The sequence below is a fragment of the Roseospirillum parvum genome (assembly GCF_900100455.1).
Classification (GTDB): Bacteria; Pseudomonadota; Alphaproteobacteria; order Rhodospirillales; family Rhodospirillaceae; genus Roseospirillum; species Roseospirillum parvum.
This window is the reverse complement of the sequence record NZ_FNCV01000005.1, coordinates 112,837-225,659: the sequence shown is the minus strand read 5'-3', so window position 1 is coordinate 225,659 and position 112,823 is coordinate 112,837. Positions and strand designations below refer to the sequence as shown.

Below are 112,823 nucleotides of genomic sequence, written 5' to 3'. Positions count from 1 at the left end.
ATGATGGCGAAGATGTGCAGCACGATGAGGACCGGGGTCCCCAGGTAGGTGGCGAGAAAATCAACCATCGGTCCCGGTCCGCTCCTCCTGGCTGGCCGTCCCCTGACCCAGGATCTCCGCCACGCAGGCGGCCATGGTCGGCGAGGCCCGACTGATCGGGCAGGTGGTGTAGTAGGTCTTGACGGGGCTCATGAAGGGCTCGCCGCCCGTCTCGCCCGGCTGCCCGAAGGTGCCCCAGACGGCCGGCTCGATGTGGTCCTCGCGGGCCAGATGCGGCACCTCGGCGACCATCGCCCGGCGCAGCTCGGCCAGGCTGTCGAACGGCAGCGGGGCCGGCAGCAGATGCTCCGACAGAGCGCGCAGGATGGCCCAGTCCTCGCGCCCCTGGCCCGGCGGATGGGCCGCCCGGCGGGTGCGCTGGACGCGGCCCTCGGTGTTCACGTAGGTGGCCGGCTTTTCGCTGTAGGCGGCGCCGGGCAGGATGACATCGGCGCGCCGCGCCCCGGCGTCGCCATGGTGGCCCTGGTAGACCACGAAGGCTTTGCCCAGGGCATCCATGTCGATCTCGTCGGCGCCCAGCAGGTAGAGCAGCTTGATCGCCCCCTCGCCGGCCCCCTTGACGATGCCGGCCAGATCGCGCCCGCCGGCGCCCGGCACGAAGCCCAGGTCGAGCCCGCCGACCCGGGCCGCCGCCGTGTGCAGCACGTTGAAGCCGGCCCAGTTACCACCCGCCGCGCCGACCGCCTCGGCCAGGGCGCGGGCCTGGGCCAGGATGGCGGCGCCGTCCGGACGGGCCAGGGCGCCCATGCCGAGCACGATCATCGGCCGCTCGGCGTCCTTCAGCACCTTCAGGAAGTCCCCCTTGCCGGCCGCCAGATCGGCCAGGTCGGCCGGGCCGCTGCCCAGGTGGCGCACCTTGTAGGTCAGCTCGGTCTGCGGCCCGATCACCCCGATGGGGCAACCGCCGGCCCGCCAGCGCTTGCCGATGCGGGCATTGAGGATGGGCGCCTCGCGCCGGGGATCGGTGCCGATCAGCAGGATGGCGTCGGCCTGCTCAATGCCGGCGATGGTGGTGTTGAACAGATAGCCGGCCCGGCACGTGGGATCGAGCGCCGCGCCGTCCTGGCGGCAGTCCAGATGCGGGCTGCCCAGGCTCTGGAAAAGTGACTTCAGGGCGAACATGGCCTCGCAGTCGGCCTGATCGCCGGCCAGCGCGGCCATCTGCTCCCCCTTGAGCCCCTTGGCCGCCTCGGCGACGGCGGCCAGGGCCTCCGACCAGGAGGCCTCGATGAGCTTGCCGTCCCGGCGCACCCAGGGCCTATCAAGCCGGCGGCGCGACAAGCCATCGACCGCGAAGCGGCTCTTGTCGGCCAGCCATTCCTCGTTGATGCCCTCGTTGAGGCGCGGCATGGCGCGCAGCACCTCGTTGCCCCGGGTGTCGAGGAAGACGTTGCTGCCCACCGCGTCGAGCACGTCGATGCTCTCGGTGTGGTGCAGCTCCCAGGGGCGGGCCTTGAAGGCGTAGGGCTTGTTGGTCAGCGCGCCGACCGGGCAGAGGTCGATGATGTTGCCCGACAGTTCGCTGGTCAGGGCCTTTTCCACGTAGGTGGTGATCTCCATCCCCTCGCCGCGCCCGGTGGCCCCCAGCTCGGGCACCCCGGCGATGTCGGTGATGAAGCGGATGCAGCGCGTGCACTGGATGCAGCGGGTCATGTGGGTGCCGACCAGCGGCCCCATGTCCTTGTCCGGCACGGCCCGCTTCATCTCGCCGAAGCGCGAGCGGTCGCGGCCATAGGCCATGGCCTGGTCCTGCAGGTCGCACTCGCCGCCCTGGTCGCAGATCGGGCAGTCCAAGGGGTGGTTGATGAGCAGGAACTCCATCACCGCCCGGCGCGCCTTGACCACCATCGGGCTGTCGGTCTTGATGGTCATGCCGTCGCCCACCGGCAGGGCGCACGAGGCGGCCGGCTTGGGCGGCCCGGGCGAAACCTCGACCAGGCACATGCGGCAATTGCCGGCGATGGCCAGACGCTCGTGATAGCAGAAGCGCGGGATCTCGATGCCCAGCCTCTCGGCCGCCTGGAGGACGGTGGTCCCCGGCTCGACCTCGATCTCGATCCCGTCGATGGTGCACTTGGGCATGGGTGGTCCTGCTTGCTCTCGGTCTTAGGCCGCGGCGCCGGGGGAAATGCGCCTCTTGCGGGCCAGGATGCGGCGTTCCAGCTCGGGCCGGAAGTGGCGGATCAGGCCCTGGATGGGCCACGCGGCGGCATCGCCCAGGGCACAGATGGTGTGCCCTTCGATCTGCCGGGTGACCTCCTCCAGCAGGTCGATCTCCTCGACCTCGGCCTCGCCGCTGACCAGCCGCTCCATGACCCGCATCAGCCAGCCGGTGCCCTCGCGGCACGGCGTGCACTGGCCGCAGCTTTCATGCTTGTAGAACTGCGACAGGCGGTGGATGGCGCGCACCACGTCGGTCGACTTGTCCATCACCATCACCGCCGCCGTGCCCAGACCCGACCTCACCTCTTTCAGCGAGTCGAAGTCCATCAGCACGTCATCGCAGATGCTCTTGGGCAGCAGGGGCACCGAGGCACCGCCGGGGATGATCGCCAGCAGGTTGTCCCAGCCGCCGCGCACGCCGCCGGCGTGGCGCTCGATCAGCTCGCGCAGCGGGATGCCCATTTCCTCTTCCACGTTGCACGGCCGATTGACGTGCCCGGAGATGCAGAAAATCTTGGTGCCCGAGTTGTTGGGCCGGCCCAGGGCGGCGAACCAGTCGCCGCCGCGCCGAAGGATGGTCGGGGCGCAGGCGATGGTTTCCACGTTGTTGACCGTGGTCGGGCAGCCATAAAGCCCCACCCCGGCCGGGAACGGCGGCTTCAGGCGGGGCTGGCCCTTCTTGCCCTCCAGCGACTGGAGCAGCGCCGTTTCCTCGCCGCAGATGTAGGCCCCGGCGCCGCGGTGCAGGTAGACATCCATCTGCCAGCCGCTGCCGCAGGAATCGGGGCCGATCAGGCCCGCGTCATAGGCCTCGTCGATGGCCCTTTGCAGGGCCTCGGCCTCGCGGAAGAACTCGCCGCGGATGTAGATGTAGGCGACGTGGGCGCGCATGGCGAAGCCGGCGATCAGGCAGCCCTCGACCAGCTTGTGCGGGTCGTGGCGCAGGATGTCGCGGTCCTTGCAGGTGCCGGGCTCGCCCTCGTCGGCGTTGACCACCAGATAGTGCGGGCGCGGGCCTTCCTGCTTGGGCATGAACGACCACTTGACGCCGGCCGGAAAACCGGCCCCGCCCCGACCGCGCAGACCGGCGGCCTTGATCTCCTCGATGATCGCTTCCTGACCCCGGGCCAGGATGTCCTTGGTGCCATCCCAGTCGCCGCGCTTGCGGGCCCCGGCCAGGAAGGGGTCGTGGCGGCCGTAGAGATTGGTGAAGATGCGGTCGACGTCGTTCAGCATCGGCTCATCCCTTCTCGCCCGGGGCCGCCTTGGCATCCCCGGCGGTCTTGGCTTCCTCGGCCGCCTTGGCGGTCTTGGCTTCCTCGGCCGCCTTGGCGGTCTTGGCTTCCTCGGCCGCCTTGGCAGCCCGGGCCCGAGCCCGCTCGGCGGCCGCCGCCATGGCCTTGGCGTGCAACTCGGCGGGATCGCCGGTCAGCGTGGTCGGCCCGCCTTCCGGCGCCGAGGCCTGCCGCCCGCCCTGGGGCCCGGCCTGGGGCCGCTCGCCGCGCTTCAACGCCTCCAGCACGCCGCGGATGGTCTCCGGGGTCAGATCCTCGTAGTAGTCGTCGTCGATCTCGACCACCGGCGCGTTCACGCAGGCCCCGGAGCATTCCACCTGCTCCAGGGTGAACAGGCCGTCGGCGCTGGTCCCGAAGCTTTCGACGCCCAGCGCCGCGCGGCAGGCGGCCAGGATCTCCTCGCTGCCGCGCAGCCAGCACGACAGGCTGGTGCACACCCGCACGCTGTGCTTCCCCTCAGGCTTCAGGCGCAGCATGGTGTAGAAGGTGGCCACCTCGTAGACCCGGATGGGCGGCATCTCGAGCAACTCGGCCACCGCGTCCATGGCCGGGCGGCTCAACCAGCCTTCGTGCCGCTGCACCAGATCGAGCACCGGCAGCACCGCCGAGGCCTGCCGCCCCGGGGGATACTTGGCCATCGCCGCCTGGGCCGCCGCCTTCAGCTCGCCATCAAGGGTGAAGGGCGCCTCGCTCATCGGTCAACCTCCCCGAAGACCACGTCGATGGAGCCGATGCAGGCCGGCGCGTCGGCCAGCATGTGACCTTTCATCAGGGTGTCCATGGCCGACAGGTGGACATAGCCCGGCGAGCGGATGGAACAGCGATAGGGCCGGTTGGTGCCATCCGACACCAGATAGACGCCGAACTCGCCGGTCGCCGCCTCGGTGGCCGCGTAGACCTCGCCCGGGGGCACGTGGAAGCCCTCGGTGTAGAGCTTGAAGTGATGGATCAGGGCCTCCATGGAGTGCTTCATCTCGGCCCGGCTGGGGGCCTGGATCTTGCGGCTGTCCGAGCGCACCTCGCCGTCCGGCAGGTTTTCCAGGCACTGGCGGATGATCTTCTGGCTTTCCCGGAACTCCGCCATGCGGACCAGATAGCGGGCGTAGCAGTCGCCCGACTTGGCGGTCGGGATCTGGAAGTCCATGTCCTCGTAGGCATCGTAGGGCTGCGCCTTGCGCAGGTCCCAGGCAAGGCCGGTGGCGCGCAGGCAGGGGCCGGTGAAGCCGAGATCCAGCGCCTGCTCCTGGCTGACCACCGAGACATCCACCGTGCGCTGCTTGAAGATGCGGTTCTCGTCGATCATCGTCTCGAAGTCGTCGAGAAAGGTGGTGAACGCCTCGTTCCAGGCCAGGATGCGCTCGGCCATCCCCTCGGGCATGTCGAAGGCCACGCCGCCGGGGCGGAACCAGGCCAGGTGCATGCGCGCCCCGGACACCCCCTCGAAGAACTCGTGGATCTTCTCGCGCTCCTCGAAGCCCCACAGCATGGGGGTCATGGCGCCCACGTCCATGACCATCGAGGTGGTGTTCATCAGGTGGTTGTAGATGCGCGTCAGCTCGGCGAACAGGGTGCGCAGGTACTTGGCGCGCGGCGGCGGCTCGATCCCCAAAAGGCGCTCCACGGCGATGACGTAGGAGTGCTCCATGTTCAACGGGCAGGCGTAGTCCAGGCGGTCGAAGTAGGGCAGCGCCTGAAGATAGGTCTTGTGCTCGATCAGCTTCTCGGTGCCGCGATGCAGCAGCCCGACATGCGGATCGGCCCGCTCGACCACCTCGCCGTCCAGCTCCAACACCAGACGCAGCACGCCGTGCGCCGCCGGGTGCTGGGGGCCGAAGTTCAGGTTGAAGTTGCGGATCTGGGACTGGGCCATCTCAACTCGCCTGGACGTGCGGGGGGTGGGGGATCATATCGCCGGCACGCCGCCGACCCCGCCTTGATCGATCGCAATGACGGCGCGCCGCCGTTGGGGTCGTCGGCCGCCTCATCCGGCGTCCTTCCCGGTCGCCTTCTCGTCACCGGCCAGCACGCCCCGGGCGAAGTTCTCCGGCCCCTCCCAGGGGCTGAGAAAGTCGAAGCTGCGGAATTCCTGGGCCAGACGCACCGGCTCGTAGACGCAGCGCTTGGCGCTCTCGTCGTAGCGCACCTCGACGAACCCGGTCAGCGGGAAGTCCTTGCGCAGGGGATGCCCCTCGAAGCCGTAGTCGCTGAGCAGGCGCCGCAGGTCCGGATGATCGGCGAAGAACACGCCGTACATGTCCCAGCACTCGCGCTCGAACCAGTTGGCCGAGGAGAACACCTTGACCACCGAGGGCACCGGCGTCGCCTCGTCGGTGGCGAGCTTCACCCGCACCCGCTGGTTATGCTTCAGCGACAGCAGGTGATAGACCACCTCGAAGCGCGGGTCGCGCTCCGGATAGTCGGCCCCGGAGATGTCGACCAGTTGGGCGAACATGCAGTTGGCGTCGTCGCGCAGGAAGGTCAGCACCGAGACGATGGAGGCGGCCTGCACCTCGACCGTCAGCTCGTCGCCGACCAGCCGGTGGGCCAGCACCTGGTTGGGCAGGGCGGCGGCGATGTGCTCGCCCAGATCGGCCAGGGCCGCTCGCTGGTCGCTGTTCAGGCTCATTTCCCGTCCTCGTCCACCTGGGGGCTCATCCACCTGGGGCCTCTCCACCTTGAGCCCCTGCCACCTGGGGGGCTCCCGCAAACCCGGGTTTCGCCCCGGGCGCTCCCCTCTCCCGTTCGTCCATGTCGCCCGCCGGCGCCCTCCCCGACCCCGGCGCGCCCGCTGTTTCGTTCCGAGGGCTAGCCCCTGAGCACCGTGCCGGTGCGCCGGATCTTCTTCTGCAACTGCATCACCCCATAGACCAGGGCCTCGGCGGTGGGCGGGCAGCCGGGCACGTAGATGTCCACCGGCACGATGCGATCACAGCCGCGCACCACCGAATAGGAATAGTGATAGTAGCCGCCGCCGTTGGCGCAACTGCCCATGCTGATCACCCAGCGCGGCTCGGCCATCTGATCGTAGACCTTGCGCATGGCGGGCGCCATCTTGTTGGTCAGGGTACCGGAAACGATCATCACGTCCGACTGGCGCGGGCTGGGTCGGGGCACCACGCCGAAGCGGTCCAGGTCGTAGCGCGGCATGTAGGCGTGGATCATTTCCAGCGCACAGCAGGCCAGACCGAAGGTCATCGGCCACAACGAGCCGGTGCGGGCCCAGTTGACCAACCCATCGACGGTGGACAACACCACCCCCTTCTCGGCCAGGGCCTGACCGAGGGTGAGCGGGCTGTCGGGGCTGCCCGGCCCGGCGGCCGGCAGGTTGCCCGGCTGGTCGGTTTGGCTGTGCATGGCGTCCTCTTCGGCGCGCGGCGTCGCGGCGCCGCTCGATTCCTGGCTCATTCCCGCACTCATTCCCACTCCAGCGCACCCTTGCGCCACTCGTAGATGAAGCCCACGGTCAGCACGAGCAGGAAGACCATCATCGACCAGAAGCCGACCAGCCCGATGTCGCCCAGGCTGACCGCCCAGGGAAACAGGAAGGCGACCTCGAGGTCGAAGATGATGAACAGGATGGCGACCAGATAGTAGCGCACGTCAAAGCGCGTGCGGGCGTCATCGAAGGCCTCGAAGCCGCATTCGTAGGCCGAGTCCTTCTCCGGGTCCGGCCGATGGCGGGCCAGCACGTAGGAGCCACCGACCGCCGCCAGGGCCATCGCCACGGCAATCAGCAGGAAGATGAGAATCGGCAGATAGCCCAGCAGGTAATCCGTCATGGGGTCGCCTTCACAGCCTCCCAGCACAGGTTGGACCAGCACACGTTGGACCAACACACGTTGACCGTCGCGGACCGGCGCCGCCGATCCGTTCCACTCACCTGGAGTCGAACCTGCCTGGGACGCTTGGTCTCGCGGGCCTTGAATACCCGCCCCTGGCACTGGGTCTTTTTGCCCGTCACGTGCCGCATCCCCTCCCTGCCGGGTCGGTGTAATCCGTCACACCCAGTCAAGTCAAGAATCCATGGCAGGTTTCGCACCAAAGCCCGGTTCGCCGCGGGGTGCAGCCGGCTCCCCAACCAGAGTACCGCGCTGCACCATTGGCGGCGCGGGGCTATCGGCGATGGGCGACGATCTTCTGGTAGAGGCCGCCGAAGAAGGTCTGCGTCGGGCCCCATTCGATGTCGTCGCGCTGCGCGGCCAGGGCCGGGATGGAGCCATCGACCAGTTCCTGGGCGAAGGGCTCCAGCAGCCGATAGACCGACCACATGATGGGGCGCAGCGGATGCCAGCCGGCCATCCGGTGGTAATCGACGAAAACCACCTTGCCGCCCGGGCGCACGCTGTCGAACAGGGCGTTGACGATGACCGGCTTGTAGTCGGCTGGCACCTCGTGCAGCAGGAAGAAGCAGATCGCCACGTCCAGCTCGCCCACCCCGGGCTCGCGGGCATCGGCGATGCGCACGCTGGCCTGCGGGTGCTCGCTCAGCTTGACCCGGGTCTGGCGGACCTGGTTGGGGGCGATGTCGATCACATCAAGCCGCCCCTCGGGCCCCACCTTGCTGGCCATGCGCTTGGAGAAGTCGCCGTAGACACAAGCCGCCTGCAGCACCTTCTGCCCGGCTTCCAGCTCGTCCTCGACCGACTGGATCAACCGGTCGGCGTTGCCCCACAGGATGGCATTGACCGACACCGAGCGGTCGAACACCCACTGGCCAACCGGACTGAGATAGGCCCAGCTGTAAACCTCGTGCATGTACTTGGGAACACTGGGCGTCGAGGCGGCCAGGGCGGCCTTGCCGGAGGGCTCGGGGGCGAGGCGGCCGGCGGTCAGGGTCTTGCTGCCGCCAGCGTGCTGGAAAGAAGGAGGATCGTACGTCACGGAACTACCGTCTCCCGCGGGATTTCAAGACCCAGACCAGGGCATCTGGGTCCGGACCCGGCTGTCGTGAAGGGTCACCGGGCCCTGGAGCGCCGACCTCATGCCCCACCCGGCGTCCGGTGTCAACCGCCAGCCCGGCACGAGCAGGCGAGAGACTACGCCCCGAGGCACAGGATGCAAGTCTTTCCGACAGGTTGATGACGGTCACGCCGATCCCGCCGGCGGGCCCGGGCCCCGAACCCTACCCCTGAACGACCAGCCGCCCCCCGCCCGGGTACTCAGAGAAGGGCGGCCCGGCGCCGGAAGGCCTCGATCATCTGGTGGCTCATCTGACCGATGGCGTGGTCGACCAGGCGCTGCATGGGGCCGGCCTTCATGTCCACCTCGAAGCGCAGGGCGACCCGGCATCCGCCCCCCGACTCGGCGCCCATCGGGCTGAACCGCCAATCGATGAAAAACGCCCGGAACGGCCCTTTGAGCGCCTTGATGGTCAACCGCCGGGGCCGCTCGACGGTGGTCAGGGTGTGGAATTTCTGGCTGACCGGGCCGAAGCTGACCGCCTGCAACGTCTCGTAGCTGCCATCGCCATGACGGGCGACCACCCGGGCGGCCCGCCAATGGGGCACGAACTCGGGATAGCGCTCCACGTCGGCGACCAGATCGAACACCGTCTCGCACGCCTGGGGAAAAACCACCTCGCAGGTGAAAGCCATCACATCCTCGCCGCCAACACACTGAAACATCCGGTTCGGTTCAAAGGCATATTACCCCGACGCACCCGTGCCCTTTCACCCCCCAACGCGCTAAAATTTCATCAATGGGCCGTCGATCGGGGCCCCCGAATGTGGCACACCCCATCCGGCGACACGCGGTGTGGGGTGTTGTTGCTCGGGAGCAACGGGGGCAAGCCGGCACGCAACCGCCGGCACCCGCTCCGATCAGGAAGCATCCGATCAGGAAACATCGGCCCCCGTTTTCTGGTTCCTGGTTCCCCAGCCGGCCGGCCGCCGTCGCCCGCCCCTGGGACTTGGTCCGCCGGCCCGCCTTGACGGCCGGACCGGCGAGGCCACTCTGGTTTTGGGAGTTTCTGCCATGGTCGCCCTGAAGCACAACCACCGCCCTGCCGCCACCGGGGTCTCGGAGGTCGACCGATCCAACGCCGCCCTGCACGACCTGGGGGCGCGCATCGCCCGCTCCATCGCCCCGGTCGCCGCGGCCGAGAACGACGATGACGCGGCCCAGGCCGACCCCGCCGTGGGCGGGCTGATCGCCACCTTCATCCGTCAGGCGGAAAGCCACATCGACATCGAGCGTCGGCGCCTGTTCCCCCATTGCAGCCGCCCCTACCTGTCGCGCCACATGCAGATGGCCGACGTGTTGCGGCGCCTGCAGCGGCTGGCCACGGAAAGCACCCACCTGCACGCCGGCACGGCCAGCGAGCGGGCACTTGACCTGATCGACGAATTCTTTGTCGAGGCCTTCTGCAACGGCCCCTACCGCAGCCCCGGCCCGGCGCCGAGCGGCAACATCGCGGTCGCCCAGCGCCCCTGAGGCGCGCCCTGATCCAAGAGCGCCCCTGAGGCGCGCCCCACGCGACCACCGACGGCCCACCATCTTGCCGCCGCGACCGGACCCCCGGTCGCGGCGTTGCCATTTTGGAGTGGGGTCGTTTGGGAGTGGGGCGGGCGTTCGGCGCGCCCCGGGAGGGGTGGGTGGGCGGTGACGGGATGGGTGGTGGGCGGTGACGGGTTCGAACCGCCGACCTAGCGGGTGTAAACCGCTCGCTCTCCCAGCTGAGCTAACCGCCCACATCGTACCGACTCGCGCCCTTCCCCACGCCTCGACCGGCCGGCGGCAGGACGCCGCACCACCTTGTGAAAACGGCCAAACCACCTTTTGGAAACCGCCAGGGTGGGTGGAAACGGCCCAGGCGGGTCCGGCAGATGAGCCCGGCCATATGGGGGCGGCCAGCGCCTGTGGACCGGTCACGAAAGAGCCGGCCCAACGCTACCGCCGGGCCGGCCTGGAATGGTTTTTTTCCTACCCCTCACCCGTTTTTCCGGCCGGGGTAGAAGCAGGCCCCGCCCCCCTTCAGGGGGCCGGAGGCGGCCTGAAGCCGCTCAGTTCACGGCGTCCTTGAGGACCTTGCCGGCCTTGAACTTGGGCTGCTTGGAGGCGGGAATCTGAATCTTGTCCCCGGTGCGCGGATTGCGGCCCTCGCTGGCCGCCCGGGTCGACACACTGAAGGTCCCAAAGCCGACCAGGCGAACCTCGTCGCCGGACTTCAGGGCATCGGTGATGGCTTCGAAAACCGCGTCCACGGCCTTGGTGGCGTCGGCCTTGGAAAGATCGCTGCTGTCAGCGACCGCGGCAACCAGATCATTCTTGTTCACGTGAGGAGCCCCCTCTGCTAGCCGGATGTGTTCGACGAAAAGGTGTTACTAAACCTTGAATTCTCCGAGAGTGTAGGCAGCTTCAAAACACCCCGTCAATCCAAGAATCGCGGATTTTCGGCCTTTCTGGGACGTCAACCCCTTTCTGGATATGGGTTGGAAAATGGCCGCGCGCATGGGCTTGCCCAGCCCCCTGGCCGGGCCGGCAAACGCTAGACGAGCCGCCCCGGGCGGTCTGTGACAGGCGTCACAAACCGCACCCGGAGGGGCCGGCGGTGGGGAGGGTCAGTGGGTGGTGACGGCGTCGTCGCCACCGGGGTCGCTGTCGGGCTTGGCGCGGGCCAGGGCGGCGGCGCGCTCCTCGTCCTCCTCGTTCCATTCGATCGGGGTCAGCGGCGCGACCAGGGCCTTCTCCAGCACCTCGTCGACCGTCGACACCGGCACGATGGTCAGCGCTTCCTTCACGTTGTCGGGAATCTCGGCCAGATCCTTCTCGTTGTCCTTGGGGATCAGCACCGTGGTCAGGCCACCGCGCAGGGCGGCCAGCAGCTTCTCCTTCAGACCACCGATGGGCAACACCCGGCCGCGCAGGGTGATCTCGCCGGTCATCGCCACCTCGCGGCTGACCGCGATGCCGGTCAGCGCCGAGACCAGCGAGGTGACCATGGCGACACCGGCCGAGGGGCCGTCCTTGGGGGTCGCCCCCTCTGGCACGTGGACGTGGAAGTCCTTCTTCTCGAACACCGTCGGCTTGATGCCGAAGGCCACCGAGCGGGCCCGCACATAGGAGCGCGCCGCCTGGATCGATTCCTTCATCACGTCGCCGAGCTGGCCGGTCAGGGTGGCCGCGCCCTTGCCGGGGGTGACCACCGCCTCGATGGACAGCAGCTCGCCGCCCACCTCGGTCCAGGCCAGCCCGGTGGTGACGCCAACCAGATCCTCGCCCTCGACCTCGCCGAAGCGGTATTTGCGCACCCCGGCGTAGTCCGACAGGTTGTCGGGCGTCACCTCGACCCGGCCTTCCTTCTCGCCGATCAGGATCTCCTTGACCGCCTTGCGGGTCAGGTTGGCCAGCTCGCGCTCCAGGTTCCGCACCCCGGCCTCGCGGGTGTAGTAGCGGATCAGGTCGCGCAGGGCGTCATCGGAAATCTCCCACTCGCCGTCCTTCAGGCCGTTGGCCTCAATCTGCTTGGGGATCAGGTGACGGCGCGCGATCTGCACCTTCTCGTCCTCGGTGTAGCCGGAGATGCGGATCACCTCCATGCGGTCGAGCAGCGGCTGGGGCATGCGCAGGGTGTTGGCGGTGGTGACGAACATGATGTCCGACAGGTCGTAGTCCACCTCCAGGTAGTGGTCGTTGAAGGTGGCGTTCTGCTCCGGGTCGAGCACCTCGAGGAGGGCCGAGGAGGGGTCGCCCCGCCAGTCGTTGCCCAGCTTGTCCACCTCGTCGAGCAGGAACAGCGGGTTGGAGGTCTTGGCCTTCTTCATGCCCTGGATGACCTTGCCCGGCATCGAGCCGATGTAGGTGCGCCGGTGGCCGCGGATCTCGCTTTCGTCGCGCACCCCGCCCAGGCTCATGCGCACGAAGTTGCGCCCCGTGGCCCGGGCGATCGACTTGCCGAGCGAGGTCTTGCCCACCCCCGGCGGGCCGACCAGGCAGAGGATCGGGCCCTTGATCTTCTTGATGCGCTGCTGGACGGCCAGGTACTCGACAATGCGCTCCTTGACCTTCTCCAGGCCGTAGTGGTCGGCGTCGAGCACCTCCTGGGCGCCCTTCAGGTCGTGCTTGATGCGCGAGCGCTTCTTCCACGGAATGCCCAGCATCCAGTCCAGGTAGTTGCGCACCACCGTGGCCTCGGCCGACATGGGGCTCATGGAGCGCAGCTTCTTCAGCTCCGCCTCGCACTTCTCGCGGGCTTCCTTGGACAGGCGGGTTTTCTTGACCTTCTCTTCCAGCTCGGCGATCTCGTCGCGGCCGTCCTCGGCCTCGCCCAGTTCCTTCTGGATCGCCTTCATCTGTTCGTTCAGGTAGTACTCGCGCTGGGTCTTCTCCATCTGCCGCTTGACCCGGCCACGGATGCGTTTTTCCACCTGAAGGACGGAAATCTCGCCCTCCATGAAGCCGTAGACGGACTCCAGGCGCTCGTTCACCGAGGCGACCTCGAGCAGCGACTGCTTCTCGGAAATCTTCAGGGCCAGATGGGAGGCGATGGTGTCGGCCAGCTTGCCGGCGTCCTCGATCTGGTTGATCGAGACCAGCACCTCCGGCGGGATCTTCTTGTTCAGCTTGATGTACTGCTCGAACTCGCCGACCACCGAACGCGACAGGGCCTCGACCTCCGAGGCCTCGCCGGGGTTCTCCTCGATCAGCTCGGCCTCGACCTCGAAATAGGTGTCGGTCTGGGTGAAGGTCTTCACCCGGGCCCGCTGGCCGCCCTCGACCAGCACCTTCACCGTGCCGTCGGGCAGCTTCAGGAGCTGAAGCACGGTCGACAGGGTGCCGACCTCGTAGATGTCGTCGCTTTCCGGATCGTCCTGGCTGGCGTTCTTCTGGGCGATGAGCAGGATCTGGCGATCGTCCTTCATCACCTCTTCCAGGGCCCGCACCGACTTCTCGCGGCCGACGAACAGCGGCACGATCATGTGCGGGAAAACGACGATGTCCCTGAGCGGCAGGACGGGAACGGTCTGGGGAGTGGACTCCACGCTGGTCTTCCTTCGGATCGGGATGGCCCGGACCGGCGGCGGCGCGCCAAGGCCCGGGAGCCCTGAAGATTGGGCAGGTTGAAGGGTTCAATATCGGGCAGCCGGGCGGACCCCGCAAGCCCCGCCCCCGTTTCGGGCCCGGCGGGCCGGCCAGCCGACGTTCAGCCGGGCGGCGCCCCCTTGGAAAGGTCTTTGCCCGGGGCGGTCGACCACACTCCGCCCCATGGCGCCGGCACCCGCGCCATGCCCCTCAAGGGGGCCTGGGCCAGACGGCCCGGCGAGCACCATCAAAGGCCAAGAAAGTCTCGGCCTTTTGGGGCTTCCTCCTGGGGTTTCCTCCTGGGGGGGGGGACTCCAGAACCCGCCACCCGTGGCGGTGGGGGTGGCGGTGCGTCAGGCGCTGGTGTTCAACTCGTCGGAGCGTTCGGAGTAGATGACCAGCGGCGTCGCGCGGCCTTCCACCACCTCGCCGTTGACCACCACTTCCTCGACCCCATCCATGCCCGGCAGGTCGAACATGGTGTCGAGCAGGATGCCTTCCAGGATCGAGCGCAGGCCGCGCGCCCCGGTTTTGCGGGCAATCGCCTTCGACGAGATCGACTTCAGGGCATCATGGGTGAAGGTCAGGTTGACGTTCTCCATCTCGAACAGCCGCTGGTACTGCTTGACCAGGGCGTTCTTGGGCGCCGTCAGGATCTCGATCAGGGCCGGCTCGTCCAGGTCCTCCAGCGTCGCCAGCACCGGCAGGCGGCCGACGAACTCGGGGATCAGGCCGTACTTCAGCAGGTCCTCGGGCTCCACATCGCGCAGCACGTCACCGGTGCGGCGATCCTCCGGGGCGCGCACGTCGGCCCCGAAGCCGATCGAGGTGCCCCGACCGCGCTGGCTGATGATCTTGTCCAGGCCGGCGAAGGCACCGCCGCAGATGAACAGGATGTTGGTGGTGTCCACCTGAAGGAATTCCTGCTGCGGGTGCTTGCGCCCACCCTGCGGCGGCACGCTGGCCACGGTGCCTTCCATGATCTTCAAGAGCGCCTGCTGGACCCCCTCGCCCGACACGTCACGGGTGATCGAGGGGTTGTCCGACTTGCGGCTGATCTTGTCGATCTCGTCGATGTAGACGATGCCGCGCTGCGCCCGCTCGACATTGTAGTCGGCCGACTGGAGCAGCTTGAGGATGATGTTCTCCACGTCCTCGCCCACGTAGCCGGCCTCGGTCAGCGTGGTGGCGTCGGCCATGGTGAAGGGCACGTCGAGAATGCGGGCCAGGGTCTGGGCGAGCAGGGTCTTGCCGCAGCCGGTGGGGCCGATCAGCAGGATGTTCGACTTGGCGATGTCCAGGTCGCTGCTCTTGCCGAGGTGCGACAACCGTTTGTAGTGGTTGTGCACGGCCACCGAGAGGACCCGCTTGGCATGGCTCTGGCCGATGACATAGTCGTTCAGCACGCCGAGGATGTCGCGCGGCGAGGGCACGCCGTCGCTCGAGCGCAGCATCTGGGTCTTGTTCTCTTCCCGGATGATGTCCATGCACAACTCGACGCATTCGTCGCAGATGAACACGGTGGGCCCGGCGATGAGCTTGCGCACCTCGTGCTGGCTTTTGCCGCAGAAGCTGCAATAGAGCGTGTTTTTCGACTCGCTGCCCGACGACTTGGTCATCCCAACTCCACTTAGAAACCGGCTTTCGGCGCCCGCGACCCAGAACCGGGTCTGGGCGCGGCCCAGCGACCGCGCCCAGATCCGGCTCTGGGTCGCGGGCCGCCTGGGCCTCTACGGGGCGTCCGCGCCCGGGAACATCCCGGGCCGCGCCCCTTGATAACTGCACCACCCGAGCCGGTTTTCCGGCCCGACCGGACGCTCCGCCCGCGGTCAGCCGCCTGCGCCCACCACAGGATGGGGCGGCCATGGCGGCTGATCAGTCTAGCCCTTGGGGCCGGCCCGGCACAATGGAAAAAAAACGGCGCGAAAAACGGCGCGGGAAAAACAACGCCGCCATCACCAGACCATGACGGCGGCCACACCTGCCCATTTGGGGATCAGCCGTGGGCGCCGCAACACAGGTCGATGGCCGGCGCCTTCCGGGGGGCGGCGCCGCCCTTCTGGAAGCGGCGCCAGACCCGTTCATGGAAGTAGAAGGCCACCGTGTTGCAGGCCGGCTCGAGCAGGGCGACGGCACTGCTGATGCCGATGTCGCCGGTCAAGGCGTAGGCTACCGAGAAGGCCACCGAGAGGTGGATGACAGCGAAGCTGAAGGTCTTCAAGGCGATCATGGCGCGGGTCTCCTTCGAGAGCGCGGGTGTGAACGACGTTGCCAGGAGAGTGTTGCAACTCATTCGCATTTGCGCAACCGAATTATCCCGATTGCCGTGATCGCCTTAAAAGATCAACACCTCGCCTTTCCGGGACCTGAACCGATTACCGGTGCACTCAGGCATCGTCGCCCTTGCCATCGTCCCCCGTCCCGTCGTCCTCCGGACGCGGCCGGCTGGCCACCACGTGGTCGATCAGCCCGAAGTCGCGGGCTTCCTCGGCGGTCATGTACTTGTCGCGGTCCATGGCCGTTTCGATCTCGTCGAAGGGCTTGCCGGTGTGGGTTTCGTAGATGCGGTTCAGGCGCTCGCGCAGCAGCAGGATCTCGCGGGCCTGGATCTCGATGTCCGCCGCCTGGCCCTGGAAGCCACCCGAGGGCTGGTGGATCATGATCCGCGAGTTGGGCAGCGAAAACCGCTTCCCGGCGGTCCCGGCGGTGAGCAGCAGCGAGCCCATGGAGGCGGCCTGCCCGATGCACACCGTGGACACGTCGCAGCGGATGTACTGCATGGTGTCGTACATGGCGAGCCCGGAGGTCACCACGCCGCCCGGCGAGTTGATGTAGAACGAGATGTCCTTGGACGGGTTTTCCGATTCCAGGAACAGCAACTGGGCACTGACCAGCGAGGCCACGCCATCGTGCACCTGCCCGGTCAGGAAGATGATCCGCTCCTTGAGCAGGCGGGAATAGATGTCGTAGGCCCGCTCGCCCCGGTTGGTGGTCTCGATGACCATCGGCACCAGGGTGTTGTTGAAGACCTCGATTGGATCACGGTCGGCCATGGCGCGGCTTTAGCCTCCTGGTGGCTGAGGATAAGGGAGGGGGGGATGAGCGCCGTGGCGCTCAACCCTCCGAGGTGTCGGCCTCGCCGGAGTCGGCGGAGTCGGCGGCCTTGGGCACGGCCTTCTTCTTGGCCGGGGCCTTCTTCTTGGCGGCGGCCGGCTTGGCCTCGGCCTCGGCCGGCTCGGCGTCGTCCACCTTCTTCTTGGACGCTGCCTTGGCCGGCTTGGCCTCGGTTGCCTCGCCCTCCGGCTCGCCAGCTTCCGCCTCGCCAGCTTCCACCTCGGCGGCCTTCTTCTTGGCCGGAGCCTTCTTCTTCGGCGCCGCCTTCTTCTTCGTCGCCGGCTTGGCCGGGGCCTCCTCCGGATCGGCGGTCAACTCATCGACGCTGACCGTCTCCTCGCTGACCTCGGCCAACTCCAGGATATAGTCCACCACCTTGTCCTCGAACAGCGGGGCGCGCAGATGGTTGACCGCGTCCTGGTTGTTCTGGAAGTACTGGAAGACCGCCTGCTCCTGGCCCGGATAGCGCATCGCCTCACGGACCACGGCGCGGTTCAGGTCCTCGTTGGTGACCTGGATCTTGTGCTTCTGTCCGACCTCGGCCAGCAGCAGGCCCAGGCGCACCCGGCGCTCGGCGATGCCGCGGTACTCGGCCTCCAGCTCCTCGTCGCTCTTGGCGGCGTCCTCGGGTTCGAGCTGGTCGTTCTTGCGGGCTTCCTCAAGCTGGCTCCAGATGCCCTTGAACTCGTTCTCGAGCAGGGTCGGCGGCACCGGGAAGTCATGCGCCTCGGCCAGGGCGTCGAGCAGGCTGCGCTTGAGACGCTCGCGCGACAGCTCGTCGAACTCCTCCTGCAGCCGGCCGCGCACCATCTCGGTCAGCTTCTCCAGGCTCTCCATGCCGACCGCCTCGGCCAGCGCGTCGTCGACCGCCGGGGTGGTCGGCTGGCGCAGCTCCTTGACCGAGACCTCGAAGGTGGCCTCGCGGCCGGCCAGATGGGTCGCCTGATAGTCCTCGGGGAAGGTCACGGTGACCACCGGGGCATCGCCGACCTTGGCGCCGATCAGCTGCTCCTCGAAGCCGGGGATGAAGCGGCCGCCGCCCAGTTCCAGGCTGACCCCCTCGCCGCTGCCGCCCTCGAACGGCTCGCCGTCCAGCTTGCCGACGAAGTCGATGACCACGATGTCACCCTCGGCGGCCGGACGGTCCTCCTCGACCGGGGCGCTGTCCTGGCGGCTCTCGGCGATGCGGCCCAGGGCCTCGTCGATGCGCTCCTGGGGCACGTCGGCGCGCTGACGGGTCAGCTTCAGGGTGGCGAAGTCCATCGGCGCGATGTCGGGGATCACCTCGACCGCCACGGACAGCGCCAGATCCTCGCCCTCGCCGAACGAGTCGACCTCGATCTCGGGCTGCAGGGCCGGCTTCAGCTCCTTTTCCTTCAGCGCCTGGGCGGTCGATTCCTGAACCGCCTTTTCCAGCACCTCGCCCATCACCGCCTGGCCATAACGCTTCTTCAACAGCGGCAGCGGCGCCTTGCCGGGACGGAAACCCGGCAGCCGCATGGTCTGCCCGATCTCCTTCAGGCGGGCTTCGACGCGGGCTTCGATGTCGGCGGCCGGCAGCACGATCTTGAAGGCATGACGGAGGCCGTCGATGGTGGAGTCGGTGATCTGCATGAAGTCTCTCTATGAAACAATGGCGGTCGGCGGGATCGCGGGAGCGGCCCCGGATGCGGCGGGGGTGACAGGCGGCGGCGCGGACAACGCGCCGGCGGCGCCTAGAGCAGATCGTGCGAAATGTGAATCGCAGAGCACTTCAGATTTCGCACGATCTGCTCTCGATATTTAAGCATGGAGCCGACCCGGGCGAAAAATCGGTAACCACCAAGTGGTTCCGAATTCTCGCCCTCGGCTCTAGGGCCGGCGATGGGCAACATGAACCGGTTCCGCCCGGCGCGCACCGAGCGGAAGAAGCGCACCATTTCCCCTCCGGGCCCGGTTTGTCAAGTATCGCGCCTTGCCAAGCGGCGCGGCGCACAGAGCGCCATGGTGCGGACAGAGGGACTTGAACCCCCACGGCCGAAGCCACTGGAACCTAAATCCAGCGCGTCTACCAATTCCGCCATGCCCGCATGATGGCCCCGCCGGCCGAACGCCCACCCCTTCGGGCCGGCTCGGAGAACCGCCACCTATAGACCGGATCATGCGGCTTGGGAAGCCACCGCCGGGCGCCTTCGCGAGGCCTTCCCGTAACGGCGGCGCGGGGCCTGATGGTGCCTCCCGCCCGTCTCCGGCGTCCCCTGGGCAGTTGAGTTTGCCGCCCCACCATGGGAAGATCGCCCCCCCTGGCGGCCGACCGCCCCGCCCCAGGATGCGCCGGTATAGCTCAGCTGGTAGAGCACCTGATTTGTAATCAGGGGGTCGCGGGTTCGAACCCTGCTGCCGGCACCAATAAAAACAAGGCTCTAGCCGATTTTGGCTGGGGCCTTTTTCTTTTCGGGGAAGCGCCGGGGAAGCAGAAAGCCATGGGGGAGCACGGCGGGGAAGCGGCCCGGAAATTCCGGGTAATCTGGCCGGGCGTCCGGACCGTAGCCGGCATTTCCGGGGTGGTCAGTCCGGTTTTTGCGGGATTTCGAACGCAAACATCCGGAGGCTTGGGAAATCCAGCCAGGAGTTGATGTCACGTAACGAGAACCAACCACCGCACAGACCAACTCGGCAAACACGCTCACGTTACGGGGGGGCCTACCCATCCGAGCATACCCCATGCTAGAACATCCCAAACGCAGCCGACCGCCAGCCTCCAGGTTACGGTAAAATGAGTTCATTAAGGAGCGCTCTTAACCTATGTCCCAGAACCGCTTCCCAACGGTCGAAGACATGCTTTGGCACTATGGGCGCCACCCAGCACGAGCCTTCATTGAGTTCGCCCCATCGCAACTCAGAAAGCGCTATGAAGAGTTGAACGCAGAGCATTGGCTGAGCGACCTTACGCCAGCCTTTGAGGCATTCAAAACTGACAACCCGACCGAAATCAGGGAGGCATTCGAGGTTGCAAATAAGACAATGAACGACCGCCTCGCAACCACGCGAGAATGCCAGGAAACCGTCCGAAAATACCTGATGAAGGATGCGCTCTTTGGCCTGGGCTACGTCTTGCCCAGAAGCCTGGAAGACAGCCCCAAGCGGGTTCCCGCCCAAGCATGGGCAACCTTCCTTAACTGGTCCAAGGACACCCTTGAGCACCACGGCCTAGCCTTCGCTGGCATTCGCATCGTGTCTCATCACTGGGAGAACGAAATTTCCAAGCGCTGGCGAGCCGAGCACATGCCACCCCCCGAGATCGAAAAGCCCTCGCGCGGGCGCCCCTCGCGCAAGGAACAGATAGAAGAAGCAATCCGCACCCTGACGGCGGATGGTGCCCTTTCTCCCGAGATGACCGTCAAGGGCCAAATTCAGCTTGTGCGGCAACGGGTCCTGGACCTTGCCCCGGACGATGAACGGGAGAGCAAGGGCTTGGGGGACGAAGTGATCCGCCGCGCCCTGAAAGAGGTGCAGGAGTTTGAATAGTTATTTTATTCTCGACTCCGCCCATTTCCATAGTTATAAATATACCCGAGAGGCCAGCGCATGGACACCCAGTGGGACCCGCGCAAGAGCGACAGCAACCGCCGCAAACACGGCATCGCCTTCGACGCGGTTTCCGACTTCGATTGGGATTTCGCCGCCCTGGCCGGCAGCCAAATCGTGGATGGTGAAGAGCGCGAACTGATCCTTGGCCCCATCGGCAACCATCTCTTCGCCCTGGTCGCCACATGGCGCGGCGAGGCCTGCCGGGTCATCTCATTGCGGCGTGCCACCAACCGGGAAATCGCCCTGTGGCGAAAGGAATTCGAAGATGGCTAAGAAAGCCCCCCGCATCCTCGACAACACCCCCGACGAGGACCAGGCCATTCAGGCCGCCATCGCCGCCGATCCGGACACCTTCGAAGCCGACGCCTCGGTTCGCCGGGTCGGCAGGCCCCGGGGGCGGACCAAGAGGCAGGTCACGGTGTCGCTGGACGCGGACCTGATCGAGGCCTTGCGCGGCGACAATCCCAAGGGCTGGCAGACCCGCCTCAACAAGGCGGCGCGCGACGGCCTGGGCATGAAGTGACAGCGCCCACCACCCCGCCGCCCGCGCCATCCCGATTCCGGAATTTCCGGGTTCCCGGAAACTATAAATTCGCGGGCATTTTATAGGCGTTTTTATAGGCGCCGAGTTGGCCCAGGTTTGACCCCAGCGCACACAGCACGTTGGAGGTCTGGCATGAAACACCAAGCGCAACCGGCGGAAAGCATCCAGGATCGGGTCTACCTGGACAGCCTGATCAACGAGGTCGAGGCCGCCGGGTTCCTGGGCTACACCACGCGGGCTTTGCAGAACTGGCGGGTGCGCGGGGGCGGGCCGAAGTTCGTCAAGGTCTCGGCGCGCTCGATCCGCTATCGGCGGCGCGATCTGCTGGCCTGGATCGAGGCCCATTCGCTCGACAACACCAGCCAGGCCTGATGGCGGCCTTCAAGCCATCAACGGGTTTTGCCCCGGCGGGGTTGGCTGCGCCGCCGGGGATTTTGGGGGCGGATCGGCACCCGGGCGAGCTTCGGGCACCATCCCGCCTCGCCGGGTGTCGCCGACCTCAGCGGGGCGGCGATCCGAAGGGTCGCCGCCCCTTTCTCCGCCTTCCCCTCCCCCGCCCTCAAAACCAAAGCAGCCTCGGCGCGAAGCGCCGAAATCGCGGGCGCCGTCAGGCGACCGCGCCAATTGAACGACGCTTTCTCCGGACAGGCGCGGTGCCAGGGAGGGGTCCTTGTAACACCCCTCCCTACACTTACTCGGGCGTAAAGGAGCGCCAGTCATGATCGAACGCCTACACGCCGGCTTCGATACCCTGGACGTGGCCTTTGCCGGCGCCCTGCCGGACGAAGCGCTGGAAACCCTGAAGGAGGCCCGCGACCGTGCCCAGGAGAGCCAGGAACCGACCCTGGCCCGCCTCGGCACGGTGGACATGCACGTGGCCGGACACGGCATGCGGGGCGGCTATGCCTACGTTTGCGACACCGGGCCGCTGGGAGCCAAGTGGATGGTCAAGGCCAACCCCGACACCCGCGAATGGAACATCTTCGCCTCGCCCCGGGCGACGACGCTTCTTGCCCTGGGTCATGCCGGCACGCGGGATCACCTGTTCAGCGAGTTGGCCGCCATGGGCGCCCGGATCAGCGACCACAGCCTGAACCGGGTGGACTTCGCCATGGACTTCCGGACGCGGTGTTTCGAGCCCCGCCTGGACCAGTTCGTGGCCCACGCCCACACCAAGGTTCAGCCCCATTGGGGCGACCGCCGCGCCGTGCCGACTGACCGCAATCAGCCGGCCGCCGTGGTGCGGGGACGGCGGCTGGAGTCCGTCACCATCGGCAAGCAACCGGGCCGGCAGGTGATCCTGTACGACAAGCGGCGGGAGGCCATCGCCCGGCAGAAGGGCTTCTGGTTCGAGGCGTGGGGCGTGGATCGCCGCGACCCGGCGCTGGAGGTCTGGCGGGTCGAAGTGCGGGCCGGCAAGAAGGAACTGCGCGACAAGTACCAACTGCGCACCTTCGCCGACTTCGAGGCTGGCATCGGGGATGTGATCGCCAACGCGCTGCAAGAGGTCCGTTACCTGGCCGACCATCAGCGCGACGGCAACGTGACCCGCCAAGCCCTCCACCCGCTGTGGCAGGCGGCGCAAGAGGTGGCCGGCGGCGACCTGACCGCCTTGCGCTCTGGCCTTACGCCGGGGCAGGTGCAACAGATCGAGCGCGCCGAGGCGATTGAGCGTTACGTGAAGCTGCTCCAGGGCATCGGCATTGGCCTTGGGGTGGCCGAAGGCCTGAGCGACGAGGCCATAACCACCCACCTCCCCACCCTCGCCGCCGAGCGCCTGAAAGCGGGGATAGAGGGCGGAGGCAGCCATGTGACCGCAGCGATTGCCCGGGCCAGGGCGCGGTTGTATTTCGTCGGGCCGAAACCGCTGTAGCGGTTTAGCCTTCAAGGCCAATTGCTCAAAGCCCCCAATCCTGTCGTGTGTCAGGTCGGCGATCAGCGTCTTCAGGCGCCGGCTCTCCTCCTCCATGGCCTTCAGCCGCTTGGCGTCGCCCCCCCCATCCCGCCAAACTTGGATTTCCAGCGGTAGAACGTTTGCTCGCTGACGCCGTGCTTGCGGCAGACCGCGTTGGCGACCATCTCCCCGGCCTCCGCCTCCTTCAGGATGGCGATGATCTGCCCTTCCTTGAACCTGACGCGCTTCATGATGATGACCTTCCCCCCGCTTCTGGGATGCTACGGGAAACCCACCCTCCGCGTGGACCGGTTTTCAGGGTGAAGGTCAACGGCATTTTCTTTCCGGCCGGGTTGGGCCGGAAGGGGACGGTTTGGTTTCAGGTGTCAAGGCAATGAAGCGGACATTCACCCGAACCTGATTCGCGAAAGGTTTTGCCCCAAAGCCGATCACCACCTGCTCATTCGGGGCCATGATATAATGGGGAAAATTCAAACGGCGTTGACACGGAAGCGCGCATCGACCGGTAGCTTGCAAGCCTGGCCTGAGGGACGCCGGGCGCAGTCCGGATCGGCTGTCAGACATTCATCACGGAGTCGTCATCATACTTCAACCGTGGGTGGCTTAGACAGGGGGCCTCTGTCCCGAAACAGCGGCGCATCCGATGCGATCCCTTGCCCCCCTGATGGGTGGCGCGATGGCCGTGACCCTGGCCCTCGCCACCCCCGCGCCGACCCAGGCCCCGCGAGCGGTCCGAGCGGCCGTTTTTCCGCGCTGTTTCTTAAGCGGTCTCGTCGGCCTGGAAAACCAAGAGAAACCGCATGAGTCTCAATCCCGAATCTGTGATGCTCCATCCCCTCGGCATCAGTTCATCACCCAGCCACAAGGCGAGAAGCCCACGGGCACACAAATCTGCAACCAGCATCTCAACCAGAATCTTATCAGCACTTTCGATTTCTTTACAGACTGACTCAAGAATGATAGGACTGTTGGCTATTCTCTGCTTGAGCTGAAACCTGTCTCTTAATGATAGACTGTTTTGCGTATTGTAAAAAAAGCGCAAAATTATCAGATGCGAACCCGTCATGCTTTTTAAATGATCAAAGAAAATATCCTTCCATGTGGCATCAAGCTCTTGAGTGGACGCCGACGCCAAAAGATAGTTTCTCAAGTACACTAATTTTGTTTTATCAGTTCCCGTCACAACTTCACGATAAATCTGTCGAATTCTTTTCAGGAAATCTTCAGATGAAAAATATTCTATATCTATTTTTTCTTTTTGAAGATCTTCAATACAGCTCTCGACACTCTCCCAATAAATGTTCCAATTTTTTTGGTCGATCTCATGAACAACGTTAGAAAGGAAGGCCTGAGCGGGCCCTCCAGCAAATGGAATACCCGCGATACCGGATTGCAGCCACTTGTTTCTAATGATAGAAACTAGCGTACTACCTTCACCAATATTTCTTCTTATATATCTTGACATAGTTAACTGCCATACAAGTCATCAAATTGACAAAAACTCGGTGGAACAGAAAAAGTTCTCCAGGAATCTTTTCAGTATGATATCCCGGAAAAAGGAAACAAATGCGGTCTCCCAATTCAACCCTGAAGAGAGATCAAAGCCAAACTCATCCTCCATTCTCAAGGAAGAATTTACACTTATTATTGAATTTTGCTCATTGTATGGCGCCTCTATACTAATTATTGTATTAAAAGGAAAACCGTCTATTTCTTTTAAAGCATGCTGCCTGAAATCCATTCTAATGTACTGATCCACTCCAATGATAGGAATAGCATGGCTTACGTCAAGCTTCCCCTCTGATTGAATTTTCTTATCAAGAGAAAATGCCTCTGAAAGCAGCTCATAATTTTTCATTTTTCTTTTTTGTATTTTATGATTGCCAACTCGAAGATTGAAATCAAAGTAAAAGTCAATTGTATGAGCCCGATTCAGCAGAAATGTCGGCTTCGCCAGATCCTCTGAACACCAAGCCGCCGTAATTCTAGAAAAAATCCGTTCCGATAGACTCACTAGCGATTCCAATCGCAGACCATCACACCGAATTTGCAACACTTCATCAGAAACAGTAATCCCAAATTCTTTGCCAGGGACCTTACTAGACATCCCAAACCAACCAAGAGAAGCATCACCTCTTAACTTATTGATATGCGCAGCCGACTGCGGATCAGTGAAACTCAGAGAACTTCTCGGCAGCCCAGCATCAAGCATGATTTCATATATTCTTGTATAAAACAGCTTCGCATACTCAATTTTGAATTCGTCTGGAAAAGGCCAAGGTGCACAACGAACCTGCAAGCCAAATACTTCAATCTTGAGATTTTGATCTACGATTTTTGGCTGATTTTCGAAGTACGTGGAAAGAGATGTGACCATGTCATTCCCCCTGATATCCGGACGCCCTCACAAGTATTGATAAAAGAATACCCTTACTTCTCTGCCTCGCTGATATTGGTGAAATATAAATTTCATTTTTTTGACCAAAAACAAACCACAAATATAAGCGACCAAATCAAAGCCAAGAGAGTGTTCTTTATGATCATGCCCTCACGGGAGCACGCCGTGAAGGCACATGTCGTTACACTTTCCTTCCCCCAAAGCAGCGGCAGATCCACATGAGGGACTGATTGCTTAAACGCATACACCTATAACACCTAAGTAAACCGCACTTCCATGAAAAGGCAAGTTGTTTTTCTAGGAATCGTTTGCACCAGCTTCGCTGAAACCGGGGTTTCGGAACCGTCCCGAGAGGTGGCCGGAGTCGTCCAGACAGCGGTCGGCGGATTTTTGGCCGACATTTCCCATTTGAGCGGCCGATCCGCCCCTAACGGACGACAGGATAGCCCGATTTCGGCGCATCCGGTAGGCGAAATCGCGTATTGATAGCGTCCATAACAGCATCATCGTCGCCCGACTGGAAATCGGCGCGGCGATTGACCCCTGGATCGGAGCCCCCTTGACCCCTATCGCTGGCGAAGAAACCAATAAATCTCGATATGTTATGCGGAATGACGCCCTGCCCATTGGGGGTCATTTTGCCGAGCCGGCTTACAATCATAACGGTTGTTGATGCCATCTTAGCGCGCCAGCGCCGAATACGATGCGTTTTTCGTCAATAATCATGCGATAGCGAAGCAGATTCCCCTCTTCATGAGTGTTCGATCAGGTGCAGAAAAGGGCAGCTTTCAGGACTACGTCGAGAAAATGCGAACGACCGGAGTGGGCGCAAAGCTGTCGTTGCCGGAGTTTACGCGCTCTTGGATTATTGGGGCGGCAGCTTCTCCGCGAACATGGTAGCGCCCGCGCGGCGTAAACGCCCCGCGCCGCGCTCTCGTGAACCGAGCCGCCTTGCGGCGTCTCGGCCTTCGGCTTCGATCCCGTGGCGCAAGGAAGACAAAGTAGGCTTTGGCCTGCAGCGTGCAGGTTATGATTTTTTCGGGTTCTTCCCCACCTTCCCCGCAAACACCTCCGTCGCCGCCCGCAGCGCCCCATCGGCCAAGTGGGCGTAGCGGTGGGTGGTTTGGGCCTGGGTGTGGCCCAGGAGGCGGCCGACGATGGCGAGGCTGAGGCCTGAGGACACCAAGTGCGAGGCGTAGGTGTGCCGCAGGTCATGAAGGCGCACACCCTCCAACCCCGCGTCCCGGCAGATGTGCCCCCACGCCCGCTTCAACTCTTGCAACGGCTTGCCCGCCGTATCGCCGGGGAACAGGTAGGGGCTCTCCGCCCCCGCCTCGGCTCGCCAGTCCCGCAACAGCGCCATGGCCTCGCTGGACAGGGGGACATGCTCGGTGCGCTGTTTGGTGTGGGCGCTGGGCTTGGTCCACACGCCGCGCTCCAGGTCGAACTGATCCCAGGTGGCGGCCAGCACCTCGCCCCGCCGTGCCCCGGTCAGCACCAGCAGCCGGATTGCCATGGCGGCCCGACGGTTGGGGCTGGCGTCCAGCGCCGTCAGCAGCCGGTCCAACTCGGCATCGTTCAGCCAGCGGTCGCGCTTCTCTTCCGCGAACTTGGGAATGCCCCGCGCCGGGTTGTCGGCCCGCCACTGCCACGCCTCGGCCAGCGAGAACATCTTCGACAGCAAGGCCAGAACCCGGTTGGCCTGATAAGGCGTGCCCTTCAAGCCCAGGTGCAGGCGCTCCAGATCGCGGCGGGAGATGTCGCGCACCTTGTGGTGACCCAGGGCCGGCAGAATGTGACGGTCCAACAGGCTGCGGTCGCCCTGCACCGAGGCCGGCCGCTTGTTGGGAATGGCGTGGCGCTCCAGGTAATCGGCGGCGAGGTCTTTCAGCGTCGGCGCCTCACGATCCATCCGGCGCGCCCCGGAAGGATCAAGCCCGCGCTCCACATCGGCCAGTACCTTACGGGCCTGCTTGCGCGCCTCGTCCGGGGTCATCACGCCATAGGGGGCAATGGTGAAGCTGCGGTTGCGCCCCTCGTGCCGGTAACGAAGAACGAAGCTCTTGGCCCCCGATGGCTTCAGGCGCAGACCGAAGCGCGGCAGTTCGTCATCGAAGATGATCTGGTCGCGGCCGGTCGGCGCCAGGGCGTCGATGTAGCGCTTGGTGAGCTTGGGCATGGGAACCTCGGGGAAGCGCTGGGGAAGCACGGGGAAGCGAATTCCAGCGTACCACCGAGAGGCAGTGGCGCAAAGAGTGCGCATATAAACGCTTAATTATCAGTGCTCTATGACGATCTATGCAAACTAAGCGCAAACCAAGATAGTGCGTCAGAAAAGATTTGTAATCAGGGGGTCGCGGGTTCGAACCCTGCTGCCGGCACCAGCCCCCCCGCCAGGACAAGCGGCTGACAAGGTTTCCTGTCGGCCTGGAGGGGAAACACGGCGCGCGGCGGCAGGGTCCCGAAGCGCCCCCCTCAGGCAACCACCTCCAGGGTGATCTCGACCCCGGCCAGGGCGCGGGAGACCGGGCAGAAGGCCTTGGCCACCTCGGCCTGCTCCTGGAACCCGGCGGCGTCCAGGCCGGGCACCGAGCCGCTTACCTCAAGGTGCACCTTGGTGATGGTCGGCTTGCCGTCGACCTCGGAGAGGGTGACCCGGGCCTCGGCGTCGATATGGTCCGGGGTGTGTCCGGCTTCGCCCAACAGGGCGGAAAAGGCCATGGCATAGCAGCCGGCATGGGCGGCGGCGATCAACTCCTCGGGGGTGGTGCCGCTGCCGTCCTCGAACCGGCTGGGAAAGGAATAGGCCCCGGAGATCAGCCCGGAGCCGGTTTTCAACTCCCCGCTGCCGGTCTTCAGGGGGCCCGTCCAGCGGGCCTGGGCGTTGCGTGTGGGCATGGTTCGTCTCCTCCTGGGTTGATTGGGCGGGTTGGCGGTTGGCCGCACTTCGCCGCCGGGCCTCAGCCGTTCGCCTGGCGCTCCCGGGCCTGGGTTTCGATCATCCAGCCGGGATATTCCGGCGGCAGGGCGCTGACCGCGTCCAGCGCCGCCATCTCGGCGTCGCTCAATTCGACCTGGGTGGCGGCGATGTTGTCGTCAAGCTGCTCCACCGTCTTGGCGCCGACGATCACCGACATCACCCACGGCCGATGCAGCAGCCAGGCCAGGGCGATGCGGGCCACCGACACGCCGCGCGCCTCGGCCATGGGGCGCATCACCTCGATGCAGTCGAAGGCCCGCGCGCGGTTGACCGGCGGAAAGTCGAACTCGACCCGCCGCGCCCCCTCGGGCCCGCCGCCGTCGCGGCTGAACTTGCCGGAGAGCAGGCCGCCGGCCAGCGGGCTCCACACCATCAGGCCCATCCGCTCGGCCTGCAGCAGGGGGACGATCTCGCGTTCCAGGTCGCGCCCGGCGATGGAATAGTAGGCCTGCACGGTGGCCGGGCGGCTTCGCTGGGTGTGATCGGCGATGCCCAGGGCCTTCATGGCCCGCCAGGCGGCCCAGTTGGAGACCCCCCAGTAGCGCACGTGTCCCTGGCGCACCAGGTCGTCCATCGCCGCCACCGTCTCCTCGACCGGGGTCAACGGGTCGGTGCCGTGGATCTGGTAGAGGTCGATGTAGTCGGTGCCGAGCCGCTTCAGGCTGGCCTTGATGCCGTCCATGATGTGCCCGCGCGAGGCCCCGGCGTCGTTGGGCCCCGGCCCGACCGGGCCCAGCACCTTGCTGGCCAGCACGATGTCGGTGCGCGGGCGGCCGAGGTTTTTCAGGGCGCGGCCGGTGATCTCCTCGGCCAGCCCCTCGGAGTAGATGTCGGCCGTGTCGATGAAGTTGACGCCCGCGTCCACGGCACGGGCGACCAGACTGTCGGCCACCGACTGGTCCAGCGTGCCGATGCTGGTCCAGAAACCACGACCGCCGAAGGTCATGGTGCCAAGGCAGATCTCCGACACCAGCAGGCCGGTGCCGCCCAGGGTCTTGGTGCGCATGGTCCGGGCTCCGTTCGGGGGAGGAAAAACCACCGGGCGGCCGCAACGGGGCACGCCCGCGATCACTCACCGCCGCCAACATGGGGAGTCGGGGCGCCCGATAACAGCCCGCCCCTCAGCAAATGCGCGGCAACTGTTCGCCGGCCAGCCAGTCGATGACGCGGCGGCCGCCCAGGGTGGTGACCATCTCCACCCGGCGCGCCGCGTCGTCGGTGACGTGGCCGATCAGGGCGGCCTCCCGGCCCAGCGGATGGGCCTTCAAGGCGGCCAGGGCGGCCTCGGCACGCGCAGCCGGGACGATGGCGACCAGCTTGCCCTCGTTGGCCACGTTCACCGGCTCGATGCCGAGCAGCTCGCAGGCCCCGCGCACCCCCGGGCGGATGGGCAGGGCGGCCTCCTCCAGCACCATGCCGACGCCCGATTGCGCGGCCAGCTCGTTCAGGGTGGCGGCCAGCCCGCCCCGGGTCGGGTCGCGCAGGGTGCGGGTCTCGGGCACGGCGGCGAGCAGGGCGGCGACCAGCCCACCCAGCGGCGCGCTGTCCGAAAGCAGCGGCGGATCGAAGGCCAGCCCCTCGCGCTCGGCCATCACCGCCATGCCGTGGTCGCCCAGGGTGCCGCTGACCAGCACCGCGTCGCCGGGCCGGGCGTTGGCCCCGGACAGATCGAGCCCCGGATCGCGGATCACCCCGAGGCCGGCGGTGTTGATGTAGACCCCGTCGCCGTGGCCGTGCTCCACCACCTTGGTGTCGCCGGTGACGATGGCCACCCCGGCGGCCGAGGCAGCGGCGGCCATGCTTTTGACGATCGCCGCCAACTCGCCCAGCGGCAGCCCTTCCTCGAGCACGAAGCCGGCGGTCAGGTACAGGGGCTCGGCGCCGCCCATGGCCAGATCGTTGACCGTGCCGTGCACCGCCAGACTGCCGATGTCGCCGCCGGGGAAGCGGCGCGGCCGGATGACGTAGGTATCGGTGGCCAGGGCCAGCCGGCCGGGCGGCGGGGTGAACACCGCCTGATCGTTGCCCTGGGCCAGCAGCGGGTTGGCGAAGGCGGCGGCGAACAACTGGTCGATCAGTTGCGCCATGGCCCGGCCGCCGGCGCCGTGGCTCATCTCGACCCGGCCGTGGGTCAGGTCAAGGGGGGGACCGTGGGGTGTCATGGTGGCGGCCAATCAGGGGGCTCCCAATCAGGCTGGCGCGGCGGCGGGCGCCCGGCGGTGACCATGGGCGGCGGCGCAGGCCCCCTCGGCCGAGACCATGCAGGCCCCGACCGGGCTTTCCGGCCGGCAGCGGGTGGCGAACAGCGGACAGTCGGCCGGCTCGGTGGCGCCTTTCAGCACCTCGCCGCAGGCGCAGCCGGGGGGTTCGCGGCCCTCGGGCTCGGTCAGCTCGAAGCGCGCCTCGGCGTCGAAGCGGGCGTAGGCCGGGCGCAGTTTCAGGCCCGAGCGTGGCAGCCGCCCCAGGCCGCGCCAGGCGAAATCGGGGCGCGGCTCGAACAGCGCCTCGACCAGGGCGCAAGCCGCCGGGTTGCCGTCGCGGCTGACGGCGCGGGCGTACTGGTTGCCCACCTCGGCCCGCCCGGCGTTGACCTGCCCGATCAGGTCGTGCACCGCCTGCAACACGTCGAGCGGCTCGAAACCGGCGATCACCATCGGCGTTTGGTGGCGGGCCGCCAGGTCCTGATAGGCCCCCCAGCCGATCACCGTCGAGACGTGGGCCGGGCCGATGATGCCATCGAGGCGCGGCGCCCCGCTCCCGCCCAGGATGGCGTCGATGGCCGGCGGGGTGAGGACGTGGTTGGAAAGGATGGAGAAATTGTCGAGCCCCCGTTCCTCGGCCTGTTTCACCGCCACCGCCGTGGGCGGGGTGGTGGTCTCGAAGCCGATGGCCATGAACACCACCTGACGATCCGGCTGGGCGGCGGCCAGGGCGACGGCGTCGAGGCTGGAGGTGACCATGCGCACGTCGGCGCCCCGGCTGCGCGCCTTGAACAGGGTGTCGCCGCCGCTGGCCGGGATGCGCAACAGGTCGCCATAGGTGGTGAGGATCACCTCCGGCCGGGCGGCCAGGGCCAGCGCCATGTCGAGCCGCCCCACCGGCAGCACGCAGACCGGGCAGCCGGGGCCGTGGATCAGGCGCACCCCGGCGGGCAGCAGGTCGGGCAGGCCGTGGCGGGCGATGGCGTGGGTGTGGCCGCCGCAGAACTCCATCAGGGCGTAGGTGCGCCCGGGCCGCGCCGCCCGCGCGATGGCGCCGAGCAGGCGGCGCCCCAGCTCGGGGTCGCGGAAGGGGGCGACGAAGCGGTCGGTGGCGTCACCGCTCATCGCACGCCTCCCCGGCGGCCGCCATTTCGGCGATCAGATCCAGCGTGTGTTGGGCCTCCTCGGCGTCCAGGCGGCCCAGGGCATGGCCGACGTGGACGATCACGTAGTCGCCCGCCGCCACCTCGGGCACCAGGGCCACCGAGATGTCCTTCAGCACGCCGCCGGCATCGATGCGGGCCATCGCCTCGGGCAAAACCTCGACGACGCGGGCCGGGACAGCCAGACACATGGCGCGGCTCCTTTCCTACTCGGCCAGGGTTTGCGCAACGACCCAGGCCTGGCCCAGGGCCAGACTGTCGTCGCCCGGCGACAGGGCGCGGTGGCGCAACACGGCAAGGCCCTTCCCGGCCAGCCCCGAGGCTACCCGGTCGCCCAGCACCCGGTTGAAGAAACAGCCCCCCGACAGCCCCACCGCCCGGGTGCCAACGGTCTCGGCGGCCCACGCCGCCCAGGCGACCAGGGCCGCCGCCAGGGTGCCGTGGAACAGCTCGGCGCCCAAGACCGCGTCCCCGGTGTCGGCCAGCCGGTCGAGCAGCGACAAAAGGTCGAGCCGTCCGGCGGCGTCCAGGCGCCAGCCGCCGTCCCACACCCGGGGCTGGCGGACCAATCGCTCCAGGGCCATCGGCGCCTGCCCCTCGAACTCGGCCACCGGATGGACGCCGAGCAGCCCACAGGCGGCATCGAACAGCCGGCCGCCGGATGGTGTTTCAGGGCAGTGGGTGCCCCGGGCCAGCAACCCGGCCAGGGCCGCCGCCTGGGGCTGGTCGGCGTAGCGCGGGGCGATCTCGCCGCCCCGGCCGAGCACATGCAGGGCCGCCGCGCCCATGCGCCAGGGTTGGCGCGCCGCCGCGTCGCCGCCCGGCTGGGGCAGCGGCCTCAAGTGACCCAGGCGGCGACAGGTGGCGCCGTCCAGGGCCAGCAACTCGCCGCCCCACGGCTGGCCGTCATCGCCCAGCCCGAAACCGTCCAGAACCAGCCCGAGCAGCGGCCCGGCGTGGCCGTGCTCGACCGCCAGGGCAGCCAGATGGGCCCGGTGGTGCTGGACCGGCCGCGCCGGCACCCCCCAGGCGGCGGCCAGCCCCTGGGCCAGCCGGGTGGAGGCGAAATCGGGATGCAGATCGTGGGCCACCGCGCGCGGCGCCCCGGGCAGGGTGTCGGCCAGCGCCTCGGCCTGGGCGGCCAGGGCATCGCGCGCCTGGGGATGGTCGAGGTCGCCCACCGTTGGCCCCAGACAGCCGCGCCCATCCGCCACCCAGGCGGCGGCCGCCTTCAGATGCGCCCCCAGCGCCAGCACCGGCGGCACCGGGAAGGGCAGCGCCCCGGCCCAGGCGGTGTCGATGGCAACGGCGGAACGGGCCGGCATGGGGCCTCAGGCACCCACCGCCAGCGAGGCGCCGAGGGCAGCCGGGGTGGCGTTCCGGCTGTCGGCGCGGCGCGCGGTGAGCCAGTCGAGCCAGCCCTCCATGCCGGCCCCGGTGGTCGCCGACAGGCTCAACGCCTCGAGCCCGGGGTTGACCCGCCGCGCCATCTCCAGACAGCGCGCCTCATCGAACCCCACATGCGGGGCAAGGTCGGCCTTGGTCACCAGAAGAAGGTCGGCGACGGCGAACATGTCGGGGTATTTCAGCGGCTTGTCCTCGCCCTCGGTGACCGAGAGCAGGACCACCTTGGCCGCCTCGCCGAGGTCGAAGGCGGCCGGACAGACCAGATTGCCGACGTTCTCGATGAACAGCACGCCACCCTCCGGCGGGTCCAGCGCGGCCAGCGCCCGGCCGACCATGGCGGCATCCAGATGGCAGCCCTTGCCGGTGTTCACCTGCTGCGCCGGCGCCCCGGCGGCGCGGATGCGCTCGGCATCCAGATCGGTCTGCTGGTCGCCCTCGATGACCGCCACCGGCAGGCGATCCTTCAGGGCCGCGATGGTGGCGCACAGCAGGGTGGTCTTGCCGCTGCCCGGCGACGACAGAAGGTTCAGCGCCAGCACCCGGCGGCCGGCCAGGAAGCCCCGGTTGACCGCCGCCAGCCGGTCGTTGTGGGCCAGGATGTCGCGCTCCACCTGGACCAGCCGGGCCGTCTCGGGCTCGGGACCGTGGGGGTGATGGTGGTGGCCATGATCGTGACCATGATCGTGGTCATGGTGGTGGTGATGATGGTCTCCATGGGCATGGGAATGGGCGTGGGAATGGGCATGGCTCTCGCCGCCGCAACCACAGGTCGTGCACATCAGCTCACCTCCAGTTCGCGCACCCGCATGTCGTCGCCGCCGACCACCTCCAGGCGGTGGCCGCCGCAGTCCGGGCAGGGATCGATGCGCCGCGCCAGCGGCACTTCCTTGGCACAGCTCCAGCACCAGGCGCGGCCGGGGGTGCGCGCGATATGCAGCGCCGCCCCCTCGGCCAGGCTGCCCGCCATGCTGGCGGCAAAGCAGAATTCCAGGGCCTCGGGATCGGCGTGCGACAGGGCGCCGATGTCCAGCCAGACCGCCGTCACCTTCTCGAACCCCTGGCTTTTCGCCTCGTCCTCCAGGATGCGGCGAATGCCCTGGGCCAGCGACAATTCGTGCATCAGCCCCCCTCCTTGACCGTCAGATGGTACGCGAGACAAGGATCGAGGGCCAGGATCAGCAGGTGGGCCCGGCGCTCCAGGGCGGCGCGGTCGGTCGCCGGCTGGCCGATCAGGGCCCGCGACAACACCCCGGAGGGATGGAAGTTCCAGGCGGTCGGCGGCAGGGCTCGCCAGCCGGCAACCCGGCCGTCGGCCACCGCCACATGGTGGATCAGCCGGCCGCGCGCCGTCTCCACCGCCGCCAGGGCCCGGCCCGGACTTTCAAGGCAGGTCATGGGCGGCGCGGCTGGCGCCCCCTGGGCCAAGGCGCGCAGGTCGGCCAGGGCGCCCCACAGGTCCATCAGGCGGGCCAGCAGACGGGCGACCAGCAGATGGCCGCCATTGATCAGATGGGCGATCAGCGGTGCCCGGGCATGGCGTGGCAGGGGGCCGGTCTCCCTGGCCTGCCCGCGCCAGGTGGGGCGGGCCAGAAAGCCGACCGCGCCGGGGCCGCCCAGCACCCCGCCCAGCTCGGCCAGATCGGCGTCCAGCCCCGGCGGCGGGGGCAGCGGACAGGGCGGCTCGTCGGCCGCCTGGGCGACCACCCGCGCCCCCAACCCCTGGCCACTCCAGGTGGCCAATTGATCGGTCGTTTCCGGCAGCCGGCCGCCCCCCAGCAGCAGGTCTTCCAGCATCGGTTCCAGGTCGGCCACGGCGCCGGCCAGCCCCGGTGGCACCCCCGGTGGCCCCCCCCTTGACCTCGCCTCCGGGCCGCCGCCCAGACGGTTCCAGCCGGCCACCTCGGCGCGCGCCGCCACCGCCTTCAACTGGCCGACAAAGGCGCGCAGGGTGTCCCGCTCCGGGGCGCCGCCGACCAGCCGCGGGGCCTCCAGCAACAGCCGCAGGGCGCCCTGCTCCAGGGCCTCGGCCAGCACCAGGGCCTGACGGCTGGCCCGCACCGCCGGGGCGGCCTCGATGCCGAGCGCCGCCTCCAGGGCATCGAGGGTGGCCACCGTCTGGGCCACCCGGCACAGGGTGAACAGGCGCCCGACCATGTCGACCACGGCGCCCGGCGGCTGGCCGAGCAGCAACGGTGCCGCCTCGGCCGGCCGCCAGCCCGATACGGTCACCGACGATACCGCCTGATGGACCGCGACAAGGGTGATGTTGAGCGTCGGCTCACGCATGGTCGGCGCCTGCTGGTCGCCCCATCAGCGGGGGGCGAGAACTTTAGAATCCGTGACGTGCGCAGGTCGGACGCGCCTTTTGGCTGGCGCCACGGGGCGGGTCATCCAATCACACTCGGGCGCACTTTAGCGGCGCGACCGGGGTCGATGAAACGCCCATTCATCGGGCGAATCGGAGAGATGCCGGAAAATTGTTCAAAAACAGCCTCTTGGAATAACCCCTCGAATCACTCGGTAAGGCTGTGCGTTTCCCCGCCCCAGGCAGCGTCGGCCTGCCGCCGGAGCACGAATCCGGCAGAAAACCTGAGGTTCCGCCGATTCGGTCAATGACAATTCGCAATCCGGGGTGACACGAGTCGCAGGAACTGTGTTAACCTCAGCGCCAGTAGGGAGGTTTCCGCTTCCGCCCGGGCCCAAACAACCAATAACAGGCGCCGGGAAGCGGCACATCACACCACGACCGGGGTGTCATCCGCGTTCAGGCGGTCCCCCAAGGTGACCACAGGCACGACGCCCAAGGGTTCGACACCCACGGCGGCCCGTGCGGTGGTGTCCGTCGGGCTGTTTTCCGGGGGCGGGCCGCGCCCCGGAAACCGCCCGGCGGGCTTCGGGGGGACCACTGGGCGCCGGGCGCTACCCGGCGGACGGCTGTCAAGGGGAGAGACAGGGCGGATGTCCGGCACACAAGAAACGTTCTATGATGTCATGCGCCGCCAGGGGATCTCGCGGCGCGGCTTCCTCAAGTTCTGCGCCCTGACCAGCGCCAGCCTGGGGCTGGGCGCCAGCTTCGCGCCGCGCATCGCCGAGGCGCTGGAGACCAAGCCGCGCATTCCGGTGATCTGGCTGCACGGGCTTGAGTGCACCTGCTGCACGGAAAGCTTCATCCGCTCGGCCCACCCGCTGGTCAAGGACGTGGTCCTGTCGATGATCTCGCTGGACTACGACGACACCATCATGGCCGCCGCCGGGCATCAGGCCGAGGCCATCCTGGAAGAGGTCCGGACCACCCACAAGGGCCGCTACGTGCTGGCCGTGGAGGGCAACCCGCCGCTCAAGGACGGCGGCATCTACTGCATGCCCGGCGGGCGCCCCTTCGTCGACACGCTGAAGGACATGGCGGCCGACGCCCAGGCAGTGATCGCCTGGGGCTCGTGCGCCTCGTGGGGCTGCGTGCAGGCGGCCCGGCCCAACCCGACCCAGGCCACCCCGGTCGACAAGGTGGTCACCGGCACTCCGGTGCTGAAGGTGCCGGGCTGTCCGCCCATCGCCGAGGTGATGACCGGCGTTCTGACCTACATGCTGACCTTCGACCGCCTGCCCGAGGTCGATCGCCAGGGCCGGCCCAAGATGTTCTATTCCCAGCGCATCCACGACAAGTGCTACCGCCGGCCGCACTTCGACGCCGGGCAGTTCGTCGAGAAGTTCGACGACGAGAACGCCCGCAAGGGCTACTGCCTGTACAAGATGGGCTGCAAGGGGCCGACCACCTACAACGCCTGCTCGACCGTGGGCTGGAACACCGGCACCTCGTTCCCCATCCAGTCGGGCCACGGCTGCCTGGGCTGTTCCGAGCACGACTTCTGGGACAAGGGGCCGTTCTACCAGCGCCTGACCAGCCTCGAGCCGGTGGCCGCCGAAAGCACCGCCGACAGCGTCGGCGGCACCCTGGCCGCGGTGGCCGGCGGCGCGGTGGCGGCGCACGGCGCGATCAGCATCGCCAAGCGCGGGCTGGAGAAGCGCCGCGCCGGGACCGGATCGCGCGGCGGCGAAAGCGGCGACGCCGAGTAGGCGCCGCCCCGCCCCCCTTCCCCTTATCGTCCCCACGCGCGCGGGCCCGACCCCGCGCCCCCAGGAAGAGCGTGACGCACCGCCATGAGCACCATGCAGACCCCCAACGGTTTCAACCTGGACAACTCGGGCCGCCGGGTGGTGGTCGATCCGGTCACCCGGATCGAAGGCCACCTGCGCCTGGAAGTGAACGTGGATGAGGGCAACGTCATCCGCAACGCGGTCTCCACCGGCACCATGTGGCGCGGCCTGGAGCTGATCCTCAAAGGTCGCGACCCGCGCGACGCCTGGGCCTTCACCCAGCGCATCTGCGGGGTGTGCACCGGCACCCACGCCCTGACCTCGGTGCGCGCGGTGGAGGATGCCCTGGCCATCGACATCCCGGAGAACGCCAACCTGATCCGCAACATCATGCAGCTCACGCTGTATGTGCAGGATCACCTGGTCCACTTCTACCACCTGCACGCGCTGGACTGGGTGGACGTGGTCTCGGCGCTCGAGGCCGATCCCAAGGCCACCTCGGCCCTCGCCCAGTCGATCTCCAACTGGCCGCTGTCCTCGCCGGGCTACTTCCGCGACCTCAAGACCCGCTTGAAGGCCTTCGTCGACTCCGGCCAGCTCGGCCCCTTCCGCAACGGCTACTGGGGCCATCCGGCCTATCGCCTGCCGCCCGAGGCCAACCTGATGGCGGTGGCACACTATCTGGAGGCGCTCGACTTCCAGAAGGAGATCGTCAAGATCCACGCCATCTTCGGCGGCAAGAACCCGCACCCCAACTGGCTGGTCGGCGGCGTGCCCTGCGCCATCAACCTGTCGGGCACCGGGGCGGTGGGCGCGGTCAACATGGAGCGGCTCAATCTGGTCGCCGGCATCATCGACCAGTCGATCGCCTTCATCGAGCAGGTCTACCTGCCCGACCTCACGGCCATCGCCAGCTTCTACAAGGACTGGACCCACGGCGGCGGGCTGTCGGGCCAGAACCTGCTGTCCTACGGCGACATGCCGGACCGGGCCAACGACTACTCGGCCGACAGCCTGATGCTGCCGCGTGGCGCCATCATCGGCGGCGATCTGTCCACCGTGCACGAGGTCGACCTCAAGGACCCGGAGCAGATCCAGGAGTTCGTCAGCCACTCCTGGTACAGCTACCCGGACGAGGCCAAGGGCCTGCACCCCTTCGACGGCGTCACCGAACCCGCCTTCAAGCTGGGCCCGGCGACCCAGGGCGACGAACGCCACATCAAGCAGCTCGACGAGGCGGCCAAGTACTCCTGGCTGAAGGCGCCGCGCTGGCGGGGCCACGCCATGGAAGTGGGCCCGCTGGCCCGCTACGTGATCGGCTACGCCCAGGGCGACCCCGAATTCAAGGAGCCGGTGACCAAGCTGTTGCGCGACCTGGAACTGCCGGTCGCCGCCCTGTTCACCACCCTGGGCCGCACCGCGGCGCGCGGCCTGGAATGCCAGTGGGCGGCGCACAAGCTGAAGTACTCATTCGACAAGCTGATGGCCAACCTCAAGGCCGGCGACCTCAACACCGCCAACACCGACAAGTGGGAGCCCGCCACCTGGCCGACCACCAGCCGCGGCGCCGGCTTCACCGAGGCGCCGCGCGGCGCCCTCGGCCACTGGGTGGAGATCGCCCAGGGCAAGATCGCCAACTACCAGTGCGTGGTGCCGACCACCTGGAACGGCTCGCCGCGCGACCCCGAGGGCAACATCGGCGCCTTCGAGGCGGCCCTGCTCGACACCCCGCTGGCCGACCCGGAGCAGCCGCTGGAAATCCTGCGCACCATCCACTCGTTCGATCCGTGCCTAGCCTGCTCGACCCACGTGATGACCCCGGACGGCCAGGAAAAGGCCACGGTCACCGTGCGTTGATCGCCGCAGCCAGGGAGTACAGCCCATGCCCATCCACACCGGCCGCGACATCCATGCCCTCGACGTGGCCCAGGGCGACGCCTCGGTGGATCGCACCTCGATCTACGTCTACGAGGCCCCCTTGCGCGCCTGGCACTGGATCAACGCCCTGGCCCTGACCATCCTGGCGGTGACCGGCTACTTCATCGGCCAGCCGCTGCCCAGCGTCCCCGGCGAGGCCAGCGACGCCTCGCTGATGGTGGCCATCCGGGAAATCCACTTCATCACCGCCTACGTGCTGGCCATCGGCTGGCTGGTCCGCATCTACTGGGCCTTTGTCGGCAACCCCCACTCCCGCCAGCTTTTCAAGCTGCCCTTCTGGCGCAAGTCCTACTGGAATGGGGTGGTCTGGGAGGCCTCGTGGTACGCCTTCCTGCGCAAGGAGCCGAAGAAGTACGTGGGCCACAACCCGCTGGCCCAGTTCGTCATGTTCACCGTTTTCACGGTCGGCATGTTCTTCATGATCATCACCGGCTTCGCGCTCTACTCGGAAGGCGCCGGCATCGACAGTTGGCAGTACGCCCTGTTCGGCTGGGTGTTCGACATCTTCCCCAACAGTCAGGCGGTCCACACCTGGCACCGCCTGGGGATGTGGATCTTCGTCACCTACGTGATCGTCCACGTCTATGCCGCGGTGCGCGAGGACATCCTGTCGCGCCAGTCGATGATCTCGACCATGATTTCCGGCGAGCGCATGTTCAAGGACAACCGGGATGACTGATCCCGCCTCCCCCGACACCGCCGGGCCGACCCTGGTTCTTGGCATCGGCAACCTGCTGTGGGCCGACGAGGGCTTCGGCGTGCGGGTGGTCGAGGCGCTGGCCGAGGGCTGGACCTTCGATGATCCCGAGGTCACCGTCATGGATGGTGGCACCCAGGGCCTGTATCTGGTCCAGTACGTCACCGAGGCCCGCAACCTGCTGGTGGTCGATGCCGTCGACTATGGCCGCCCGCCCGGCGACACGGTGATCGTGCGCGGCGCCGAGGTGCCCAGGTTCGCCGGCCTGCGCAAGCTCAGCCTGCACCAGACCGGCTTTCAGGAAGTGATGGCGGCGGCCGAGCTGCTGGGCGGCGGCCCCGAGCGGGTGACCCTGATCGGGGTGCAGGCCGGCGACCTGGAAACCTGGGGCGGCCCGCTGACCCCGCCGGTCCGGGCCCGCCTCGCGCCGACCGTCGATCTGGTCCTGGCCGAGCTGGCCACCTGGGGCATCACCGCCCGCCAGACCACCGGCGCGGCGCCCGAGTTGCTCGCCCCGGGCCTCGGCCTGGCCGCCTGGGAAGCCCATCCGACCGGCCCGACCGGCCCGGCCGGCGGCGCCGGTTGAGGGCGCCGCCATGTGTCTGGGCATTCCCATGCTGGTGCGCGCCGTCGATGACAGCCACGCCCTGTGTCACGGGCGCGGCGAGACGCGCCGCATCTCGCTGGCCCTGATCGAGCCGCCGCCACCCGGCAGTTGGGTGCTGGTCCATCTGGACACCGCCCGCGCCGTGCTCGACCCGGCCGAGGCGGCGGCCATCGACGCCGCGCTCGACGCCCTGGAAGCGGCGATGACCGGCACCCCCCTGCCCGACCCGGCCGATGACCCGCCGCCCACCCTGCCACCGCACCTCAGGGAGCGCCTGCAATGAGCCTCGCCCCCCTGGCCGATACCCTGGCCCAGGCCCGGGTGCTGGAGCGTCAGCGGATCGAGGCGCCCGATGTGCTGGCCCGCGTCGCCCCCCTGGTCGATCGCCTGATCGACGCCCTGGAAGGCGCCGTCGCCGGCCGCCCGCCCCAGCGCTTCGAGCTGGCCGGACTGGAGCCGGCGGAGCGCCATCTGCTCGACGGCCTGCTCGGCCAGGGCGAGGTGGAAGCCCGCCTGACCCCGCCCGAAGGGCCGCCGCTGCGCGTCGTCGAGGCGGTCATGCCCGGGCTGTGGCGACTGACCCGGGGCGATCATGGGCTGCCCGACACCCCGCCCCCCGAGGAATGGCTGGAGGTCGGCGAGGTGCCGGCCGAGGTCGACGCCTACCGGCCGGGCCGCCCCGGCCCCCGGCTGTCGGCCGAGGTGGCCGGCGCCACGCTGCCCGAGGGCACCATGAACGCCCGCCCGGTGCTCGAGGAGATCGCCGCCCACGCCACCGACTGGCACCCCGGCCGCCCCAACCACGTGATCAACCTGTCGCACCTGCCGATGAGCGAGGCCGACATGACCTTCCTCTGGCAACAGCTGGGCGACGGCGCCCTGAAGCTGCGCTCGGCCGGCTACGGGGCCTGCGAGATCCGGGCCATGGGAGTCGATCATGTCTGGGCGGTGGAGTTCTTCAACGCCTCCGGCCAATCCCTGCTGCACACCCTGGAGGTGGGCCAGGTGCCGGTGGCCGCCCGGGCCACGGTCGAGGACCTGATCGACTCGGCCCGCCGGCTGGCCGACATCAAGTCGGCCTATCTCTGACCCCGCAATCCCACACCACAATCCCACCCCGCAATCCCACAGCGCAATCCCCCATCCAGGAGACCCCGCGATGATCCGTTCCCTGCCTCTGGTCGCCCTGTTGGGCCTGATCGCCACGCCCGCCCTGGCCCACACCGGGGTCGGCCCGACCGCCGGGCTGGCCAGCGGTTTCGGCCACCCCATCGGCGGCCTGGACCACCTGTTGGCCATGGTCGCCGTCGGCCTGCTCGCCGCCCAGGGCGCCGCCACCTCCGGCCGCCGCGCCCTGTGGGCCGTGCCGGCCGCCTTCGTCGGCCTGATGGTGGTCGGCGGCGTGCTCGGCATGAGCGGCCTGCCGCTGCCCATGGTCGAGCTGGGCATCGTCGGCTCGGTGCTGGTGCTGGGGGTGGTCATCGCCCTCGGCCGTCACCTGCCGCTGGGCGCCGCCATGGCCCTGGTCGGGGCGCTGGCCATCTTCCACGGCCACGCCCATGGCACCGAAATGCCGCTGGCCGCCAACGGCCTGCTCTACGGCCTGGGCTTTGCCCTGGCGACCAGCCTGCTGCACGCCGCCGGCATCGGTCTCGGCCTCGCCGCCAGCCGCCTGGACGAGAAGCGCGCCCCGCTGCTGATCCGCGTCGGGGGCGGCGCCATCGCCACCGCCGGCCTCGCCCTGATGGTGCTCTGAGCCACCCGACCGACCCCAAAAAAAAGGGGGACGGGACACCGCCCATCGGGCAGGTCCCGTCCCCTTTTTCGTTCGACTTCAGGTTCGTTCGACTTCAGGCGTCCGGGGGCGCGGCCCCGCGGCGGGCCCTCAGACCTCGCGGTCGTCGGCCTCGTAGTCGTCGGCCTCGTAGTCCCCGGCGCCGAATTCGGCCTCGCCGTCCTCTTCCTCGTCGACCAGCATGGCGGCCTGCTCGGCGGCCAGGGCCTCGTCGGCCTCGCGGGCCTCGGCGCTCAGGCTGCGGCCTTCCAGGTGGGCCCGGGCCTCCTCGTCGCTGCGCCCGATGCCGATGCGCACGTCAACGCTGACCTCGGGGTGGAGCACGATGGGCACGGTGTAGGCGCCGGTGGCCTTGATCTGGTGGGTCAGGTTGACCGAGCGGCGCTCGACCTTGATGCCCGCGTCCTTCAGCGCCTCGGCCACGTCGCGGGCCGCCACCGACCCGTAGAGCTGACCGCTCTCGCCGGCGGCGCGGATCATGACCAGTTCCAGGCCCTGCATGCGCTCGGCGACCTGCTCGGCCTCCTGACGGCGCTCCAGGTTGCGCGCTTCCAGCTCGGCCCGCATGCCCTCGAAGTGGGCCTGGTTGGCCTTGGTGGCGCGCAGGGCCTTCTTCTGGGGCAGCAGGTAGTTGCGGGCATAGCCCGGCTTCACCTTCACGGTGTCGCCCATCTGGCCCAGCTTGTCGACCCGCTCCAGCAGAATGACGTCCATAACCTTGAACTCCTAAGATTCCAGTCCCGGGCGACACCCGCCCGCTTGATGCTGCGATACCGGTCCCGAGGGGACCGGCTGTTGGCTGCGATGCCGGTCCCGAGGGGACCGGCTGTTGTTCAAACCCGTGTCATCGCCCGGTTGGCCCGTCGCCCGATCGCCATCGCCGGCGCAGGCCCACCGTCTGCTCGACCAGCCCCAGTCCGCTCAAGGCGATCAACGCCCACTGCGAGGACAGGAGCAATACCACATAGAACACCCCCAGCAACAGCCGCCGCCGGGCCAGTCCCTGGACGGCGGCGTGAATCACCACCAGACCCAGGATCAGGTAGGGCACCGCCGCCACCAGCGCGGCGTTGCGCCCCAGGAAAGCCACATCGCCGTCGCCCAGCACGGCCAGCCCGAGGGCCGGCAGCAACAGGCCCAGCAGCCAACCCGGCAGGGCCACCTCGTCGAGGGTCGGACCGGGCCGCAAGGCCCGTCCCTGGCGTCGCGCCACCCACTGGGCGAGCAGGGCACACAGCACCGCCCGCACCTGCCACACCATCAGCCCCACCCCGGGCAGGATGGGGGCCCAGATGGCCACCAGACGGTCGGCCACCTCGGCCCGCTCGCCGGGCGGGAACAGGGCGGCGGTGGCCTCGGCCACCGGTGCCATGCGCTCGGCCAGCAGCCCCTCGATGCCGTCCACATGGGCCGGCGCCAGCGCCCACAGAAGGCCGAGCAGTCCGACCGCCGTGGTGGCCAGCCAAGCCAGCGCCCGCCCCGGCGGATACCAGTGACGGACGCCCCCGGCATCGGCCCGCCAGCGCATCAACAGGCCGCCCAGGATCAGCAGGGGCAGCCCATCGAGCGCCGCGTACAGCAGCACCCCGCCGCCGACCCCGGCCCCGACCAGCAGCAGCGCGCCACCGCCCAGGGCGACCAGCGCACCGCGCAGGCCCAGGCTGAAGGCGGCCCACAGTGGCGGCAGCAGCGACAGGTTGCCGATCAGCACCGCCGCCTGGGGAGCCAGCAACAGACTGGCGAACAGCCCCGCGCCGAGCGCACCGGCGGCCAGCGCCGCGAAGGGAAAGGCAGCCATGGCGGCCTGCTCGAACCTGGCGACCGAGGCCGCCCCTGTCTCAAGACCGGACAGCCAACGGCCGCCCTGCCTCGGGACCGGGGCGGCCGACGGCCGACCTTACTTCACGGCGTAGGGCAGCAGGGCCAGGAAGCGGGCCCGCTTGATGGCCCGGGCCAGCTCGCGCTGCTTCTTGGCCGACACCGCAGTGATCCGGCTGGGCACGATCTTGCCCCGCTCGGACACGTAGCGCTGCAGCAGCTTCAGGTCCTTGTAGTCGATCTTCGGCGCGTTGGCCCCGGAGAAGGGGCAGGTCTTGCGCCGGCGGAAAAAGGGACGTCGACCCATGACTTAGCTCCTCCGCTCGCCGTCGCGACGCGGGCCACCCCGGCCGCCGCGATCACCACGATCCCCCCGGTCGGGACGATCGCCCCGGCCGCCGCGCTCGTCGCGCATCTTGAGAATCGCCGATTCGTTGGGATCAAGGGCATCGACCCGCACGATCATGTGGCGGATGATGTCCTCGTTCAGGCGCATCCGGCGATCCAGCTCGTGGACCGCCTCGGCCGGCGCGTCGATGTTGATCAGCGCGTAGTGGCCCTTGCGGTTCTTCTTGATCGGAAAGGTCAGGGCGCGCAGGCCCCACATTTCCTTCTTGGCCACCTGACCGCTGTTTTCGGCCAGGATGCCGGCCAACTCGTCGGTCAGGGTCTCGACCTGGGTCGGCGAGAGGTCCTGCCGCGCGATGAACACGGTCTCGTAGAAAGGCATGGTACTTTTTAACCCCTTCTGGCTTCTCTCAACCCTGGTTGGCGCGGCGCCTTGCTCAAAGGCGACATCGCCGGGCGGGGCCTTGGGCGGACCACGCGGGCCTGCCCACCCCGTCAGGGCATAGCCGGACCATCCGGCAAGAGGTGCGGAGGGAGCGCACTATACACATCGCGCCGCCCCCGGCAAGCCCAAAGCAGGCCGTCGTGGCACTTTCCCCGCCCCGTCATGCGCCCTTGACAGACGGCGGGGGTTCCAACAGGTTGCGCTACCTTTTTATGAACCGGCGTCGTCGGCACCGGCCGACGGCGGTGTGGTCATTTGGTGATCCGCACAACATTCAGGGGACGGTGGCGACGATGACGGCGATGGTCTTTCCCGGCCAGGGCTCGCAGGTGGTCGGCATGGGCCAGGAGTTGGCCCAGGCCTTTCCGGCGGCCCGCGCGGTGTTCGAGGAAGTCGACGAGGCCCTCTCGCAGCCCCTGTCGCGGCTCATGTTCGAGGGCCCGGCCGAGGACCTGACGCTGACCGAGAACGCCCAGCCGGCCCTGATGGCGGTCAGTCTGGCCGTGGTCCGGGTGCTGGAAACCGAAGGCGGCGTCAGGCTGGCCGACACGGCGCGCTTCGTGGCCGGGCATTCGCTGGGCGAGTACAGCGCCCTGACCGCCGCCGGCGCCCTCTCGGTGGCCGACTGTGCCCGCCTGTTGCGCATTCGCGGCCAGGCCATGCAGCAGGCGGTGCCGGTCGGCGAAGGGGCGATGGCCGCCCTGCTCGGCCTCGAGGTGGCCCAGGCCGAGGACATCGCCGCCCGGGCGGCGGCGACCACCGGCGCCATCTGTCAGGTGGCCAACGACAACGCCGCCGGTCAGGTGGTGGTCAGCGGCGCCACCGCGGCGGTCGAGGCGGCGGTCGCCCTGGCCGCCGAAAGCGGTGCCCGCAAGTCGGTGATGCTGCCGGTCAGCGCCCCCTTCCACTGCGCCCTGATGGCCCCGGCCGCCGACCGCATGGCCCAGGCCCTGGCCGAGGTGCGGCTGGCCGCCCCGGCGGTGCCGGTGGTGGCCAACGTGACCGCCACCCCGGAAAGCGACCCCGAGGTGCTGCGCCGGCTGCTGGTCGAGCAGGTCACCGGCCGGGTGCGCTGGCGCGAGAGCGTGCTCAACATGGCCCAGGCCGGGGTTGGCGCCCTGCTCGAAGTGGGCTCCGGCAAGGTGCTGAGCGGGCTGGCCCGGCGCATCGACCGCGGCCTGTCGGCCACCGCCCTGGGGACCCCGGCCGACATCGAGACCTATCTGAAAAACGCCTGACGGCGACCCCAACCACGGGAGACTGTTGACGCCATGATGTTCGATCTGACCGGCAAGCGGGCCCTGGTCACCGGCGCCTCCGGCGCCATCGGGGCGGCGATTGCCCAGACCCTGGCCGAGCGCGGGGCCCAGGTGGCCCTGTCCGGCACCCGGCGGGAGGCGCTGGAGGCGGTGGCGGCGCGCATCGGCGCGGCGGCGCACGTCTGCCCGACCAACCTGGCCGACCCGCAGGCGGTCGAGGCCCTGGTGCCGGCCGCCCAGGCGGCCATGGGCGGGCTCGACATCCTGGTCAACAACGCCGGCCTGACGCGCGACAATCTGGCCCTCAGGCTCAAGGACGAGGACTGGCAGACGGTGCTCGACGTCAACCTGACCGCCGCCTTCCGCCTGTCGCGCGCGGCCTTGAAGGGGATGATGAAGGCGCGCTTCGGGCGCATCATCTCGATCACCTCCATCGTCGGCGTCACCGGCAACCCGGGGCAGGCCAACTACGCCGCCTCCAAGGCCGGCATGATCGGCCTGACCAAGTCGCTGGCCGCCGAGGTCGCCTCGCGCGGGGTGACCGTCAACTGCATCGCCCCGGGCTTCATCGAAAGCCCGATGACCGCCGCCCTGCCCGAGGCCCAGCAGGACAAGCTGACCCAGGGCATTCCCATGGGCCGCATGGGCACGCCCGACGACATCGCCGCCGCCGCCCTCTATCTGGCCAGCCCGGAGGCGGCCTACGTGACCGGGCAGACCCTGCACGTCAACGGCGGCATGGCGATGATCTGACCACCGCCGGGGCCGAACCGGCACCGGCGGCGGAAAAGCGGCCATTCGGACGCTTCTCAACGGCCACCAAGTATGCTACGAAACGGCGCGCCCACATTCCCTAGCGGATATATGGCATAGGCCAGGGCCCGACCTACAAAATCTTGTATCTCTCATGGGGTTGAACAAATGAGTGACGTCGCCGAGCGCGTGAAGAAGATCGTTGTCGAACACCTGGGCGTGGACGAGGCGAAGGTGACCGAGCAGGCCAGCTTCATCGACGATCTGGGGGCCGACAGCCTGGACACCGTCGAGCTGGTCATGGCTTTCGAGGAAGAGTTCGGGTGCGAGATTCCGGACGACGCCGCCGAGAAGATCCTGACCGTGAAGGACGCCATTTCCTTCATCAACGAGAACGCCGGCTGACGCGGCCGGCAGCGGCGCTCCTTTCCACCTCGGGCCCGGCCACGGCCGGGCCCTGGAAAGGCGCGCCACGCTTTATGAAGACCGGCGACGCCGGTCCGGTCGGGCTCCTGAGCCGCCGTTGTCATGGCGGCGCGTGGGCGGGACCGGCGTGGCCGCGCAGCGGAGAGTGAAGGCATGAGCAGACGGGTCGTGGTCACCGGCATGGGTATTGTCTGTCCCCTGGGGGCGGGCACCAGGGCGGTCTGGGACCGTCTGATCGCCGGTCACACCGGGATCGTTGCCATCGATCGCTTCGAGGTGGCGGACCTGCCCTCGCGCGTCGCCGGTCTGGTGCCGATGGACGAGGACCATCCCTGCCGCTTCGACATCGACGCGGTGGCCTCGTCCAAGGACCGCCGGCGCATGGACCCGTTCATCGTCTATGCCCTGGGCGCCGCCGCCGAGGCGGTGGAGGCGGCCGGTCTGACCGACATCTCGCCGGAGCTGGGGCTCCGGGTCGGGGTGCAGATCGGCTCGGGCATCGGTGGCCTGTCGACCATCGCCGAGGCGGCGGACACCCTGCGCGAGCGCGGGCCGCGCAAGATCAGCCCCTTCTTCATCCCCTCCAGCCTGATCAACCTGGCCTCCGGGCAGGTGTCGATCCGCTACGGCTTCAAGGGGCCCAACCACTCGGCGGTGACCGCCTGCTCGACCGGGGCCCACGCCATCGGCGACGCGGCCCACATGATCCGCCGGGGCGACGCCGACATCATGGTGGCCGGCGGCGCCGAGGCCGCCGTGTGCCGCCTGGGCATCGCCGGCTTCTCGGCCGCCAAGGCGCTCTCCACCAGCTACAACGACACGCCCGAGAAAGCCTCGCGGCCGTGGGACCAGGGCCGCGACGGCTTCGTCATGGGCGAGGGCGCCGGGGTGGTGGTGCTCGAGGACTACGAGCACGCCAAGGCCCGCGGCGCCACCATCCACGCCGAGGTGCTGGGCTACGGCATGTCGGGCGACGCCTACCACATCACCGCCCCGGCCGAGGACGGTGACGGCGGCTTCCGCTCCATGCAGGCCGCCCTCAAGAGCGCCGGCCTGAGCCCCAGCGACATCGACTATGTGAACGCCCACGGCACCTCCACCCCGCTCGGCGACGAGATCGAGCTTGGCGCCGTCAAGCGGCTGTTCGGCGAGGCCAGCCGGTCGATGAGCATGTCGTCCACCAAGTCGGCGGTCGGCCACCTGTTGGGCGCCGCCGGCGCGGTCGAGGCGATTTTCTCGGTGATGGCCTGCGCCGAGCAGGTGGTGCCGCCCACCCTCAACCTGGAAAATCCCTCGCAAGGCTGCGACATGGATCTGGTGCCGCTGACCGCCAAGCAGCGGCCGGTGCGGCGCGCCCTGTCCAACTCCTTCGGCTTCGGCGGCACCAACGCCAGCCTCGTCTTCGGCCGTCTCGACCAGGACTGAGCGGAGCGCGGCGGTGGCGCGGGCCCCGACAGACCCGGAACCGACCGGGCCGGAAACAACCGGGCCGGAACCATCCGGGCCGATTGGGCCGCCCCCCGAGGACCCCACCCCACCGCGCCGCCGCCGGGGCCCCGGACCGTTGGTCCGGCTGGCCGGCGCGGCGATGAGCCTTGTTTTGCTGCTGGGCATCGCCGCCGGCGGCGCCGCCTACTGGGCCAAGCAGCGCTTCCATGCCCCCGGACCGCACGCCGAGCCGGTGACGGTGATCATCGAGCCGGGCAGCTCGGCGACCGACATCCTGACCCTGCTCGCCGCCGCCGGGGCGCTCGCCGATCCGGCCATCGACCGCCCGCTGTTCCGCTATGGCATCCGCCTGACCGGTCAGGCCGGGCGCCTGAAGGCCGGCGAATACACCATCCCGGCGCACGCCAGTCTGGCCGGCATCGCCAACCTGCTGGTCAGCGGCAAGACGGTGATCCGCCGCCTGACCGTGCCGGAAGGGCTGACCTCGGCCGAGATCATCCGCCTGATCGAGGCCACCGACGGGCTTTCCGGCGAGATCGGCGCGGTGCCGCCGGAAGGCAGCCTGCTCCCCGAAACCTACCATTTCACGCGCGGCGACTCGCGGGCCGGCATGGTCGCGCGCCTGCAAACGGCGATGGACACCGCGCTGGCCGAGCTGTGGCCGACCCGGGCCGACGACCTGCCGCTGGACAGCCCCGGGGAGGCGGTCGTCCTGGCCTCGATCATCGAGAAGGAGACCGGTCTGGCCGGCGAGCGGCGGCTGGTCGCCTCGGTCTTCGTCAACCGCCTGGACAGGGGCATGCGCCTGCAGTCCGACCCCACGGTGATCTTCGGCTTGGCCCCCGAAACCGGCGACCTGGGGCGGCCGCTGACCCGCGCCGACCTCGATACCGAGACCGCCTACAACACCTACCTGATCGCCGGCCTGCCGCCGGGGCCGATCTGCAACCCCGGCCGCCCGGCCCTGGAAGCGGCCCTCAGCCCCGAGGCCAGCGACTACCTGTACTTCGTCGCCGACGGCAACGGCGGCCACGCCTTCGCCCCCACCCTGGCCGAGCACAACAAGAACGTCCGGGCCTGGCGACGGCTGCGCGGCCGGTAGGGTTATCCCCAGGTTCCACAGTCATCCACAGGCCGTGCGGCGTGCACCGACGCCGCCGCCTGGAGTAGACTGCCCGCCATGACCCCAAGCGATCCCGCATCCTCCCCGGCCGAGACCGGGGCCAGCCCCGGCTTGCGCATTCCGCCCCACAACGTGGAAGCGGAGAAGGCGCTGCTCGGCGCCATCCTGTCCAACAACCGGGCCTTCGAGAGGGTCTCCGAGTTCCTGCGCCCGGAGCACTTCACCCACGCCGCCAACCGCCGGGTCTACGAGCTGGCCGGGCAGATGATCGAGCGCGGCGAGTTGGCCAACCCGGTCACCCTGAAGACCCACCTGGACCACGACCCGGCGCTGGAGCCGGTGGGCGGGGTGCGCTATCTGGCCCATCTGGCCGGCAGTCTGGTCAGTCTGGTCAACGTCGTCGACTATGGCCGCCAGATCCACGACCTGGCCCTGCGCCGCGAGCTGATCGACCTGGGCAGCAACCTGGTCAACGACGCCTTCGACGTCAGCCCCGACCTGTCGGCCCTCGACCTGATCGGCGACAACGAAAGCCGGCTCTACGAGCTGGCCACCCAGGGCCAGCAGGAAGGCGGCTTCCAGGCCTTCGCCACCGCCCTGTCGAGCGCCATCGAGGTGGCCGAGATCGCCCACCGCCGCGACGGCGCCCTGGCCGGGGTGACCACCGGCCTGCGCGACCTGGACCGCAAGCTGGGCGGCCTGCACCCCTCGGACCTGATCATCCTGGCCGGCCGCCCGAGCATGGGCAAGACGGCGCTGGCCACCAACATCGCCTTTGCCGCCGCCAAGGCCTTCCGCGAGGAGGAGGACCCCGAGACCGGGGTCAAACGTACCGCCGAGGGCGGCCGGGTGGCCTTCTTCAGCCTGGAAATGTCGGCCGAGCAGCTGGCCACCCGGATTCTCGCCGAACAGGCCGAGATCAACAGCCATTCGATCCGCACCGGCGGCCTGTCCAACAGCGACTTCGACAGCCTGGTCGAGGTCAGCCGCCAGTTGCACGGCCTTGACCTCTATATCGACGACACCCCGGCCCTGAGCGTCGCCGCCCTGCGCACCCGCTGCCGCCGGCTGGCCCGCACCCATGGCCTGGACATGGTGGTCATCGATTACCTTCAGCTTCTCTCGCCGGGGGCCGCCAACCGCTCTGATTCGCGGGTCCAGGAGGTGTCGGCCATCACCCGTGGCCTGAAGGCGCTGGCCAAGGAGATGAACGTCCCGGTGCTGGCCCTGTCGCAGTTGTCGCGCGCCGTCGAGCAGCGCGAGGACAAGCGCCCGCAGTTGGCCGACCTGCGCGAATCGGGCTCCATCGAGCAGGACGCCGACGTGGTCATGTTCGTCTTCCGCGAACAGTACTACCTGGAACGCGCCGAGCCGGGCCAGAAGAGCGAAGAGAACCTGGACAAGTTCCAGGAACGCCACCAACGCTGGCTGGAACGCTGCGAGGCAGCCCACAACATCGCCGAGGTGATTGTCGCCAAGCAGCGCCACGGCCCCATCGGCCCGGTCAAGCTGTACTTCGACGGCAACTTCACCCGCTTCGCCGATCTGGCCGAGGACGGCCACCTGCCCGGAGACCTGCCGTGAGTCCATTCGCCGGTTCCGATCCGGCCGCCAACGCCCTGCTCACCATCGATCTCGGCGCCCTGGTCGCCAACTGGCGCACCCTGGCCGGCCAACTGGCCGGCGGCGGCCAGTGCGCCGCCGTGGTCAAGGCCGACGCCTACGGCACCGGCGCGGCACGCGTCGGCCCGGCCCTGGCCGCCGCCGGCTGCCGGGTGTTCTTCGTCGCCCAGTTGGCCGAGGCCGAAGCCTTGAAGCCGCTGTTGCCCGAGGGCTGCGAGGTGTGGGTGCTGGGCGGGCCGCTGCCCGGCACCGTCGAACGCTTCCTGGCCGCCGGCGTGGCCCCGGTGCTCAACACCCCCTGGCAGATCGCCCTGTGGCGCGACGAGGCCCCGCCGGGCAGCCCGTGCGCCCTCCATGTGGATACCGGGATGAGCCGCCTGGGCCTGGAGCCGGCCGAACTGGAGGCCCTGCTGGCCGATGCCTCGGCGCCACTGGCCGCCCTGGCGCCGCGCCACCTGATCAGCCATCTGGTCTCGGCCGAGGACCCGGCGGCCAGCGTCAACCGGGCGCAACTGGAGTTGTTCGACCGCCTGCTCGCCGCCACCCGGCGGGTGGTGCCGGATATCGCGGGCTGCCTCGCCAACTCCTCGGGCATCTTCCTCGGGCCCAAGGCCCACCACGCCCTGGCCCGCCCCGGGGTGGCGCTGTACGGCGCCAACCCCACCCCCGACCAGCCCAACCCGATGCGCCCGGTCGTCCGCCTGGACGCAAAAATCCTGCAAGTCCGCCACGTTGACGCCCCCCGGACGGTTGGCTATGGTGCCACACACAGGGTGGCCGGTCCGACCCGGCTGGCCACCGTTGGGGTCGGCTATGCCGATGGCTATCCGCGTGTCTTGAGCAGTCGGGCCCACGGCCTGGTTGCCGGGCAGGTGGTGCCACTGGTCGGCCGGGTGTCGATGGACCTTGCCACCTTCGACGTGACCGGGGTGCCGGCCGAGGCACTGGTTCCCGGGGCACCGTTGACCCTGCTCGGCGGCCAGGATGCCGACGGGGTGGCGGTGCCGGAAACCAGCCTCGATCATGTGGCCGAGCAGGCCGGAACCATTGCCTACGAAATCCTGACCAGCCTCGGTCGCCGCTACGCCCGCCGCTACATCGATCCCTGACCCGGCCCCACCCTCCCACAGGACCGCTGACCGGCCGTGCCCGATCCCACCTCCTCCCCCACCCTGACGGTCGACAGCGCGGCGCCAAACCCGGCGCCAAACCCGGCGCCCAACGAGGCATCCAACGAGACCCTGGGCCGCTTCAACTTCCTGGCCGTCATCGGACGGATCATCCTGGCCTTCTTCCAGCAGGTGGGGCGGCTGTCGATGTTCACCGCCAGCGCCGTGTCGCACTGCGTGCGGCCGCCCTTCTTCCCGCGCCAGTTGCTGGGCCAGATGGTCGAGATCGGCTACTACTCGCTGCCCGTGGTCGGCCTGACCACCATCTTCTCGGGCATGGTGCTGGCCCTGCAAAGCTACACCGGCTTTGCCCGCTTCTCGGCCGAGGGGGCGGTGGCCACGGTGGTGGTCATTTCCATCACGCGGGAGCTGGGCCCGGTGCTGGCCGGGCTGATGGTGGCCGGCCGGGTGGGCGCCGCCATGGCCGCCGAGGTGGGCACCATGCGGGTCACCGAGCAGATCGACGCGCTCACCACCCTGTCGACCAACCCCATGAAGTATCTGGTGGTGCCGCGTCTGGTGGCGGCCTGCCTGATGCTGCCCTGTCTGGTCCTGGTGGGCGACGTGATCGGCGTCTACGGCGGCTATCTGATCGGCGTCAACAAGCTGGACTTCAACGCCGCCAGCTACATCCAGAACACCTGGGACTATCTGGAAACGCTGGATGTGGTCTCCGGTCTGGTCAAGGCCGCCGTGTTCGGCTTCCTGATCGCCCTGATGGGCTGCTACATGGGCTACAACAGCCGGGGTGGGGCCCAGGGCGTCGGGGTGTCGGTGCGCAACGCGGTGGTCAGCGCCTCGATCCTCATCCTGATCTCCAACTACATGATCACCGAGCTGTTCTTCGCCCAATAGCCCGACTGGCCCCTTTCCCGTTCGCCGGAGCCCGCCCGCACGATGTCCGCCTCCCCGCCCAAGATCGCCCTGTCCGGGGTCAAGAAGCGGTTCGGCCGCAAGGTGGTGCTGGACGGCATCGACCTTGAGGTGGCGCCCCGGGAATCGGTGGTCATCATCGGCGGTTCGGGGACCGGCAAGTCGGTCACCCTGAAGTGCGTGCTGGGCCTCCTTAAGCCCGACGCCGGCTCGATCAAGGTGGACGGCGAGGAGGTGGTCGGCCTGGGCGACCGGGCGCGCGAGCGCATCAACACCAAGTTCGGCATGCTGTTCCAGAGCGCCGCCCTGTTCGACAGCCTGACGGTGTGGGAGAACGTCGCCTTCGGCCTGATCCAGGGCCACAAGATGGCGCGCCGCAAGGCCCGCGAGAAGGCCATCGAGAAACTGGCCCAGGTCGGCCTGGGGGCGGACGTGGCCGACCTGTCGCCGTCCGAGCTGTCGGGCGGCATGCAGAAGCGGGTCGGGCTGGCCCGGGCCATCGCCGACGACCCGGAGATCATCTTCTTCGACGAGCCGACCACCGGGCTTGACCCGATCATGGCCGACGTCATCAACGACCTGATCGTGAAATGCGTCAAGGAGGTCGGCGCCACCGCCCTGTCGATCACCCACGACATCGCCAGCGCCCGCAAGATCGGCGACCGCATCGCCATGCTCTATCACGGCAAGCTGATCTGGGTCGGCCCGGCGGCCACGGTGCTGGACAGTGGCAACCCCTATGTCGACCAGTTCGTCCACGGCCGGGCCGACGGCCCGATCCAGATGGAGTTGCGCGGCTGACCGGCCGACACCGCCATGGCCCGTTCCTCGACCGTCTTCGTCTGCCAGTCCTGCGGCGCCGCCAGTCCCAAGTGGCAAGGCCGTTGCGATGCCTGCGGGGCCTGGAACAGCCTGATCGAGGAAACCCAGGAGCCGACCACCACCACCCCGGCCGGCCGCAAGCGCCGGCGCGGGGCCGGCCTGACCCTGGTCGATCTGGCCGGCGACAGCGCCCCGCCCCCGCCGCGCACCATCACCGGCATCGCCGAGCTGGACCGGGTGACCGGGGGCGGGCTGGTCGCCGGCTCGGTGCTGCTGCTGGGCGGCGACCCGGGGATCGGCAAGTCGACCATCCTGCTCCAGGCCCTGGCCCGGCTGGCCGAGGCCGGGCGGCGCACGGTCTATGTCTCCGGGGAAGAGGCGATCGACCAGATCCGCCTGCGCGCCGCCCGTCTGGGGCTGGACAAGGCGCCGGTCGGGCTGGCCGCGGCGACCGGGGTCGGCGACATCGTGGCCACCCTGGACGATCGCTCGACCCCGCCGCCCGAGGTGGTGGTCATCGATTCCATCCAGACCATGGTGCTGGACGGCCTGGACTCGGCCCCGGGCACGGTCAGCCAGGTGCGCGGCTGCGCCCACGAGCTGATCCGTCTGGCCAAGAAGCGGGGCTTCGTTTTGTTCCTGGTCGGCCACGTCACCAAGGAGGGCACCCTGGCCGGCCCCCGGGTGCTCGAGCACATGGTCGACACGGTGCTCTATTTCGAGGGCGAGCGGGGCCACCAGTTCCGCATCTTAAGGGCGGTCAAGAACCGCTTCGGGGCGACCGACGAGATCGGCGTCTTCGAGATGACCGACCGGGGCCTGTCCCAGGTCGCCAACCCCTCGGCCCTGTTCCTGGCCGAGCGGCGGGGCAACGTGTCGGGGGCCTGCGTCTTCGCCGGCATCGAGGGCACCCGGCCCATGCTGGTCGAGATCCAGGCCCTGGTCGCCGCCCCCGGTGGTGGCGGCACGCCGCGCCGCGCCGTGGTCGGCTGGGACCAGTCGCGGTTGGCCATGCTGCTGGCCGTGCTGGAGGCGCGCTGTGGCATCGCGCTGGGCGGCCGTGATGTCTATCTGAACGTCGCCGGCGGCCTGCGCATCAGCGAGCCGGCCGCCGATCTGGCGGTGGCCGCGGCTCTCTTGTCCAGCGCCGCCGACCAGCCGATGCCGGCCGACACCGTGGTTTTCGGCGAGATCGGCCTGTCCGGCGAGGTGCGCCCGGTGGCCCAGCGCGACCCGCGCCTGAAGGAAGCCGCCAAGCTGGGCTTCGCCGAGGCGCTGATTCCGCGCCAGCGCCAGCCCGACAAACCCGCGACAGCCGGTCCGGAAGGGCTTAAAGTGCGCCCGCTCGGCCACCTGATGGATCTGGCCGAGCTGTTTGCCCTGCCCGCCGCCCCGTCCAGCCCCTCCCAGTCCGGCTGAAAGGCCCTGCCGCGACCATGCAAGAGTTGCCCGTCAACATCGTCGACCTGGTGGTCATCGCGCTGCTGTTGCTGTCGGGGGTTCTCGCCTTCTTCCGGGGCTTCGTGCACGAGGTGCTGGCCATCGCCGCGTGGATCGGCGCCGCCCTGGCCGCCCTCTTCGGGTTGCCCCACGCGCGGGAACTCGCCCGCCAGCTCATTCCCATCGACTGGGCGGCCGACGCCGCCGCCGGCGGGGCCATCTTCCTGATCGTCCTGGTGCTGTTGTCGCTGCTTACCCGGATGATTTCCCAGCGCGTCCAGGAAAGCGCCCTGAACAGCCTGGACCGGGCGCTGGGCTTCCTGTTCGGGTTGGCCCGGGCGGTGCTGTTCCTGGCCATCGCCCACGTCTTCCTGGTCTGGCTGTTCCCGCCCGACAACCAGCCCCAGTGGATGGCCCAGTCGCGCACCCTGCCGCTGATCGCCGAGGTCTCGCAGCGCCTGGAGGGCATGGTCCCCGAGTCGCTGAAAAGCGACGCCGAGGGGGCCGCCCGCGATGCCGCCGACAAGGCCCAGCAGGCCATCGAGGCCGAACGCCAGTTCCGCCAGCTCACCAGCCCGCCGCCGGAAGCCCCTGAGGACTCCGGAGAATCGGATCAACCGGGCTACGGCGAGGACGCCCGACAGGACATGGACCGCCTGATCCAGTCCACGCAATAGCCAGAACCCCTGCCCAAACGCTCCCCGGTGCCCTATATAGGGCGCCAGGGGGGGTTATCCTGAACGCCGCATAAGGTCGCCGATGCCCGTCTATCCCCCCATCCCCCCCCTTCCCGCCCCGGCCACCGAGGTGGGCGATGACCGCTTCCACGAGGAATGCGGCGTCTTCGGCATAATTGGCGAGCCCGACGCCGCCGCCAAGACCGCCTTTGGCCTGCACGCCCTGCAACACCGCGGGCAGGAGGCCGCCGGCATCTGCTCGTTCGACGGCGAGCACTTCCACAGCCACCGGGGCATCGGCCACGTCAGCCGGGTCTTCAAGTCGGACAAGGTGATCAACCGCCTGCCGGGCACCTCGGCGATCGGCCACAACCGCTATTCGACCAGCGGCGACACGGTGCTGCGCAACGTCCAGCCGTTCTACGCCGATCTTGCCTTCGGCGGCGTCGCCATCGCCCACAACGGCAACCTGACCAACGCCGTGACCCTGCGCCAGCGGCTGGTCGGCGAGGGCTCGATCTTCTCCTCCACCTCCGATACCGAGGTCATCGTGCACCTGATCGCCCGGGCCGCGGCGAGCAGTGTCGAGGATCGCCTGATCGAGGCCATGCGCCAGGTCGAGGGAGCCTATTCGCTGGTCGCCCTGACCGCCCAGGGGCTGGTCGGCATGCGCGACCCGTTCGGCATCCGCCCGCTGGTCCTGGGCCGCCAGGGCGGGGCGATGATCCTGGCCAGCGAGACCTGCGCGCTCGACATCATCGGCGCCGAATACGTGCGCGACATCGCGCCGGGCGAGATGATCGTCATCGACCGCGCCGGCGAGATCCGCTCGCTGCAACCGTTTCCGCCCCAGCAGCGCCAGTTCTGCGTCTTCGAGTACATCTACTTCGCCCGCCCGGACAGCGTCTGCGAGGGGCTGTCGGTCTACGGGGCGCGCAAGGCCATCGGCCGCGAGCTGGCGCTGGAAAGCCACCTGCCGGTCGACGTGGTGGTGCCGGTGCCCGACTCGGGCGTCCCGGCGGCCCTGGGCTACGCCGAGGAGTCGGGCGTGCCGTTCGAGTTCGGCATCATCCGCAACCACTACGTGGGCCGCACCTTCATCCAGCCGACCCAGAAAACCCGCGACCTGGGGGTCAAGCGCAAACACAACGCCAACCCGGCAATCGTCAAGGACAAGCGCGTTCTTCTGGTCGATGACTCCATCGTGCGCGGCACCACCTCGATCAAGATCGTCGACATGGTCCGCCAGGCCGGGGCGCGCGAGGTGCACATGCGCATCTCCTCGCCGCCCACCGCCTGGCCCTGCTACTACGGCATCGACACCCCGGAGCGGGACCGCCTGCTCGCCGCCCGCTACGACCTGGACGCCATGCGCGACCTGTTGGGGGTGGACAGCCTGCACTACATCTCGCTGGACGGCCTCTACCGGGCGGTCGGCGAACCGGGGCGCGACCCCGGCGCCCACCGCTTCTGCGATGCCTGCTTCACCGGCGACTACCACCAGCCGCTGACCGACCGCGACAGCGGGCCCGGCCCGGAACAGCTCTCTCTACTGACCGAGAAAAGGAAATAGACATGCCACTGATGGACGGCCGCGTCGCCCTGGTCACCGGTGCCTCGCGGGGCATCGGCCGGGCGGTGGCCCGCCGCTACGCCGAGGAAGGGGCCCACGTCATCGCCCTCGCCCGCTCCCAGGCCGGGCTTGAGGAGCTGGACGACGAGGTGCGCGCGGCCGGCCTGCCCGGCCTGACCCTGATCGTCGAGGATCTGACCAAGCTGGACGCCATCGACCGCATCGCGGTGGCCATCTACGAGCGTTTCAAGAAGCTCGATGTGCTGGTCGCCAACGCCGGGCTGATCGGCGAGCTGGCCCCCATGCACCAGATCGACCCGGCCGAGTGGGAGAAGGTGCTGACCGTCAACCTGACCGCCAACTTCCGCCTGCTGCGCGGCTTCGACCCGCTGCTCAGGGCCTCCGAGGCGGGGCGGGCGATCTACGTCTCCTCCGGCGCCGCCCAGGGCATCCGCCCCTACTGGGGCCCCTACGCGGTTTCCAAGGCGGGGCTCGAGATGATGGTCCGCAGCTACGCCGCCGAGGTGGAAAAGGTGACCAACATCCGCGCCAACCTGCTCGACCCCGGGGCGACGCGCACCAAGATGCGCCAGATCGCCTATCCCGGCGAGCACCCGGACACCCTGAAGCCCCCGGAAGCCCTGGCCGACCTGTTCGTCGAGATGAGCCGCCCGGCGTTCACCAAGAGCGGCGAGCTGGTGACCTACACCCCGCCCGCCGGCTGAGCCACCGGGGGGCTGCCGCGCCCACAAAAAAACCGTCATGCGCGGACCAGCTCCGTGCATGACGGTTTTTTTGTGGGCGCCAGACTTGCCCAATCCCGACCGGGCGGGGCGCTGCGATCAGAAGGCGCGTTCCAGCGAGAAGTCGGCGACGTCCAGCAGGATGCGGCGCATCGGGTTGTCGGGGAACACCTCCAGCGCCTGCCGGGCTTCCTCGACATAGGCGCGGGCCTGGGCCTGGGCGTCGTCCAGGGCGTTGTGGCGCCGCATCAGCTCCATGGCGTGTTCCAGATCGCCGTCATGGATGTCCTGGTCGCCCAGGCAGCGCTGCCAGAAGGCGCGTTCCTCGTCGCTGCCGCGCTCGATGGCCAGGATGGCCGGCAGGGTCACCTTGCCGTCGCGGAAGTCGTCGCCCACTTCCTTGCCCAGGGCCGCCTGTTCGGCCGAATAGTCCAGGGTGTCGTCGACCACCTGGAAGGCGGTGCCGAGGTTCATGCCATAGGTGGACAGGGCGTTGAGCTCGGCCTCGGGCCGCTGGGCGACCATGCCGCCGGCCCGGGCGGCGGCGGCGAACAGGGCCGCCGTCTTGCCCCGGATGACGTCCAGGTAGGCATCCCTGGTGGTCTCGATGTCGTTGGCGGTCAGAAGCTGCATCACCTCGCCTTCCGACAGGGTGGCACAGGCCCGGGACAGCAGGCGCATGGTCGGCAGGTCGCCATGGTCGACCAGCATCTCGAAGGCGCGCGAAAAGAGGAAATCGCCGACCAGCACGCTGGGTTCGTTGCCCCAGATGGCGTTGGCGCTTTCCCGACCGCGCCGCAGCTTGCTGTCATCAACCACGTCGTCGTGCAGCAGGGTGGCGGTGTGGATGAACTCCACGCAGGTGGCGACCAGCACGTGGCCCGCCCCCTCGTAGCCGCACAGCCGGGCGGTGGCCAGGGTGAGCACCGGACGCAGCCGCTTGCCGCCGGCCGCCACCAGATGCCCGGCCAACTGCGGGATCAGGGCGACCGGGCTTTGCATCTGCTCGACGATGGTCCGGTTGACCGCCTTGAGGTCGTCGGCGACCATGGCGATCAGCGAGTCGAGGGGATTGGCCTTGGCGTCGGCCTGGGCCGGAGCGTTAGCGGAAGGGGCCACGGTGGATCGGTCCTTGAAGGTCTGTGTCGCGGGGGGCGCTGACGTAAAGTCAGGTTCGGCTTGGCAGCATAGGGACCCCATGCGGCGGGTCAAGCTTCTGGCGCCGGCGGGCCGCCGCCGGCGCGGTGTTTTTCGGCGGGTGTGACATGAAGGAACTGCTGCGGACCACCGATGTGGTGCTGATTTCGGCCCTCAAGGCGGCACTGGCCGAGGCCGGCATCCGGCTGGTCGAGCTGGACACCCACACCTCGGTGATGGAGGGCTCCATCGGCGCCCTGCCCCGGCGCATGATGGTCGCGGCGGCCGACCATGCGGTGGCGGCGCGCATCCTCGACGACCTGATGGCCGGCGACCATGGCTGAGCCGGCCGCAACCACCGACGCCGCAACCGACACCCTGCTCGGCGGGCGGGTGCGGCTCGACCAGGGGGACGGCTATCGGGTCTCCATGGATGCCGTGCTGCTCGCCGCCGCGGTGCCGGCCAGCCCCGGGCAGGCGGTGCTGGAGCTGGGCCTGGGCACCGGGGCGGCCAGCCTGTGTCTGGCCGCCCGGGTGCCCGGGCTCGACCTGACCGGGCTTGAGATCAATCCCGAGATGCGGGCCCGCTGCCGGCGCAATCTGGCCCTGAACGGCGCGGCGGTGCGGGTGGTGGCCGGCGACGTGGCGGCACCGCCGCCCGACGAGGTGCCGCGCGATGCCTACGATCAGGTGCTGTTGAACCCGCCCTACGGCGAACCCGGCCGCCATCGCGTGCCGCGCGATGCCACCCGCGCCCTGGCCCATGTGGAAGGCGGGGGACGGGAGGGGGGGGCCAGCCTGGCCGAGTGGATCGCCTGCGCCCATGGGCGGCTGAAAAGCGGCGGCTGGCTCAGCCTGATCCACCGCGCCGACCGGCTGGACGCGGTGCTGGCCCAGCTCCACGGGCGATTTGGCGCGATCACCGTCCTTCCCCTGTGGCCGATGGCCGACCGCCCGGCGCGGCGGGTGGTGGTGGTGGCCCGCAAGGGAGCGGCGACTCCGACCGCCCTGCTCCCCGGCCTGACCCTGCACCAGCCCGACGGCAGCCCCACCGAGGCGGCCCGCCGGGTGTTGGCCGACATGGCCCCGCTGATGGCCGCGCGCCCCGGCTTGACCTGAAGGGGCGTGGTTGGTCATAACCAACCTCACCATGTTCGGACTGAGCCTGACCAAGATCCTGTTCACCGTCGCCCTGATCGCGGTGGCCTGGCTGATCTTCAGCCGCAGCCAGCGTGACCGGGAGCTGTCGGCGCGTCGCCGCGAGTCCGAGTCCCTGAAGGACCGGGTCGAGCGGGTGGCCCGCGAGGCGGTCCGCCGGCGCAGCGGCGAGCCGCCGGCCGCCCCGGTGGAAGACCTGATCGAGTGCCCCGACTGCGGCCGCTTCATCCCCCACGGCACGCGCTGTGAATGCGGCTGGAAGGGATGAGGTCGTCATCCCTTTCACCGCCCAGGCCCGCCCCCCTGCCGCCGCCTGATCGCCACCACCCAAGGACCTTGCCATGAGCGCCGCGCCGGGCCGCGATTTCCAGTCCCTGATCCTCACCCTTCACCGCTACTGGGCGGAGCAGGGCTGCGTCATCCTGCAACCCTACGACATGGAAGTGGGCGCCGGCACCTTCCACCCGGCCACCACCCTGCGCGCCCTGTGGCCGCCCAGGTGGAACTGCGCCTACGTCCAGCCGTCGCGCCGGCCGACCGACGGGCGCTATGGCGAGAACCCCAACCGGCTGCAGCACTACTACCAGTATCAGGTGCTGATGAAGCCGGCCCCGGCCGACATCCAGGAGCTCTACCTGGGCAGCCTTGCGGCCATCGGCATCGACCCGTTGGCCCACGACATCCGCTTCGTGGAAGATGACTGGGAAAGCCCCACCCTGGGCGCCTGGGGCCTGGGCTGGGAGGTCTGGTGCGACGGCATGGAGGTGACCCAGTTCACCTACTTCCAGCAGGTCGGCGGCATCGAGTGCGACCCGGTGCCGGCCGAGCTGACCTACGGCCTGGAGCGGCTGGCCATGTACGTGCAGGGGGTGGAGAACGTCTACGACCTCGACTTCAACGGCGCCGGGGTGAGCTATCGCGACGTCTTCCACGCCGCCGAGGTGGAGTACTCGCGCCACAACTTCGAGCTCGCCGACACCGAGCAGTTGTTCCGCCACTTCACCGACGCCGAGGCCGAGTGCGCCCGCTTGATCGAGGCCGGCCTCGCCCTGCCCGCCTACGATCAGGCGATCAAGGCCAGCCACCGCTTCAACCTGCTGGATGCGCGCGGCGTCATCTCGGTGGCCGAGCGGCAGGCCTACATCGGCCGGGTGCGCGCCCTCACCCGCATGTGCTGCGAACAGTTCGTCAAGAACAACGCCCCCGCCCAAGGCTGACCGAAAACCCATGTCCGAACTGCTGCTCGAAATCCTCTCCGAAGAGATCCCGGCCCGCATGCAGGCCCGGGCGGCCGACGACCTGAAGGCCCTGGTGCTGAAAGGCATCGAGGCCCAGGGTCTCGGCCACTCCTCGGCCACCGCCCAGGTCACGCCGCGCCGCCTGACCCTGATCGTCGAGGGCCTGCCGGCGCAAAGCCCGGACATCGAGGAAGAAAAGAAAGGCCCCAAGCTGGACGCCCCCGAAGCCGCCCTCGCCGGCTTCCTGAAGGCCAACGGGCTCACCTCGGTGGAGCAGGCCGAGGTGCGCGAGCTGGCCAAGGGGAAGTTCTATTTCGCGGTCCGCAAGGTGCCCGGCCGCCCGGCGCCGGAGGTGCTGAAAGAGGTCATCGAAGGGGCCCTGGCCGCCTTCCCCTGGCCCAAGTCCATGCGCTGGGCCGGCGACACCACCCGCTGGGTGCGCCCCATCCGCTCGCTGCTCTGCCTGTTCGCCGGACAGGTGGTGCCGGTGGGCTTCGCCGGGCTGGTCGCCGGCGCCACCACCCGGGGCCATCGCTTCCTGGCGCCCGAGCCCTTCACCGTCCACGACGCCGCCGACTACCAGGGCCGGCTGATGGAAGCCTGGGTGATGCTCGACCGCGAGGACCGCAAGCAGGCGATCCGCGAGCAGGCCGCCAAGCTGGCCCGTCTGGAGGGCCTTCAGGTCCGCGAGGACCCCGGCCTGCTCGAGGAGGTGGCCGGGCTGGTCGAGTGGCCCGAGGTGCTGCTCGGCCGTTTCGACGACGCATTCATGGACCTGCCGCCGGAAGTGCTGATCACCGAGATGCGCAGCCACCAGAAGTACTTCGCCCTGGTCGACCAGGAGGGCCGGCTGGCCCCGCGCTTCCTGGTCGTCGCCAACCTGCCGGACGATGACCAGGGCCGCGCCGCCACCATCGTTGCCGGCAACGAAAGGGTGCTCAAGGCCCGCCTCTCCGACGGCCGCTTCTTCTGGGATCAGGACCGCACCCGGCGCCTCGAGGACCTGCTGCCCGGCCTCGCCGAGCGCGTCTTCTACCAGGGCCTGGGAACCATGGCCGACAAGGCCGAGCGGCTGGGCAACCTGGCCGCCAATCTGGCCCCGGCGGTGGCCGCCGAGGCCGATCAGGCGCGCACCGCCGGCCGCCTCGCCAAGGCCGATCTGGCCAGCCACATGGTCGGCGAGTTCCCCGAGCTTCAGGGCATCATGGGCGGCCACTACGCCCGCCACAACGGCCTGCCCGAGGCGGTCGCCGAGGCCATCCGCACCCACTACAGCCCGGCCGGGCCCAACGACGCCTGCCCCACCCAGCCGGTCGCCGTGGCGGTCGCCCTGGCCGACAAGATCGACACCCTGGTCGGCTTCTGGGCGATCGGCGAGAAACCGACCGGCTCGAAGGACCCCTTCGCCCTGCGCCGCGCCGCCCTTGGCGTCATTCGGCTGATCCTGGAGAACGGGCTCAGGCTGTCGCTGAAGGAGGTCTTCGCCGCCGCCGCCGCCCAGTACGGCGCCGCCGCCGAGAACTTCGACGCCGACGACCTGCTGGCCTTCCTGGCCGAGCGCCTGAAGGTCCACCTGCGCGAGGACGGGGTGCGCCACGACCTGATCGACGCCGTCTTCGCCCTGGGCGAGGACGACATCGCCATCGCCGTCAAGCGCATTTCGGCCCTCACCGACTTCCTCAACAGCGACGACGGGGCCAACCTGCTGGCCGCCCACAAGCGGGCCGCCAACATCCTGCGTATTGAACAGAAAAAGGACGGCACCACCTATGACGGGGGGGTTGATCCGAAAGCTCTTGCGGAACCGGCCGAACAGGCGCTGCATCAGGCGCTGGAAAACGCCCGTCCGGCCGTCGATAAGCTGATGGAGCGGCAAGACTTCGCCGCCGTCATGTCCACCTTGGCCCGGCTGCGGGCGCCGCTCGACGCCTTTTTCGACACCGTCACCGTCAACAGCGACACGCCGCACCTGCGCATCAACCGTCTGGCCTTGCTCAATGTCATCGTCGCCACCACCAACCGGGTGGCAGACTTCGCCCGCATCGACGGCTGAGCACACGGCCCGTCGCCGATCCGTCACCACCGGTTCCGCCACCGACCCGTCAGCATGGGGCGGTGCAAGCCGGCACCACAAGTTTGGCACCACAAGTTGGCACCACACATTCAAGGGGCGCCCCGCCCGTCCACGGGGCGCGAAGCGAGGGGAGAGAAAGCCGATGGCTAAGTGGGTCTACACCTTTGGCGATGGCCAGGCCGAAGGCCGCGCCGACATGAAAAACCTGCTCGGGGGCAAGGGCGCCAACCTGGCCGAGATGGCCAGCCTGGGCCTGCCCGTGCCGGCCGGCTTCACCATCACCACCGAGCTTTGCACCTACTTCTACGACAACGGCCGCACCTACCCGGCCGAGCTGGAAGCCCAGGTCGACGCCGCCCTGGCCCACGTCGAGCAGGTGATGGACGCCAAGTTCGGCGACCCCGACAACCCGCTGCTGGTCTCGGTGCGCTCCGGCGCCCGGGCCTCCATGCCGGGGATGATGGACACCGTGCTCAACCTGGGCCTGAACGACACCACCGTGGAAGGCCTGATCAAGCGCTCCGAGGACGCCCGCTTCGGCTACGACTCCTACCGCCGCTTCGTGCAGATGTACGGCAACGTGGTGCTGGGCATCGAGGGCTCGCACTTCGACCAGTTGCTGGAGGAGATGAAGGACGACCGCGGGGTCGATCTCGACACCGAGCTCAAGGCCGAGGACTGGAAGGAACTGGTCGGCGCCTTCAAGGCCCTGGTCGAGCGCGAGACCGGCCAGCCCTTCCCGGAAACCCCCAAGCAGCAGATGTGGGGCGCCATCGGGGCCGTTTTCGGCTCGTGGATGAACAAGCGCGCCATCACCTATCGCAAGCTGCACGACATCCCGGCCTCGTGGGGCACCGCGGTCAACGTGCAGGCCATGGTGTTCGGCAACATGGGCGACGACTGCGCCACCGGCGTCGCCTTCACCCGCGACCCGGCGACCGGCGAGAACGCCTTCTACGGCGAATATCTGGTCAACGCCCAGGGCGAGGACGTGGTGGCCGGCATCCGCACCCCGCAGAACATCTCGCTGGCCGGCAAGGCGCGCAACCAGTCGCCGCTGCCGGCCATGGAAGAGGTCATGCCGGAGCTCTACCGCCAGCTCGACGGCATCCGCGAGCGCCTGGAAAGGCACTACACCGACATGCAGGACATGGAGTTCACCATCCAGCAGAACAAGCTGTGGATGCTCCAGACCCGCACCGGCAAGCGGACCAGTGCCGCCTCGCTGAAGATCGCCGTCGACATGGCGCGCGAAGGCCTGATCGACCAGACCACCGCCATCTCGCGCATCGATCCGGCGCAGCTCGACCAGTTGCTGCACCCCATGCTCGACCCCAAGGCCGACAAGCAGGTGCTGACCAAGGGCCTGCCCGCCTCGCCGGGGGCCGCCTCGGGCCAGATCGTGTTCACCGCCGACGAGGCCGAGGACTGGGCCAAGCGCGGCCTGAAGGTGATCCTGGCCCGCGTCGAGACCAGCCCCGAGGACATCGGCGGCATGCACGTCGCCGAGGGCATCCTGACCAGCCGCGGCGGCATGACCAGCCACGCCGCCGTGGTCGCCCGCGGCATGGGCACGCCCTGCGTCGCCGGGGCCGGCGGCATCCGCATCGACGCCAGCGCCAAGACCCTGTCGGTCGGCGGCACGGTGCTGAAAGAAGGCGACACCCTGACCCTGGACGGCGCCACCGGCGAGGTCATCGCCGGCGAGGTGCCGACCATCCAGCCCGAGCTGACCGGCGACTTCGGCACCCTGATGGAGTGGGTCGACAAGATCCGCCGCCTGAAGGTGCGCACCAACGCCGAAACCCCGGAAGACGCCCGCACCGCCATCAAGTTCGGCGCCCAGGGCATCGGCCTGTGCCGCACCGAGCACATGTTCTTCGACCCCAAGCGCATCACCCACATGCGCCAGATGATCCTGGCCGACAGCGAGGCCAACCGCCGCGCCGCCCTTGAGCACCTGCTGCCCTACCAGCGCCAGGACTTCGTCGAGCTGTTCACCATCATGCGCGGCCTGCCGGTCACCGTGCGCCTGCTCGATCCGCCGCTGCACGAGTTCCTGCCCCACGGCGACGCCGAGGTGGCCGAGGTCGCCCAGGCCGCCGGCACCACCCCGGACGAGGTGCGCCGGGCCGCCGCCCAGTTGTCCGAGCTCAACCCCATGCTCGGCCACCGCGGCTGCCGTCTGGGCATCACCTACCCCGAGATCTACGAGATGCAGGCCCAGGCCATCTTCGAGGCGGCGATCGAGGTCTCGAAAACCGACGGCGAGACCGTGGTCCCGGAGATCATGATCCCGCTGGTCGGCACCCAGGCCGAGTTCGACATGATGAAGGCCGTCATCGATCAGGTGGCCCAGAAGGTGTTCGCCGCCAGCGGCACCACCCTGACCTATCAGGTGGGCACCATGATCGAGCTGCCGCGCGCCGCCCTGGTCGCCGACGCCATCGCCAAGAACGCCGAGTTCTTCAGCTTCGGCACCAACGACCTGACCCAGACCACGCTGGGCATGAGCCGCGATGACTCCGGACCCTTCCTCGAGGTCTACCGCGACAAGGGGATCTACGAAAAAGACCCCTTCGCCTCGATCGACGTGGACGGGGTCGGCGCCCTGGTCGAACTGGCCGCCGAAAAGGGCCGCAAGACCCGCCCCGACATCAAGCTGGGCATCTGCGGCGAGCACGGGGGCGATCCCGCCTCGGTCCACTTCTGCGAAAGCGTCAACCTGGACTACGTCTCCTGCTCGCCCTACCGGGTGCCCATCGCCCGCCTCGCCGCCGCCCAGGCGGTGCTGCACAGCAAAGGCAGCGGCACCGCCTGAGGCGCCGCCGCGCGGCGGCTTGATGGGCCGCCGCCCCTCACGCGGGCCGCGCGCCAGCCGGGCGACGACGGCGCGCGTTGGGCCAAGACTAAAAAAGGGGCTCCGCCCCTTTGGAACCCCGCCGGGGGACCGAGGCGGTCCCCCGGACCCCCGCCAGTCGTTGTAGGTCCGCGCGCCGGCCAAGGCCTGCGTGCAAACAAGCCAGTGGAGGGGTGCACCCCGATTGCGTGCCCCTTCATTGGTTGTTTTCGCAGGCCAGCAAGGCTGGCCTGCAACCAAACACCATAAGCGTTCCACTCCGCAGGAGCGCCTGTTCACCAACGAATTGGCGGGGTCCGGGGGGACCGTCATTGGTTTTGCGCAAACCGTCGTCGGGAACCTTTCGGTTCCCTCGGGGTTTGCGCGGCCCCCCGGCGGGGGTTTGGGGGCGGAGCCCCCGAGTTCCCCGCACAGTGTCTTCCATCGATGATAGACATTCCCGCCGAAGGCGCAGAAAACTCTCCACGCCCCGTCAGCAGGATGGGGCGCCGGCGTCGCCCCTGCCCCTTGCGTCACGCCCGCATCCCCCCCCCGCCACGTCCCGGATAGGACATGCCCTTGGACATCCTCGCTCCCTTGACCGGACTCGATTCCATCACCCGCGGCCTTCTGGCGTTGTGCCTGGTGGCGGTGAGCGGCCTGCTGCTCGGCCGCCTGCGGGTGGGCGCCATTTCCCTGGGCATCGGCGGGGTGCTGTTCGCCGGCATCTTCTGGGGCCATGTGGGGGTGTCGGTCGATCCCGAGGTGGGGCATTTCCTGCGCGAGTTCGGACTGATCCTGTTCGTGTACACCATCGGCATCCAGGTGGGTCCGGGCTTCTTCTCGGCCCTGCGCCGCTCCGGATTGGCGCTGAACGGCATGGCGGCGACGCTGGTCGCGCTGTCGGTGCTGGTCGCCGCCGCCATCCATATCGGCTTTGACGTTCCCTTGCCGACCGTGCTGGGCCTGATGTCGGGGGCGACGACCAACACCCCTTCGCTGGGCGCGGCGAGCCAGATGCTGACCACCGTCGGCGCCGGTCCGGCCGACCTGGACGCCCCGGCGCTGGGCTATGCCGTGGCCTATCCGTTCGGCATCCTGGGCATCCTGGTGACCATGCTGCTGGTGCGCGCCGTGCTGCGCATCCGGGTCGATCAGGAACAGGCCGCCTTCGAGGACGCCCGCCAGACCGAGCGCCAGGAACTCCAGACCGTCACCGTCGAGGTCGCCAACACCAACCTGGACGGGGTTCCGATCAAGGAACTGCCCGGCCTGGAGGCGATGGAAATCGTGATCAGCCGGATCATGCGCGACGCCAAGGTGATGGTCGCCCACGGCGAGATGCCGGTACAGGTGGGCGACGTGATGCTGCTGGTCGGCCGTCCCGACCGGCTGCGCGACATGGTGCGCATCCTGGGCCGGCCGGTGGACACCGACCTCAAGACGGTGCCCTCCGAGGTCAAGTGGCGGCGCGTCGTGGTCACCCAGTCGGGCGTCCTGGGCAAGACCATCGGCGACCTGGACGTGCTGCACCGCCACGAGGCGGTGATCAGCCGGGTCACCCGGACCGGCATCGAGCTGACCCCCAGCCCCAGGCTGCGCCTTCAGTTCGGCGACATCTGCACGGTCATCGGCCAGCCCGCCAACCTGGACGCCGTGGCCGGGCTTCTGGGCAACCGCGAGCAGGCCCTGCAACAGGCGCAGATCCTGCCCATCTTCCTGGGCATCGCGTTGGGCGTGCTGCTGGGCTCCCTTCCCCTGGCCGTGCCCGGCATGCCGGCGCCCTTGAAGCTGGGGCTGGCCGGCGGCCCGTTGTTGGCCGCCATCCTGCTGGCCCGCCTGGGCCATCTCGGCCCCTTCGTCTGGTTCATGCCGCCGAGCGCCAACCACGCCCTGCGCGAGATCGGGATCGTGCTCTTCCTGGGCATCGTCGGGCTCAAGGCCGGTCAGGACTTCGTGGCCATCCTGACCGAGGGGGATGGCCTGCGGTGGATGCTGTTCGGCGCCCTGATCACCCTGATTCCCCTGGTGATCGTCGGCTTCATCGCGCGCCTCGCCCTGGGCATGAACTATCTCACCCTGTGCGGGCTGCTGGCCGGCGGCATGACGGACCCGCCGGCGCTGGCCTTCGCCAACGCCATCCGCCCGTCGGAGGCACCCGCCCTGGCCTATGCCACGGTCTACCCCCTGGTCATGGTGCTGCGCATCCTGGCGCCGCAGATCCTGGTTCTGCTGCTGTGGGTGTAGGGCGGCCCAGGTCCCGGGGGCCAGCGACGGCCCCCGGGTGAAGCGGGCCGGCTTAAAGCAGATCGCGCCCAATCTGAATCGCCAAGCGATTCAGATTGGGCGCGTGAATCTGCTCTCGATTCAATGATTTAGAGCACGGCCTCGCGTTTATCCGGGGTCACTTTGTGACCCCGGATAAACGCGAGGCCGTGCTCTCGATCTTAGATGTAGAGCCGATTTGAGCGAAAAATCTGGAACCACCAAGTGGTTCCGGTTTTTCGCTCTCGGCTCTAGCCGCGCGCGGCGGCGGCCATCTGGGCGGCGCGCTCGCGCTGCTCCAGTTCCAGGAACAGCTCGACCGTCCAACCGACACGGTTGTCGATGCGGCGCATGGCGCGGCCCAGGGGACCCGGCTCCAGCTTGGGCTCGGGGGCATTGCGGGCGGCATCGACCAGGAAGCGGTTGCAGACCAGCGGCGGCGACGGGTCGACCTCGGTGCGCCGCGCGGCGGCGGCCAGGGCCGAGGCGACCAGGGCGGCCTTGCGGTCACCGGGGACCACGGCCCGGCGGGTCACCGAATCGCCGCCGGCGCGCAGCACGTCATAGCCGATCTCGCGGTAGAACAGGCGGGCGGCGTGGATGGCCGGCCGGCAGCCCGAGGGCAGGCCGGCGATGCCGGTGGCGGCGCGGTCGTAGAGGCGGTCGGCCTCGGCCAGCAGGCGCTTGACGATGGAGGCCAGGGCCGGGCCCGGCTTGGGGTCGGCCAGCCAGCACTCGGGATCGAGCCCGACGCCGCGCATCCAGGCCCGGGGCAGGTAGATGCGGCCCCGGCGGGCGTCCTCGCCCACGTCGCGGCAGATGTTGGTCAACTGCATGGCCACGCCCAGATCGCAAGCCCGGGCCACCACCACCGGATCGCGGGCGCCGAGCAGCAGGCTCATCATGGCGCCCACGGTGCCGGCCACGCGGGCGGCGTAGTCGTGCAGGTCCTCCAGGGTTTCGTAGCGCTTATCCTGGCAGTCCCAGGCCATGCCTTCGAGCAGCGCGGCGGGCAGGGCGCGCGGGATGCCATAGAGGTCGACGGTTTCGGCGAAGGCACGGTCGGCCGGGGTGTCGAGCGGCCGCCCGGCATAGGCCAGGTCGAGTCGCTCGTACAGGCTTTCCACCGGCGCCAGGCCGGTCACCTCGCAGTCGTCCACCGTGTCGTCGGACAGCCGGCAGAAGGCGTAGATGGCATAGGCCGGGTCGCGCAACGGCGGCGGTAGCAGCAGCGAGGCGAAGAAGAAGCTGCGCGAGCCGCCACGGATCATTTCCCGGCAGGCGGCCTTGTCGCGGCGCCGGCCGAAATCGGGTTTAAGCCACGTTGCGCCCATCGGGAACCACCTTGTCCAGAACCCGGGCCGAGGAAACCACACCCGGCAGGCCCGCCCCGGGATGGGTGCTGGCGCCGACCAGATAGAGGCCGTCCACGTCCTCGCTCTTGTTGTGAGGCCGGAACCAGGCGCTTTGCGTGAACACCGGTTCCAGTCCGAAGGCCGCACCATACATGGACAACAGGTTGTCCTGGAAGTGGCGCGGCGTGATCACCTTGGAGGCCGTCACCCGCCCCTTGAGACCGGGCAGGACGGTTTCCTCCAGACGTTTTTCGACGGCCTGTCGATAGCTTTCGGTGCGGGTCTCGTCCCACACCTCGCCGCCGGCCAGATTGGGCACCGGCGACAGCACATAGAAGGTATCACATCCCTCGGGCGCCATCGAGGGATCGGTCGCCGTCGGCCGGTGCAGGTAGAGGCTGAAGTCCTCGGCCAGCACCTTGTGATGGAAGATGTCGTTGAGCAGACCCTTGTAGCGCGGCCCCAGGATGATCGAATGGTGGTCCACCTCGGGCCACGTGCCCTGGGTGCCGAAGTACCAGACGAACAGGCTCATGGAGTAGCGCGACTTGACCAGCTTGCGCTTGGTCCAGCGCTGGTTGGCCGCCGCCGGGACGAGGCGGCCGTAGGTCCAGGCGACGTCGGCGTTGGAGACCACCACCTTGGCCGGCAGGGTCTCGCCATCGGCCAGCCGGACCCCGGTGGCGCGGCCGTTGTCGACCGTGATCTCGGTGACCTCGCTGTTCAGGCGCACGGTCCCGCCCTGCCCCTCGATCAGGCCGACCAGCCCGCGCACCAGTTCGCCGGTGCCGCCCATGGTCCAGTGCACGCCCCAGTGGCGCTCCAGGTAGGCGATCAGGCTGTAGACCGAGGTGACCGAGAAGGGATTGCCGCCGATGAACAGCGGGTGGAAGGACAGGGCCAGACGCAGCCGTTCATCCTTCACGCAGGCCGCCACGTGCTGGTAGACGCTGCGCCACGCCTGATGCCGGGCCAGCCCAGGCACCGCCTTGGCCATGTCCATCAGGCTGGAGAAGGGCACGTCGCCCAACTCCTGGAAGCCGACCTTGAACACCGCCTCGCTTTCCTTGACGAAGCGCTCATAGCCCTCGACGTCGCCGGGCGACAGCTTGGCCACCTGCTGGCGCATGAACTCGGGATCGGCGTTGGCGGCGAAGGTCGAGCCGTCGTCGAAGCGGATGCGGTAGAACGGATCGAGCGGCTTCAGGGTGACGTCGTCGGCCAGCTTGCGGCCGCACAACTCCCACAACTCCTCGAACAGGAAGGGCGCGGTGACGATGGTCGGCCCGGCGTCGAAGACGTGGCCGTCCTGGCGGAACACCCGGGCCCGGCCGCCCGGACGGTCGAGCTGTTCCAGCACCGTCACCCGGTAGCCACGGGCGCCCAGGCGCACCGCCGCGGCCAGACCGCCGAAGCCGCTTCCGATGACAATCGCGTGGGGACGCTCCGAGGCGGAAGCGGACATGGAAGCCGGCCTGCTGTTGGAGGATGGGGAACTTTCAGTCATCCGTTAATAACCCTAGCATCAAGAGGAGCTTGGAGCAACTCGACCGGGCCGCGCGACGCCTCCATCCAGGGGTGCGCCGGCGCCGGAGAACATCAACAACCGGTTGGGATCAGCCGCTGTCGAGCGGGGTCAGGCCGGCGCTGCGGGCCTCGCCCACGATCAGCTCGGCCAGACGCCGCGGGTCTTCCTCGTGGGCCAGATGGCCCAGTCCGTCCAGGTGAACGGCCCGCCCGGCGTGGACCATGGCGGCCACCCGGTCGGCCACCTCGGGATCGACCGTGCGATCCAGCGCCCCGGCGACCAGGACCAGCGGCGTGGTCAGGGTCGGCAGGTCGGCCTGGAAGGTGTTGAGGTCCCAGCCGGCCATCATGCCCAGGGCACCGTGGGCATGGCCCGGGCAGCGCATCAGGTCGACGTAGTGGCCCAGCGTGCGGGCATCGACCTCGGAGCCGGTATCGGCGATCAGCTTGCGGGCCCGCTTGCCGCCGTCCAGGCCGGCGCTCCAGGCGAAGAAGCGCGGCACCAGCGGATTGGTGAACAAAAGCTTGGCGATCGGCGGGAAGATCGCCCCGGCGACTCCGGGGAAGGGCCGCAAGGCGCCGTTCAGGCTGATGATGGCGGCCGGATCAATGGCCCCGTCGAGCGCCATGCGGCAGAGAATCGCCGCCCCCGCCGAGTGGCCGACGACCAGGGCCGGATTGATCTCCAACCCCTCCAGCAACTGGCGCACGGCGCCGGCGACCCCGGGCAGGCTCAGGCGGTGCATGGGCAGCGGGCCGGTGAAGCCGTGCCCCGGCAGGTCCGGCGCGATGACCCGGAAATGGCGGGCCAGCAGCGGCATCAGCGCGCCCCAGGAGTGGGTCGCCGCCCCGGTGCCGTGCAGCAGCAGCACCACCGGCGCCTGATCGGGCCCCATCTCCTGGACATGCCAGCGCAGCCCGGCGACGGTGACGAAGCGGCTGCTTTCCCGGTTCGGCCAGTCGCGGCCTTCCTGGTCCCACTGCGGACGATCGGCGCTGAAGCTGAACATGGCGGCGTTCGGTCCCTGGCGGCGGCCCGTCGAGATGGCGGAGCCTATTTGGCGGCGGCCTGCACGGCCTGCGAGATGGAAGCGGCGTCGGCCTGGGGCAAGGGCAGATAGGTGGCGTCCATGGCCTCGGCCAACTGGCGGGCCCGGGGATCGGGGCGTGGCGCGGTATCCAGCACCAGCGCCGAATGCCCGGCCAGACGCACCCGGCCGGCCGCCTCCATGGCCTCGGCCTGGGCCTTGGCGCGCCCCCCCTTGCCGTCCAGCCCGACGTTGGCCCGCCCGTCGGTCAGCATCACCAAAACCGGCGACTGGCCGTGGTGGGCCGCCGCGTCGGCCAGCATGGCCGCCGTTTCCACGCCGGCGGCCAGCGGCGTGCCGCCGCCCCCGGGCAGACGGGCCAGACTGCGCTTGGCGCGGACCAGCGAGCGGGTCGGCGGCAACAGCACCTCGGCCCCCTTGCCGCGGAAGGCGACCACCGCCACCTGATCGCGCCGCACGTAGCATTCGGCGAGCAGCAGCTCCACCGCGCCCTTGGCCTCGGCCAGCCGGTGCAGGGCGGCCGAGCCGGAGGCATCGACGGCGAAAATGGTCGTGGTCAGGGTGCGCTGGCGGTAGCGCATGACCCGGAAATCGTCGCGCCGCACCAGCACCCGGGGCGGATTGGCCGGGGTGTAGCCTTCCTCGCGCGCCCGGGCGGCCATCATCTCGAACTCGCGGCGGCGCAGGGTCTGCCAGGGGGCGGCCGAGCGCAGCGTCTCGATAACGTTGAGCCGCGCCCCGTTCTGCCCCGGCATGCCGGCCCGGGTGCCCGAGGGGCGGCCCCGGGTGGCCCCGTACTTGCGCGCCCCGGCCTTGCCGGCCGGCGTCTTGCGGCGCTTGGGGCCGAGCCCCGCCTGGATCAGGGCCAACAGGTTGGGCGGCACCGCCGCCTGGGCGGCGGCCAGGATCACCTCGGCCAACTCTTCCGGGGTCAACTGGTCCTGCTCGTCGTCCTCGGACTCTTCCGGCGGCTCCTGGTCCTCGGGCGGCTCGGGGGGCGGTTCCGGCTCCTCGGGCTCCTGCTCGGCCGGCTCCTCTTCCTGGCCGGCCGGCATCTGGGTGGCGCGCGGCGCCAGGACCAGCCGGGCGGCCAGGGCGGCATCGGTCTCGTCGACCTCGTCGCGGCCATCCAGGGCGGCGGCGGCACGGGCCACCCGCACCGCCAGCAGCGGAATGCGCATGGAATAGACGCCCAGCGCCAGGGCCGAGCCGCACAGCGCCTTCACCGCGTCATCGGGCACGGTGACCCGGCACAGACGCTGCCGGGCGGCGACGATGTCCGGCGCCTCGGCCGGTGCCTCGCCGATGTCGCGCGGGGCGATGCGGGTCAGGTCGATGTGCAGGGCGAGACGCTCGGCCAGGGCGCCGGCCACCGGCTCGTCATCCTCGCCGCCTTCGTCGTAGGCCACCGCGCCGATGCGGGCCTCGGCTTTCAGGGTCAGGCCGTCGCGCTCCGCCCCGACACTGCCGTTGTCGAGCACCGCCGCCAGCTTGGCCGCGGTGCCGGTGGCGACGCGCTCGGCCATCGGCAGCAGCACCACCCCGCCATCGGACTCGGCGAGCACGCCGCGCTGCGCCACCGGGCGACCGGCGCGCAGGGTGGCGGCCAGATCGAGCCCGCCGAGCAAACGGTCATCACCGATGTGCAGGGGGATCTTGCGGAACGGGGTTTCGGGCGGCAGCAGGCGGCGCACCAACTCCTGCCAGTGGTCGCGCACCGGCCCCGGCAGGCCGCGCACCAGCACCCCGCCCAGGCCGTGCGGATCGACCGCCAGCAGGGCGGCGGCCAGGGCGGCGTCGTCCCACGGGCCGAGGACGGCGGCCAGGGTGGCGCTGGCCGACTCGCGCTGCTCGGCCGGCGGCCCGGCCGTGTCGGGCCCGGCGGCCGGCTGGCTCATTGGGCGGCCACCTCGGCGCCGCCGAAGACTTCCTCGATGGCCCGGGCGACGCGGGCGGTGGAGCCCGACTCGTCCAGCGGGTCGCGGCGCAGGCGGTGGCGCAGGGCGCTGGGGGCAACGCCGCGCATGTGCGCCTGGCTGACCACCTCGGCACCGTCCAGGGCGGCCACGGCGCGCGCGGCGCGCATCAGGGTCAACTCGCCGCGCAGGCCATCGGTGCCCAGGGCCATGCACAGCCGCGAGGCGGTTTCCAGGGCCTGTTCCGGCACCTCGACCTGGGGCAGGCGCTGCTTGGCGGCGGACAGGGTGTCGCGCACCTCGGTGTCGGCGGCGGCCCACTCGGCGACGAACCCCTCGGGGTCGCGCTCGAAGGCGTCGCGGCGGCGCACCACCTGGATGCGCACGTCAAGATCGGTCGGCGTGCTGACCTCGACCGACAGGCCGAAGCGGTCGAGGAGCTGAGGCCGCAGTTCGCCCTCTTCCGGGTTGCCCGAGCCGACCAGCACGAAGCGGGCCGGGTGGCGCACGCTCAGGCCCTCGCGCTCGATGACGTTCTCGCCCGAGGCGGCGACGTCGAGCAACAGGTCGACCAGATGGTCCTCCAGCAGGTTGACCTCGTCGATGTACAGGAAGCCCCGGTTGGCGCGGGCCAGAAGGCCCGGCTCGAAAGCCTTCTCGCCATGGGCCAGGGCGCGTTCCAGGTCCAGCGCGCCGACCACCCGATCCTCGGTGGCGCCCAGCGGCAGGTCGACCACCGGCACCGGAATGCGGTGGGTGCGCAGCGCCGGATCGGCGTGATCGACGGTGCACGGCGGGGCGCAGGTCTTGACCTTGTCGGCCGGGTCGCGGTGGTAGGGGCAGCCCTCGACCGCCACCATCTCCGGCAGCAGGGCGGCCAGGGCGCGGACCGCCGTGGACTTGCCGGTTCCCCGGTCGCCGAACACCATCACCCCGCCGATCGATGGATCGACGGCGGCGATGAGCAGCGCCCGCTTCATTTCCTCCTGGCCGACAATGGCGGAAAAGGGAAAGGCAACACCCATGATCTGGCTCCGCTGGCGGGCTTCGGGCCACATCCGGCGACCGGAAGCCACGGCATATCAAGAGTTTATATCAAGACGCTGGGGAACCCCTGTCCGGCCATTCCGGCGGCGGGGCCCCGACCCGTTCGGCGACGTGCAGTCATAAGACCCCGACCCCGCCCATGCAAGGGATTCGGTACGACGGCCCCACCTCGGCGGATCAGTCGAGGGCCGCCGCCTCGGCGACTCAGTCGGTGGTCGCCGCCTCCTCCGCCTCGGCGGCGAGGGCCCGGGCGGCCTGACGGCGCTGGTTGCGCTCCTGACGCTGCATCAGCCAGGCCGAGACCAGGATGGTCAGGGTGGCGAGCAGGACCAGCAGCGTGGCCAGGGCGTTGATGGTCGGCTCCAGGCCCAGGCGGACCTTGGAGAAGACCACCATGGGCAGGGTGCTGGAAGCCGGCCCGGCGACGAAGCTGGCGATCACCAGATCGTCCAGCGACAGGGTGAACGACAGCAGCCAGCCGGCGACCAGGGCCGGCGAGATGATCGGCAGGGTCACCGTCATGAACACCTTGAAGGGGCGCGCCCCCAGGTCGAGGGCCGCTTCCTCCAGGCTTTCGTCAAGCCCGGCCAGACGCGACTGGATGACCACCGCCACATAGGCCATGGCAAAGGTGACATGGGCGATGGTGATGGTGGTCACCCCGCGCCCCGAGGGCCAGCCGATGGCCTGCTCGAGGGCCACGAACAGCAGCAGCAGCGAAAGACCGGTGATCACCTCGGGCATGACCAGCGGCGCGCTGATCATGCCGGAAAACAGGGTGCGCCCCCGAAAGCGCCCGAAACGGGACATGACCAGCCCGGCGATGGTGCCCAGCACGCAGGCCAGGGTGGCGGTCATGGCGGCGATCTCGAAGCTGACCCAGGCGGCGCTCAGGATCTGGTCGTCGCGGAACAGCTCGCCATACCACTTGACGGAAAAGCCGCCCCACACCGTGACCAGCCGCGAGGCGTTGAAGGAATAGAGGATCAGCAGCAGGATCGGCAGATAAAGGAAGGCGAAGCCGAAAGCCATCGCCGAGGTGAGGAAGAGACCACGCCGTCCGACCATGGCTTCAGTTCTCCTCCTGGCGCGACTGGTGGTGCTGGAACAGCATGATCGGCACCACCAGCAGGATCAGCATGGCAATGGCCACCGCCGAGGCGACCGGCCAATCCCGGTTGTTGAAGAACTCGTACCACAGCACCTTGCCGATCATCAGGGTGTCGGCGCCGCCCAGCAGGTCGGGGATGACGAACTCGCCGACCGCCGGGATGAAGACCAGCAGCGAGCCGGCCACCATGCCCGGCAGCGACAGCGGCAGGGTCACCGTGAGGAAGGCCGAGAACGGCTTGCGCCCCAGGTCGGCCGCCGCCTCGAGCAGCGCGGTGTCGTGCTTCTCCAGGTTGGCGTAAAGCGGCAGCACCATGAACGGCAGGTAGGAATAGACGATGCCGATGTAGACCGCGATGTCGGTGTTGAGCAGGGCCAGCGGCTGGTCGATCACCCCCAGGGCCATCAGCGCGTTGTTGATCAGCCCGTTGTTCTTGAGGATGCCGATCCAGGCATAGACGCGGATCAGGAACGAGGTCCAGAAGGGCAGCACGACCAGGAACAACAGGACGTTGCGCCACGGCTGGCGGGCCCGGGCGATGCCCAGCGCCATGGGATAGCCCAGCAGCAGGGCGATCAGGGTCGAGATGGCGGCGATCTTCAGGCTGTTCAGGTAGGCCAGCACATAGATCGGATCGTCGAACAGGAACTGGTAGTTGGACAGCGCCAGGGTGACCTTGAGGTAGGTCTCCTCGGCAAACTCGAACAGCGCCGTGTAGGGCGGCTGGGCCAGGGCGTACTCGGCGAAGCTGATCTTGAAGACGATCAGGAACGGGGTCAGGAAGAACAGAAAAAGCCAGGCATAGGGGATGGCGATGACCAACCCCCGCCCGGCGCCACGCGCCTTGCGGGCCAGCCAGCCGCTGCCCCGGCCGGCCGTTTCGTGCCCCACGGCTTCCAACTCGGACATGCCCGCCCCTCCCCGGCTACTGGCTGAGGACCACGGCGCTGGCCGGGTCGAACCACAGGTGGACCTCGTCCTCCCAGGTCAGGTTGCCCTGCACGGCGCGGGTCAGGTTGGGGGTGGTCACGCGGACCAGCCGCCCGCTGCCAGCCAGGCGCACCAGATAGGTCGAGATGCCGCCCAGGTAGACAATCTCCTCGATCACCCCGCGCTGCGCGTTGGCCTGCCCGGCTGGCGGCGGCTCCTTCGAAAGCACCACCTTTTCCGGGCGCACCGCCACCCACATGGTGTTGCCCTCGGCGCCGGAGATGCCGTGACCGACCGTGATGTCGGCCCCGTACTCGTCCGAGCGGATGGTGATGTGGTCCGGCTCGTCCTCGATCAGCACCCCCTCGAACAGGTTGACGGTGCCGAAGAAGCCGGCCACGTAGCGGCTCATCGGGTATTCGTAGAGGGTGTGCGGGTTGTCCACCTGGAGGATCCGCCCGCCGTTCATCACCGCCACCCGGTCGGCCATGGTCATCGCCTCCTCCTGGTCGTGGGTGACCACGATGAAGGTGATGCCCAGGCTCTCCTGGATGTTGGCCAGCTCAAGCTGGGTGCGTTCGCGCAGCTTCTTGTCGAGCGCCGCCAGTGGCTCGTCGAGCAGCAGCACCTTGGGCCGCTTGGCCAGACAGCGGGCCAGGGCGACGCGCTGCCGCTGGCCGCCGGAAAGCTGGGCCGGCCGGCGCCGGGCGAAGTCCGACAGCTCGACCAGATCCAGCATCTGCTCGACCCGCTCGGCGATCTCGGCCCGGCCCATGCCCTCCTGGCGCAGGCCATAGGCCACGTTGCCGGCCACCGACATGTGCGGAAACAGGGCGTAGGACTGGAACATCATGTTGACCGGGCGGTGGTAGGGCGGCACCCGGCTCATGTCGACCCCGTCGATGACGATGCGCCCGCTGGTCGGCGTCTCGAAACCGGCCAGCATGCGCAAAAGGGTTGACTTGCCGCAGCCCGAGGCACCGAGCAGGGCGAACAGCTCGCCGGTCCCGATCTCCAGGCTGATGTTGTCGACGGCGACGAAGTCGCCGAACTTCTTGGTGACGTTTTCCAGGCGGATCAGCGGCGTGCCCTTGGCGGCCGCCGTCCGCGTCTCCTTCCTGGTCGCCCCTGGCGACTCCGTATCGGTCGCCTTCGGCGGCCCCATGTCCGTCGCCTTCGGCGACTCCTTGTCGGTCGCCTTCGGCGACTGGCCGGACCCGGCCGCCGGCGTCCCATTCACAGCCGTCATCCGGCCTTCTCCCCTTGCTCGCCCGCCGCAGGTTGATCCCGACACCTTCCGGGCCGACGCGACGGCCGGCCCGGTGGTGCGGTCAAGCCGGACCGATCAGATGCCGGTCTTGAACTTGTTCCACAGGCGGGTGCGGATGCGGTCCACCTTCTGGGGGATCATCTTGTCGGCGAACAGCCGCTCCTTGGTCGCCTTGGAGGGGAAGATGCGCGGATCGTTGCGCACTTCCTCGTCGATCATCGGCATCGACGCCTCGTTGGCGTTGGCGAAGGCCACGTAGTTGGTGATGTCGGCCGCGATGTCCGCCTTCATGATGAAGTCGATGAACTTGTAGGCGTTCTCCGGATGCGGCGCATCGGCGGGAATGGCCATCATGTCGAACCACGAGATGGTCCCTTCCTCGGGCACCACGTAGTTGATGACCTGCCCGTTGCCGACCTCCTCGGCCCGGACGGCCGCCTGCAGCACGTCACCCGACCAGCCCAGCGCCACGCAGATGTCGCCGTTGGCCAGCGCGTTGATGTACTCCGAGCTGTGGAACTTGGTGACGTAGGGACGGATCTTGAGCAGCATCTCCTCGACCGCGGCATAGTCGGCCGGGTCCTCGGTGAAGGGATCGAGGCCCATGTAGTTGAGCGCGATCTCGACCACCTCGCTCGGCGCGTCGAGCAGGTAGACACCGCAGTCGGCCAGCTTGGCGGCGTTTTCCGGCTTGAACAGCATGTCCCAGGACTTCACCTCGAAGTCCGCGCCCAGGGCCTCCTTCACCTTGTCGACGTTGTAGCCGATGCCGGTGGTGCCCCACAGATAGACGACGGCGTGCTGGTTGCCCGGATCATGCAGGGCGGCCGCCTTCATGATGTCGGGGTCGAGGTTGTCCCAGTTGGGCAGCTTCGAGCGGTCGAGCTCGGTGAAGATGCCGACCTTGATCTGCCGCTCGAGGAAGGCGCCGGAGGGCACCACCACGTCATAGCCGGTGTTGCCGGCCAAGAGCTTGGCTTCCAGAACCTCGTTGGAGTCGAAAACGTCGTACTTCACCTCGATGCCGGTTTCGGCCTCGAACTTCTCGATGGTGTCCTCGGCGATGTAGTCCGACCAGTTGTAGACGTTCACCACCCCTTCGGCGCGGGCTTCGGACAGCGGCGAGACAGCCACCCCAAGGGCGGCGGCAACGGCCAGGGCCTTCAGGCCCTTGGCGTTCAGCGGATGCATGGTCACGGTTTTCAAGCCTCCTGTTTCCCGTGGTCACGGCGTGGCACTGCCGGCTCGGGCCGCCCTCCTCCACGCGCGGACACGTCATCCCGCCGGCCGTCCCCTGTTTTCAAGAAGGACGTAGGCCGCCGGGATGCCGGCCCGCCAAGGCGGTACGGCCCGATTTTCCGGTCGTTTCCCCAACCTCTTCGCCGGCCGGTGGGGGGCTCGTTAGGACGCTTCCAGCCCCAGGGCGTGGAAGCCGGCCCCCCTTGCCCGACACGGGCGACACGCTGGCCCCATTTCAGCGGCCCAAATCGGCCGCCGTCAAGTCCAGTGCCTGCTTGAATCGCGACATCATGTCATCAATCTCGGCCCGGGTGATGACCAGCGGCGGCGAGAAGATCATGGCATCGCGCACCGCCCGCACCATCAGCCCGCAGTCCTTGACCGCGTGATCGCGGCACATGAAGCCGACCCGGCCCATCTTGTGGCTGCTCCCCGGATCGCCGAACAGCAGGTGACGGGCCTTGTCCTCGACCAGCTCGACCGCCCCGACCAGACCGACGGCGCGCACCTCGCCGACCAGCGGATGGTCGGCCAGGGCCTTCAGGGACTGTTCGAAATAGGGTCCGGTGTCGCTGCCCACCTGCTGGACGATGCCCTCGTCGTTGAGGATTCGGATGTTCTCCAGGGCCACCGCGCAGGCCACCGGGTGGCCCGAATAGGTGAAGCCGTGGAAGAACTCGCCGCCCTTGTCGATCAGCACCTCGGCCACCCGGTCGTGGACCATCACGGCGCTCAAGGGGATGTAGCCCGAGGTCATGCCCTTGGCCATCGGCATCAGGTCGGGGGCGATGCCGAAGGTGTCGCTGCCGAACCAGTTGCCGGTCCGCCCGAAGCCGCAGATCACCTCGTCGGCCACCAGCAGCACCCCGTACTTGTGGCAGATGCGCTGGATCTCGGCCCAGTAGCCGGGCGGCGGCACGATCACCCCGCCGGCCCCCTGGATGGGCTCGGCGATGAAGGCGGCGACGTTGTCCGGCCCCACCTCGAGGATCTTCTCCTCCAGCCAGCCGGCCGCCTTCAGGGCGAAGGCTTCCGGCTCCATGTCGTGGCCCAGGTGGTACCAGTAGGGCTGCTCGATGTGCTGGAACTCGGGCCAGACGCGGTTCTGCTTGTGCATCATCCGCATGCCGCCCAGGTTGGTGGCCGCCACGGTCGAGCCGTGATAGCCGTTGGTGCGGCTGATGATGGTCTTGCGCCACGGCTTGCCCATGCAGTCCCAGTAGTGCCAGATCATCCGGCAAACGGTGTCGTTGGCCTCCGAGCCCGAGCTGTTGAAGAAGGCGTGGTTGAGCCCCTCGGGCGTGATGTCGGCCAGCACCCGGGCCAGCTCGACGGCCGGCATGTGGGTGCTCTTGAAGAAGGTGTTGTAGTAGGGCAGCTGGGTCATCTGGGCGGTCGCCGCCTCGACCAGCTCGCGCCGCCCGTAGCCGACGTTGACGCACCACAGCCCGGCCATGCCGTCCAGGATGCGCTGCCCCTCACTGTCCTCGATCCACACCCCCTCGGCCCGGGTGACCACCCGCACGCCCTCGGCGTGCAGCTCCTTGTAGTCGGTGAACGGCTCCAGATGGTGGGCGGCGTCGAGCCGCTGCCAGTCGGCGGTGGTCCGGTTGAAGCGGGAGAGAATGGTCATCGCGGGGGCGTCTCCGTGAACTGTCACTGCTGCGAACACTGGTGCGGGCCGGCCGGCAACGCCCGGTCTGGGTGGCCCGGCGACCTGGACTGATGAATATATTGAACATATCATCCGCTTTCAAACCCCGACAAGCCGTCCCGAGACTCCGCCACGCCATCGCCCCACCCTCCATACGGTTGCCGCCCCATGTCCCGACCCGCCTCCGTCCCGGCGCCCCTGCGCGCCCTGATCACCGCTTCCGCCGCCGACTCCTGGTACGTCGAGACGGCCCGCCCGGCGCCGCCCCCGACCCCGCCCCTCGACGGTTCCGCGCGCTGCGACGTGGTGGTGGTGGGCGGCGGCATCACCGGCTGCTCGGCCGCCCTGGAACTGGCGGAACGGGGACTGTCGGTGCGTCTGCTGGAGGCCCGGCGGGTCGGATTCGCCGCCTCCGGGCGCAACGGCGGCCAGGTGCACAGCGGCTTCGGCGGCGGGATGAGCCACGCCGAACGCCACCTGCCGCCGGCCGATGTGGCCCGCGTCCGCGCCCTGGGCACGGCGGCGGTGCACCTGCTGGAAGCCCGCCTCGCCCGCCACCGCATCGCCTGTGACTATCAGCCCAGCGGCACCCTGCTGCTGGCCGTCAACCCCGGACACCGGCGCGGGCTGACCGCCCTGGCCGAGGAGATGGACCGCCACGGCCCGGCCGGCCACACCCTGTGGGAGGCCGAGGAGGCGCGCGCCCGGGGGGTCAACTCGCGGCGCGTCCTGGGCGCCCTGCACGATCCCCTGGGCGGCCACCTGCAGCCGCTGGACTACACCCGGGGGCTGGCCCGGGCGGCGGTCGAGGCCGGGGCGGTGCTGCACGAGGACTGCCCGATGCTCGGCTTCGAGAGCGCCCCCTCGGGCCCCGGACGCCCCGCCGTGACGGTGCACACGCCGGACGGCCGGCTCGACGCCGACTGGCTGCTGCTGTGCGGCAATGCCGAGTTGTGGGGCCAGGTGCCCAGCCTGGCCCGGGCCACCCTGCCGGCCGGCAGCGCCATCCTGGCCACCGAGCCGCTCGGCCCGCTGGCCAAGGAGCTGATGCCGGGCGACCACGCGGTGGCCGACATGCGGCGCATCCTGAGCTATTTCCGCCTGAGCCCCGATGGCCGGATGCTGTTCGGCGGCCGCGCCGCCCGGGCCGAGGTGCGCCACCCGGCGGTCGCCGCCCGCCTGCGCCAGACCATGATCGACTACTTCCCGCAGCTCGCCGAGGCCCGGATCAGCCATGTGTGGGGGGGCAACGTGGCGCTGACCGGCGACCGCTTCCCCGAGTTCGGACGGCTTGGCCCCCGGGTGCTGTTCGCCCACGGCTATTCCGGCCACGGGGTGGCCCTGGCCGGGCTGGCCGGCGACCTGCTGGGCGAGGCGGTGGCCGGCGACGCCACCGACTTCGAGCTGCTGGCCCGCCTTCCCCACCCCAGGCTGCCGGCCTGGGCGACCCCGGCCCTGCCGGCCATCCGCGCCACCCGCCCCGGGGTGATCGCCCTGGCCGTGCTGTGGCTGGGCCTGCGGGATCGTCTGGGCTGAAGACCAGCCCGGGCCCGGCGGCCCGGGCCGCGCCCCTCAGGCCGAGTCGCGCACGTAGGTGTGGCGGTGCAGCGGCCGGTAGCGGTGCAGGTAGGTGGGCAGGATGGCCTCGGCGGCGGTCGGGGTGATGCCCATCTCGGCCAGCCCGGGCAGATCACCGCCCATCACGTTGTCGACCTCGAGCAGGCGCACCTGATCCGGGGTCAGCGGCGGCACCGGCAGGAACTGCAGAACCGAGGCCTGCAGGCGGGCCACCCAGATGGGCACCGGCACGACCAGCCGCTGGCGGTGGATCTCCTTGGCGACCAGTTCCATCACCTGGCGCATGGTGTAGACGTTGGGGCCGCCCAACTCATAGGTCTTGCCGGCGTGCGGATTGTGGCCCACCGACTCCTCGGTCAGCGCCTTCATCACGGCGGCCACCACATCGCCCACATAGACCGGCTGGAAGCGCGGCCCGCCGGCCCCCTTGAGGTCGAGCCGGCCGTCGCGGAAGCCCGGCGCGTCGGAACAGAAGTAGGGTAGCACCGGCAACCGCCGCCCCAGACTGCCGAACAGGTTGAAGAACCCATCCCCGGGCCCGAAGACGACGCTGGGCCGCAGGATGGTGGCCTCCGGAAAAGCTTCCAGCAGGGCCTGCTCGCCACGCGCCTTGGTGCGGGCGTACTCGGCCTCGGAGTCGGGGCTCGCCCCCATGGCCGAAATGTGGACCAGCCGCTTGACGCCGGCGGCGCGGGCAGCCTGGGCAATGGTGCGCGGCGCCTCCACGTGCATGGCCTCGAAGCTGCGCCGGCCCTTCTGGTAGAGAATGCCGACCAGATTGACCACCGCCTGGGCCCCCTGGCAGGCCGCCGCCACCGCCTTGGGGTCGGAGACCGAGCCGCCGAGCAGGCTGATCTGCCCCAACTCGCCGAGCGGCTTCAGGAACTTGGCGCCCTCCGGATCGCGCACCACCACGCGCACCCGCCAACCCTGGTTGGCCAGCGCCTCGACCACATGGCGACCGATGAACCCCGAGCCGCCGAACAGGGTCGCCAGCGGCGCGCTGTCGGGCTGGGCCACCGGGGACTCCGGCGGGGCGTCGGAAAAGGGCTCGAGCGGCGCGGTGGGCGGAGCGGTCATGGCGGGTCTCCGGGCGGACGGCGGGGAAAGGTCGGTCGGGGGCCGGCGGCGGGCCACGGGACGCTGGTGCACGGAAACAGGAAACAGGGGTGCACGGAAACTGGGGTGCACGAAGAATAGAGAGGCGGCGCCGCGACCGTCCGGACCACTGACGGACACGCCATAAAACTGGGCAGCCAAGACCGCTTTGACAAGCCTGCCGGCGGGCCGGACGGCGCCGCCGAACCACCCCACCCCCGCCGCCGCGAAAAAAGTGTCATGGAAAAGGCGTCTGGGCCCGTTTCCCCTGTTGACAGGACCGGCGCATCTTACGTATCAAACCGCTCCCGGCCGACGGGGAGCGCCTCTGCCAACCGCTCCCACTCACCAACGGCCGGTGACGCCCCGATGCCCAGGTGGCGGAATTGGTAGACGCGCAGGTTTCAGGTACCTGTGGCCGAAAGGTCGTGGAAGTTCGAGTCTTCTCCTGGGCACCATCTCTTCGACACCCCGTTGAAAACAGCAGGGTCCCCTTTCCTTGAAGGGGGCCGCCCCGGCGATCTGGAACACAGAGGCGGGGCACTTGGCCATGCTGGTTTAAGGGGTGTCCATCCGGCCCGACGCCCCCCCAACCACCTTGGTCATCCCGCCGGCTTTGGGGCACAATGCGGCCGCCCCCCGCCGCCGGAGCGTCCCATGGCCCTGACCGATTCCGTCGACATCTATTGCGAACGCCTCGACCCCGGGTTCTGGGCCGAGCCCGTGAACGCGCTGACCAACCTCGCCTTCCTGGTCGCCGCCGGGGTGGCCCTGGGGCGGGCCCGGCGTCACGATGCCGCCGATCCGGTTACCCTCGCCCTGATCGGGCTGGTCGCCCTGGTCGGTGTCGGCTCCTTCCTGTTCCACACCGTCGCCACGCGCTGGGCCGGGCTGGCCGATGTCATCCCCATCGGGCTGTTCATCCTGCTCTATCTGGTCGCCGCGCTCAGGCGTTTTGTCGGCCTGGGCTGGCTGGGGGTCGGCGCGGCGGTGATCGGGGGCGGCGCGGCCATCGCCGGGCTGATGAGCCTGATCCCCCAGCCGCCCCCCGGCCAACCGCCGCTGCTCAATGGCAGCCTGTCCTACGCCCCGGCCCTGCTCGCCCTGCTCGCCGTCACCGCCACCCTGGCCGTGAAGCGCCACCCGGCGGCCCGCGCCCTGGCCCTGGCGGCGGGGGTCTTCGTCGCCTCGCTGACCTTCCGCAGCATCGATGCCGCCGTCTGCCCGAACCTGCCGCTGGGCACCCACTTCCTGTGGCATATCCTGAACGGCACCCTGCTGTTCCTGCTGCTTAACGCCCTGATCCGCCACGGCCGCCCGACACCCCGATGATCGAGCCCGCGCTGACCGGCTTCGTTACCGGCTTTTCCCTGATCCTCGCCATCGGCGCCCAAAACGCCTTCGTCCTGCGCCAGGGACTGATCGGCGCCCATGTGCTGCCATTGTGCCTGCTGTGCGCCCTGTCCGACGCCGTGCTGATTTCCGCCGGGGTCGCCGGCTTCGGCGCCCTGGCCCTGGCCTGGCCCGCCTTCCCGAAGGTGATGACCCTGGCCGGCGCCGCCTTCCTGACCGTCTACGGCGCCCTGCGCCTGAAAGCCGCCTGGAAAGGCGGCCACCAGCCGGCCGAGGCCGCCAACGCCGGCAGCCTGCGCCGCACTCTGGCCATCGGCGCCGCCTTCACCTGGCTCAATCCCCACGTCTACCTGGATACCCTGGGCCTGATGGGTGCCATTTCCACCAACTACCCCAACCTGGAGGCCAAAACCGCCTTCGCCGTCGGCGCCACCACCGCCTCGTTCTGCTTCTTCTTCGGACTGGGCTACGGCGCCCGCCTGCTCGCCCCAACCATGCGATCCCCGAAAGCCTGGCGAACCCTCGACCTGATCATCGGCCTGACCATGCTCACCCTGGCCACGATGCTCCTGACAGGCTGAGGCGTCTGGCCGCGCCGCCAAGGGGCGCTGCCCCTTGGAACCCCGCTGGGGAGGCCGGGAGGCCTCCCCAGACCCCACCATGACTCAAAACCCCACAGGGGGGCTTGCCCCCCTGTGGGGTTTTGATTCGCGGCGGGGGTCCGGGGGGGCCCCTGGTCCCCCCGGCGGGGGTTCCAAGGGGGCAGCGCCCCCTTGGCAGTGCGTCCAAACGCCTCAGTCTGCCGGGAGTGTCGGGTTGGTGGGCAGGTGGCAGGTGACGGTGGTGCCTTCGTCGGGGACGCTGGTCAGGTCGAGGGTTCCGCCGTGCAGGTCGATGAAGCGTTTGACCAGGGGCAGGCCGAGTCCGGTGCCGCCGCCTTCCGGGTGGTTGGGGCCGTGGGGGCTGCCGTGGGCTTTGCGGAAGGGGTCGAAGACGGCGTTCTGGTCGGCTTCGGGAATGCCGCTGCCTTGATCGGCGACGGTGAAGGCGATCCAGTCGGCGCCGTCCATTTCGGAGCGTTGGGCGGCCAGGATCACCCCCTGCCCCGGGCTGGAGAAGCGGATGGCGTTGCCCAGCAGGTGATAGAGCGCCTGTTTGAGGCGCGCCTGGTCGCCGACCATGCGGCCGATGTCGGGCGGGCAGTCGAAGTTGAGGGTGATGCGCCGCCGGTTGAGGCTTTCGCGGTGCAGGCCGGCGACCGCCATCAGCAGGGCGTGGATGTCGAAGCTGTCCAGGTCGAGGCGGGCCTGCCCGGCCTCGATGGTCGCCAGATCGGCGATGTCGGAGATCAGTTGGCCGAGTTTCAGGGCGGTATCGCGGATGCCGGTGGCGTACTCCTTCTGGCGACTGTTCAGCTCGCCGTAGTAGCCGCCGCCGAGCACGTCGGCGAAGCCGGCGACGGTGGTCAGCGGGGTGCGCAGTTCGAACGACACGTCGGCGATGAAGTCGCTTTTCAGGCGGTTGGCCTCGGCCAGCACGTGGGCCCGTTGGCGCAACACGCGCTCCACCTCGGCGGCGTCGGTGACGTCGCGGAAGCTGAGCAGGGTGCCGCCATCGGGCAGGCCGACGGCCAGACCGTCGACCACCCGCCCCTCGCCGTCGCCCAGCCGCACCCGGCGCCCGGCGCCCGGGGCCGGGGCTTCGAGCAGGGGGCCGATCTGGGCGGCGCTCTCGGGGTCCAGCCGCTCGGCCAGGCGCTGGCCCAGTCGGACCGCCGGGATGCCGGCGCGCTCGCCCTCGTCGAGGCCCCACAGGCTGGTGAAGGCGGGGTTGGAGAGGGTCAGCCGGCGATCCGGGCCGATCACCGCCAGCGCCTGATCGAGATGATCCAGGGTCTCGCGCTGGACGGCGATCTGGGTGTTGAGGTTGCGCTCCAGGGCCAGGGTGTCGGTGACGTCTTCCAGCAGCAGCAGCAGACCGCCCAGGGGATGGGGCGCCACCACCCGCCTGAGGGTGGTGCCGTCGGGCAGGTGCTGGACCTCCTCGCGCGGCTCCAGCAGGTTGGCGAAGCGGGCCAGTTCGCCTTCGCGGAAGGCCTTGAAGTCGGCCACCTCGGGCAGCCGGCGGCGCTCGCGCAGGGTCTCCAGCAGGTCGCCGTAGCCGGGGCCCTCGGCCAGCCACTCCGGGTCCAGGGTGAACAGCCGGGCGAAGGCGGCGTTGGCGAAGACCAGCCGGGTCTCGGCGTCGAAGATGGCCAGCGCCGTGCCCAGGCGTTCCAGCACCTGGGCGTGGGCCGCCTGATGGCGGCGCAACAGGGCGTCGGCCTCCTCGCGGTCGGTAACGTCGATGCCCAGGCCGACCGTCAGCCGATCCTCGTTGCCGTCATCGGCCGGCAGATCGAGCGCCGTTTCGGTGATCGCCAGCCGCCGCCGGTCGCCGCCCATGACCACCGAGAAGGTGCCGCCGTGGGTGCCGCCGCCGGCCCGCGCCGCCGCCGCCAGGGCGCGGGCCCGGCGGGCCTCGGCCCCTTCGGCCAGCTCGCGGCCATCGGCCACCACGGCGGCCGGATCGGGCGCCCCCACCGCCTGGGCATAGGCCCGGTTGCAGTAGACCAGGGCGAGGTCGGCATCGCGCTGCCAGACCGGCAGCGGCAGGGCGTCGAGCAGACCATCGAGGCGCCCGGCGCGGTCGCGGCTGGCGGCCAGGGCGCGGGCCCGGGCGGCGCCGTCGCGGTGCACCTCGGTGATGTCGCCGACCCACAGCAGGTCGGCCAGCGGCGGCGGCTCGGACGGGGCATCGGGGTCGTCGGAGTCGCCCAGGTCGCCGGCCCAGTCGACCACCCGCAGGCCGCTCAGGCTGAGGCGGCGGCCGCTGGCGGCGTGGTCCAGTTCCAGGGAAAAGCCCTCGCCGGTGTCGCGCAGGGTTTCGACGTGGCGCTTGAGGTCGGCCCGCGCCCGCTCGCCGAAGCCGCCGATCACCGCCGCCCAGTCGCTGTCGCTGCCGGTCGGCAGGTCGAGGATCACCGCCAGCCGGCGCGAGCCGCGCCCGGTCTCCACCTCGCCCTCGCCGTCGACCGGCCACTGGAAGACGCCCCAGGGCGCCGTCTCCAGGCTTTCGGCGGTCACCTTCAGGCGGTGTTCGGCGCCGGCCGCGCGGGCCTCGGCGCGGCGCGCCCGGGCCTGGCCGAGCAGCCCCAGGAGCAGGCCGAACAGGGCCAGACCGGCAAACAGCAGCAGCCACGCCCCGCCTTCGGTCGGCCCGAACCCGAGCCCTGATGCAGAAAGCGGCATGGTCGCCGACCGGCCTCCGTGGTTGGTCTGGGGGGGGTCTGGGGGTGTTGGCTGGGCTTAAGACTGCCACGGCGCCGGGGCGTGGAAAAGGCCCTCAGCTCCGGAAGATGCCGATCAGCACGGTCAGGGTGAGGACCGAGAACAGGGTGGAGAGGAACACCGCCCCGGTGGCGCGCTGGATGTACAAGCCATAGCGCAGGGCGAACAGGCTGGCGTTGGCGCCGATGGGCAGGGCCGCCATGACCACCATCACCGGCACCCAGTCGGGGCGCACGTCGAACACCCGGGTGGCCAGCAGCCACACCCACAGCGGCATCAGAAGGCACTTCACGCCGACCAGGGTGACGATGTGCCTGAGGTCGCCGGACAGGCGATAGGCGGCCAGCCCGGCGCCCACCGCGAACAGCGCCGCCGGCCCCGCCCCGGTGGCGACGATGGAGCAGAAACTGTCGACCATGGCCGGCAGCGGGACCCCGGTGGCGTGCCACAGGAAACCAGCCAGCAGGCTCATGATGAGGGGGTTTTTCGCCACCCCCTTGAGGGTCGACAGAACCACCGTGTGCAACCGGTTGCCGGCCCCGCGGGCGATCTCCACGGCGATCGTCCCGGCGGTCAGAAGGATCATGGCGTGCACCGAGACGAGCAGCAGCAGCGGCACCAGCCCATCCGGCCCGAAGGCCCGCTCGACCAGCGGAATGCCGATCAGCACGGCGTTGGAGAAGGTGGCCGCCACCGTCATCACGGCCCGTTCGGCGCCGCTCACCGGCAGCAGCTTCCAGCCGATGAACAGGGCCAGGAAGAAGTTGATCGCCGCCGCCAGGTAATAGGCCTGGAACAGCCCGGGATCCACGTTGCCGTCGCCGATGCCCTGGGCGGTGGTGCGGAACAGCAGCGCCGGCACGGCGAGCAGGAAGACGAAATCGCTGATCGCCTTCACCCCGCCCTGGTCGATGACGCCGCCGCGCGCGAACAGCCAGCCGACCACCATCACGGCGAAGACGGGCAGCACAATGTCGATGGCGGGCATGTCGAACGGTCCGGGATGTGGTCGGGGGGCGCCGGACCGCCGTGGCGGTCGCGCCCCTTCGCCATGCCACAGCCCCACCCCGCGCGGCCAGACAATAATGCCGCCCCGACGTGGCTGGACCGCGCCGCGCGGGCAAAAAAAAGCCGGACCAGGAAGGGGAACCCGGTCCGGCAAATCAGGGCAGGGAGGCTTTCACCCCACGAGGAGCGAAAGCAGGGAAGAAGCTAGGTACGTCTTCCGGGACCCATCTAAGCAAGCCGGCCTCGCGGATGAATTGACAATTCGCAAGCTGGCGAGAAAAAAGCCCGGCACAGCGGCACCGTCGCCGTGTCGGCGTTTGACCGCAAAAACCCTGTTGCAATCGCCGTCATGGGTTGGTATCAAGCTCGCCCCTGGCCAGCGGGTGTAGCTCAGTTGGTTAGAGTGCCGGCCTGTCACGCCGGAGGTCGCGGGTTCGAGCCCCGTCACTCGCGCCAGGGAAAATCCTCTCCCCCACATTGCCCGTCGCGGCCCCCAACGCCGCCTTGACCCCGCCCCTCGGGCCGGGTCACCATGGGCTGTCGGGCGCGCCGCCCGGCCTTGTGCAAGGGAAAGCCGAGCCCGCCGGCCATGGCCCGACCATCGTCAGAGTCCACCCGCCCGCCCGCAGATCGCGCCCGCCCGCCATCGGGCCGGGCCGCTGCCAGCGACCGGGCGCCGGTGGTCGCCACCTACAGTTCGGCCAACCTCAGCCCGACGCCGCGCCTGTCCAGCGCCCCCGGCCCCGGGCGGCGCCGCCCGCAGCCGGCCGACGACCGCCCGCCCCCGGCCCAGGCGGCCTCCACCCAGACCTGCCCGCGCTGCGGGGCCTGCTTCCGCTGGGAACGTGGCGACCCCGACGATCCCAACGCGGTGCTGACGGCGCGCCTGGAAACCGCCTCGGAGCGCTGCGACTGCGGCTACGGGCGCGGCGAGCCGACCCCATGATGCCGGCCAGCGGCCCGCCCCGGCCGCCCCAGCCAGAGCCCTCCCGACAGCCCCTCGACGACGCCCCCCAGGCCGCCTTCCACATGGCCCGCTGGGTGCGCTCGGCCAGCCCGGGCGAGACCCCGGTCCCGGTCGCCCTGATGATCGACCCCCGGGCCGGCCAACTGTTGCTGCTCGACGTGGAAGGCCGCGCCCTGGACCGCTGGAGCCTGCCCCGGCTGGCCCTGCCCGGGGGCCGCCCACCGCCCGGCGGCAGCCTCACCCTGACCTCGGCCGAACGCCCGGGGCAGCGCCTGCACACCCTGGATGACAGCCTGCTGGCGCCGCTGTGGCTGTATGCGCGCCACGTCTTCACCCCGGCCTCCAACCGCAAGCCCTGGTTCTGGCTGGCCGGGGTGGGGGGCGGACTGGCCGCCCTGCTCGCCCTGGCCCTGCTGGTGGCCACGGTCTTCCTGCCCTGGGCCGGCCATCAGGTGGCCGACTACGTACCCGCCGAGTGGGAGCGGGCGTGGGGCGAGACCATGGCCGGCGAGCTTGGCACCACCTGCCGCTCGCGCCGTGGCCACGCGGCGCTGGCCCGGCTGACCAGCCGCATCGCCGGCGACCTCGACCTGCGCCACCCGATCACCGTGCGCGTCATCGACGATCCGACGGTCAACGCCCTGGCCCTGCCCGGCGGCCAGATCGTCCTTTTCCGGGGCCTTCTCGAAGCGGCGCCGGAAGGGACCTCGGGAGCCGATCAGGTGGCCGGGGTGCTGGCCCACGAGATCGGCCACCTTCGGCATGGCCATGTCACCCAGATGCTGGTCTCGCGCTCGCTGGTCGGGGTGGTCATCGGGCTGGCCACCGGCGGCGACCCGGGGATGATCAGCCAGGGCGCCGGCTGGCTGCTGGAGCAATCCTACAGCCGGCAGGCCGAACGCGAGGCCGACGCCACGGCGCTCGACCTGCTGACCCGGGCCGCCATCGACCCGGCCGGGCTGGCCGCGTTCCTGGAAACCGTGGCCGAGAATGAAACGGTCACCCTGCCCGCCTTCCTGTCCAGCCACCCGGACAGCCTTAAGCGGGCCCAGGCCATCCGCGCCCACCCGGCGCCGCCGGCCAGCGGTCCGGCCCTGCCGGCCGGCGAGTGGGCCGACCTGCGGGCGATCTGCCAATAGGCGGCGCGCCAACCCTGGAATCGGCCGGCGTTTCCCCCGATATTGGAGACCCTACCCAGCCCCCCAAGCCGGAAAGCCCGCTGATGACCGATTCCGCCCTCGGCCTGTTCTTCGACCACCACGACCTGGACCGGGCGCGCACCCAGCGCCTGCTCGACGACGCCCTGGCCGGCGCCGACGACGGCGAATTGTTCCTGGAAGTGCGCCAAAGCGAGGCCTTTTCCCTCGACGACGGACGCATCCGCTCGGCCAGCTTCGACACCTCGCAGGGCTTCGGGCTGCGCGCCGTGGCCGGCGAGGCGGCCGGCTATGCCCACTCCAGCCTGCTCTCGACCGATGCCGTGGCCCGCGCCGCCGAAACCGTGAAGGCGGTCACCCAGGGCCACCAGGGCACCTGGCAGGGCCCGCCCCAGGCCACCAACCAACACCTCTACGCCGACCTCAACCCGCTCGGCCTGATCGACACCGCGGCCAAGGTCGCCCTTTTGGAAGCCATCGACGCCGAGGCCCGGGCCCGCGATCCCCGGGTGCGTCAGGTGATGGCCTCGCTCAGCGGCAGTTGGCAGGCGGTGGCCATCCTGCGTCCCGGCGGCGCCCTGGCCACCGACATCCGCCCCCTGGTCCGCCTCAACGTCTCGGTGGTGGTCGAGCAGGACGGGCGACGCGAGACCGGCAGCCATGGCCTGGGCGGGCGCATCGGCTACGACCACCTGCTGACCCCGGAAACCTGGCACGCCGCCGTTGACGAGGCGCTGCGTCAGGCCCTGGTCAACCTCGAAGCCAAACCCGCCCCGGCCGGCCAGATGCCGGTGGTGCTGGGCGCCGGCTGGCCCGGCGTGCTGCTGCACGAGGCGGTCGGCCACGGTCTGGAAGGCGACTTCAACCGCAAGAAAACCTCGGCCTTCGCCGGGCTGATGGGGCAACGGGTGGCGGCGCCGGGGGTGACCGTCATCGACCAGGGCGACCTCCCGGACCGCCGGGGCTCGCTGACCATCGACGACGAAGGCACCCCCACCGGGCGCACCGTGCTGATCGAGGACGGCATCCTCACCGGCTACCTGCAGGACCGCCAGAACGCCCGCCTGATGGGCATGGCCCCGACCGGCAACGGCCGCCGCCAGTCGCACGCCCACCCGCCCATGCCGCGCATGACCAACACCTTCATGCCGGCCGGCAACCACGACCCGGAAGAGATCATCGCCTCGGTGGAGCGGGGACTCTACGCCGCCAACTTCGGCGGCGGACAGGTCGACATCACCTCCGGCAAGTTCGTCTTCTCGGCCTCGGAAGCCTACCTGATCGAAAACGGCAAACTGACCGCCCCGGTCAAAGGCGCCACCCTGATCGGCAACGGCCCCGACGTGCTGACCCGGGTCTCCATGATTGGCCACGACATGAAACTGGACCCCGGCATCGGCACCTGCGGAAAAGACGGCCAAGGCGTGCCCTGCGGAGTCGGCCAACCAACCCTCAAAGTGGACAGCCTGACCGTCGGCGGCACCGCCGTCGCGTAACCCACCCGACGGTGCGTGGAGCGGCAAGGCCAAGGGGCGCTGCCCCTTGGAACCCCGCTGGGGAGGCCGGGAGGCCTCCCCAGACCCCACCATGAATCAAAGCCGTGAAGAGGGGGGTATCCGAGCGCGCGCGCTCGGATACCCCCCTCTTCACGGCTTTAAGTCGCGGCGGGGGTCCGGGGGGGCCCCTGGTCCCCCCGGCGGGGGTTCCAAGGGGGCAGCGCCCCCTTGGCCTTGCCACCCCACGCACGGCGGGGTGGGTTACGGGCCGAAGCCACGGCGGGCCAGGTAGCCTTGGTGGTAGTCTTCGGCTTTGGTGTAGTTGCGGGGGTCTTCGATGGTGGTGGCCAGGGGGCGGCGCAGCAGGTCGCCGAAGGCGGTTCCCTTGCGGGTATTCCTGTGTTCCTCGATGGCCGACTGGGCGGCGCTCAGTTGTTCGCCATCAAGCGGGAAGATGACCGAGCGGTACTGGGTGCCGACGTCCGGCCCCTGGCGGTTGACCTGGGTCGGGTCGTGGCATTCGAAGAAGGTGGCCAGCAGGTCGGCGTAGGTGATGCGCTCGGGATCGTAGATCACGCGCACCACTTCGGCGTGTCCGGTGCGGCCGGTGCAGACTTCTTCGTAGGAAACCCCGGCCGGGTCGCCGCCGCAGTAGCCCACTTCGGCGTCGAGCACGCCGTCCAGGCGGCGGAAGGCGACCTCCACGCCCCAGAAGCAGCCGGCCCCGAAAATCGCGTCCTTGCTTGGCATGGGTCCTTCGTCCGCATCAGTGGCTTGTCGGGTGGAGGGCTGAGGTGGGCGGCGTGGTGGGCCGGGTCAAGGGGCGGCTTGTCCGATTCGCCGATAAGTGGGAAACTCGATGGTGGAGGACCGCTTTGGTCAGCTTGGCCGCAGTCGTGGTCCGAACCGCCGGAGCCCTTGCCCCATGCCGCATCACCGGGTTGTCATTCCCGTGCTGGCTGTTTTGGCCGCCTGCCTTGCCGGCTGCGGCGAGGAGCCGCCCATGGAGCCCGGTTTGTGCCAGTTCGCCACCCACGAATTGCTGGGCAAGGCGCGCGACATCACCGTGACCAGCCAGTCCATGCGCCGCGAGCCGGAAGGGCAGATCGAGCATGTCACCATCGATCTGGGCTTCGACTTCGCGGACGGCACCAGCGGCAAGAGCCGCTGCGATTTCGTCACCCGCGAGGGGATCAGCCGGCTGACCGGCCTGCACATCGAGACCCCGCGCCTGGGCAGCCGCGACCTGGAAGGCAATGGCCTGAAGCTGCTGCAAACCCTGGTCTCCCGCGAATCCTGGCGGCGCAGCATGCAATAGGGTTGGCCGCGTCCCTCACAACCTGGGAAAGCCGGGGCCGCCGCCTTCGGGGTAGATGCCGCCCGGGGTGGCCGGAGCGATGTGGATTCCCTTGTCGGCCTCGGCCGGGCGGGGGATCGAGTCCAGCGACGGCGCCTGCGGGAAAGCCGGCGACGGCAGGATGCTCGGGGCCACATTCGGCGAGACGACCGGCGCCGTCGGAACAGGGCTGGCCGGGGTCAGGTGCCCGGCTTCCTCGGCCAGACGGCGGCGGGCCCGGGCCTTCAGGGCGTCGGCCGGGGTGGCATGAACCGCCTCGGCCTGCCCGATGCAGGCGAAGTAGGCCCGATGCGGCGCCCGCACGCTGCACTGATAGCGGTTCTGACCGACGAAACGGGCGCTGCGGCCGGTGCGGGCGCAGGCCTCGTCGGCCATCGCCTTCAGGGCCTCGGGCGTGGTGCCGGAGGCGTTGTAGCACAGGGCGATCAGGTCGGGCGTCGAGGTGCCGACCATGCTCACCTCGCCGGCCTCGCGGCGGATGTCCTCGTAGGGACCGCCACAGGCCGCGAGCAGGCCGCTCAGGGCCAGCGTGATGGCCACCGCCTTGGCCACCGCCTTGGGGTCCGGGAGTTTCATTGCCGGTCGGGCTCCGCTTGTCGGTCGGGCTGCTGTCCTTCACCAATACCCGGTGGCACCGCCCGGGTGAAGGGCGCGACCTTCATCGGGCCGAACTTTTTGCGCGTTGAGCCCGGGCCACGGCCAAGTTATGGTGCCTTCCCGCAATGCCTTGCCCCACCCGCGCTTCATCAGGGAGCCCGTCCGCCATGGCCGACACCTACCGGCTGGTCACCCGCAGTGATTTCGATGGTCTGGTCTGCGCCATGCTCCTCAAGGAGCTCGGCATGGTGGACGACATCACCTTCGTCCACCCGAAAGACATGCAGGACGGCAAGATCGAGATCACCGGCCGCGACATCACCACCAACCTGCCCTATGTGGACGGGGTCCATCTGGCCTTCGACCACCACCTGTCGGAAACCCTGCGCGTCGGCAAGAAAGAGAACCACATCATCGACCCCGAGGCCCCCTCGGCGGCGCGCGTGGTCTACGACCACTACGGCGGGGCCAAGGCCTTCCCGCGCATCTCCGACGACCTGATGGCGGCGGTCGACAAGGGCGATTCGGCCGACTTCACCGAGGAGGAGGTGCTCTACCCCAAGGGCTGGAACCTGCTCAACTTCCTGATGGACGCCCGCACCGGACTGGGACGCTTCCGCACCTTCCGCATTTCCAACTATCAGCTGATGATGCAGCTGATCGACTACTGCCTGGCCCACCCGGTGGAGGAAGTGCTGGCCCTGCCCGACGTCAAGGAGCGGGTCGATCTGTATTTCGAGCACGAGCCCCGGTTCAAGGAGCAGATCAAGCGCTGCGCCACGGTGCACCGCAATCTGGTGGTGCTCGACCTCAGGCACGAGGAACACATCTGGGCCGGCAACCGCTTCGTCATCTATGCCCTGTATCCGGAGTGCAACATCTCGATCCACCAGATGTGGGGCTTCCAGAAGCAGAACACCGTGTTCGCCATCGGCAAGTCGATCTTCAACCGCTCGAGCAACACCAACATCGGCGCCCTGTGCCTGGAGTTCGGCGGTGGCGGCCACACCGCCGCCGGCACCTGCCAGGTCGAGAACCAGCGCGCCGACGCCGCGCTGGAACAGTTGGTCAAGCGGATCACCGCCGACGGCTGATGTCCGACGGTCCGCTCGCCCTCTATCGCGCCCGCCTCGCCCAGGGCGCCCTGGCCGCCGACCCGGGGCAGGCCTTGGCGGTGGAAAAGCTGCAAAGCCTGCACAAGGCACTGGCCGGCTACCGGCCCTCCAGCGGCCGGGCCGGCTGGCTGGCCCGCTTCGGCATGGGCCGGCGCGAGGGCGAGGCGGCGCCGCTGGGCCTTTACCTTTACGGCCCGGTGGGGCGCGGCAAGTCGATGCTGATGGACCTCTTTTTCGAGGCCGCCACCATCCCCGGCAAGCGCCGCATCCACTTCCAGAGCTTCATGACCGACGTCCACGCCCGGGTCCATGCCTGGCGCGCCTCCGGCAAGCCGGTCGATCCCCTGCCCCGGCTGGCCCGCGAGGTGGCGGAAGAAGCCTGGCTGTTGTGCCTCGATGAGCTGGAGATCCGCGACATCGCCGACGCCATGATCGTCGGCCGGCTGTTCGAGCAACTGATCGCCTGTGGCGTGGTGGTGGTGACCACCGCCAACCGGGCCCCCGACGACCTCTACAAGGACGGCCTGCAGCGCGACCGCTTCCTGCCCTTCATCAAGCTGATCAAGGACAACCTGGACCTTCTGGCGCTGTCCGGCGGGCCGGACCATCGCCTGGGCCGGCTGGCCGGGGCGCGGGTCTATCTGGTGCCGGCCGACGACACCGCCGACGCCGAGTTGTCCGACGCCTTCCGCCGCCTGTCGCGCGGCGCCAAGGTGGTGGCCGAGCAGGTCGAGGTGGCCGGGCGTGCCGTGCCGGTGCCGCGCGCCGCCGGCGGGGTGGCCCGCTTCAGCTTCGCCGAGTTGTGCCAGCGGCCGCTGGGGCCGGCCGACTATCATGCCCTGGCCCATCGCTATCACAGCCTGGTGGTCGACGGCATTCCCCGCCTGGGGGCGGCCCAGGCCGACGCGGCGCGGCGCTTCGTGACCCTGATCGACGCCCTTTACGAACACCGCGTGGTGCTGCTCTGCTCGGCCGCCGCGCCGCCCCAGGAGCTGTATGCCGAGGGCGACGGGGTGTTCGAGTTCGCGCGCACGGTCAGCCGCCTGATGGAGATGCAGTCGCGCGACTATCTGGCCTCGACCCATCTGGTTGACGAGGAGGGCCCGTGAACGACCCCGACGCCCCTTCCGACCGCGACGACGACACCGCTCGGGAGAGCGAGACGCCGCGCGACCCGGTGGCCGGCGCCCTGCTGGTCATCGGCGACTGCCGGGCCTGGCCCCAGGTGCGGGCCCGCCTGGACGAGCACGGCCTGAGCGAAGCCCTGGGTCCCGACGGGCTGCTTCGGGTGATGGCCGCGTGGCAGGCCGAGCGGGCCGGCGCGCTGTCCGACGCGGAGCTGACCGCCGAGCTGCGCCACTGGGCCGAGGGCGGCACCTACCAGAGCCATCTGGGCGGCTTCAACGCCCTGTCGCCGGAAACCCTGCTCGACGAGGCGCGCCGCCGGGGCTGGTTCGTCCAGTCCCTGCCCGGCGGGCGCGGCGTGGTCACCCCGCCGACCGGCAAGCCGCTGGTGCTGCCAGAGACACCCTCCTGACCTCCAGCCGAAGGCCCCACCCCGTGCCCGATTCCCGGAAGACCTACACCGCCGCCAACCGCGCCGCCTGGAACGCCTCGGCCCCCCTGCACGCCAGCGGGCCGGCCTGGGAGGCCTTGCTGGCGGCGGCCGGCCGGCCCGGCTTCTCGGTGCTCGACGAAACCCTGAGCGCCACCCTGCGGGCCCTTGGCATGGACGGCCGGCGGGCCGTGCAGGTGGGCTGCAACAATGCCCGCGAGCTGTTGTCCCTGGCCGCCCTCGGGGCGCGCCCCGAGCTGGGCATCGACCAGTCGGCCGGCTTCCTCGCCCAGGCCCGCCAACTGGCCGAGGCGGCCGGCCTGTCGCCCCGTCTGCTGGAGGCCGACGTCTATGACCTGCCGGCCGACCTGGGCCACTTCGACCTGGTGCTGGTCACCATCGGGGTGCTCAGCTGGATGCCCGACCTGCCGGCCTTCTTCCGCATCCTGCACGGCCTGATGGCGCCCGGCGCCGCCCTGGTCATCTACGAGACGCACCCCTTCCTCGAGGTCTTCGACCCGGCCGCCGAGCGCCCGCACGAGCCGGCCTTCAGCTACTTCGAGCGCACCCCGCAGACGGTCAACCAAACCCTGACCTATGACGGCATCGACCATGGCCCGGGCGAGACCGGCTACTGGTTCGTGTATGGCCTGGGCGACATCGTCTCGGCCTGCGCCGGGGCCGGGCTGTGGATCGAGCGCCTGGACGAGTATCCGCACACCATCCGCGAGCCCGAGTACGACATCTATGACGGGCGGACGGCCCAGCTTCCGATGAGCTATTGCCTGATCGCCCGACACCGCTGAGAGGCCGCCGGCGCCCCCGCCCGGCGATGCGCGAAGGAATGCTTGAGGCCTGGATGACCTTGCCCCGGGGTCGGAATCGCGCTACCACGGGCCGGATCACGGCAACTGTCTTTCCCGGGGGCGGGGCGGCTGCCGCGCGTTGACGCGCCAGCCCTGCCCGAACCGTCAAAACCCATGAGCGAAGGGGCAAACATGGCGCGCAACAAGATTGCACTGGTCGGAGCCGGCAACATCGGCGGCACCCTGGCCCACCTGATCGGGCTGAAGGAACTGGGCGATGTGGTCCTGTTCGACATCGCCGAGGGCACTCCCCAGGGCAAGGCGCTGGACATCGCCCAGTCGGCCCCGGTCGAGGGGATCGATGCCCGCTTTTCCGGCACCAACGAGTACGGCCCGCTCGAGGGGGCCGATGTGGTCATCGTCACCGCCGGCGTGCCGCGCAAGCCGGGGATGAGCCGCGACGACCTGATCGGCATCAACGCCGGGGTCATGCGTCAGGTCGGCGAGGGCATCAAGGCCAACTGCCCCGACGCCTTCGTGATCTGCATCACCAACCCGCTGGACGCCATGGTGTGGGCCCTGCGCGAGGTTGCCGGGCTGCCCCACGAGAAGGTGGTGGGCATGGCCGGGGTGCTGGACTCGGCCCGCTTCCGCCACTTCCTGGCCGAGGAGTTCAAGGTCTCGGTGGAGGACGTCAGCGCCTTCGTGCTGGGCGGCCACGGCGACACCATGGTGCCGCTGCTGCGCTATTCCACCGTCGCCGGCATCCCGGTGCCCGATCTGGTCAAGAAGGGCTGGTCGACGCCGGAGCGCCTGGAGCAGATCGTCCAGCGCACCCGCGACGGCGGGGCCGAGATCGTCGGCCTGCTGAAGACCGGCTCGGCCTTCTACGCCCCGGCCGCCTCGGCGGTGGCGATGGCCGAAAGCTACCTCAAGGACAAGAAGCGGGTGCTGCCCTGCGCCGCCTGGTGCGACGGGGTCTATGGCCTGGACGGGATGTATGTGGGCGTGCCGACGGTGATCGGCGCCGGCGGTGTCGAGCGGATCGTCGAGATCGACCTCGACGCGGGCGAACAGGCCGCCTTCGAGGCCTCGGCCGGCGCGGTCAAGTCGCTGATCGAGGCGACCAAGGCCCAGATGGCCAAGGCCGGCTAGGCCCTTCCGGACTTTCTCCAGCCCCCTGGCCCCGATGACGGGCCGGGGGGCTTCCTCTATCGTCTGCCAGGGATCCCTGACATGAACATCCATGAATACCAGGCCAAGGAGCTGTTGAAGGCCCACGGCGTGCCGGTCCTCGACGGCGGCGTGGCCTACACGCCGGACGAGGCGGTGCGCGTCGCCGAACGCCTTGAGACGCCGGTCTTTGTCGTCAAGAGCCAGATCCACGCCGGCGGCCGCGGCAAGGGCCACTTCAAGGAGCCGGAAGCCGGCGACAAGGGCGGCGTGCGGGTCGTCAAGTCGCTGGACGAGGTGCGCGAGAACACCGAGCACATGCTGGGCCGCACCCTGGTCACCCACCAGACCGGGCCCGAGGGCCGCGAGGTCAAGCGGGTCTACGTGGAAAGCGGCTGCAACATCGCCCGCGAGCTGTACCTGTCGATGCTGATCGACCGCGCCACCTCGCGGGTCACCATCATGGCCTCGACCGAGGGCGGCATGGACATCGAGGAAGTGGCCGCCAGGACGCCGGAGAAGATCGTCTTCGAAAGCCTCGACCCGGTGGTGGGCCTGAGCCCCTACAGCGCCCGCAAGATCGCCTTCGCCCTGAAGCTCGAGGGCGGTCAGGTCAGCGCCTGCGTGAAGCTTCTGATGTCGCTCTACAAGGCCTTCATGGCGACCGACGCCTCGATGGTCGAGATCAACCCGCTGGTGGTCACCGCCGACGGCGACCTTCTGCCGCTCGACGCCAAGATGAACTTCGATTCCAACGCCCTCTATCGCCAGCCGAAGATCGAATCGCTGCGCGACGAGGACGAGGAGGACCCGGCCGAGCTGGAAGCCCAACGCCACAGCCTGAACTACATCAAGCTGGATGGCACCATCGGCTGCATGGTCAACGGCGCCGGGCTGGCCATGGCGACCATGGACATCATCAAGCTGTATGGTGGCGAGCCGGCCAACTTCCTCGACGTCGGCGGCGGCGCCACCCGCGAGCGGGTGACCACGGCCTTCAAGATCATCCTTTCGGACCCCTCCGTGGAGGGCATCCTGGTCAACATCTTCGGCGGCATCATGCGCTGCGACGTGATCGCCGAGGGCGTCGTGGCGGCGGCCCGCGAGGTCAGCCTGAACGTGCCCCTGGTGGTCCGCCTGGAAGGCACCAACGTCGACCTGGGCAAGAAGATCATGGCCGAGAGCGGCCTGCCCATCATTTCCGCCGACAACCTCGCCGACGCCGCCGAGAAGGTGGTCAAGGCCGTCAAGGAGGCCCAGTAACCATGGCCGTGCTCGTCAACCAGGACACCCGGGTCATCTGCCAGGGCTTCACCGGCTCGCAGGGGACCTTCCACTCCGAACAGGCGATCGCCTACGGCACGCGGATGGTCGGCGGCGTCACCCCGGGCAAGGGGGGCACCACCCACCTTGACCTGCCGGTGTTCGACACCGTCGCCCAGGCACGCGCCGAGACCGGCTGCAACGCCACCGTGATCTACGTGCCGCCGCCGTTCGCCGCCGACGCCATCCTGGAGGCCATCGACGCCGGCATCGAGCTGGCCGTGTGCATCACCGAGGGAATCCCGGTGCTCGACATGGTCAAGGTCAAGCGCGCCCTGGCCGGCTCGGCGACCCGCCTGATCGGCCCCAACTGCCCCGGCGTCATCACCCCCGGCGAGTGCAAGATCGGCATCATGCCGGGCCACATCCACCAGCGCGGCCGCATCGGCATCGTCAGCCGCTCGGGCACCCTGACCTACGAGGCGGTGGCCCAGACCACCGCCGCCGGCCTGGGGCAGACCACCTGCATCGGCATCGGTGGCGACCCGGTCAACGGCACCAATTTCATCGACTGCCTGGAGATGTTCCTGGCCGACGATGAGACCGACGGCATCATCATGATCGGCGAGATCGGCGGCACCGCCGAGGAAGAGGCCGCCCAGTTCCTGAAGGACTCGCCGGTGAAAAAGCCGGTGGTCGGCTTCATCGCCGGGGTCACCGCCCCGCCGGGCAAGCGGATGGGCCACGCCGGAGCCATCATCAGCGGCGGTCAGGGCACCGCCGAGGCCAAGATGGCGGCCATGCGCGCGGCCGGCATCACGGTCGCCGACAGCCCGGCCGCCCTGGGCAGCACCATGCAGAAGGTGCTGGGCTGAGCGTTGCGCTCCCGGCTGGCGGCGCGCGGCGCCAGCCGGAGCCTTTCCAGGCCTTTTCAACCCGGGGTGGGGTCCCTACATCATTTTGATCCCTCCCCGGGCGACGGCGGCGGCGTTGCCCGCGCCCGGCCCGCCACGCCTTCGGACCTCAAAGGACACCATGGACGCGGCCCTCGACTCCCTGCTCTCCGGTCCCAACGCGATCTACATCGCCGAACTCTATGAACGCTGGCAGGCCGATCCCCGGTCGGTGGACGACCGCTGGGCCGCTTTCTTCGACGACCTGAAAGGCGAACCGCCCGGCGGCGCCGAGTTGCACGGCCCCAGTTGGCGCGGCCGCGACCTCAAGGTGGTCGGCGGCGAGGATCCGGACGGCCCGACCAGCCGGCCGGCCGACAGCGGCCGCCGGGCCGCCGACGGCGAGCGCCTGAGCCCCCAGGAGGCGCGCCAGCGGACGCTCGATTCCATCCGCGCCCTGATGATGATCCGCGCCTACCGGGTGCGCGGCCATCTGCACGCCAAGCTGGACCCCCTGGGCATCCAGCACTACGGCGAACACAGCGAGCTCGACTATCGCTCCTACGGCTTCACCGAGGCCGACCTCGACCGCGAGATCTTCATCGACCACGTGCTGGGCCTGGAGCAGGCGCCGCTCCGGCAGATCGTCGAGGTGGTGCGCGACACCTACTGCGGCACCATCGGTGTCGAGTTCATGCACATCCAGTACCCGGAGCAGAAGGCCTGGATCCAACAGCGCATCGAGGGCATCCGCAACCAGACCGACTTCACCCCCGAGGGCAAGCGGGCCATCCTCGAGCGGCTGATCGAGGCCGAGGATTTCGAGACCTTCCTGGGCCGGAAGTACACCGGCACCAAGCGCTTCGGCCTGGAAGGCGGCGAGGCCCTGCTGGCCGCCGTCGAGCAGATCCTGAAGCGCGGCGGGCAACTGGGCCTGTCCGACGTGGTCATCGGCATGGCCCACCGCGGCCGGCTGAACATGCTGGCCAACGTCATGCACAAGCCGTTCCAGGCGATCTTCTCCGAGTTCGAGGGCAACACCTCCTCGCCGGACGACGTGCAGGGCTCGGGCGACGTCAAGTACCACCTGGGCACCTCGGCCGACCGCACCTTCGACGACAAGACCATCCACCTGTCGCTGGTCGCCAATCCGTCGCACCTCGAGGTGGTCGACCCGGTGGTGCTGGGCAAGGTGCGGGCCAAGCAGATGCAGCTCGTCCCCAAAGCCGAGCGCTGGCGCATCGGCGACCCGGAGCGCCGCTCGGTGCTCGGCCTGCTTTTGCACGGCGACGCCGCCTTCGCCGGCCAGGGCATCGTCGCCGAGTGTTTCGGCTTCTCGCAGACCCTGGGCTACCGTACCGGCGGCACCATCCATTTCATCATCAACAACCAGATCGGCTTCACCACCAGCCCGCGCCACGCCCGCTCCGGCACCTATGCCTCGGACATGGCCAAGGTGATCCAGGCGCCGATCCTGCACGTCAACGGCGACGACGCGGAGGCGGTGGTCCACGCGGCGCGCATCGCCATCGAGTTCCGCCAGGAATTCCAGTCCGACGTGGTCATCGACATGGTCTGCTACCGCCGCCAGGGCCACAACGAAAGCGACGAGCCGGCCTTCACCCAGCCGATCATGTACAAAAGCATCGCCAACCACCCGACCACCCGGCACATCTACGCCCGCCGGCTGATCGAGGAGGGCGCCCTGTCGGAAGACGAGGTCGAGGCCATGGCCCAGTCCTTCCACGACAAGCTGGAGGCCGCCTTCAAGGCCACCGCCAGCTACAAGCCCAACCGGGGCGAATGGCTGCAGGGCATGTGGCAGGGCTACAAGGCGGCCATGGGCGAGGAGGAATACCGCCAGGAGCCGACCCGGGTCGACGCCGACACCCTGCGCCGGGTCGGCAAGGTGTTGACCACGCCGCCCGAGGGCTTCGACCTCAACCGCAAGATCGTCCGCCAGTTGAAGGCCAAGGCGGCCATGTTCGACAGCGGCGAGGGCTTCGACTGGGCGACCGGCGAGGCGATGGCCCTGGGCACCCTGCTGCGCGAGGGCCATCCGGTGCGCCTGTCCGGGCAGGACGTGGGCCGGGGCACCTTCAGCCAGCGCCACGCCGTGCTGGTCGACCAAACCACCGAGGAACGCTTCCGCCCGCTCAACACCCTGAGTTCCGATCAGGCGGTGTTCGAGGTCCACGACAGCCCGCTGTCGGAGGTCTCCATCCTCGGCTTCGAGTACGGCTATTCGCTGCAGGACCCCGATGCCCTGGTCATGTGGGAGGCCCAGTTCGGCGACTTCGCCAACGGCGCCCAGGTCATCATCGACCAGTTCATCAGCGCCGCCGAAAGCAAGTGGCTGCGCATGTCGGGGCTGGTGCTGCTGCTGCCCCACGGCTACGAGGGCCAGGGGCCGGAACACTCCTCGGCCCGGCCGGAGCGTTTCCTTCAGTTGTGCGCCGAGGACAACATCCAGGTCTGCAACATCTCCACGCCGGCCAACTACTTCCACTTCCTGCGCCGGCAGGTGAAGCGCAACTACCGCAAGCCGGCCATCCTGATGTCGCCCAAGTCGCTGTTGCGCCACAAGCTGTGCGTCTCGACCCTGGCCGACTTCACCGACGCCGACTTCCAGCGCGCCATCCCCGAGGCCGACCCCCTGACCAAGGCGGACAAGGTGCGCCGCGTCGTGCTGTGCACCGGCAAGGTCTACTACGACCTCCTGGAAACCCGGCGCGCCAAGGAGCTGGACGACGTCGCCCTGATCCGGGTCGAGCAGTTCTACCCGTGGCCCAAGGACACCCTGATGAACCTCATCTCGGCCTATCCCAAGGCCGAGGTGGTGTGGTGCCAGGAGGAGCCGGCCAACATGGGCTACTGGACCTTCGTCGATCGCCGCCTGCAATACCTGCTGGAGGAGATAAACCACCCGCACCGCCAGGCCTTCTATGCCGGCCGGCGGGCCGCCGCCAGCCCGGCCACCGGCAGCTTCAAGACCCATCAGGCGGAGCAGGCCAAACTGGTCGGGGACGCCCTGACCACGCCGCTCGACAAGATTCCGCAGCCCTTCCACCGGGTCACCGAGCTGGCCCGCATCGGCCACTAGCCCCCTTTTCCAGCCCAGGACGAACGGACTTTCCCATGGCGATCGAGATCAAGGTTCCCCAGCTCGGCGAGTCGGTCAGCGAAGCGACCGTCGCCAAATGGTTCAAGCAGGCCGGCGAGGCGGTGGCCGCCGACGAGCCCATCGCCGAGCTGGAGACCGACAAGGTGACCGTGGAGGTGCCCGCCCCGGTGGCCGGCGTGCTTTCCGAGATCATCGCCGAGGAAGGGGCCGAGGTGGAGGTGGGCAGCCTGCTCGCCCGCCTGGAGGAAGGCGCCGAGGCCAGCCCCGGCGCCAAGGCGCCGGCCAAGGACGATGGCGCCAAATCCGAGCCCGCCAAATCCGCCCGGGCCGAGGACAAGGCCGCCGCGCCGGCCGACAGCGACCGCCGGCTGGCCCCGGCGGTGCGCAAGCTGGTCGAGGAGAACAGCCTCGATCCGGCGACCATCCCGGCCACCGGCAAGGATGGCCGGCTGACCAAGGAAGACGTGGTGCGCTACCTGAAGGGCGGCGCCCCGCCGGCTCCCGAGGCGCCCCAATCGGCGCCCAAGGCGGCCGAAAAGCCGGCCCCCCGCCCGACCCCGGCCAGCCCGGCGCGCGGTGGCGAGGAACGGGTCAAGATGAGCCGCCTTCGGCGCCGCGTCGCCGAGCGCCTGAAGGAGGCCCAGAACACCGCCGCCATGCTGACCACCTTCAACGAGGTGGACATGGGCGCCCTGATGGACCTGCGCGGCCGTTACAAGGACTCCTTCGAGAAGAAGCACGGCGTGCGCCTGGGCTTCATGTCCTTCTTCATCAAGGCCGCCGTGGCGGCGCTGAAGGACATCCCGGCGGTGAATGCCGAGATCGACGGCGACGAGATCGTCTACAAGAACCACTACGACATCTCGGTGGCGGTCGGCGGGCCCCAGGGGCTGGTGGTCCCGGTGCTGCGCGACGCCGACATGAAAAGCTATGCCGAGCTTGAGGCCGAGATCGCCGAGTTCGGCAGGAAGGCCCGCGAGGGGCGCCTGTCGATCGAGGAAATGACCGGCGGCACCTTCACCATCTCCAACGGCGGGGTCTACGGCTCACTGATGAGCACGCCCATCCTCAACCCGCCGCAGTCGGGCATTCTCGGCATGCACAAGGTGCAGCAGCGCCCGATGGTCATGCCGAACGGCGCCATCGAGGCCCGGCCGATGATGTATCTGGCCTTGAGCTACGACCACCGCATCGTCGACGGCAAGGAGGCGGTGACCTTCCTGGTCCGCATCAAGGAAGCCATCGAGGACCCGGCCCGTCTGATGATCGGCGTCTGAACACAGACCCCAAAGGAGTTCGCGATCCATGACCCACGATCTGGTCATCATCGGCGGCGGCCCGGGGGGCTACGTATGCGCCATCCGGGCGGCCCAGCTTGGCCTCAAGGTGGCCTGTGTGGAGCGCCGCCCGACCCTGGGCGGCACCTGCCTCAACGTCGGCTGCATTCCGTCCAAGGCGCTGCTGCAGTCCTCGCACCTCTACCACATGGCGGGCCACGGGATGGCCGAGCACGGCATCGACCTGGGCGCGCCCAAGCTCGATCTGGCCGCCATGATGGCGCGCAAGGACAAGGTGGTCGACGGCCTGACCAAGGGCATCGACCAGTTGTTCAAGAAGAACAAGGTCGAGCGCATCGCCGGCAGCGGCCGGCTGCTGGGCGGCGGCCGGGTCGAGGTGACGCCCGAGGAGGGCGAGTCGCACCAGCTCGAGGCCAAGCACATCGTCATCGCCACCGGCTCGGAGGTGACCCCGTTGCCGGGGGTGGAGATCGACGAAAAGACCATCGTCTCCTCCACCGGGGCGCTGGCCTTCGACAAGGTGCCGGGGCATCTGGTGGTGATCGGCGCCGGGGTCATCGGCCTTGAGCTGGGCTCGGTGTGGGCCCGCCTGGGGGCCGAGGTGACGGTGATCGAATACCTCGACCACGTGCTGCCGTTCATGGACGGCGAGGTCAGGAAGCAGGCCCAGCGCCTGCTCGCCCGCCAGGGCCTGACCTTCCGCCTGGGCCACAAGGTGACCGGCGCCAAGGTGAAGAAGGGCAAGGCCGAGCTGACCGTCGAGCCCTCGGCCGGCGGCGAGGCGGAAACCATCACCGCCGACAAGGTGCTGGTCGCCATCGGCCGGCGCCCGGTCACCGAGGGGCTCGATCTGGCCACCGCCGGGGTCAAGACCGACGAGCGCGGCTTCATCCAGGTTGACGACCACTTCGCCACCGCGACCCCTGGCATCCACGCCATCGGCGACGTCATCGGCGGCATGATGCTGGCCCACAAGGCGGAAGAGGAAGGGGTCGCCCTGGCCGAGCAACTGGCCGGGCAGGCCGGCCACGTGAACTACGAGGTGATCCCCTCGGTGGTCTACACCCACCCGGAGATCGCCGCCGTCGGCCAGACCGAGGAAATGCTGAAAAAGGCCGGGATCGCCTACAAGGCCGGCAAGGTGCCGTTCGCCGCCAACAGCCGGGCCCGCTGCAACGGCGATGCCGACGGCTTCGTCAAGCTGCTCGCCGACGCCGAGACGGACCGCCTGCTGGGTGCCCACATCATCGGCCCGGAAGCCGGCGACCTGCTCCAGGAAGTGGTCACCGCCATGGAGTTCTCCGCCTCGGCCGAGGACCTGGCCCGCACCTGCCACAGCCACCCGGCCCTGGGCGAAAGCCTGAAGGAAGCCGCCCTGGCCATCCACGGCCGCACCATCAACCTCTGAGCCTGGAGCGGGCACGGCAAAGGGGCGCTGCCCCTTTGATCCCCGCTGGGGAGGCCGGGAGGCCTCCCCAGACCCCACCATGAATCAAAACCCCACCCAGGGGGCTTGCCCCCCTGGGTGGGGTTTTAAGTCACGGCGGGGGTCCGGGGGGGCCCCTGGTCCCCCCGGCGGGGGTCAAGGGGGAGCGCCCCCTTGCTGTTCCCGCCCCAGCCCAGAGCCTTTGCGGGGCGGCGGGGGATGGTGTATCAGGTGCTTTCTCCCCGCAGCGTCGTTCCGAGGCCTCGTCGTCCATGTCCCAGTCCGTTCCCGAGTATGTGCGTGACGCACATGCCATCTACCGTGAATCCTTCGCCATCATCCGCTCCGAAGCCGACCTGTCGCGCGTGCCAGCCGACCTGGAGCCCCTGGCGGTGCGGGTGGCCCATGCCTGCGGCATGCCCGATGTGATCGACGACCTGATGTTCTCGGCCGACGCCGGCAGTGCCGGCAAGGCGGCGGTGGAAGCCGGGGCGCCCTTCCTGTGCGACTGCCGGATGGTCGCTGATGGCGTCACCCGGGCCCGCTTCGCCAAGCAGAACCCGGTGCTGTGCACCCTTTATGACGACGGCGTGCCGGAACTAGCGAAAGAGATGGGCACCACCCGCTCGGCGGCGGCGCTGGAACTGTGGCGGCCCCACCTGGAAGGCGCCATCGTGGCCATCGGCAACGCCCCCACCGCGCTGTTCCGGCTTCTGGAGATGCTCGATGCCGGCGCCCCCCGCCCGGCCCTGATCCTGGGCTTTCCGGTCGGTTTCGTGGGCGCGGCGGAAAGCAAGCAGGCGCTGGCCGAAGACAGCCGCGGCGTGCCCTTCGTGGCGGTGCGCGGCCGTCGCGGCGGCAGCGCCATGGCGGCGGCGGCGCTCAACGCGCTGGGCGCGGAGCGTCACTGAATGGCCGCCAAGGGACGTTTGTTCGGCCTGGGCGTCGGCCCGGGCGATCCGGAACTGCTGACCCTGAAGGCGGTGCGCCTTCTGAAGTCGGCCCGCGTGGTGGCCTATCCGGCGGCCAAGGGGCGCAAGGGCAACGCCCTGAGCATCGTCGAGGGGTTCCTGGGCGATGACCAGTTGCGCCTCGCCCTGATCTATCCCGTTACCACCGAGGTGCTGCCGCCGCCGCTGTCCTACGAGACGGTGATCCGCGACTTCTACGACGACGCCGCCGGACAGGTGGCGACCCACCTGGAAGCCGGGCGCGACGTCGCCGTGGTCTGCGAGGGCGACCCCTTCTTCTACGGCTCGTTCATGTACCTGCACGACCGTCTGGCCGGACGCTACCACACCGAGGTGGTGCCCGGGGTGCCCTCGATCATGGCCGGGGCGGCGGTGCTCGGGGCGCCGCTGGTCTACCGCAACCAGACCCTGTCGGTGATCTCCGGCGTGCTGCCGGAGGACGAGCTGGAACACCGGCTGGCCGGCTGCGAGGCGGCAGCGATCATGAAGCTGGGCACCAACTTCGCCAAGGTGCGCCGGGTGCTGGAGCGGCTCGGCCTGATGGACCGGGCGCTGTATGTGGAGCGCGCCACCATGGCCGCCCAACGCATCCTGCCGCTGGCCCAGGTGGCGCCCGAGGAGGTGCCCTACTTCTCGCTGATCCTCATCCCCGGGCCGCCCTGGCAGGAAGCGTGAGGGGGCGCGCCATGACCAGCGACGCGGTCATCCTCACCCTCAATCAGGCCAGCCTCGCCACCGCGCGCCAGGTGCAATCGGCGCTGCCCGGGGCCCGCGTGCTGGGCCTCGCCGGGCGGGTGGAGGGGGCCGACACGACCTACACCGACTTCGGCCCCACCCTGCGCGAGCTGTTCGCCGCCAACCGGCCGTTGGTGGTGCTGTGCGCCGCCGGCATCGTCATCCGCGCCCTGGCCCCCATGCTCGGCAACAAGCGGGCCGAGCCGCCGGTGCTGGCCCTGGCCGAGGACGGCAGCGCGGTGGTGCCCCTGCTTGGCGGGCTGGCCGGGGTCAACCATCTGGCGCGCACCATCGGAACGGCGCTGGGCACCGCGCCGGCGATCACCACCAGCGGCGAGATCCGCTTCCGTCTCGCCCTGGAAACCCCGCCCGAGGGCTACGTGCTGCGCAACCCGACCGCCGCCAAGGGCTTCATGTCCGACCTTCTGGCCGGGCGCGGCCTGAAGGTGGTGGGGGCGGCCCCGTGGCTCGACGATGCCCCCGTCACCCGCGATGCGGCCGGCCCGCTGACCCTGACCGTGACCGCCGACGACCTTGAGCCCGGCACCGACCATCTGGTCTACCACCCCAGGGTGGTGGTCGCCGCCGTCACCGATCCCGGTCCCGACCTGCCCCAGCGCCTCGCCGCCGGGCTGGCCGAGGCCGGGCTGGCGGCGCAATCGCTGGCCCTGATCCTGGCCCCCCTCGCCGCCCCCGCCGCCGGCCTCGCCGCCGCCGCCCGGGCCTTCGGCTGTCCGCTGCGCCGCCTGGAGACGGACGACCCCGCCGCCATGCTGGCCCAGGCGGTGGATGGCCCCGTCCGCCACGCCGACGGCCTCGCCCTGGCCCGGGCCGAAACGCCCGATCAGGTGCGCCACCCCGGCCTGCGCCCGGGGCGCCTCGCCGTGGTCGGCCTCGGCCCCGGCGATGCGGCCCACACCACCCCGGCGGTCAAGGAGGAGTTGCGCCAGGCCGAGCACCTGATCGGCTATCAGACCTACCTCGACATGGCCGGCCCCTTCGCCGCCCACCAGCAGGTCCACGGCTCCGACAACCGGGTCGAGCTGGACCGCGCCGCCCACGCCTTCCAACTGGCCGCCGAGGGTCACCGGGTGGTGGTGGTCTCCTCCGGCGATCCCGGCATCTTCGCCATGGCCGCCGCGGTGCTGGAAGCCCTCGAAAACAACCCCGACCCGCGCTGGCTGGCGGTCGATCTGGTGGTCCTGCCCGGCATCACCGCCGCCCAGGCCGCCGCCGCCAAGGCCGGCGCCCCGCTGGGCCACGACTTCGCCACCCTGTCGCTGTCCGACAACCTGAAACCCTTCAGGACCATCCTCGAACGCCTCGAACTGGCGGCCCGGGCCGACCTCGCCCTGGCCCTCTACAACCCCATCTCGAAAGCCCGCCCCTGGCAACTGGGCCAGGCCCTGGACCTGCTGCGCACCATCCGGGCCCCGGAAACCACCGTCATCCTGGGACGCGACATCGGCCGCCCCGCCGAACACCTGACCACCACCACCCTGGGCGAGCTCACACCCGAAATGGTCGACATGCGAACCGTCGTCCTGATCGGCTCGACAACCACCCACACCATCCCCCAGACCCCCCTCACCTACACCCCTCGCTGGTATCCCGGGGACTGAAAGCAAAGGGGCGCCGCCCCTTTGGAACCCCGCTGGGGAGGCCGAGGGGCCTCCCCAGACCCCACCATGACTCAAAACCACCCGGAGGGGGCTTGCCCCCCTCCGGGTGGTTTTAATTCACGGCGGGGGTCCGGGGGGGCCCCTGGTCCCCCCGGCGGGGGTTCCAAGGGGGCAGCGCCCCCTTGGCTCACAGCCCCCGGGATACCAGCCAGGCGGTGGCGGTGTCGGGGGTTGGGGTGGTCGGGGTGTGGGGTGGTCTGGGGGGGCGGTTGCGGATGATGACGGGCAGTTGGCGTTCCCGGGCGGCGGCGAGTTTGGGGGCGCTGGCGGCGCCGCCGCTGTTCTTGCAGATGATGGCCTCGATCTGGTGTTCGGCGAGCAGGGTGTGTTCGGCCTCGAGGCTGAACGGGCCGCGGTCGAGGATCAGGTGGGCCTTGGGGAACGGGGGCATGGGGTCGGGTGGGCTGACGGCGCGGATCAGGAAGTGGATGTCCGGCTGGTTGGCGAAGGGGGCCAGGTCCTGCCGCCCGACGGCGAGCAGCACCCGGCGGCTGCCCAGGCGGTGCAGGGTGGTCACGGCCTGGGGCCAG

The 112,823-nt window shown here is 69.2% G+C and carries 102 protein-coding genes, 5 tRNA genes and 1 pseudogene (2 of these 108 only partly in view); 56 read left to right on the top strand and 52 right to left on the bottom strand.

What is annotated here, in order from left to right; translation table 11 throughout:
• From nuoH to BLR95_RS09475, 10 genes are all read right to left on the bottom strand, one after another.
• Window positions 1-68, bottom strand: partial view of an NADH-quinone oxidoreductase subunit NuoH gene (gene nuoH, locus BLR95_RS09520; RefSeq protein WP_092618917.1) — the 5' portion only. Its footprint begins 943 nt before the window's first position; 68 of the gene's 1,011 nt are visible here — the first part of the coding sequence; the start codon lies at window positions 66-68; its stop codon lies beyond the left edge, outside the window.
• Complete coding sequence (gene nuoG / locus BLR95_RS09515) at window positions 61-2,142, bottom strand: NADH-quinone oxidoreductase subunit NuoG (protein WP_092618914.1); 2,082 nt, start codon at window positions 2,140-2,142, stop codon at window positions 61-63. The genes nuoH and nuoG overlap by 8 nt, the downstream gene beginning before the upstream one ends.
• 24 nt (window positions 2,143-2,166) lie before the next feature.
• Entirely contained in the window at window positions 2,167-3,459 is a 1,293-nt protein-coding gene (gene nuoF / locus BLR95_RS09510) for an NADH-quinone oxidoreductase subunit NuoF (protein WP_092618911.1), read from the bottom strand.
• Window positions 3,460-3,463: 4 nt separating this feature from the next.
• Entirely contained in the window at window positions 3,464-4,213 is a 750-nt protein-coding gene (nuoE, locus tag BLR95_RS09505) for an NADH-quinone oxidoreductase subunit NuoE (RefSeq protein WP_092618908.1), read from the bottom strand.
• A complete protein-coding gene (locus tag BLR95_RS09500; RefSeq protein WP_092618904.1) occupies window positions 4,210-5,388 on the bottom strand; it encodes an NADH-quinone oxidoreductase subunit D in 1,179 nt (392 codons plus the stop codon). Before BLR95_RS09500 ends, nuoE begins: the two co-directional genes overlap by 4 nt.
• A 111-nt stretch (window positions 5,389-5,499) precedes the next feature.
• Complete coding sequence (locus BLR95_RS09495; protein WP_092618901.1) at window positions 5,500-6,144, bottom strand: NADH-quinone oxidoreductase subunit C; 645 nt, start codon at window positions 6,142-6,144, stop codon at window positions 5,500-5,502.
• 179 nt (window positions 6,145-6,323) lie between these two features.
• Window positions 6,324-6,872: a NuoB/complex I 20 kDa subunit family protein gene (locus BLR95_RS09490; RefSeq protein ID WP_425438440.1), complete on the bottom strand. Its 549-nt coding sequence runs from the start codon at window positions 6,870-6,872 to the stop codon at window positions 6,324-6,326.
• Window positions 6,873-6,931: 59 nt separating this feature from the next.
• Complete coding sequence (locus BLR95_RS09485; RefSeq protein WP_092618898.1) at window positions 6,932-7,297, bottom strand: NADH-quinone oxidoreductase subunit A; 366 nt, start codon at window positions 7,295-7,297, stop codon at window positions 6,932-6,934.
• Window positions 7,298-7,631: 334 nt separating this feature from the next.
• Window positions 7,632-8,399: a rhodoquinone biosynthesis methyltransferase RquA gene (rquA, locus tag BLR95_RS09480; RefSeq protein WP_218119526.1), complete on the bottom strand. Its 768-nt coding sequence runs from the start codon at window positions 8,397-8,399 to the stop codon at window positions 7,632-7,634.
• Between the two features lie 278 nt (window positions 8,400-8,677).
• Window positions 8,678-9,112: a type II toxin-antitoxin system RatA family toxin gene (locus BLR95_RS09475; protein WP_176787755.1), complete on the bottom strand. Its 435-nt coding sequence runs from the start codon at window positions 9,110-9,112 to the stop codon at window positions 8,678-8,680.
• A 379-nt stretch (window positions 9,113-9,491) separates the two neighbouring features.
• Here BLR95_RS09475 and BLR95_RS09470 point away from each other — a divergent pair, with 379 nt between their 5' ends.
• Window positions 9,492-9,950: a hypothetical protein gene (locus tag BLR95_RS09470; RefSeq protein ID WP_092618892.1), complete on the top strand. Its 459-nt coding sequence runs from the start codon at window positions 9,492-9,494 to the stop codon at window positions 9,948-9,950.
• A gap of 181 nt (window positions 9,951-10,131) precedes the next feature.
• Here BLR95_RS09470 and BLR95_RS09465 read toward each other — a convergent pair.
• From BLR95_RS09465 to BLR95_RS09430, 8 genes are all read right to left on the bottom strand, one after another.
• Window positions 10,132-10,207, bottom strand: a tRNA-Val gene (locus BLR95_RS09465).
• A gap of 312 nt (window positions 10,208-10,519) precedes the next feature.
• Window positions 10,520-10,792: an HU family DNA-binding protein gene (locus tag BLR95_RS09460; RefSeq protein ID WP_092618889.1), complete on the bottom strand. Its 273-nt coding sequence runs from the start codon at window positions 10,790-10,792 to the stop codon at window positions 10,520-10,522.
• Between the two features lie 285 nt (window positions 10,793-11,077).
• Window positions 11,078-13,498, bottom strand: coding sequence for an endopeptidase La (gene lon, locus BLR95_RS09455; protein WP_092618886.1), 2,421 nt, complete (start codon window positions 13,496-13,498; stop codon window positions 11,078-11,080).
• Between the two features lie 393 nt (window positions 13,499-13,891).
• A complete protein-coding gene (clpX, locus tag BLR95_RS09450) occupies window positions 13,892-15,157 on the bottom strand; it encodes an ATP-dependent Clp protease ATP-binding subunit ClpX (protein WP_092618883.1) in 1,266 nt (421 codons plus the stop codon).
• 377 nt (window positions 15,158-15,534) lie between these two features.
• Window positions 15,535-15,768, bottom strand: a complete 234-nt coding sequence (locus BLR95_RS09445) for a DUF2061 domain-containing protein (RefSeq protein ID WP_218119525.1) — start codon at window positions 15,766-15,768, stop codon at window positions 15,535-15,537.
• A gap of 157 nt (window positions 15,769-15,925) precedes the next feature.
• Window positions 15,926-16,591: an ATP-dependent Clp endopeptidase proteolytic subunit ClpP gene (gene clpP / locus BLR95_RS09440; RefSeq protein WP_092618877.1), complete on the bottom strand. Its 666-nt coding sequence runs from the start codon at window positions 16,589-16,591 to the stop codon at window positions 15,926-15,928.
• 61 nt (window positions 16,592-16,652) lie between these two features.
• Complete coding sequence (gene tig / locus BLR95_RS09435; protein WP_092618874.1) at window positions 16,653-18,266, bottom strand: trigger factor; 1,614 nt, start codon at window positions 18,264-18,266, stop codon at window positions 16,653-16,655.
• Between the two features lie 370 nt (window positions 18,267-18,636).
• Window positions 18,637-18,721 (bottom strand) — tRNA-Leu (locus tag BLR95_RS09430).
• Between the two features lie 243 nt (window positions 18,722-18,964).
• Between BLR95_RS09430 and BLR95_RS09425 the strand changes: the two genes are divergently transcribed.
• From BLR95_RS09425 to BLR95_RS15785, 6 genes are all read left to right on the top strand, one after another.
• Window positions 18,965-19,040 (top strand) — tRNA-Thr (locus BLR95_RS09425).
• Between the two features lie 396 nt (window positions 19,041-19,436).
• Window positions 19,437-20,159, top strand: a complete 723-nt coding sequence (locus BLR95_RS15525; protein WP_143130972.1) for a hypothetical protein — start codon at window positions 19,437-19,439, stop codon at window positions 20,157-20,159.
• Between the two features lie 60 nt (window positions 20,160-20,219).
• Window positions 20,220-20,495, top strand: coding sequence for a BrnT family toxin (locus tag BLR95_RS09415; RefSeq protein ID WP_092618868.1), 276 nt, complete (start codon window positions 20,220-20,222; stop codon window positions 20,493-20,495).
• On the top strand, window positions 20,488-20,745 hold the full coding sequence (locus BLR95_RS09410; protein WP_092618865.1) for a BrnA antitoxin family protein: 258 nt from the start codon (window positions 20,488-20,490) through the stop codon (window positions 20,743-20,745). Before BLR95_RS09415 ends, BLR95_RS09410 begins: the two co-directional genes overlap by 8 nt.
• A gap of 153 nt (window positions 20,746-20,898) precedes the next feature.
• Window positions 20,899-21,138, top strand: coding sequence for a helix-turn-helix transcriptional regulator (locus tag BLR95_RS09405; RefSeq protein ID WP_176787753.1), 240 nt, complete (start codon window positions 20,899-20,901; stop codon window positions 21,136-21,138).
• A 346-nt stretch (window positions 21,139-21,484) separates the two neighbouring features.
• A complete protein-coding gene (locus BLR95_RS15785) occupies window positions 21,485-22,639 on the top strand; it encodes a hypothetical protein (protein WP_176787732.1) in 1,155 nt (384 codons plus the stop codon).
• Between the two features lie 42 nt (window positions 22,640-22,681).
• On the opposite strand, the pseudogene BLR95_RS09400 reads toward BLR95_RS15785, so the two are convergent.
• The 13 genes and pseudogenes from BLR95_RS09400 to BLR95_RS09350 form a co-directional block, all read right to left on the bottom strand.
• Window positions 22,682-22,911, bottom strand: a pseudogene (locus BLR95_RS09400) (transposase); the annotation flags it as partial.
• A 530-nt stretch (window positions 22,912-23,441) separates the two neighbouring features.
• Window positions 23,442-24,146 (bottom strand): hypothetical protein, encoded by a 705-nt coding sequence (locus tag BLR95_RS15520; RefSeq protein ID WP_143130971.1) that lies wholly within the window; start codon window positions 24,144-24,146, stop codon window positions 23,442-23,444.
• Between the two features lie 21 nt (window positions 24,147-24,167).
• The gene (locus BLR95_RS15515; protein WP_143130970.1) at window positions 24,168-25,058 is read right to left on the bottom strand and encodes a hypothetical protein; all 891 of its coding nucleotides are present in this window, start codon (window positions 25,056-25,058) and stop codon (window positions 24,168-24,170) included.
• A gap of 1,048 nt (window positions 25,059-26,106) precedes the next feature.
• The gene (locus tag BLR95_RS09395) at window positions 26,107-27,258 is read right to left on the bottom strand and encodes a tyrosine-type recombinase/integrase (protein WP_092619146.1); all 1,152 of its coding nucleotides are present in this window, start codon (window positions 27,256-27,258) and stop codon (window positions 26,107-26,109) included.
• 296 nt (window positions 27,259-27,554) lie between these two features.
• The gene (locus BLR95_RS09390; protein ID WP_092618862.1) at window positions 27,555-27,977 is read right to left on the bottom strand and encodes an OsmC family protein; all 423 of its coding nucleotides are present in this window, start codon (window positions 27,975-27,977) and stop codon (window positions 27,555-27,557) included.
• Between the two features lie 62 nt (window positions 27,978-28,039).
• The gene (locus BLR95_RS09385) at window positions 28,040-29,065 is read right to left on the bottom strand and encodes an aldo/keto reductase (RefSeq protein ID WP_092618860.1); all 1,026 of its coding nucleotides are present in this window, start codon (window positions 29,063-29,065) and stop codon (window positions 28,040-28,042) included.
• Window positions 29,066-29,180: 115 nt separating this feature from the next.
• Window positions 29,181-30,221 (bottom strand): hydrogenase expression/formation protein HypE, encoded by a 1,041-nt coding sequence (gene hypE / locus BLR95_RS09380; protein WP_092619143.1) that lies wholly within the window; start codon window positions 30,219-30,221, stop codon window positions 29,181-29,183.
• Between the two features lie 27 nt (window positions 30,222-30,248).
• Window positions 30,249-31,385, bottom strand: coding sequence for a hydrogenase formation protein HypD (gene hypD / locus BLR95_RS09375; RefSeq protein ID WP_092618857.1), 1,137 nt, complete (start codon window positions 31,383-31,385; stop codon window positions 30,249-30,251).
• Window positions 31,375-31,614: a HypC/HybG/HupF family hydrogenase formation chaperone gene (locus BLR95_RS09370; protein ID WP_092618854.1), complete on the bottom strand. Its 240-nt coding sequence runs from the start codon at window positions 31,612-31,614 to the stop codon at window positions 31,375-31,377. Before BLR95_RS09370 ends, hypD begins: the two co-directional genes overlap by 11 nt.
• A 15-nt stretch (window positions 31,615-31,629) precedes the next feature.
• On the bottom strand, window positions 31,630-32,748 hold the full coding sequence (locus BLR95_RS09365; protein ID WP_092618851.1) for a Kae1-like domain-containing protein: 1,119 nt from the start codon (window positions 32,746-32,748) through the stop codon (window positions 31,630-31,632).
• A gap of 6 nt (window positions 32,749-32,754) precedes the next feature.
• Window positions 32,755-33,609 carry a hydrogenase nickel incorporation protein HypB gene (hypB, locus tag BLR95_RS09360; protein WP_092618848.1) on the bottom strand — a complete coding sequence of 285 codons (855 nt, stop codon included), beginning with the start codon at window positions 33,607-33,609 and terminating at the stop codon, window positions 32,755-32,757.
• Window positions 33,609-33,950 (bottom strand): hydrogenase maturation nickel metallochaperone HypA, encoded by a 342-nt coding sequence (gene hypA / locus BLR95_RS09355; RefSeq protein ID WP_092618845.1) that lies wholly within the window; start codon window positions 33,948-33,950, stop codon window positions 33,609-33,611. Before hypA ends, hypB begins: the two co-directional genes overlap by 1 nt.
• A complete protein-coding gene (locus BLR95_RS09350) occupies window positions 33,950-35,116 on the bottom strand; it encodes a nickel-dependent hydrogenase large subunit (protein WP_092618842.1) in 1,167 nt (388 codons plus the stop codon). The genes hypA and BLR95_RS09350 overlap by 1 nt, the downstream gene beginning before the upstream one ends.
• A 672-nt stretch (window positions 35,117-35,788) precedes the next feature.
• On the opposite strand from BLR95_RS09350, the gene BLR95_RS09345 reads away from it, so the two are divergent.
• From BLR95_RS09345 to BLR95_RS09315, 7 genes are all read left to right on the top strand, one after another.
• Complete coding sequence (locus BLR95_RS09345; RefSeq protein ID WP_092618839.1) at window positions 35,789-36,904, top strand: hydrogenase small subunit; 1,116 nt, start codon at window positions 35,789-35,791, stop codon at window positions 36,902-36,904.
• A gap of 84 nt (window positions 36,905-36,988) precedes the next feature.
• Window positions 36,989-38,782 (top strand): nickel-dependent hydrogenase large subunit, encoded by a 1,794-nt coding sequence (locus BLR95_RS09340; RefSeq protein ID WP_092618836.1) that lies wholly within the window; start codon window positions 36,989-36,991, stop codon window positions 38,780-38,782.
• Window positions 38,783-38,807: 25 nt separating this feature from the next.
• A complete protein-coding gene (gene cybH / locus BLR95_RS09335; protein WP_092618833.1) occupies window positions 38,808-39,542 on the top strand; it encodes a Ni/Fe-hydrogenase, b-type cytochrome subunit in 735 nt (244 codons plus the stop codon).
• Window positions 39,535-40,146 carry a HyaD/HybD family hydrogenase maturation endopeptidase gene (locus tag BLR95_RS09330; RefSeq protein WP_092618830.1) on the top strand — a complete coding sequence of 204 codons (612 nt, stop codon included), beginning with the start codon at window positions 39,535-39,537 and terminating at the stop codon, window positions 40,144-40,146. Before cybH ends, BLR95_RS09330 begins: the two co-directional genes overlap by 8 nt.
• A 10-nt stretch (window positions 40,147-40,156) precedes the next feature.
• On the top strand, window positions 40,157-40,450 hold the full coding sequence (locus BLR95_RS09325) for a HypC/HybG/HupF family hydrogenase formation chaperone (protein ID WP_092618827.1): 294 nt from the start codon (window positions 40,157-40,159) through the stop codon (window positions 40,448-40,450).
• Complete coding sequence (locus BLR95_RS09320) at window positions 40,447-41,256, top strand: hydrogenase expression/formation protein (RefSeq protein ID WP_092618825.1); 810 nt, start codon at window positions 40,447-40,449, stop codon at window positions 41,254-41,256. Before BLR95_RS09325 ends, BLR95_RS09320 begins: the two co-directional genes overlap by 4 nt.
• 70 nt (window positions 41,257-41,326) lie before the next feature.
• Complete coding sequence (locus BLR95_RS09315) at window positions 41,327-41,923, top strand: HupE/UreJ family protein (RefSeq protein WP_092618822.1); 597 nt, start codon at window positions 41,327-41,329, stop codon at window positions 41,921-41,923.
• A 129-nt stretch (window positions 41,924-42,052) separates the two neighbouring features.
• Here the strand turns inward: BLR95_RS09315 and rplI are convergent, their stop codons facing one another.
• From rplI to rpsF, 4 genes are all read right to left on the bottom strand, one after another.
• Window positions 42,053-42,676, bottom strand: coding sequence for a 50S ribosomal protein L9 (gene rplI / locus BLR95_RS09310; RefSeq protein ID WP_092618819.1), 624 nt, complete (start codon window positions 42,674-42,676; stop codon window positions 42,053-42,055).
• Between the two features lie 130 nt (window positions 42,677-42,806).
• A complete protein-coding gene (locus BLR95_RS09305) occupies window positions 42,807-43,760 on the bottom strand; it encodes a DUF2232 domain-containing protein (RefSeq protein WP_092618816.1) in 954 nt (317 codons plus the stop codon).
• A 99-nt stretch (window positions 43,761-43,859) separates the two neighbouring features.
• Window positions 43,860-44,087 (bottom strand): 30S ribosomal protein S18, encoded by a 228-nt coding sequence (gene rpsR / locus BLR95_RS09300; RefSeq protein ID WP_092618813.1) that lies wholly within the window; start codon window positions 44,085-44,087, stop codon window positions 43,860-43,862.
• Window positions 44,088-44,090: 3 nt separating this feature from the next.
• Window positions 44,091-44,510, bottom strand: a complete 420-nt coding sequence (gene rpsF, locus BLR95_RS09295; protein ID WP_092618810.1) for a 30S ribosomal protein S6 — start codon at window positions 44,508-44,510, stop codon at window positions 44,091-44,093.
• A gap of 356 nt (window positions 44,511-44,866) precedes the next feature.
• Between rpsF and fabD the strand changes: the two genes are divergently transcribed.
• The 13 genes from fabD (at window position 44,867) to BLR95_RS09230 (ending at window position 58,485) form a co-directional block, all read left to right on the top strand.
• Window positions 44,867-45,811: an ACP S-malonyltransferase gene (gene fabD / locus BLR95_RS09290; RefSeq protein ID WP_092618807.1), complete on the top strand. Its 945-nt coding sequence runs from the start codon at window positions 44,867-44,869 to the stop codon at window positions 45,809-45,811.
• 36 nt (window positions 45,812-45,847) lie between these two features.
• A complete protein-coding gene (gene fabG / locus BLR95_RS09285) occupies window positions 45,848-46,585 on the top strand; it encodes a 3-oxoacyl-[acyl-carrier-protein] reductase (RefSeq protein WP_092619140.1) in 738 nt (245 codons plus the stop codon).
• 168 nt (window positions 46,586-46,753) lie between these two features.
• Window positions 46,754-46,990: an acyl carrier protein gene (locus tag BLR95_RS09280; RefSeq protein WP_092618805.1), complete on the top strand. Its 237-nt coding sequence runs from the start codon at window positions 46,754-46,756 to the stop codon at window positions 46,988-46,990.
• Between the two features lie 174 nt (window positions 46,991-47,164).
• Window positions 47,165-48,436: a beta-ketoacyl-ACP synthase II gene (gene fabF / locus BLR95_RS09275; protein WP_092618803.1), complete on the top strand. Its 1,272-nt coding sequence runs from the start codon at window positions 47,165-47,167 to the stop codon at window positions 48,434-48,436.
• Between the two features lie 163 nt (window positions 48,437-48,599).
• A complete protein-coding gene (gene mltG / locus BLR95_RS09270; protein WP_092618800.1) occupies window positions 48,600-49,562 on the top strand; it encodes an endolytic transglycosylase MltG in 963 nt (320 codons plus the stop codon).
• Between the two features lie 78 nt (window positions 49,563-49,640).
• The gene (locus tag BLR95_RS09265; RefSeq protein ID WP_092618797.1) at window positions 49,641-51,167 is read left to right on the top strand and encodes a replicative DNA helicase; all 1,527 of its coding nucleotides are present in this window, start codon (window positions 49,641-49,643) and stop codon (window positions 51,165-51,167) included.
• Window positions 51,164-52,315: an alanine racemase gene (gene alr / locus BLR95_RS09260; protein WP_092618794.1), complete on the top strand. Its 1,152-nt coding sequence runs from the start codon at window positions 51,164-51,166 to the stop codon at window positions 52,313-52,315. The genes BLR95_RS09265 and alr overlap by 4 nt, the downstream gene beginning before the upstream one ends.
• 132 nt (window positions 52,316-52,447) lie before the next feature.
• Window positions 52,448-53,230, top strand: a complete 783-nt coding sequence (locus BLR95_RS09255; RefSeq protein WP_425438439.1) for an MlaE family ABC transporter permease — start codon at window positions 52,448-52,450, stop codon at window positions 53,228-53,230.
• Between the two features lie 42 nt (window positions 53,231-53,272).
• Window positions 53,273-54,049: an ABC transporter ATP-binding protein gene (locus BLR95_RS09250; protein ID WP_092618791.1), complete on the top strand. Its 777-nt coding sequence runs from the start codon at window positions 53,273-53,275 to the stop codon at window positions 54,047-54,049.
• A gap of 15 nt (window positions 54,050-54,064) precedes the next feature.
• Complete coding sequence (gene radA, locus BLR95_RS09245) at window positions 54,065-55,489, top strand: DNA repair protein RadA (protein ID WP_092618788.1); 1,425 nt, start codon at window positions 54,065-54,067, stop codon at window positions 55,487-55,489.
• A gap of 17 nt (window positions 55,490-55,506) precedes the next feature.
• Window positions 55,507-56,187, top strand: coding sequence for a CvpA family protein (locus BLR95_RS09240; RefSeq protein WP_092618785.1), 681 nt, complete (start codon window positions 55,507-55,509; stop codon window positions 56,185-56,187).
• An 82-nt stretch (window positions 56,188-56,269) separates the two neighbouring features.
• The gene (gene purF, locus BLR95_RS09235) at window positions 56,270-57,760 is read left to right on the top strand and encodes an amidophosphoribosyltransferase (protein WP_092618782.1); all 1,491 of its coding nucleotides are present in this window, start codon (window positions 56,270-56,272) and stop codon (window positions 57,758-57,760) included.
• Between the two features lie 2 nt (window positions 57,761-57,762).
• Window positions 57,763-58,485: an SDR family NAD(P)-dependent oxidoreductase gene (locus BLR95_RS09230; protein WP_218119523.1), complete on the top strand. Its 723-nt coding sequence runs from the start codon at window positions 57,763-57,765 to the stop codon at window positions 58,483-58,485.
• A 117-nt stretch (window positions 58,486-58,602) separates the two neighbouring features.
• Here BLR95_RS09230 and BLR95_RS09225 read toward each other — a convergent pair whose 3' ends face one another.
• On the bottom strand, window positions 58,603-59,622 hold the full coding sequence (locus tag BLR95_RS09225) for a polyprenyl synthetase family protein (protein ID WP_425438437.1): 1,020 nt from the start codon (window positions 59,620-59,622) through the stop codon (window positions 58,603-58,605).
• Window positions 59,623-59,768: 146 nt separating this feature from the next.
• On the opposite strand from BLR95_RS09225, the gene BLR95_RS09220 reads away from it, so the two are divergent.
• The 7 genes from BLR95_RS09220 (at window position 59,769) to BLR95_RS09190 (ending at window position 69,196) form a co-directional block, all read left to right on the top strand.
• Entirely contained in the window at window positions 59,769-59,984 is a 216-nt protein-coding gene (locus BLR95_RS09220) for a putative signal transducing protein (protein ID WP_092618777.1), read from the top strand.
• On the top strand, window positions 59,977-60,759 hold the full coding sequence (locus BLR95_RS09215) for a tRNA1(Val) (adenine(37)-N6)-methyltransferase (protein ID WP_092618774.1): 783 nt from the start codon (window positions 59,977-59,979) through the stop codon (window positions 60,757-60,759). Before BLR95_RS09220 ends, BLR95_RS09215 begins: the two co-directional genes overlap by 8 nt.
• A gap of 31 nt (window positions 60,760-60,790) precedes the next feature.
• Complete coding sequence (locus tag BLR95_RS09210) at window positions 60,791-61,066, top strand: hypothetical protein (protein WP_143130969.1); 276 nt, start codon at window positions 60,791-60,793, stop codon at window positions 61,064-61,066.
• A gap of 73 nt (window positions 61,067-61,139) precedes the next feature.
• A complete protein-coding gene (locus tag BLR95_RS09205) occupies window positions 61,140-62,015 on the top strand; it encodes a glycine--tRNA ligase subunit alpha (RefSeq protein WP_092618768.1) in 876 nt (291 codons plus the stop codon).
• A 10-nt stretch (window positions 62,016-62,025) separates the two neighbouring features.
• A complete protein-coding gene (gene glyS, locus BLR95_RS09200) occupies window positions 62,026-64,089 on the top strand; it encodes a glycine--tRNA ligase subunit beta (protein WP_092618765.1) in 2,064 nt (687 codons plus the stop codon).
• A gap of 163 nt (window positions 64,090-64,252) precedes the next feature.
• Window positions 64,253-66,931: a pyruvate, phosphate dikinase gene (gene ppdK / locus BLR95_RS09195; RefSeq protein WP_092618763.1), complete on the top strand. Its 2,679-nt coding sequence runs from the start codon at window positions 64,253-64,255 to the stop codon at window positions 66,929-66,931.
• Window positions 66,932-67,522: 591 nt separating this feature from the next.
• The gene (locus BLR95_RS09190; protein WP_092618761.1) at window positions 67,523-69,196 is read left to right on the top strand and encodes a putative transporter; all 1,674 of its coding nucleotides are present in this window, start codon (window positions 67,523-67,525) and stop codon (window positions 69,194-69,196) included.
• Between the two features lie 269 nt (window positions 69,197-69,465).
• On the opposite strand, the gene BLR95_RS09185 is transcribed toward BLR95_RS09190, so the two are convergent.
• From BLR95_RS09185 to BLR95_RS09140, 10 genes are all read right to left on the bottom strand, one after another.
• Window positions 69,466-70,548, bottom strand: a complete 1,083-nt coding sequence (locus tag BLR95_RS09185) for a phytoene/squalene synthase family protein (protein ID WP_092618758.1) — start codon at window positions 70,546-70,548, stop codon at window positions 69,466-69,468.
• Entirely contained in the window at window positions 70,529-72,034 is a 1,506-nt protein-coding gene (locus BLR95_RS09180) for a phytoene desaturase (RefSeq protein WP_092618755.1), read from the bottom strand. The genes BLR95_RS09185 and BLR95_RS09180 overlap by 20 nt, the downstream gene beginning before the upstream one ends.
• 151 nt (window positions 72,035-72,185) lie before the next feature.
• Entirely contained in the window at window positions 72,186-73,106 is a 921-nt protein-coding gene (gene bchO, locus BLR95_RS09175) for an alpha/beta fold hydrolase BchO (protein ID WP_092618752.1), read from the bottom strand.
• 44 nt (window positions 73,107-73,150) lie between these two features.
• Window positions 73,151-75,043: a magnesium chelatase subunit D gene (locus BLR95_RS09170; RefSeq protein ID WP_092618749.1), complete on the bottom strand. Its 1,893-nt coding sequence runs from the start codon at window positions 75,041-75,043 to the stop codon at window positions 73,151-73,153.
• The gene (bchI, locus tag BLR95_RS09165) at window positions 75,040-76,086 is read right to left on the bottom strand and encodes a magnesium chelatase ATPase subunit I (RefSeq protein ID WP_092619131.1); all 1,047 of its coding nucleotides are present in this window, start codon (window positions 76,084-76,086) and stop codon (window positions 75,040-75,042) included. The genes BLR95_RS09170 and bchI overlap by 4 nt, the downstream gene beginning before the upstream one ends.
• A gap of 226 nt (window positions 76,087-76,312) precedes the next feature.
• Window positions 76,313-77,176: an ABC transporter permease subunit gene (locus BLR95_RS09160; protein ID WP_092618746.1), complete on the bottom strand. Its 864-nt coding sequence runs from the start codon at window positions 77,174-77,176 to the stop codon at window positions 76,313-76,315.
• Window positions 77,177-77,180: 4 nt separating this feature from the next.
• The gene (locus BLR95_RS09155) at window positions 77,181-78,128 is read right to left on the bottom strand and encodes an ABC transporter permease subunit (protein WP_092618743.1); all 948 of its coding nucleotides are present in this window, start codon (window positions 78,126-78,128) and stop codon (window positions 77,181-77,183) included.
• 16 nt (window positions 78,129-78,144) lie between these two features.
• Entirely contained in the window at window positions 78,145-79,314 is a 1,170-nt protein-coding gene (locus tag BLR95_RS09150) for an ABC transporter ATP-binding protein (RefSeq protein WP_092618740.1), read from the bottom strand.
• Between the two features lie 180 nt (window positions 79,315-79,494).
• Entirely contained in the window at window positions 79,495-80,610 is a 1,116-nt protein-coding gene (locus tag BLR95_RS09145) for a polyamine ABC transporter substrate-binding protein (protein ID WP_092619128.1), read from the bottom strand.
• 283 nt (window positions 80,611-80,893) lie between these two features.
• Window positions 80,894-82,291 (bottom strand): aspartate aminotransferase family protein, encoded by a 1,398-nt coding sequence (locus tag BLR95_RS09140; protein ID WP_092618737.1) that lies wholly within the window; start codon window positions 82,289-82,291, stop codon window positions 80,894-80,896.
• A 189-nt stretch (window positions 82,292-82,480) separates the two neighbouring features.
• Between BLR95_RS09140 and BLR95_RS09135 the strand changes: the two genes are divergently transcribed.
• Window positions 82,481-83,848, top strand: a complete 1,368-nt coding sequence (locus BLR95_RS09135) for an NAD(P)/FAD-dependent oxidoreductase (RefSeq protein ID WP_092618734.1) — start codon at window positions 82,481-82,483, stop codon at window positions 83,846-83,848.
• A gap of 36 nt (window positions 83,849-83,884) precedes the next feature.
• Here BLR95_RS09135 and BLR95_RS09130 read toward each other — a convergent pair whose 3' ends face one another.
• Window positions 83,885-84,970, bottom strand: coding sequence for a complex I NDUFA9 subunit family protein (locus tag BLR95_RS09130; protein ID WP_092618732.1), 1,086 nt, complete (start codon window positions 84,968-84,970; stop codon window positions 83,885-83,887).
• Between the two features lie 389 nt (window positions 84,971-85,359).
• On the opposite strand from BLR95_RS09130, the gene BLR95_RS09125 reads away from it, so the two are divergent.
• From BLR95_RS09125 to BLR95_RS09115, 3 genes are all read left to right on the top strand, one after another.
• Window positions 85,360-85,446, top strand: a tRNA-Leu gene (locus BLR95_RS09125).
• Window positions 85,447-85,645: 199 nt separating this feature from the next.
• Entirely contained in the window at window positions 85,646-86,320 is a 675-nt protein-coding gene (locus BLR95_RS09120; protein ID WP_092618729.1) for a ceramidase domain-containing protein, read from the top strand.
• Window positions 86,317-86,922: a LysE/ArgO family amino acid transporter gene (locus tag BLR95_RS09115; protein ID WP_092618726.1), complete on the top strand. Its 606-nt coding sequence runs from the start codon at window positions 86,317-86,319 to the stop codon at window positions 86,920-86,922. Before BLR95_RS09120 ends, BLR95_RS09115 begins: the two co-directional genes overlap by 4 nt.
• Window positions 86,923-87,135: 213 nt before the next feature.
• Here BLR95_RS09115 and BLR95_RS09110 read toward each other — a convergent pair whose 3' ends face one another.
• Together BLR95_RS09110 and BLR95_RS09105 are read right to left on the bottom strand one after the other, a co-directional pair.
• Window positions 87,136-89,631, bottom strand: coding sequence for a sensor histidine kinase (locus BLR95_RS09110; protein WP_092618723.1), 2,496 nt, complete (start codon window positions 89,629-89,631; stop codon window positions 87,136-87,138).
• A gap of 94 nt (window positions 89,632-89,725) precedes the next feature.
• On the bottom strand, window positions 89,726-90,658 hold the full coding sequence (locus BLR95_RS09105) for an AEC family transporter (protein WP_092618719.1): 933 nt from the start codon (window positions 90,656-90,658) through the stop codon (window positions 89,726-89,728).
• 399 nt (window positions 90,659-91,057) lie between these two features.
• Here BLR95_RS09105 and BLR95_RS09100 point away from each other — a divergent pair.
• The 4 genes from BLR95_RS09100 to tldD all read left to right on the top strand — a co-directional run bounded on the left by BLR95_RS09100 (window position 91,058) and on the right by tldD (window position 94,298).
• Window positions 91,058-91,134 (top strand) — tRNA-Asp (locus tag BLR95_RS09100).
• Between the two features lie 223 nt (window positions 91,135-91,357).
• Entirely contained in the window at window positions 91,358-91,624 is a 267-nt protein-coding gene (locus tag BLR95_RS09095) for a hypothetical protein (RefSeq protein ID WP_092618716.1), read from the top strand.
• A complete protein-coding gene (locus BLR95_RS09090; RefSeq protein ID WP_092618713.1) occupies window positions 91,621-92,784 on the top strand; it encodes a M48 family metallopeptidase in 1,164 nt (387 codons plus the stop codon). The genes BLR95_RS09095 and BLR95_RS09090 overlap by 4 nt, the downstream gene beginning before the upstream one ends.
• An 83-nt stretch (window positions 92,785-92,867) precedes the next feature.
• The gene (gene tldD / locus BLR95_RS09085; RefSeq protein ID WP_092618710.1) at window positions 92,868-94,298 is read left to right on the top strand and encodes a metalloprotease TldD; all 1,431 of its coding nucleotides are present in this window, start codon (window positions 92,868-92,870) and stop codon (window positions 94,296-94,298) included.
• Window positions 94,299-94,559: 261 nt separating this feature from the next.
• Here tldD and msrA read toward each other — a convergent pair whose 3' ends face one another.
• Window positions 94,560-95,048: a peptide-methionine (S)-S-oxide reductase MsrA gene (gene msrA, locus BLR95_RS09080; RefSeq protein ID WP_092618707.1), complete on the bottom strand. Its 489-nt coding sequence runs from the start codon at window positions 95,046-95,048 to the stop codon at window positions 94,560-94,562.
• Window positions 95,049-95,223: 175 nt separating this feature from the next.
• On the opposite strand from msrA, the gene BLR95_RS09075 reads away from it, so the two are divergent.
• Entirely contained in the window at window positions 95,224-95,616 is a 393-nt protein-coding gene (locus BLR95_RS09075; RefSeq protein ID WP_092618704.1) for a hypothetical protein, read from the top strand.
• Window positions 95,617-95,631: 15 nt separating this feature from the next.
• Here the strand turns inward: BLR95_RS09075 and BLR95_RS09070 are convergent, their stop codons facing one another.
• Complete coding sequence (locus BLR95_RS09070) at window positions 95,632-96,231, bottom strand: hypothetical protein (protein ID WP_092618701.1); 600 nt, start codon at window positions 96,229-96,231, stop codon at window positions 95,632-95,634.
• A gap of 188 nt (window positions 96,232-96,419) precedes the next feature.
• Here BLR95_RS09070 and BLR95_RS09065 point away from each other — a divergent pair, with 188 nt between their 5' ends.
• The 13 genes from BLR95_RS09065 to cobJ all read left to right on the top strand — a co-directional run bounded on the left by BLR95_RS09065 (window position 96,420) and on the right by cobJ (window position 112,233).
• The gene (locus BLR95_RS09065; protein ID WP_092618698.1) at window positions 96,420-97,346 is read left to right on the top strand and encodes an exopolyphosphatase; all 927 of its coding nucleotides are present in this window, start codon (window positions 96,420-96,422) and stop codon (window positions 97,344-97,346) included.
• Window positions 97,346-98,476: a cell division protein ZapE gene (gene zapE / locus BLR95_RS09060; RefSeq protein ID WP_092618695.1), complete on the top strand. Its 1,131-nt coding sequence runs from the start codon at window positions 97,346-97,348 to the stop codon at window positions 98,474-98,476. Before BLR95_RS09065 ends, zapE begins: the two co-directional genes overlap by 1 nt.
• On the top strand, window positions 98,473-98,904 hold the full coding sequence (locus tag BLR95_RS09055; protein WP_092618692.1) for a hypothetical protein: 432 nt from the start codon (window positions 98,473-98,475) through the stop codon (window positions 98,902-98,904). The genes zapE and BLR95_RS09055 overlap by 4 nt, the downstream gene beginning before the upstream one ends.
• Window positions 98,905-98,927: 23 nt before the next feature.
• On the top strand, window positions 98,928-99,728 hold the full coding sequence (locus tag BLR95_RS09050) for a class I SAM-dependent methyltransferase (protein WP_092618689.1): 801 nt from the start codon (window positions 98,928-98,930) through the stop codon (window positions 99,726-99,728).
• A gap of 192 nt (window positions 99,729-99,920) precedes the next feature.
• Window positions 99,921-100,883, top strand: coding sequence for a malate dehydrogenase (mdh, locus tag BLR95_RS09045; RefSeq protein WP_092618686.1), 963 nt, complete (start codon window positions 99,921-99,923; stop codon window positions 100,881-100,883).
• Between the two features lie 81 nt (window positions 100,884-100,964).
• Window positions 100,965-102,164: an ADP-forming succinate--CoA ligase subunit beta gene (sucC, locus tag BLR95_RS09040; RefSeq protein WP_092618683.1), complete on the top strand. Its 1,200-nt coding sequence runs from the start codon at window positions 100,965-100,967 to the stop codon at window positions 102,162-102,164.
• A 2-nt stretch (window positions 102,165-102,166) separates the two neighbouring features.
• Window positions 102,167-103,039 carry a succinate--CoA ligase subunit alpha gene (gene sucD, locus BLR95_RS09035; RefSeq protein ID WP_092618680.1) on the top strand — a complete coding sequence of 291 codons (873 nt, stop codon included), beginning with the start codon at window positions 102,167-102,169 and terminating at the stop codon, window positions 103,037-103,039.
• Window positions 103,040-103,199: 160 nt separating this feature from the next.
• Window positions 103,200-106,160, top strand: coding sequence for a 2-oxoglutarate dehydrogenase E1 component (locus BLR95_RS09030; RefSeq protein ID WP_092618677.1), 2,961 nt, complete (start codon window positions 103,200-103,202; stop codon window positions 106,158-106,160).
• A gap of 35 nt (window positions 106,161-106,195) precedes the next feature.
• Window positions 106,196-107,458: a 2-oxoglutarate dehydrogenase complex dihydrolipoyllysine-residue succinyltransferase gene (gene odhB / locus BLR95_RS09025; RefSeq protein ID WP_092618673.1), complete on the top strand. Its 1,263-nt coding sequence runs from the start codon at window positions 106,196-106,198 to the stop codon at window positions 107,456-107,458.
• Window positions 107,459-107,486: 28 nt separating this feature from the next.
• Entirely contained in the window at window positions 107,487-108,887 is a 1,401-nt protein-coding gene (lpdA, locus tag BLR95_RS09020; RefSeq protein ID WP_092618670.1) for a dihydrolipoyl dehydrogenase, read from the top strand.
• Between the two features lie 290 nt (window positions 108,888-109,177).
• Complete coding sequence (locus tag BLR95_RS09015) at window positions 109,178-109,816, top strand: precorrin-8X methylmutase (RefSeq protein ID WP_092618667.1); 639 nt, start codon at window positions 109,178-109,180, stop codon at window positions 109,814-109,816.
• Window positions 109,817-110,551 (top strand): precorrin-2 C(20)-methyltransferase, encoded by a 735-nt coding sequence (locus BLR95_RS09010; RefSeq protein ID WP_092618664.1) that lies wholly within the window; start codon window positions 109,817-109,819, stop codon window positions 110,549-110,551.
• An 11-nt stretch (window positions 110,552-110,562) separates the two neighbouring features.
• Window positions 110,563-112,233 (top strand): precorrin-3B C(17)-methyltransferase, encoded by a 1,671-nt coding sequence (cobJ, locus tag BLR95_RS09005; RefSeq protein WP_092618659.1) that lies wholly within the window; start codon window positions 110,563-110,565, stop codon window positions 112,231-112,233.
• Window positions 112,234-112,420: 187 nt separating this feature from the next.
• Here the strand turns inward: cobJ and BLR95_RS09000 are convergent, their stop codons facing one another.
• Window positions 112,421-112,823 carry the 3' portion of a cobalt-precorrin-6A reductase gene (locus BLR95_RS09000; protein WP_092618656.1) on the bottom strand. Its footprint extends 347 nt past the window's final position, so the window shows 403 of its 750 coding nt (coding positions 348-750); its start codon lies off the right edge, out of view; the stop codon is at window positions 112,421-112,423.

What these genes read in the sequence shown, in the direction of transcription:
- BLR95_RS15785 (WP_176787732.1), top strand. Translation starts at nt 21,485, where the DNA reads ATGATCGAACGCCTACACGCCGGCTTCGATACCCTGGACGTGGCCTTT.
- sucC (WP_092618683.1), top strand. Translation starts at nt 100,965, where the DNA reads ATGAACATCCATGAATACCAGGCCAAGGAGCTGTTGAAGGCCCACGGC.
- BLR95_RS09345 (WP_092618839.1), top strand. Translation starts at nt 35,789, where the DNA reads ATGTCCGGCACACAAGAAACGTTCTATGATGTCATGCGCCGCCAGGGG.
- nuoF (WP_092618911.1), bottom strand. Translation starts at nt 3,459, where the DNA reads ATGCTGAACGACGTCGACCGCATCTTCACCAATCTCTACGGCCGCCAC.
- tig (WP_092618874.1), bottom strand. Translation starts at nt 18,266, where the DNA reads ATGCAGATCACCGACTCCACCATCGACGGCCTCCGTCATGCCTTCAAG.
- BLR95_RS09265 (WP_092618797.1), top strand. Translation starts at nt 49,641, where the DNA reads ATGACCCCAAGCGATCCCGCATCCTCCCCGGCCGAGACCGGGGCCAGC.
- BLR95_RS09010 (WP_092618664.1), top strand. Translation starts at nt 109,817, where the DNA reads ATGGCCGCCAAGGGACGTTTGTTCGGCCTGGGCGTCGGCCCGGGCGAT.
- fabF (WP_092618803.1), top strand. Translation starts at nt 47,165, where the DNA reads ATGAGCAGACGGGTCGTGGTCACCGGCATGGGTATTGTCTGTCCCCTG.
- BLR95_RS09365 (WP_092618851.1), bottom strand. Translation starts at nt 32,748, where the DNA reads ATGCCGGCCCGTTCCGCCGTTGCCATCGACACCGCCTGGGCCGGGGCG.
- BLR95_RS09105 (WP_092618719.1), bottom strand. Translation starts at nt 90,658, where the DNA reads ATGCCCGCCATCGACATTGTGCTGCCCGTCTTCGCCGTGATGGTGGTC.
- BLR95_RS09190 (WP_092618761.1), top strand. Translation starts at nt 67,523, where the DNA reads ATGCCCTTGGACATCCTCGCTCCCTTGACCGGACTCGATTCCATCACC.
- sucD (WP_092618680.1), top strand. Translation starts at nt 102,167, where the DNA reads ATGGCCGTGCTCGTCAACCAGGACACCCGGGTCATCTGCCAGGGCTTC.
- glyS (WP_092618765.1), top strand. Translation starts at nt 62,026, where the DNA reads ATGTCCGAACTGCTGCTCGAAATCCTCTCCGAAGAGATCCCGGCCCGC.
- BLR95_RS09205 (WP_092618768.1), top strand. Translation starts at nt 61,140, where the DNA reads ATGAGCGCCGCGCCGGGCCGCGATTTCCAGTCCCTGATCCTCACCCTT.
- BLR95_RS09110 (WP_092618723.1), bottom strand. Translation starts at nt 89,631, where the DNA reads ATGCCGCTTTCTGCATCAGGGCTCGGGTTCGGGCCGACCGAAGGCGGG.
- BLR95_RS09145 (WP_092619128.1), bottom strand. Translation starts at nt 80,610, where the DNA reads ATGCATCCGCTGAACGCCAAGGGCCTGAAGGCCCTGGCCGTTGCCGCC.
- BLR95_RS09135 (WP_092618734.1), top strand. Translation starts at nt 82,481, where the DNA reads ATGTCCCGACCCGCCTCCGTCCCGGCGCCCCTGCGCGCCCTGATCACC.
- BLR95_RS09075 (WP_092618704.1), top strand. Translation starts at nt 95,224, where the DNA reads ATGCCGCATCACCGGGTTGTCATTCCCGTGCTGGCTGTTTTGGCCGCC.
- BLR95_RS09140 (WP_092618737.1), bottom strand. Translation starts at nt 82,291, where the DNA reads ATGACCATTCTCTCCCGCTTCAACCGGACCACCGCCGACTGGCAGCGG.
- hypD (WP_092618857.1), bottom strand. Translation starts at nt 31,385, where the DNA reads ATGAGCGGTGACGCCACCGACCGCTTCGTCGCCCCCTTCCGCGACCCC.
- BLR95_RS09115 (WP_092618726.1), top strand. Translation starts at nt 86,317, where the DNA reads ATGATCGAGCCCGCGCTGACCGGCTTCGTTACCGGCTTTTCCCTGATC.
- BLR95_RS09305 (WP_092618816.1), bottom strand. Translation starts at nt 43,760, where the DNA reads ATGGCTGCCTTTCCCTTCGCGGCGCTGGCCGCCGGTGCGCTCGGCGCG.
- cybH (WP_092618833.1), top strand. Translation starts at nt 38,808, where the DNA reads ATGCCCATCCACACCGGCCGCGACATCCATGCCCTCGACGTGGCCCAG.
- BLR95_RS15525 (WP_143130972.1), top strand. Translation starts at nt 19,437, where the DNA reads ATGTCCCAGAACCGCTTCCCAACGGTCGAAGACATGCTTTGGCACTAT.
- rpsR (WP_092618813.1), bottom strand. Translation starts at nt 44,087, where the DNA reads ATGGGTCGACGTCCCTTTTTCCGCCGGCGCAAGACCTGCCCCTTCTCC.
- tldD (WP_092618710.1), top strand. Translation starts at nt 92,868, where the DNA reads ATGACCGATTCCGCCCTCGGCCTGTTCTTCGACCACCACGACCTGGAC.
- BLR95_RS09150 (WP_092618740.1), bottom strand. Translation starts at nt 79,314, where the DNA reads ATGGGGCCGCCGAAGGCGACCGATACGGAGTCGCCAGGGGCGACCAGG.
- BLR95_RS09030 (WP_092618677.1), top strand. Translation starts at nt 103,200, where the DNA reads ATGGACGCGGCCCTCGACTCCCTGCTCTCCGGTCCCAACGCGATCTAC.
- zapE (WP_092618695.1), top strand. Translation starts at nt 97,346, where the DNA reads ATGTCCGACGGTCCGCTCGCCCTCTATCGCGCCCGCCTCGCCCAGGGC.
- clpX (WP_092618883.1), bottom strand. Translation starts at nt 15,157, where the DNA reads ATGACCAAGTCGTCGGGCAGCGAGTCGAAAAACACGCTCTATTGCAGC.
- BLR95_RS09475 (WP_176787755.1), bottom strand. Translation starts at nt 9,112, where the DNA reads ATGGCTTTCACCTGCGAGGTGGTTTTTCCCCAGGCGTGCGAGACGGTG.
- BLR95_RS09325 (WP_092618827.1), top strand. Translation starts at nt 40,157, where the DNA reads ATGTGTCTGGGCATTCCCATGCTGGTGCGCGCCGTCGATGACAGCCAC.
- odhB (WP_092618673.1), top strand. Translation starts at nt 106,196, where the DNA reads ATGGCGATCGAGATCAAGGTTCCCCAGCTCGGCGAGTCGGTCAGCGAA.
- BLR95_RS09395 (WP_092619146.1), bottom strand. Translation starts at nt 27,258, where the DNA reads ATGCCCAAGCTCACCAAGCGCTACATCGACGCCCTGGCGCCGACCGGC.
- BLR95_RS09405 (WP_176787753.1), top strand. Translation starts at nt 20,899, where the DNA reads ATGAAACACCAAGCGCAACCGGCGGAAAGCATCCAGGATCGGGTCTAC.
- fabG (WP_092619140.1), top strand. Translation starts at nt 45,848, where the DNA reads ATGTTCGATCTGACCGGCAAGCGGGCCCTGGTCACCGGCGCCTCCGGC.
- BLR95_RS09065 (WP_092618698.1), top strand. Translation starts at nt 96,420, where the DNA reads ATGGCCGACACCTACCGGCTGGTCACCCGCAGTGATTTCGATGGTCTG.
- BLR95_RS09445 (WP_218119525.1), bottom strand. Translation starts at nt 15,768, where the DNA reads ATGATCGCCTTGAAGACCTTCAGCTTCGCTGTCATCCACCTCTCGGTG.
- BLR95_RS09280 (WP_092618805.1), top strand. Translation starts at nt 46,754, where the DNA reads ATGAGTGACGTCGCCGAGCGCGTGAAGAAGATCGTTGTCGAACACCTG.
- rplI (WP_092618819.1), bottom strand. Translation starts at nt 42,676, where the DNA reads ATGGACGTCATTCTGCTGGAGCGGGTCGACAAGCTGGGCCAGATGGGC.
- BLR95_RS09070 (WP_092618701.1), bottom strand. Translation starts at nt 96,231, where the DNA reads ATGAAACTCCCGGACCCCAAGGCGGTGGCCAAGGCGGTGGCCATCACG.
- BLR95_RS15520 (WP_143130971.1), bottom strand. Translation starts at nt 24,146, where the DNA reads ATGTCAAGATATATAAGAAGAAATATTGGTGAAGGTAGTACGCTAGTT.
- fabD (WP_092618807.1), top strand. Translation starts at nt 44,867, where the DNA reads ATGACGGCGATGGTCTTTCCCGGCCAGGGCTCGCAGGTGGTCGGCATG.
- BLR95_RS09490 (WP_425438440.1), bottom strand. Translation starts at nt 6,872, where the DNA reads ATGCACAGCCAAACCGACCAGCCGGGCAACCTGCCGGCCGCCGGGCCG.
- BLR95_RS09410 (WP_092618865.1), top strand. Translation starts at nt 20,488, where the DNA reads ATGGCTAAGAAAGCCCCCCGCATCCTCGACAACACCCCCGACGAGGAC.
- bchO (WP_092618752.1), bottom strand. Translation starts at nt 73,106, where the DNA reads ATGTTCAGCTTCAGCGCCGATCGTCCGCAGTGGGACCAGGAAGGCCGC.
- radA (WP_092618788.1), top strand. Translation starts at nt 54,065, where the DNA reads ATGGCCCGTTCCTCGACCGTCTTCGTCTGCCAGTCCTGCGGCGCCGCC.
- cobJ (WP_092618659.1), top strand. Translation starts at nt 110,563, where the DNA reads ATGACCAGCGACGCGGTCATCCTCACCCTCAATCAGGCCAGCCTCGCC.
- BLR95_RS09415 (WP_092618868.1), top strand. Translation starts at nt 20,220, where the DNA reads ATGGACACCCAGTGGGACCCGCGCAAGAGCGACAGCAACCGCCGCAAA.
- ppdK (WP_092618763.1), top strand. Translation starts at nt 64,253, where the DNA reads ATGGCTAAGTGGGTCTACACCTTTGGCGATGGCCAGGCCGAAGGCCGC.
- BLR95_RS09120 (WP_092618729.1), top strand. Translation starts at nt 85,646, where the DNA reads ATGGCCCTGACCGATTCCGTCGACATCTATTGCGAACGCCTCGACCCC.
- lpdA (WP_092618670.1), top strand. Translation starts at nt 107,487, where the DNA reads ATGACCCACGATCTGGTCATCATCGGCGGCGGCCCGGGGGGCTACGTA.
- BLR95_RS09210 (WP_143130969.1), top strand. Translation starts at nt 60,791, where the DNA reads ATGTTCGGACTGAGCCTGACCAAGATCCTGTTCACCGTCGCCCTGATC.
- BLR95_RS09485 (WP_092618898.1), bottom strand. Translation starts at nt 7,297, where the DNA reads ATGACGGATTACCTGCTGGGCTATCTGCCGATTCTCATCTTCCTGCTG.
- BLR95_RS09250 (WP_092618791.1), top strand. Translation starts at nt 53,273, where the DNA reads ATGTCCGCCTCCCCGCCCAAGATCGCCCTGTCCGGGGTCAAGAAGCGG.
- hypA (WP_092618845.1), bottom strand. Translation starts at nt 33,950, where the DNA reads ATGCACGAATTGTCGCTGGCCCAGGGCATTCGCCGCATCCTGGAGGAC.
- BLR95_RS09350 (WP_092618842.1), bottom strand. Translation starts at nt 35,116, where the DNA reads ATGCGTGAGCCGACGCTCAACATCACCCTTGTCGCGGTCCATCAGGCG.
- mltG (WP_092618800.1), top strand. Translation starts at nt 48,600, where the DNA reads ATGAGCCTTGTTTTGCTGCTGGGCATCGCCGCCGGCGGCGCCGCCTAC.
- BLR95_RS09470 (WP_092618892.1), top strand. Translation starts at nt 9,492, where the DNA reads ATGGTCGCCCTGAAGCACAACCACCGCCCTGCCGCCACCGGGGTCTCG.
- msrA (WP_092618707.1), bottom strand. Translation starts at nt 95,048, where the DNA reads ATGCCAAGCAAGGACGCGATTTTCGGGGCCGGCTGCTTCTGGGGCGTG.
- purF (WP_092618782.1), top strand. Translation starts at nt 56,270, where the DNA reads ATGCCCGTCTATCCCCCCATCCCCCCCCTTCCCGCCCCGGCCACCGAG.
- BLR95_RS09500 (WP_092618904.1), bottom strand. Translation starts at nt 5,388, where the DNA reads ATGGCCCAGTCCCAGATCCGCAACTTCAACCTGAACTTCGGCCCCCAG.
- BLR95_RS09390 (WP_092618862.1), bottom strand. Translation starts at nt 27,977, where the DNA reads ATGCCCACACGCAACGCCCAGGCCCGCTGGACGGGCCCCCTGAAGACC.
- BLR95_RS09330 (WP_092618830.1), top strand. Translation starts at nt 39,535, where the DNA reads ATGACTGATCCCGCCTCCCCCGACACCGCCGGGCCGACCCTGGTTCTT.
- BLR95_RS09240 (WP_092618785.1), top strand. Translation starts at nt 55,507, where the DNA reads ATGCAAGAGTTGCCCGTCAACATCGTCGACCTGGTGGTCATCGCGCTG.
- BLR95_RS09130 (WP_092618732.1), bottom strand. Translation starts at nt 84,970, where the DNA reads ATGACCGCTCCGCCCACCGCGCCGCTCGAGCCCTTTTCCGACGCCCCG.
- BLR95_RS09495 (WP_092618901.1), bottom strand. Translation starts at nt 6,144, where the DNA reads ATGAGCCTGAACAGCGACCAGCGAGCGGCCCTGGCCGATCTGGGCGAG.
- BLR95_RS09230 (WP_218119523.1), top strand. Translation starts at nt 57,763, where the DNA reads ATGCCACTGATGGACGGCCGCGTCGCCCTGGTCACCGGTGCCTCGCGG.
- BLR95_RS09370 (WP_092618854.1), bottom strand. Translation starts at nt 31,614, where the DNA reads ATGTGTCTGGCTGTCCCGGCCCGCGTCGTCGAGGTTTTGCCCGAGGCG.
- hypB (WP_092618848.1), bottom strand. Translation starts at nt 33,609, where the DNA reads ATGTGCACGACCTGTGGTTGCGGCGGCGAGAGCCATGCCCATTCCCAC.
- BLR95_RS09155 (WP_092618743.1), bottom strand. Translation starts at nt 78,128, where the DNA reads ATGTCCGAGTTGGAAGCCGTGGGGCACGAAACGGCCGGCCGGGGCAGC.
- BLR95_RS09220 (WP_092618777.1), top strand. Translation starts at nt 59,769, where the DNA reads ATGAAGGAACTGCTGCGGACCACCGATGTGGTGCTGATTTCGGCCCTC.
- BLR95_RS09385 (WP_092618860.1), bottom strand. Translation starts at nt 29,065, where the DNA reads ATGCGCACCAAGACCCTGGGCGGCACCGGCCTGCTGGTGTCGGAGATC.
- BLR95_RS09215 (WP_092618774.1), top strand. Translation starts at nt 59,977, where the DNA reads ATGGCTGAGCCGGCCGCAACCACCGACGCCGCAACCGACACCCTGCTC.
- BLR95_RS15515 (WP_143130970.1), bottom strand. Translation starts at nt 25,058, where the DNA reads ATGGTCACATCTCTTTCCACGTACTTCGAAAATCAGCCAAAAATCGTA.
- BLR95_RS09340 (WP_092618836.1), top strand. Translation starts at nt 36,989, where the DNA reads ATGAGCACCATGCAGACCCCCAACGGTTTCAACCTGGACAACTCGGGC.
- BLR95_RS09320 (WP_092618825.1), top strand. Translation starts at nt 40,447, where the DNA reads ATGAGCCTCGCCCCCCTGGCCGATACCCTGGCCCAGGCCCGGGTGCTG.
- BLR95_RS09015 (WP_092618667.1), top strand. Translation starts at nt 109,178, where the DNA reads ATGTCCCAGTCCGTTCCCGAGTATGTGCGTGACGCACATGCCATCTAC.
- BLR95_RS09170 (WP_092618749.1), bottom strand. Translation starts at nt 75,043, where the DNA reads ATGAGCCAGCCGGCCGCCGGGCCCGACACGGCCGGGCCGCCGGCCGAG.
- BLR95_RS09090 (WP_092618713.1), top strand. Translation starts at nt 91,621, where the DNA reads ATGATGCCGGCCAGCGGCCCGCCCCGGCCGCCCCAGCCAGAGCCCTCC.
- BLR95_RS09180 (WP_092618755.1), bottom strand. Translation starts at nt 72,034, where the DNA reads ATGTCCGCTTCCGCCTCGGAGCGTCCCCACGCGATTGTCATCGGAAGC.
- rpsF (WP_092618810.1), bottom strand. Translation starts at nt 44,510, where the DNA reads ATGCCTTTCTACGAGACCGTGTTCATCGCGCGGCAGGACCTCTCGCCG.
- BLR95_RS09185 (WP_092618758.1), bottom strand. Translation starts at nt 70,548, where the DNA reads ATGGGCGCAACGTGGCTTAAACCCGATTTCGGCCGGCGCCGCGACAAG.
- nuoE (WP_092618908.1), bottom strand. Translation starts at nt 4,213, where the DNA reads ATGAGCGAGGCGCCCTTCACCCTTGATGGCGAGCTGAAGGCGGCGGCC.
- clpP (WP_092618877.1), bottom strand. Translation starts at nt 16,591, where the DNA reads ATGGCCGACCGTGATCCAATCGAGGTCTTCAACAACACCCTGGTGCCG.
- BLR95_RS09315 (WP_092618822.1), top strand. Translation starts at nt 41,327, where the DNA reads ATGATCCGTTCCCTGCCTCTGGTCGCCCTGTTGGGCCTGATCGCCACG.
- bchI (WP_092619131.1), bottom strand. Translation starts at nt 76,086, where the DNA reads ATGGGTGTTGCCTTTCCCTTTTCCGCCATTGTCGGCCAGGAGGAAATG.
- hypE (WP_092619143.1), bottom strand. Translation starts at nt 30,221, where the DNA reads ATGACACCCCACGGTCCCCCCCTTGACCTGACCCACGGCCGGGTCGAG.
- BLR95_RS09160 (WP_092618746.1), bottom strand. Translation starts at nt 77,176, where the DNA reads ATGGTCGGACGGCGTGGTCTCTTCCTCACCTCGGCGATGGCTTTCGGC.
- mdh (WP_092618686.1), top strand. Translation starts at nt 99,921, where the DNA reads ATGGCGCGCAACAAGATTGCACTGGTCGGAGCCGGCAACATCGGCGGC.
- nuoG (WP_092618914.1), bottom strand. Translation starts at nt 2,142, where the DNA reads ATGCCCAAGTGCACCATCGACGGGATCGAGATCGAGGTCGAGCCGGGG.